Annotated in this window: 111 protein-coding genes (2 of these 111 running past the window's edge); 53 read left to right on the forward strand and 58 right to left on the reverse strand. The window is 71.6% G+C overall.

Features of this window, described 5'->3' with window-relative positions:
* The 13 genes from ACS5RC_RS15935 to ACS5RC_RS15995 all read left to right on the forward strand — a co-directional run.
* On the forward strand, positions 1-380 hold the end of the coding sequence (locus ACS5RC_RS15935; RefSeq protein WP_478344864.1) for an ATP-dependent DNA helicase. It extends 739 nt beyond the left edge of the window; the window shows 380 of its 1,119 coding nt (coding positions 740-1,119); the start codon falls outside the window, past its left edge; its stop codon occupies positions 378-380.
* Positions 381-529: 149 nt separating this feature from the next.
* Positions 530-796 (forward strand): hypothetical protein, encoded by a 267-nt coding sequence (locus tag ACS5RC_RS15940; RefSeq protein ID WP_478344865.1) that lies wholly within the window; start codon positions 530-532, stop codon positions 794-796.
* A gap of 191 nt (positions 797-987) precedes the next feature.
* A complete protein-coding gene (locus ACS5RC_RS15945) occupies positions 988-1,752 on the forward strand; it encodes an ABC transporter ATP-binding protein (protein WP_478344866.1) in 765 nt (254 codons plus the stop codon).
* Complete coding sequence (locus ACS5RC_RS15950; protein WP_478344867.1) at positions 1,745-2,491, forward strand: ABC transporter ATP-binding protein; 747 nt, start codon at positions 1,745-1,747, stop codon at positions 2,489-2,491. The genes ACS5RC_RS15945 and ACS5RC_RS15950 overlap by 8 nt, the downstream gene beginning before the upstream one ends.
* Positions 2,492-2,575: 84 nt before the next feature.
* Positions 2,576-3,781 carry an ABC transporter substrate-binding protein gene (locus tag ACS5RC_RS15955; RefSeq protein ID WP_478344868.1) on the forward strand — a complete coding sequence of 402 codons (1,206 nt, stop codon included), beginning with the start codon at positions 2,576-2,578 and terminating at the stop codon, positions 3,779-3,781.
* A gap of 52 nt (positions 3,782-3,833) precedes the next feature.
* Positions 3,834-4,721, forward strand: a complete 888-nt coding sequence (locus tag ACS5RC_RS15960; protein ID WP_478344869.1) for a branched-chain amino acid ABC transporter permease — start codon at positions 3,834-3,836, stop codon at positions 4,719-4,721.
* A 117-nt stretch (positions 4,722-4,838) separates the two neighbouring features.
* Positions 4,839-5,825, forward strand: coding sequence for a branched-chain amino acid ABC transporter permease (locus ACS5RC_RS15965; RefSeq protein ID WP_478344870.1), 987 nt, complete (start codon positions 4,839-4,841; stop codon positions 5,823-5,825).
* A gap of 78 nt (positions 5,826-5,903) precedes the next feature.
* The gene (locus ACS5RC_RS15970) at positions 5,904-6,662 is read left to right on the forward strand and encodes an SDR family NAD(P)-dependent oxidoreductase (RefSeq protein ID WP_478344871.1); all 759 of its coding nucleotides are present in this window, start codon (positions 5,904-5,906) and stop codon (positions 6,660-6,662) included.
* Positions 6,663-6,688: 26 nt separating this feature from the next.
* A complete protein-coding gene (locus ACS5RC_RS15975; protein WP_478344872.1) occupies positions 6,689-7,873 on the forward strand; it encodes an acetyl-CoA C-acyltransferase in 1,185 nt (394 codons plus the stop codon).
* Between the two features lie 219 nt (positions 7,874-8,092).
* Positions 8,093-8,446 carry a hypothetical protein gene (locus ACS5RC_RS15980; protein ID WP_478344873.1) on the forward strand — a complete coding sequence of 118 codons (354 nt, stop codon included), beginning with the start codon at positions 8,093-8,095 and terminating at the stop codon, positions 8,444-8,446.
* A 102-nt stretch (positions 8,447-8,548) separates the two neighbouring features.
* Positions 8,549-8,935 carry a fluoride efflux transporter CrcB gene (gene crcB / locus ACS5RC_RS15985; protein ID WP_478344874.1) on the forward strand — a complete coding sequence of 129 codons (387 nt, stop codon included), beginning with the start codon at positions 8,549-8,551 and terminating at the stop codon, positions 8,933-8,935.
* Between the two features lie 64 nt (positions 8,936-8,999).
* Positions 9,000-11,060, forward strand: coding sequence for a DNA mismatch repair endonuclease MutL (gene mutL, locus ACS5RC_RS15990; protein ID WP_478344875.1), 2,061 nt, complete (start codon positions 9,000-9,002; stop codon positions 11,058-11,060).
* A gap of 478 nt (positions 11,061-11,538) precedes the next feature.
* On the forward strand, positions 11,539-11,967 hold the full coding sequence (locus ACS5RC_RS15995) for a helix-turn-helix domain-containing protein (RefSeq protein WP_478344876.1): 429 nt from the start codon (positions 11,539-11,541) through the stop codon (positions 11,965-11,967).
* Between the two features lie 54 nt (positions 11,968-12,021).
* Here ACS5RC_RS15995 and ACS5RC_RS16000 read toward each other — a convergent pair whose 3' ends face one another.
* The 4 genes from ACS5RC_RS16000 to ACS5RC_RS16015 form a co-directional block, all read right to left on the reverse strand.
* The gene (locus tag ACS5RC_RS16000; protein ID WP_478344877.1) at positions 12,022-13,023 is read right to left on the reverse strand and encodes an inorganic phosphate transporter; all 1,002 of its coding nucleotides are present in this window, start codon (positions 13,021-13,023) and stop codon (positions 12,022-12,024) included.
* Positions 13,024-13,060: 37 nt separating this feature from the next.
* Positions 13,061-13,705: a DUF47 domain-containing protein gene (locus tag ACS5RC_RS16005; protein WP_478344878.1), complete on the reverse strand. Its 645-nt coding sequence runs from the start codon at positions 13,703-13,705 to the stop codon at positions 13,061-13,063.
* 104 nt (positions 13,706-13,809) lie between these two features.
* Positions 13,810-14,514 (reverse strand): SDR family NAD(P)-dependent oxidoreductase, encoded by a 705-nt coding sequence (locus tag ACS5RC_RS16010; protein WP_478344879.1) that lies wholly within the window; start codon positions 14,512-14,514, stop codon positions 13,810-13,812.
* An 85-nt stretch (positions 14,515-14,599) separates the two neighbouring features.
* Positions 14,600-15,061, reverse strand: a complete 462-nt coding sequence (locus tag ACS5RC_RS16015; RefSeq protein WP_478344880.1) for a nucleoside deaminase — start codon at positions 15,059-15,061, stop codon at positions 14,600-14,602.
* 159 nt (positions 15,062-15,220) lie between these two features.
* Between ACS5RC_RS16015 and ACS5RC_RS16020 the strand changes: the two genes are divergently transcribed.
* The 5 genes from ACS5RC_RS16020 (at position 15,221) to rsmD (ending at position 19,313) form a co-directional block, all read left to right on the forward strand.
* Positions 15,221-15,415 (forward strand): CsbD family protein, encoded by a 195-nt coding sequence (locus ACS5RC_RS16020; protein ID WP_478344881.1) that lies wholly within the window; start codon positions 15,221-15,223, stop codon positions 15,413-15,415.
* A gap of 114 nt (positions 15,416-15,529) precedes the next feature.
* A complete protein-coding gene (locus tag ACS5RC_RS16025; RefSeq protein WP_478344882.1) occupies positions 15,530-15,706 on the forward strand; it encodes a DUF1328 domain-containing protein in 177 nt (58 codons plus the stop codon).
* Between the two features lie 131 nt (positions 15,707-15,837).
* Entirely contained in the window at positions 15,838-16,461 is a 624-nt protein-coding gene (locus tag ACS5RC_RS16030; protein ID WP_478344883.1) for a LysE family translocator, read from the forward strand.
* Between the two features lie 51 nt (positions 16,462-16,512).
* A complete protein-coding gene (locus ACS5RC_RS16035; RefSeq protein ID WP_478344884.1) occupies positions 16,513-18,756 on the forward strand; it encodes a pseudouridine synthase in 2,244 nt (747 codons plus the stop codon).
* Positions 18,753-19,313 (forward strand): 16S rRNA (guanine(966)-N(2))-methyltransferase RsmD, encoded by a 561-nt coding sequence (gene rsmD / locus ACS5RC_RS16040; protein ID WP_478344885.1) that lies wholly within the window; start codon positions 18,753-18,755, stop codon positions 19,311-19,313. Before ACS5RC_RS16035 ends, rsmD begins: the two co-directional genes overlap by 4 nt.
* Before the next feature lie 42 nt (positions 19,314-19,355).
* Here the strand turns inward: rsmD and ACS5RC_RS16045 are convergent, their stop codons facing one another.
* The 3 genes from ACS5RC_RS16045 to ACS5RC_RS16055 form a co-directional block, all read right to left on the reverse strand.
* Entirely contained in the window at positions 19,356-20,243 is an 888-nt protein-coding gene (locus ACS5RC_RS16045; RefSeq protein WP_478344886.1) for a cation diffusion facilitator family transporter, read from the reverse strand.
* A gap of 70 nt (positions 20,244-20,313) precedes the next feature.
* Positions 20,314-20,544 (reverse strand): hypothetical protein, encoded by a 231-nt coding sequence (locus tag ACS5RC_RS16050; RefSeq protein WP_478344887.1) that lies wholly within the window; start codon positions 20,542-20,544, stop codon positions 20,314-20,316.
* A gap of 11 nt (positions 20,545-20,555) precedes the next feature.
* Entirely contained in the window at positions 20,556-20,804 is a 249-nt protein-coding gene (locus tag ACS5RC_RS16055) for a hypothetical protein (protein WP_478344888.1), read from the reverse strand.
* A gap of 139 nt (positions 20,805-20,943) precedes the next feature.
* Between ACS5RC_RS16055 and queA the strand changes: the two genes are divergently transcribed.
* Positions 20,944-22,047: a tRNA preQ1(34) S-adenosylmethionine ribosyltransferase-isomerase QueA gene (gene queA / locus ACS5RC_RS16060; protein ID WP_478344889.1), complete on the forward strand. Its 1,104-nt coding sequence runs from the start codon at positions 20,944-20,946 to the stop codon at positions 22,045-22,047.
* Positions 22,044-23,216 (forward strand): tRNA guanosine(34) transglycosylase Tgt, encoded by a 1,173-nt coding sequence (tgt, locus tag ACS5RC_RS16065; protein ID WP_478344890.1) that lies wholly within the window; start codon positions 22,044-22,046, stop codon positions 23,214-23,216. Before queA ends, tgt begins: the two co-directional genes overlap by 4 nt.
* 14 nt (positions 23,217-23,230) lie before the next feature.
* Here the strand turns inward: tgt and ACS5RC_RS16070 are convergent, their stop codons facing one another.
* From ACS5RC_RS16070 to ACS5RC_RS16090, 5 genes are all read right to left on the reverse strand, one after another.
* Positions 23,231-24,307: a hypothetical protein gene (locus ACS5RC_RS16070; protein ID WP_478344891.1), complete on the reverse strand. Its 1,077-nt coding sequence runs from the start codon at positions 24,305-24,307 to the stop codon at positions 23,231-23,233.
* Between the two features lie 60 nt (positions 24,308-24,367).
* Complete coding sequence (locus tag ACS5RC_RS16075; protein ID WP_478344892.1) at positions 24,368-25,099, reverse strand: MIP/aquaporin family protein; 732 nt, start codon at positions 25,097-25,099, stop codon at positions 24,368-24,370.
* Between the two features lie 136 nt (positions 25,100-25,235).
* Complete coding sequence (gene glpK, locus ACS5RC_RS16080) at positions 25,236-26,741, reverse strand: glycerol kinase GlpK (RefSeq protein WP_478344893.1); 1,506 nt, start codon at positions 26,739-26,741, stop codon at positions 25,236-25,238.
* Positions 26,742-26,912: 171 nt separating this feature from the next.
* Positions 26,913-28,445, reverse strand: a complete 1,533-nt coding sequence (gene glpD, locus ACS5RC_RS16085; RefSeq protein ID WP_478344894.1) for a glycerol-3-phosphate dehydrogenase — start codon at positions 28,443-28,445, stop codon at positions 26,913-26,915.
* Between the two features lie 86 nt (positions 28,446-28,531).
* Positions 28,532-29,356: a DeoR/GlpR family DNA-binding transcription regulator gene (locus tag ACS5RC_RS16090; protein WP_478344895.1), complete on the reverse strand. Its 825-nt coding sequence runs from the start codon at positions 29,354-29,356 to the stop codon at positions 28,532-28,534.
* A gap of 374 nt (positions 29,357-29,730) precedes the next feature.
* Here ACS5RC_RS16090 and ACS5RC_RS16095 point away from each other — a divergent pair, with 374 nt between their 5' ends.
* Positions 29,731-30,360 (forward strand): hypothetical protein, encoded by a 630-nt coding sequence (locus ACS5RC_RS16095; protein ID WP_478344896.1) that lies wholly within the window; start codon positions 29,731-29,733, stop codon positions 30,358-30,360.
* Between the two features lie 37 nt (positions 30,361-30,397).
* Here ACS5RC_RS16095 and ACS5RC_RS16100 read toward each other — a convergent pair whose 3' ends face one another.
* The 10 genes from ACS5RC_RS16100 to ACS5RC_RS16145 all read right to left on the reverse strand — a co-directional run bounded on the left by ACS5RC_RS16100 (position 30,398) and on the right by ACS5RC_RS16145 (position 43,948).
* Entirely contained in the window at positions 30,398-30,601 is a 204-nt protein-coding gene (locus tag ACS5RC_RS16100; protein ID WP_043346039.1) for a CsbD family protein, read from the reverse strand.
* 105 nt (positions 30,602-30,706) lie between these two features.
* Entirely contained in the window at positions 30,707-31,618 is a 912-nt protein-coding gene (locus ACS5RC_RS16105; protein ID WP_478344897.1) for a PhnA-like protein, read from the reverse strand.
* Positions 31,619-31,690: 72 nt separating this feature from the next.
* On the reverse strand, positions 31,691-32,056 hold the full coding sequence (locus tag ACS5RC_RS16110) for a CsbD family protein (RefSeq protein WP_478344898.1): 366 nt from the start codon (positions 32,054-32,056) through the stop codon (positions 31,691-31,693).
* Between the two features lie 890 nt (positions 32,057-32,946).
* On the reverse strand, positions 32,947-33,792 hold the full coding sequence (locus ACS5RC_RS16115; protein WP_478345102.1) for a 3-oxoadipate:acetyl-CoA acetyltransferase: 846 nt from the start codon (positions 33,790-33,792) through the stop codon (positions 32,947-32,949).
* Positions 33,793-33,909: 117 nt separating this feature from the next.
* Positions 33,910-37,596, reverse strand: a complete 3,687-nt coding sequence (locus ACS5RC_RS16120) for a glycosyltransferase (protein ID WP_478344899.1) — start codon at positions 37,594-37,596, stop codon at positions 33,910-33,912.
* Positions 37,597-37,722: 126 nt separating this feature from the next.
* Complete coding sequence (locus ACS5RC_RS16125; RefSeq protein WP_478344900.1) at positions 37,723-38,451, reverse strand: hypothetical protein; 729 nt, start codon at positions 38,449-38,451, stop codon at positions 37,723-37,725.
* Positions 38,452-39,198: 747 nt separating this feature from the next.
* Positions 39,199-40,128 (reverse strand): DMT family transporter, encoded by a 930-nt coding sequence (locus tag ACS5RC_RS16130; protein WP_478344901.1) that lies wholly within the window; start codon positions 40,126-40,128, stop codon positions 39,199-39,201.
* Between the two features lie 32 nt (positions 40,129-40,160).
* Complete coding sequence (locus ACS5RC_RS16135) at positions 40,161-41,429, reverse strand: arsenic transporter (protein ID WP_478344902.1); 1,269 nt, start codon at positions 41,427-41,429, stop codon at positions 40,161-40,163.
* A gap of 70 nt (positions 41,430-41,499) precedes the next feature.
* Positions 41,500-42,615, reverse strand: a complete 1,116-nt coding sequence (locus ACS5RC_RS16140) for a metallophosphoesterase family protein (protein ID WP_478344903.1) — start codon at positions 42,613-42,615, stop codon at positions 41,500-41,502.
* 10 nt (positions 42,616-42,625) lie between these two features.
* Complete coding sequence (locus tag ACS5RC_RS16145) at positions 42,626-43,948, reverse strand: MFS transporter (RefSeq protein ID WP_478344904.1); 1,323 nt, start codon at positions 43,946-43,948, stop codon at positions 42,626-42,628.
* A 493-nt stretch (positions 43,949-44,441) separates the two neighbouring features.
* Here ACS5RC_RS16145 and ACS5RC_RS16150 point away from each other — a divergent pair, with 493 nt between their 5' ends.
* From ACS5RC_RS16150 to ACS5RC_RS16160, 3 genes are all read left to right on the forward strand, one after another.
* Positions 44,442-44,771 carry a CsbD family protein gene (locus ACS5RC_RS16150; RefSeq protein WP_478344905.1) on the forward strand — a complete coding sequence of 110 codons (330 nt, stop codon included), beginning with the start codon at positions 44,442-44,444 and terminating at the stop codon, positions 44,769-44,771.
* A gap of 223 nt (positions 44,772-44,994) precedes the next feature.
* Positions 44,995-45,438 carry a PRC-barrel domain-containing protein gene (locus tag ACS5RC_RS16155; RefSeq protein WP_478344906.1) on the forward strand — a complete coding sequence of 148 codons (444 nt, stop codon included), beginning with the start codon at positions 44,995-44,997 and terminating at the stop codon, positions 45,436-45,438.
* Positions 45,439-45,540: 102 nt separating this feature from the next.
* Positions 45,541-45,762 carry a hypothetical protein gene (locus ACS5RC_RS16160; RefSeq protein WP_478344907.1) on the forward strand — a complete coding sequence of 74 codons (222 nt, stop codon included), beginning with the start codon at positions 45,541-45,543 and terminating at the stop codon, positions 45,760-45,762.
* A gap of 368 nt (positions 45,763-46,130) precedes the next feature.
* Here ACS5RC_RS16160 and ACS5RC_RS16165 read toward each other — a convergent pair whose 3' ends face one another.
* Positions 46,131-46,508 carry a 4a-hydroxytetrahydrobiopterin dehydratase gene (locus tag ACS5RC_RS16165; RefSeq protein WP_478344908.1) on the reverse strand — a complete coding sequence of 126 codons (378 nt, stop codon included), beginning with the start codon at positions 46,506-46,508 and terminating at the stop codon, positions 46,131-46,133.
* Positions 46,509-46,717: 209 nt separating this feature from the next.
* On the opposite strand from ACS5RC_RS16165, the gene ACS5RC_RS16170 reads away from it, so the two are divergent.
* Genes ACS5RC_RS16170 through ACS5RC_RS16180 form a run of 3 tightly spaced genes read left to right on the forward strand, consistent with a single transcriptional unit; the run spans position 46,718 to position 49,226 of the window.
* Positions 46,718-47,698 (forward strand): ABC transporter substrate-binding protein, encoded by a 981-nt coding sequence (locus ACS5RC_RS16170; RefSeq protein WP_478344909.1) that lies wholly within the window; start codon positions 46,718-46,720, stop codon positions 47,696-47,698.
* 53 nt (positions 47,699-47,751) lie between these two features.
* Positions 47,752-48,462 (forward strand): ABC transporter permease, encoded by a 711-nt coding sequence (locus tag ACS5RC_RS16175; protein ID WP_478345103.1) that lies wholly within the window; start codon positions 47,752-47,754, stop codon positions 48,460-48,462.
* The gene (locus ACS5RC_RS16180; protein ID WP_478344910.1) at positions 48,462-49,226 is read left to right on the forward strand and encodes an ABC transporter ATP-binding protein; all 765 of its coding nucleotides are present in this window, start codon (positions 48,462-48,464) and stop codon (positions 49,224-49,226) included. The genes ACS5RC_RS16175 and ACS5RC_RS16180 overlap by 1 nt, the downstream gene beginning before the upstream one ends.
* Positions 49,227-49,346: 120 nt before the next feature.
* On the opposite strand, the gene ACS5RC_RS16185 is transcribed toward ACS5RC_RS16180, so the two are convergent.
* Positions 49,347-51,305, reverse strand: a complete 1,959-nt coding sequence (locus tag ACS5RC_RS16185) for a hypothetical protein (RefSeq protein ID WP_478344911.1) — start codon at positions 51,303-51,305, stop codon at positions 49,347-49,349.
* Positions 51,306-51,496: 191 nt separating this feature from the next.
* Positions 51,497-51,823 (reverse strand): HesB/IscA family protein, encoded by a 327-nt coding sequence (locus ACS5RC_RS16190; RefSeq protein ID WP_478344912.1) that lies wholly within the window; start codon positions 51,821-51,823, stop codon positions 51,497-51,499.
* A 122-nt stretch (positions 51,824-51,945) separates the two neighbouring features.
* Between ACS5RC_RS16190 and ACS5RC_RS16195 the strand changes: the two genes are divergently transcribed.
* Positions 51,946-53,247: a deoxyguanosinetriphosphate triphosphohydrolase gene (locus tag ACS5RC_RS16195; protein WP_478344913.1), complete on the forward strand. Its 1,302-nt coding sequence runs from the start codon at positions 51,946-51,948 to the stop codon at positions 53,245-53,247.
* 156 nt (positions 53,248-53,403) lie between these two features.
* Here ACS5RC_RS16195 and ACS5RC_RS16200 read toward each other — a convergent pair whose 3' ends face one another.
* The gene (locus ACS5RC_RS16200) at positions 53,404-53,913 is read right to left on the reverse strand and encodes a hypothetical protein (RefSeq protein ID WP_478344914.1); all 510 of its coding nucleotides are present in this window, start codon (positions 53,911-53,913) and stop codon (positions 53,404-53,406) included.
* Positions 53,914-54,289: 376 nt separating this feature from the next.
* Here ACS5RC_RS16200 and argS point away from each other — a divergent pair, with 376 nt between their 5' ends.
* The 6 genes from argS (at position 54,290) to tatC (ending at position 60,731) form a co-directional block, all read left to right on the forward strand.
* A complete protein-coding gene (gene argS / locus ACS5RC_RS16205; protein ID WP_478344915.1) occupies positions 54,290-56,044 on the forward strand; it encodes an arginine--tRNA ligase in 1,755 nt (584 codons plus the stop codon).
* Between the two features lie 35 nt (positions 56,045-56,079).
* Complete coding sequence (locus ACS5RC_RS16210) at positions 56,080-57,477, forward strand: SPOR domain-containing protein (protein ID WP_478344916.1); 1,398 nt, start codon at positions 56,080-56,082, stop codon at positions 57,475-57,477.
* A gap of 261 nt (positions 57,478-57,738) precedes the next feature.
* On the forward strand, positions 57,739-58,746 hold the full coding sequence (nagZ, locus tag ACS5RC_RS16215) for a beta-N-acetylhexosaminidase (RefSeq protein WP_478344917.1): 1,008 nt from the start codon (positions 57,739-57,741) through the stop codon (positions 58,744-58,746).
* Positions 58,747-58,937: 191 nt separating this feature from the next.
* Positions 58,938-59,210 carry a twin-arginine translocase TatA/TatE family subunit gene (locus ACS5RC_RS16220; protein WP_478344918.1) on the forward strand — a complete coding sequence of 91 codons (273 nt, stop codon included), beginning with the start codon at positions 58,938-58,940 and terminating at the stop codon, positions 59,208-59,210.
* A 193-nt stretch (positions 59,211-59,403) separates the two neighbouring features.
* Positions 59,404-59,934 carry a Sec-independent protein translocase protein TatB gene (gene tatB / locus ACS5RC_RS16225; RefSeq protein WP_478344919.1) on the forward strand — a complete coding sequence of 177 codons (531 nt, stop codon included), beginning with the start codon at positions 59,404-59,406 and terminating at the stop codon, positions 59,932-59,934.
* Complete coding sequence (tatC, locus tag ACS5RC_RS16230) at positions 59,931-60,731, forward strand: twin-arginine translocase subunit TatC (protein ID WP_478344920.1); 801 nt, start codon at positions 59,931-59,933, stop codon at positions 60,729-60,731. Before tatB ends, tatC begins: the two co-directional genes overlap by 4 nt.
* A 10-nt stretch (positions 60,732-60,741) precedes the next feature.
* On the opposite strand, the gene ACS5RC_RS16235 is transcribed toward tatC, so the two are convergent.
* From ACS5RC_RS16235 to ACS5RC_RS16285, 11 genes are all read right to left on the reverse strand, one after another.
* Positions 60,742-61,527, reverse strand: coding sequence for a DUF1223 domain-containing protein (locus ACS5RC_RS16235; protein WP_478344921.1), 786 nt, complete (start codon positions 61,525-61,527; stop codon positions 60,742-60,744).
* Positions 61,524-62,558 carry a lipid A biosynthesis lauroyl acyltransferase gene (locus ACS5RC_RS16240; RefSeq protein ID WP_478344922.1) on the reverse strand — a complete coding sequence of 345 codons (1,035 nt, stop codon included), beginning with the start codon at positions 62,556-62,558 and terminating at the stop codon, positions 61,524-61,526. The genes ACS5RC_RS16235 and ACS5RC_RS16240 overlap by 4 nt, the downstream gene beginning before the upstream one ends.
* A 72-nt stretch (positions 62,559-62,630) precedes the next feature.
* Positions 62,631-63,653, reverse strand: coding sequence for a zinc-binding dehydrogenase (locus ACS5RC_RS16245; RefSeq protein WP_478345104.1), 1,023 nt, complete (start codon positions 63,651-63,653; stop codon positions 62,631-62,633).
* A 111-nt stretch (positions 63,654-63,764) separates the two neighbouring features.
* Positions 63,765-64,124 carry a type II toxin-antitoxin system PemK/MazF family toxin gene (locus ACS5RC_RS16250; RefSeq protein WP_478344923.1) on the reverse strand — a complete coding sequence of 120 codons (360 nt, stop codon included), beginning with the start codon at positions 64,122-64,124 and terminating at the stop codon, positions 63,765-63,767.
* Positions 64,111-64,446, reverse strand: coding sequence for a hypothetical protein (locus ACS5RC_RS16255; protein ID WP_478344924.1), 336 nt, complete (start codon positions 64,444-64,446; stop codon positions 64,111-64,113). The genes ACS5RC_RS16250 and ACS5RC_RS16255 overlap by 14 nt, the downstream gene beginning before the upstream one ends.
* A 227-nt stretch (positions 64,447-64,673) precedes the next feature.
* Positions 64,674-64,949: an SH3 domain-containing protein gene (locus tag ACS5RC_RS16260; protein WP_478344925.1), complete on the reverse strand. Its 276-nt coding sequence runs from the start codon at positions 64,947-64,949 to the stop codon at positions 64,674-64,676.
* Positions 64,949-65,716, reverse strand: a complete 768-nt coding sequence (locus tag ACS5RC_RS16265) for an SDR family NAD(P)-dependent oxidoreductase (RefSeq protein ID WP_478344926.1) — start codon at positions 65,714-65,716, stop codon at positions 64,949-64,951. The genes ACS5RC_RS16260 and ACS5RC_RS16265 overlap by 1 nt, the downstream gene beginning before the upstream one ends.
* A complete protein-coding gene (locus tag ACS5RC_RS16270; RefSeq protein ID WP_478344927.1) occupies positions 65,713-66,996 on the reverse strand; it encodes a beta-ketoacyl-ACP synthase in 1,284 nt (427 codons plus the stop codon). The genes ACS5RC_RS16265 and ACS5RC_RS16270 overlap by 4 nt, the downstream gene beginning before the upstream one ends.
* A 67-nt stretch (positions 66,997-67,063) precedes the next feature.
* Positions 67,064-67,816, reverse strand: a complete 753-nt coding sequence (fliP, locus tag ACS5RC_RS16275; RefSeq protein WP_478344928.1) for a flagellar type III secretion system pore protein FliP — start codon at positions 67,814-67,816, stop codon at positions 67,064-67,066.
* Positions 67,817-67,826: 10 nt separating this feature from the next.
* Positions 67,827-68,870 carry a lysylphosphatidylglycerol synthase domain-containing protein gene (locus ACS5RC_RS16280; protein ID WP_478344929.1) on the reverse strand — a complete coding sequence of 348 codons (1,044 nt, stop codon included), beginning with the start codon at positions 68,868-68,870 and terminating at the stop codon, positions 67,827-67,829.
* 65 nt (positions 68,871-68,935) lie between these two features.
* Positions 68,936-69,331: a hypothetical protein gene (locus tag ACS5RC_RS16285; protein ID WP_478344930.1), complete on the reverse strand. Its 396-nt coding sequence runs from the start codon at positions 69,329-69,331 to the stop codon at positions 68,936-68,938.
* 305 nt (positions 69,332-69,636) lie between these two features.
* Between ACS5RC_RS16285 and ACS5RC_RS16290 the strand changes: the two genes are divergently transcribed.
* Together ACS5RC_RS16290 and ACS5RC_RS16295 are read left to right on the forward strand one after the other, a co-directional pair.
* Positions 69,637-70,941 (forward strand): KpsE/RkpR family capsule polysaccharide export protein, encoded by a 1,305-nt coding sequence (locus ACS5RC_RS16290; RefSeq protein WP_478344931.1) that lies wholly within the window; start codon positions 69,637-69,639, stop codon positions 70,939-70,941.
* 130 nt (positions 70,942-71,071) lie between these two features.
* Entirely contained in the window at positions 71,072-71,362 is a 291-nt protein-coding gene (locus ACS5RC_RS16295; protein ID WP_478344932.1) for a hypothetical protein, read from the forward strand.
* Positions 71,363-71,497: 135 nt separating this feature from the next.
* Here ACS5RC_RS16295 and ACS5RC_RS16300 read toward each other — a convergent pair whose 3' ends face one another.
* On the reverse strand, positions 71,498-72,304 hold the full coding sequence (locus tag ACS5RC_RS16300) for a DUF302 domain-containing protein (RefSeq protein ID WP_478344933.1): 807 nt from the start codon (positions 72,302-72,304) through the stop codon (positions 71,498-71,500).
* Positions 72,305-72,310: 6 nt separating this feature from the next.
* Positions 72,311-73,207, reverse strand: coding sequence for an alpha/beta fold hydrolase (locus ACS5RC_RS16305; RefSeq protein ID WP_478344934.1), 897 nt, complete (start codon positions 73,205-73,207; stop codon positions 72,311-72,313).
* A gap of 134 nt (positions 73,208-73,341) precedes the next feature.
* Here ACS5RC_RS16305 and ACS5RC_RS16310 point away from each other — a divergent pair, with 134 nt between their 5' ends.
* Together ACS5RC_RS16310 and ACS5RC_RS16315 are read left to right on the forward strand one after the other, a co-directional pair.
* On the forward strand, positions 73,342-74,295 hold the full coding sequence (locus ACS5RC_RS16310; protein WP_478344935.1) for a GlxA family transcriptional regulator: 954 nt from the start codon (positions 73,342-73,344) through the stop codon (positions 74,293-74,295).
* A gap of 430 nt (positions 74,296-74,725) precedes the next feature.
* Positions 74,726-75,064 carry an acyl carrier protein gene (locus tag ACS5RC_RS16315; protein WP_478344936.1) on the forward strand — a complete coding sequence of 113 codons (339 nt, stop codon included), beginning with the start codon at positions 74,726-74,728 and terminating at the stop codon, positions 75,062-75,064.
* A 22-nt stretch (positions 75,065-75,086) separates the two neighbouring features.
* Here the strand turns inward: ACS5RC_RS16315 and flbD are convergent, their stop codons facing one another.
* The 8 genes from flbD to ACS5RC_RS16355 form a co-directional block, all read right to left on the reverse strand.
* Positions 75,087-76,451, reverse strand: coding sequence for a sigma-54-dependent transcriptional regulator FlbD (gene flbD, locus ACS5RC_RS16320; RefSeq protein WP_478344937.1), 1,365 nt, complete (start codon positions 76,449-76,451; stop codon positions 75,087-75,089).
* 119 nt (positions 76,452-76,570) lie between these two features.
* A complete protein-coding gene (fliN, locus tag ACS5RC_RS16325; protein ID WP_478344938.1) occupies positions 76,571-76,906 on the reverse strand; it encodes a flagellar motor switch protein FliN in 336 nt (111 codons plus the stop codon).
* Positions 76,906-77,523, reverse strand: a complete 618-nt coding sequence (locus ACS5RC_RS16330) for a FliH/SctL family protein (RefSeq protein ID WP_478344939.1) — start codon at positions 77,521-77,523, stop codon at positions 76,906-76,908. The genes fliN and ACS5RC_RS16330 overlap by 1 nt, the downstream gene beginning before the upstream one ends.
* Positions 77,520-78,509 carry a flagellar motor switch protein FliG gene (locus tag ACS5RC_RS16335; protein WP_478345105.1) on the reverse strand — a complete coding sequence of 330 codons (990 nt, stop codon included), beginning with the start codon at positions 78,507-78,509 and terminating at the stop codon, positions 77,520-77,522. The genes ACS5RC_RS16330 and ACS5RC_RS16335 overlap by 4 nt, the downstream gene beginning before the upstream one ends.
* A 108-nt stretch (positions 78,510-78,617) precedes the next feature.
* Complete coding sequence (gene fliF, locus ACS5RC_RS16340) at positions 78,618-80,234, reverse strand: flagellar basal-body MS-ring/collar protein FliF (protein ID WP_478344940.1); 1,617 nt, start codon at positions 80,232-80,234, stop codon at positions 78,618-78,620.
* A gap of 208 nt (positions 80,235-80,442) precedes the next feature.
* Positions 80,443-80,718, reverse strand: coding sequence for a CtrA inhibitor SciP (gene sciP, locus ACS5RC_RS16345; RefSeq protein WP_142585083.1), 276 nt, complete (start codon positions 80,716-80,718; stop codon positions 80,443-80,445).
* Between the two features lie 182 nt (positions 80,719-80,900).
* Complete coding sequence (locus ACS5RC_RS16350) at positions 80,901-81,584, reverse strand: flagellar hook assembly protein FlgD (RefSeq protein WP_478344941.1); 684 nt, start codon at positions 81,582-81,584, stop codon at positions 80,901-80,903.
* Between the two features lie 283 nt (positions 81,585-81,867).
* On the reverse strand, positions 81,868-83,427 hold the full coding sequence (locus ACS5RC_RS16355) for a flagellar hook-length control protein FliK (protein ID WP_478344942.1): 1,560 nt from the start codon (positions 83,425-83,427) through the stop codon (positions 81,868-81,870).
* Positions 83,428-83,692: 265 nt separating this feature from the next.
* Here ACS5RC_RS16355 and mnmA point away from each other — a divergent pair, with 265 nt between their 5' ends.
* From mnmA to ACS5RC_RS16375, 4 genes are all read left to right on the forward strand, one after another.
* Complete coding sequence (gene mnmA, locus ACS5RC_RS16360) at positions 83,693-84,910, forward strand: tRNA 2-thiouridine(34) synthase MnmA (protein WP_478344943.1); 1,218 nt, start codon at positions 83,693-83,695, stop codon at positions 84,908-84,910.
* Between the two features lie 28 nt (positions 84,911-84,938).
* On the forward strand, positions 84,939-85,592 hold the full coding sequence (locus ACS5RC_RS16365; RefSeq protein WP_478344944.1) for a class I SAM-dependent methyltransferase: 654 nt from the start codon (positions 84,939-84,941) through the stop codon (positions 85,590-85,592).
* 60 nt (positions 85,593-85,652) lie between these two features.
* Positions 85,653-86,477, forward strand: a complete 825-nt coding sequence (locus ACS5RC_RS16370; RefSeq protein WP_478344945.1) for a TVP38/TMEM64 family protein — start codon at positions 85,653-85,655, stop codon at positions 86,475-86,477.
* Positions 86,478-86,883: 406 nt separating this feature from the next.
* Complete coding sequence (locus ACS5RC_RS16375) at positions 86,884-88,368, forward strand: sensor histidine kinase (protein ID WP_478344946.1); 1,485 nt, start codon at positions 86,884-86,886, stop codon at positions 88,366-88,368.
* Between the two features lie 202 nt (positions 88,369-88,570).
* Here ACS5RC_RS16375 and bioB read toward each other — a convergent pair whose 3' ends face one another.
* The 3 genes from bioB to ACS5RC_RS16390 form a co-directional block, all read right to left on the reverse strand.
* The gene (gene bioB / locus ACS5RC_RS16380; protein ID WP_478344947.1) at positions 88,571-89,611 is read right to left on the reverse strand and encodes a biotin synthase BioB; all 1,041 of its coding nucleotides are present in this window, start codon (positions 89,609-89,611) and stop codon (positions 88,571-88,573) included.
* A 109-nt stretch (positions 89,612-89,720) separates the two neighbouring features.
* Complete coding sequence (locus ACS5RC_RS16385; protein ID WP_478344948.1) at positions 89,721-90,152, reverse strand: DUF1036 domain-containing protein; 432 nt, start codon at positions 90,150-90,152, stop codon at positions 89,721-89,723.
* 10 nt (positions 90,153-90,162) lie between these two features.
* A complete protein-coding gene (locus ACS5RC_RS16390; protein ID WP_478344949.1) occupies positions 90,163-91,470 on the reverse strand; it encodes a glycerate kinase type-2 family protein in 1,308 nt (435 codons plus the stop codon).
* Positions 91,471-91,685: 215 nt separating this feature from the next.
* Here ACS5RC_RS16390 and ACS5RC_RS16395 point away from each other — a divergent pair, with 215 nt between their 5' ends.
* From ACS5RC_RS16395 to ACS5RC_RS16405, 3 genes are all read left to right on the forward strand, one after another.
* Positions 91,686-92,477: an N-formylglutamate amidohydrolase gene (locus tag ACS5RC_RS16395; protein WP_478344950.1), complete on the forward strand. Its 792-nt coding sequence runs from the start codon at positions 91,686-91,688 to the stop codon at positions 92,475-92,477.
* Between the two features lie 58 nt (positions 92,478-92,535).
* Entirely contained in the window at positions 92,536-92,853 is a 318-nt protein-coding gene (locus ACS5RC_RS16400) for a DUF1244 domain-containing protein (RefSeq protein ID WP_478344951.1), read from the forward strand.
* A gap of 138 nt (positions 92,854-92,991) precedes the next feature.
* Positions 92,992-93,255 (forward strand): DUF2312 domain-containing protein, encoded by a 264-nt coding sequence (locus tag ACS5RC_RS16405; RefSeq protein ID WP_478345106.1) that lies wholly within the window; start codon positions 92,992-92,994, stop codon positions 93,253-93,255.
* A gap of 91 nt (positions 93,256-93,346) precedes the next feature.
* Here the strand turns inward: ACS5RC_RS16405 and ACS5RC_RS16410 are convergent, their stop codons facing one another.
* From ACS5RC_RS16410 to serA, 6 genes are all read right to left on the reverse strand, one after another.
* The gene (locus tag ACS5RC_RS16410) at positions 93,347-94,156 is read right to left on the reverse strand and encodes a transglutaminase-like domain-containing protein (RefSeq protein ID WP_478344952.1); all 810 of its coding nucleotides are present in this window, start codon (positions 94,154-94,156) and stop codon (positions 93,347-93,349) included.
* A gap of 415 nt (positions 94,157-94,571) precedes the next feature.
* Complete coding sequence (locus tag ACS5RC_RS16415; RefSeq protein WP_478344953.1) at positions 94,572-95,861, reverse strand: O-acetylhomoserine aminocarboxypropyltransferase/cysteine synthase family protein; 1,290 nt, start codon at positions 95,859-95,861, stop codon at positions 94,572-94,574.
* Positions 95,862-95,978: 117 nt separating this feature from the next.
* A complete protein-coding gene (locus ACS5RC_RS16420; protein WP_478344954.1) occupies positions 95,979-96,365 on the reverse strand; it encodes a response regulator in 387 nt (128 codons plus the stop codon).
* An 89-nt stretch (positions 96,366-96,454) separates the two neighbouring features.
* Entirely contained in the window at positions 96,455-97,714 is a 1,260-nt protein-coding gene (locus ACS5RC_RS16425) for a sensor histidine kinase (RefSeq protein ID WP_478344955.1), read from the reverse strand.
* 274 nt (positions 97,715-97,988) lie between these two features.
* Positions 97,989-99,620, reverse strand: coding sequence for an ABC1 kinase family protein (locus ACS5RC_RS16430; RefSeq protein ID WP_478344956.1), 1,632 nt, complete (start codon positions 99,618-99,620; stop codon positions 97,989-97,991).
* A 185-nt stretch (positions 99,621-99,805) separates the two neighbouring features.
* Positions 99,806-101,080: a phosphoglycerate dehydrogenase gene (serA, locus tag ACS5RC_RS16435; RefSeq protein ID WP_478344957.1), complete on the reverse strand. Its 1,275-nt coding sequence runs from the start codon at positions 101,078-101,080 to the stop codon at positions 99,806-99,808.
* 302 nt (positions 101,081-101,382) lie between these two features.
* On the opposite strand from serA, the gene ACS5RC_RS16440 reads away from it, so the two are divergent.
* Positions 101,383-102,663: an O-acetylhomoserine aminocarboxypropyltransferase gene (locus tag ACS5RC_RS16440; protein WP_478344958.1), complete on the forward strand. Its 1,281-nt coding sequence runs from the start codon at positions 101,383-101,385 to the stop codon at positions 102,661-102,663.
* A 267-nt stretch (positions 102,664-102,930) separates the two neighbouring features.
* Complete coding sequence (locus ACS5RC_RS16445; RefSeq protein ID WP_478344959.1) at positions 102,931-103,404, forward strand: SRPBCC family protein; 474 nt, start codon at positions 102,931-102,933, stop codon at positions 103,402-103,404.
* A gap of 149 nt (positions 103,405-103,553) precedes the next feature.
* On the opposite strand, the gene ACS5RC_RS16450 is transcribed toward ACS5RC_RS16445, so the two are convergent.
* Complete coding sequence (locus ACS5RC_RS16450; protein ID WP_478344960.1) at positions 103,554-103,769, reverse strand: hypothetical protein; 216 nt, start codon at positions 103,767-103,769, stop codon at positions 103,554-103,556.
* Between the two features lie 457 nt (positions 103,770-104,226).
* Between ACS5RC_RS16450 and ACS5RC_RS16455 the strand changes: the two genes are divergently transcribed.
* From ACS5RC_RS16455 to ACS5RC_RS16465, 3 genes are read left to right on the forward strand one after another with little or no spacing between them, the layout of a single operon-like run.
* The gene (locus tag ACS5RC_RS16455) at positions 104,227-105,378 is read left to right on the forward strand and encodes a S1C family serine protease (RefSeq protein ID WP_478344961.1); all 1,152 of its coding nucleotides are present in this window, start codon (positions 104,227-104,229) and stop codon (positions 105,376-105,378) included.
* Positions 105,375-105,623, forward strand: a complete 249-nt coding sequence (locus tag ACS5RC_RS16460) for a hypothetical protein (RefSeq protein WP_478344962.1) — start codon at positions 105,375-105,377, stop codon at positions 105,621-105,623. The genes ACS5RC_RS16455 and ACS5RC_RS16460 overlap by 4 nt, the downstream gene beginning before the upstream one ends.
* 3 nt (positions 105,624-105,626) lie before the next feature.
* Positions 105,627-106,388, forward strand: coding sequence for a DnaJ domain-containing protein (locus tag ACS5RC_RS16465; RefSeq protein ID WP_478344963.1), 762 nt, complete (start codon positions 105,627-105,629; stop codon positions 106,386-106,388).
* 144 nt (positions 106,389-106,532) lie between these two features.
* Here ACS5RC_RS16465 and ACS5RC_RS16470 read toward each other — a convergent pair whose 3' ends face one another.
* A complete protein-coding gene (locus ACS5RC_RS16470) occupies positions 106,533-108,020 on the reverse strand; it encodes a serine hydrolase (protein ID WP_478344964.1) in 1,488 nt (495 codons plus the stop codon).
* A gap of 257 nt (positions 108,021-108,277) precedes the next feature.
* Between ACS5RC_RS16470 and ACS5RC_RS16475 the strand changes: the two genes are divergently transcribed.
* The 3 genes from ACS5RC_RS16475 to clpA form a co-directional block, all read left to right on the forward strand.
* Positions 108,278-108,619, forward strand: a complete 342-nt coding sequence (locus ACS5RC_RS16475; protein WP_478344965.1) for a phasin family protein — start codon at positions 108,278-108,280, stop codon at positions 108,617-108,619.
* 159 nt (positions 108,620-108,778) lie between these two features.
* Complete coding sequence (gene clpS / locus ACS5RC_RS16480) at positions 108,779-109,186, forward strand: ATP-dependent Clp protease adapter ClpS (protein WP_478344966.1); 408 nt, start codon at positions 108,779-108,781, stop codon at positions 109,184-109,186.
* Between the two features lie 22 nt (positions 109,187-109,208).
* Positions 109,209-110,425, forward strand: the 5' end (the start) of a protein-coding gene (gene clpA / locus ACS5RC_RS16485) for an ATP-dependent Clp protease ATP-binding subunit ClpA (RefSeq protein WP_478344967.1). The gene runs 1,264 nt beyond the window's last position; the window shows 1,217 of its 2,481 coding nt (coding positions 1-1,217); its start codon is at positions 109,209-109,211; its stop codon lies beyond the right edge, outside the window.

Raw genomic sequence — 110,425 nt, forward strand, 5'->3', positions numbered from 1 at the left:
TCTGCCTCCGCAACGACCGCACCAAAGGGCTGCTCAACGGCTCGACCTGGACCGTCCAGGCGCTGCGCGCCCCGCCCCGGCCCGACATGGTCCGCCTCGACGTGGTACCGGAGGACGACCCGGCGCTGCGGCGGCGCGCCACCGACATCAAGGTGCTGCGCGCGGTGATCGCCGGCAGCGAGGAGGAGATCCCGGCCTACCTGCGCCGGGACACCGACGAGTTCACCTACGGCTACGCGCTGACCGTGCACAAGGCGCAGGGCTCGCAATGGGACAAGGTGGTGCTCTTCGACGAATCCTACGCCTTCCGCGAGCACCGGGCGCGCTGGCTCTACACGGGCCTCACCCGCGCGGCGGAGGCCGTGACCGTGGTCGTGTAGACACCGGCGTGAGACTTCGCACGTCCTGCAGCAACGGCGAACCCCATATCCGTCTCGTACCAAGAACAGCACCCGCCCGGATCAATCGCAAGATTGTGCCGGATCCGACCGATAGTGCTGTTTCCTGCCTGGAATACGAGACACGAGAGATGATGACCCGCTTCGCTACTGCCGCCATCGCCGTCGCCCTGAGCCTGGCCGCCCCGGTCGCATACGCCCAGGCCGGCAACTGGCCGCGCCCCGACCGCGCCCCGGTGAGCGCCTACGACGACCTCACCACCGGCTCGATCACCCCGAGCCGTCCGCGCGCGGTCGATGGCTGGAACGGCGCGAGTTCGGCCAAGGCCGGCAATGCCAACCAGCAGGAGCGGCTCGTTCCGCAATACGGCCAGACCTCGGGCGGCCCGGCCTACTGATCCGAACAAGCGCATGAAAAAGGGGCGAGGCGCGAGCCTCGCCCTTTCTCATGCCCGCTTCCTGCCCGCGTCGACGGCCGATTCCCGATCCCGCCGTATCAGCCTCCACCAATTGTCCCCGAGCGCATACGAAATGCGGTGGACGCCGCCGCCGCTTCCGGCGATACAGCTCCCAAAATTGCATGGGAGGGATGCGCGTGGCTCAGGACGTGATCCTGGCGACAAGCGGGTTGACCAAGGAATTCAAGGGCTTCCGCGCCGTCAGCGGCGTGACGCTCGAGGTCGTGCGCGGCACCATCCACGCGCTGATCGGCCCGAACGGGGCCGGCAAGACCACCTGCTTCAACCTGCTGACCAAGTTCCTCCAGCCGAGCGCTGGCACGATCCGCTACAAGGACCGCGACATCACCGGCCTGAAGGCGGCCGACGTGGCGCGGCTCGGTCTGGTGCGCTCCTTCCAGATCTCCGCCGTGTTCCCGCACCTGTCCGTGCTGGAGAACGTCCGCATCGCCCTGCAGCGGCGGCGGCGCGGCGATTCCTTCGATTTCTGGCGCAACGAGCGGGTCCTGCGGGCGCTCGATGCCGAGGCGCTCGAGCTGGTCGATGCGGTCGGCCTCTCGAGCTTTTCGGACAGCCAAGCGGTCGAGCTCTCCTACGGCCGCAAGCGCGCCCTGGAGATCGCCACGACGCTGGCGCTCGATCCCGAGATGCTGCTCCTCGACGAGCCGATGGCCGGGATGGGCCACGAGGACGTGGAGCGCACCGCGGCCCTGATCCGCCGGGTCTCGAAGAACCGCACCATCCTGATGGTCGAGCATAACCTTTCGGTGGTGGCCTCGCTCTCCGACCGCATCACCGTGCTGGCGCGGGGACAGGTGCTGGCGGAGGGCGACTACGCCGCGGTGTCGAAGGATCCGCGGGTGATCGAGGCCTATATCGGAGCCGGTCATGCCTGAGGCTGCTCTCGCGACACGGCCGGCCGCGGCCGCCGGACCGGCCCCGCTCCTCGCGGTGCGGGGCCTTCAGGGCTGGTACGGCGAGAGCCACGTGCTCCACGGCATCGACCTCGACGTCGCGCCCGGCGAGGTGGTGACCCTGCTCGGGCGCAACGGTGCGGGCAAGACCACGACGCTGCGCGCCATCATCGGCATCCTCGCCCGCCGAGCCGGCTCGATCACCTGCGAGGGGGTCGAGACGATCGGGATGGCCTCGCGCAACATCGCCCGCCTCGGGATCGGCTACGTGCCTGAGGAGCGCGGCATCTTCGCGAGCCTGACCGTCCACGAGAATCTGATGCTGCCGCCCCGGGTGAAGCCCGGCGGCATGTCGGTCGAGGAGATCCACACCCTGTTCCCGAACCTCAAGGAGCGCGCGGGCAGCCAGGGCACCAAGCTCTCGGGGGGCGAGCAGCAGATGCTCGCCATCGGCCGCATCCTGCGCACGGGGGCCAAGCTGATCCTGCTCGACGAGCCGACGGAGGGGCTGGCCCCCGTCATCGTGCAGCAGATCGGCCGCACCATCCTGAAGCTGAAGGAGCAGGGCTACACCATCGTGCTGGTGGAGCAGAACTTCCGCTTCGCCCAGACGCTCGCCGACCGGCACTACGTGGTGGAGCAGGGCCGCGTGATCGACATGATCCCGAACGCCGAGCTTGACGCGCAGATCGACAAACTCCACGCCTATCTGGGCGTGTAGGGACGGATCCGAACCGATTTCGCCTGCTATACCAACGACATCGCCATCCGCATAGCGGATTGCCCCGAGGAGGACACACCCCCGATGCTGAGATCCGTTCTCGCCGCCTGTGCCATCGGCGCCCTGATGACCGGCGCCGCCCTGGCGCAGACCTCGGTCAAGGTCGGCGTGCTGGGTGACCGCTCCGGCGTGTATTCCGACATCAGCGGCGAGGGCTCGGTGGTGGCCGCCCGCATGGCGGTTGAGGATTTCGCCAAGGTCGATCCGAGCATCAAGGTCGAGATCGTCTCGGCCGATCACCAGAACAAGCCGGATGTCGGGGCCGCCATCGCGCGGCAATGGTACGACCGCGACGGCGTCGACCTCGTCATCGACGGGGTCACCTCCTCGGTCGCGCTCGCCATCAACCAAGTGACGCGCGAGAAGAACAAGGCCTTCATCGACACGGGCGCGGGCACCGCCGACCTCACCGGCCCGCAATGCACGCCCAATACCGTGCACTGGGTCTACGACACCGTGGCGCTCGCCAACGGCACCGGCAGCGCGATGGTCAAGCGCGGCGGCGACACGTGGTTCTTCCTCACCGCCGATTACGTCTTCGGCCAGACGCTGCAGCGCGACACCAGCGCGGTGGTCACCAAGAACGGCGGCAAGGTGGTGGGCTCGGTCAAGACGCCGTTCCCGACCGCCGACTTCTCCTCGTTCCTGCTCCAGGCGCAGGGTTCGGGCGCCAAGGTGATCGGCCTCGCCAACGCGGGCGGCGACACCATCAACGCGATCAAGCAGGCCGGCGAATTCGGGATCACCGAGGGTGGGCAGGCCTTGGCCGGCCTCCTGGTGTTCTCGTCCGACGTGCACTCGCTCGGCACCAAGGTGGCGCAGGGCCTCGTGCTCACCGAGCCGTTCTACTGGGACCTCACCGACGGCACCCGCGCCTTCTCGGACCGCTTCGCCAAGCAGATGGGCGGCAAGAAGCCGACCGCCAATCACGCCGGCGTCTACGCGGGCGTGCTCCACTACCTCAAGGCCGTCGCCGCCCTGAAGGGCGAGGCCAAGGACGGTGCCAAGGTGGTGGCGGAGATGAAGGCCCTGCCGACCGACGACCCGCTGTTCGGCAAGGGCACGATCCGCGCCGACGGCCGCAAGATCCACGACATGTACCTGTTCGAGGTGAAGAAGCCGGCCGAATCGAAGGGCGAGTGGGATCTCTACAAGACGCTGGCGACCATTCCCGGCAACGAGGTCTTCCGCCCGCTCGGCGAGGGCGGCTGCCCGCTGGTGAAGGGGTGAGACACCAGCGTCCGCTCCCCTGCGGGGAGCAGAGACCCGGCGAGGCGAGACCATGACGACGATCTTCGGCGTGCCGACACAGGCCCTGTTCGGCCAGCTCCTGCTGGGGCTGATCAACGGCTCGTTCTACGCCATCCTGTCGCTCGGGCTGGCGATCATCTTCGGGCTCCTGAACATCATCAACTTCGCGCACGGCGCCCTCTACATGGTGGGCGCCTTCGTGGCCTGGATGCTCCTGAACTACGCGGGCCTCGGCTATTGGTGGGCGCTCGGGCTGGCGCCGCTGATCGTCGGCGCGTTCGGCGTCCTGCTCGAGCGGGTGCTGATCGCGCGGCTGTACAAGCTCGACCACCTCTACGGCCTGCTCCTGACCTTCGGCCTCGCGCTGATCATCCAGGGCCTGTTCCGCAACCAGTACGGCGTCTCCGGCCTGCCCTACGCGATCCCGCCGGAGCTATCCGGCGGCCAGCGCCTGCCCTTCATGTTCCTGCCGAACTACCGGGCCTGGGTGGTGGTCGCCTCGCTGACCGTGTGCCTCGCCACCTGGCTCGTCATCGAGAAGACCAAGCTCGGCGCCTACCTGCGGGCCGCCACCGAGAACCCGGCCCTGGTCCAGGCTTTCGGGGTGAACGTGCCGCTCCTGCTCACGCTCACCTACGGCTTCGGCGTGGCGCTCGCGGGCTTCGCCGGCGTGCTCGCGGCGCCGATCTACTCGGTCAACCCGAACATGGGCGCCGACATCATCATCGTGGTCTTCGCCGTGGTGGTGATCGGCGGCATGGGCTCCATCCTCGGCTCGGTCGTCACCGGCTTCGCCCTCGGCCTCGTCGAGGGCCTGACCAAGGTGTTCTACCCGGAAGCCTCCGCGACCGTGATCTTCGTCATCATGGTGCTGGTGCTCCTGGTGAAGCCCGCCGGCCTGTTCGGGCGGGCCGCCTGATGGGCGGCCTGCGCCCGCTCCGCGAACCAGCGCGCGCGCGGCGACGCGCGGTCGCGCTCACGGGCCTTGGACGGACGATCCGTCCGGGACCCGGCTCTCTCATGAGGCTCGCCTGACATGGCCGACACCGCCACGCTCGATGCCGCCCCCATCGCCGCCGCGCGCCCCGCGAGCCGCGACGACAAGGCGCTGCACCGCAAGGTCTTCGTCGGGATCGCGCTCGCCCTCGTGCTGGCCCCGCTGGCGCTCTATCCCGTCTACCTGATGAAGGTGCTGTGCTTCGCGCTGTTCGCGCTGGCCTTCAACCTGCTGCTCGGCTACGGCGGCCTGCTCTCCTTCGGCCACGCCGCCTATTTCGGGATGGCGAGCTACGTCTCGGCCTACGCCGCCAAGGTCTGGGGCCTGTCCCCCGAGCTCGCGATCCTCTCCGGCACGGCGACGGCGGCGATCCTCGGGCTGGTCTTCGGCGCGCTGGCGATCCGGCGGCAGGGCATCTACTTCTCGATGATCACCCTGGCGCTCGCCCAGATGGCGTTCTTCTTCTCGCTGCAGGCGAAGTTCACCGGCGGCGAGGACGGCATCCAGGCGGTGCCGCGCGGGACCCTGTTCGGGGTGTTCAGCCTCGCCGACGACCGGGCGCTCTACGCGCTGGTGGCGACGATCTTCTTCCTTGGCATGCTGGCGATCTACCGGATCATCCACTCGCCCTTCGGACAGGTGCTGAAGGCGATCCGGGACAACGAGCCCCGGGCGATCTCGCTGGGCTACCGGGTGAACCGCTACAAGCTCGCGGTCTTCGTGCTCTCGGCGACGCTGGCCGGGCTTGCGGGCGCCACCAAGGCGCTGGTGTTCCAGCTCGCCTCGCTCACCGACGTGCACTGGGCGATGTCGGGCGAGGTGGTGCTGATGACGCTGGTGGGCGGCATGGGCACGGTGTTCGGCCCGATCGTCGGCGCGCTGGTGATCGTCACCATGGAGACCTACCTCGCCCAGTTCGGCGCCTGGGTCACGGTGATCCAGGGCGGCGTCTTCGTGCTCTGCGTCTTGCTGTTCCGCGAAGGCATCGTGGGGCTGATCGCCCGGATGCTGCGGAAGCCGCTCTGACGGCGATCCTCGCCTCATGACCCCGTCCGGCGGCCCCGCGGAGGCCATGCCGATACGCGGTCCGGTCACGGAGCCCCCATGCAGATCGCCGATCGCGTCTTCCTCGTAACGGGCGCCGCCTCCGGCCTCGGGCGGGCGGTGGCCGAGCGCCTCGCCGCCGCGGGCGGTCGGATCGTGATCGCCGACATCGCCGAGGCCGGGGCCGAGACCGCGGCGGGAATCGGCGCCCGCTTCGCCCGCACCGACGTCGCCGACGCGGCGCAGGGCCGGGCCGCAATCGCGGCGGCGCTCGACGCCTACGGCCGGCTCGACGGGCTGGTGAACTGCGCCGGCATCGTCGTCGGTGCCCGGGTGCTCGGGCGCGAGGGCCCGCACGACCTCGACGCCTTCGCGCGCACCGTGCGCGTGAACTTGGTCGGCAGCTTCAACATGATCCGGCTCGCCGCCGAGGCGATCGCCGCCCATGCGCCGGACCCGAACGGCACCCGCGGCGTCATCGTCAGCACCAGCTCGATCGCGGCCTTCGACGGCCAGGTCGGTCAGGCAGCCTATGCGGCCTCGAAGGGAGGCGTGGCCAGCCTCACGCTGCCGCTCGCCCGCGAGCTCGCCGCCCACGGCATCCGGGTGGTGGCGGTGGCGCCGGGCGTGTTCGAGACCCCGATGATGGCGAGCCTGCCCGAGGAGGTCCGCGACGCGCTCGGCCGCTCGGTGCCGTTCCCGCCCCGCCTCGGCAAGCCGGACGAGTTCGCGGCGCTCGTCGAGCACATCATCGGGAACGAGATGCTGAACGGCGAGGTGATCCGCCTCGATGGGGCGCTGCGCATGGCCCCGCGCTGACGCGAGCCCGTTTTCGGAGAGAGAACATGCAGGATCCGGTCGTCATCGTCGGCGCGGCGCGCACCCCGATCGGCGCGCTTCAGGGCGACTTCGCCGATCTGTCCGCGCCCGACCTCGGCGCCGCGGCGATCCGGGCGGCCGTCGCGCGCTCCGGCCTCGCGCCGGAGGCCGTGGAGGACGTGCTGTTCGGCTGCGTCCTGCCCGCCGGTCAGGGCCAGGCGCCGGCCCGTCAGGCCGCGCTCAAGGCCGGCCTGCCGCTCGCGGCGGGCGCCACCACCGTCAACAAGATGTGCGGCTCCGGCATGAAGGCGGTGATGCTCGCCCATGACGGGCTGGCCCTGGGCCATGTCCGTGCCGCGGTCGCCGGCGGCATGGAGAGCATGACGAACGCTCCCTATCTGCTCGATCGGGCGCGGGCCGGCTACCGCATGGGGCACGGGCAGATCCGCGACCACATGTTCCTCGACGGCCTGGAGGACGCCTACGATCGCGGCCGCCTGATGGGCACCTTCGCGGAGGATTGCGCCGAATCCTACGGCTTCACCCGGGAGGCGCAGGATGCCTACGCGCTCGCCTCCCTCGCCCGCGCCCAGTCCGCGACCGCCGAGGGGCGCTTCGCGCGGGAGATCGTCCCGGTCGCCGTGCGGGCGGGGAAGGGCGATCGGATGGTCTCGGCCGACGAGCTGCCCCCGAAGGCCCGGCCCGACAAGATCCCGTCCCTGCGCCCCGCCTTCCGCGAAGGCGGCACGGTGACGGCGGCCAATGCCTCCTCGATCTCGGACGGGGCAGCCGCCCTCGTGCTGATGCGCCGCTCCGAGGCCGAACGGGCCGGCCTCGCGCCGCTGGCGGCGATCCGCGGCCATGCGACGCATGCCCAGGCGCCGAACCTGTTCACCACGGCTCCGGCCGGCGCCGTGCGCAGGCTTCTGGAGCGGACGGGCTGGAGGACGGCCGACATCGACCTGTTCGAGATCAACGAGGCCTTCGCGGTGGTGGCGATGGCCGCGATGCGCGACCTCGATCTCGACCACGCGCGCGTCAACATCCACGGGGGCGCCTGCGCCCTCGGACACCCGATCGGCGCCTCGGGCGCGCGCATCCTCGTGACCCTGCTCGCCGCCCTGGAGACGCACGGGCTGCGGCGCGGCGTTGCCAGCCTGTGCATCGGAGGTGGCGAGGCCACGGCCGTCGCCGTGGAGCGCCTCGCCTGATTCGGACAGGACGCACCCGCTCGCGGTCCTCAGACTGTGCAGCCGCGGGCACGCGTTAGGCAGGGAGCGCCGATTTCAAGTGCAGGATTGATACGGCCAAGCTTTAAACAGTCGAGCCGCTCCGGGTCGCTCGGAGAATCCTTGGCGAAATCACGTTCGTTACCCTTCGTTAACCATTGGGTTGCACTGTGGAAACACACACGCAACCCAGGGTGCGCAATGCCCGCCGAGACGCTGAGCTTCGACGACCCCGTCCGCGAATGCCCCGTTCCGCTCGAGACCCTCGGCCGGATCGCGCGCGCAGAGCCCGATACCCTGCCGGACCTCGTCGAGGGTATCCCCGAGGCGGTCCGGGCCCGGCTTGCCGTCTATCTCTACGGGCGCAGCCATACCCACGAACTCGGCATCCGGGTCGCCGCCACCTGCGAGGGAACGGCCCTGCGGCGCGCGGCCGGTCTCGTGGGCAACGCCCTCTACGACCTGTCCCGCCGGCCCTACGCGGCGCCGAGCTACGGCACCCGCAGCGGCGGCGCCCGGATCAGCCTCGCCGGCCCAGCCGCGCGCCGCGCCTGATCGGCCGCGTCCGCACCTGACAGGCAGGCGGCCGCGGCTTTGACAGGCGGCGGCCGGCTTGACTAATCGGGGTCTCACGGCCGCCTCGGCCCCGGGATTCCCATGAACACGCTCATCGTCATCCTCGGTGCCGGCCTCGGCGGCGGCTGCCGCCACGGCATGAACGTGGCCGTGAGCCGGCTCGCGCCCGGCCTCGGCTTCCCGCTCGCGACGCTGATCATCAACGTGCTGGGCTCGTTCCTGATGGGCGCCCTGGCCGAGGCTTTCGCCCTCCGCGGCGCCGCCGGCCACCCGCTGCGCCTGTTTCTCGCCACCGGCGTGCTCGGCGGCTTCACCACCTTCTCGTCCTTCTCCCTCGACGCGGTCGCGCTCTACCGCGGCGGCGAGGCCGGCATGGCAGCGCTCTATGTGCTGGCGTCGGTCTCCCTCGGGCTTCTGGGGCTCGTGGCCGGGCTCGCGCTCACCCGGGTCTTGCTGCTCGTGCCGTAGGACCCGGCCGGACCGGGGACAGGTCCGGCCGAGGCCTGCCGGCACCTTGGAGCGGAGCGGGCCGATGCCTATAGTCCCGCCGATCATGTCCACCTCGCGTTCCCCGGTGCGCCGCCTCGATCCCGTCCTCGTCGACCGCATCGCGGCGGGCGAGGTTGTGGAGCGTCCCGCCTCGGCGGTGAAGGAACTCGTCGAGAACGCGATCGACGCGGGCGCCCGGAGCGTCGAGGTGACGATCGAGGGGGGCGGGCGCCGGCTGATCCGCGTGGTCGACGACGGCGCCGGGATGGGGCCGGACGATCTGGCGCTCGCCGTCGAGCGCCACGCCACCTCGAAGCTCCCGGACGGCGACCTCTTCCGCATCGACACGCTGGGCTTCCGCGGCGAGGCGCTGCCCTCGATCGGTGCCGTCTCCCGCCTCGCCATCACCTCGCGCCCCGCCGAGGCCGAGCAGGGCGCGAGCCTCACGGTCGATGCCGGCGCGAAGGGCGAGGTCCGTCCGGCGCCTGCCCAGCGCGGCACGCGCATCGAGGTGACGGAGCTGTTCTCCGCAACCCCGGCCCGGCTGAAATTCCTGAAATCCGATCGGGCCGAGAGCGCCGCGGTCGGCGAGATCCTGCGCCGCCTCGCCGTGGCGCATCCCCGGATCCGCTTCACTCTCCGCAGCGAGAGCGGCACGCCGTTGATCCTTCCCGCGGAGGAGGAGCCGGGTGCCGTTGCCGGCCTGCGCCGCCTCGCGGGCGTGCTCGGCGCCGATTTCGCGCCGAACGCCCTGCCGGTCGAGCTCGTCCGCGAGGGCTTCTCCATCGCCGGACATGTCGGCCTCCCGACCTTCAACCGCGGGGCCGCGAGCCACATCCACCTCACGGTGAACGGCAGGCCCGTGCGCGACCGGCTGCTCCTCGGGGCCGTGAGGGGCGCCTACGCCGACACCCTCGCCTCCGACCGGCACCCGGTGCTCGGCCTGTTCATCGCCTGCGACCCGGCTCTCGTTGACGTCAACGTGCATCCGGCCAAGACGGAGGTGCGCTTCCGCGATCCCGGCCTGGTGCGGGCCCTGGTGGTGAGCGCGATCCACGACGCCCTGCGCCGGGGCGGGGCCCGTACGGCCACGACCGGCGGCGCCCGCGCTTTGGCGGCGCTCCAGGCCTCGAGCGCGCCCGCCACCCTCGCGGACGAGATCTCCCGGGGCGCGGGGGCGGGGAGCGCCTCCGCCTTTCGGCGCTACAGCGGCGCCGTCGCCCCGAGCCTGTTCCGCCCGACGCGCCCGGTCCTGCCGCCCTCCGCCCCCTCCTTCGGCGCGCCCGCGGGGTTCGACGCATCCGCAGGGTTCGGCGCGCCCGCGGGCGATCGGGACGGATCCGCCGGCCACGCGGCGGCGCAGGCCCGTCACGCTTACCCGGGGGGCTTTGCCGAATCCGGGCAGGCTGCGCTCGAGCCGGACGGCGACGCACAGGCCTATGCCCCTCCGCAGGCCGATGCCTTCGCCGGCCCCGCCGTGCCGGAGGCGGCCCTCGACTTCCCCCTCGGTGCGGCGCGGGCGCAACTGCACGATACCTACATCGTCGCCCAGACCCGCGACGGCATCGTCATCGTGGACCAGCACGCGGCCCACGAGCGCTTGGTCTACGAGCGGCTGAAGCGCGAGCGGGAGGCCGGCGGCATCGCCCGGCAGGGGCTGCTGATTCCCGACGTCGTCGAGATGGCCCAGGACGAGGCCGCGCGACTCGTCGCGGCAGCCCCGGAGCTCGACCGGCTCGGCCTCGCGATCGAGGCCTTCGGTCCGGGCGCCGTGCTGGTGCGCGAGGTGCCGGCGGCCCTGCGGGGCGCCTCGGCACGCGAACTCCTGGCGGACATCCTCGATGCGTTGACCGCGAGCGGGCTGGAAGAGGGCGGGGACGCGGCCGCCGAGGGCGGCCCGCTCGGGCGCCGCCTCGACGCGATCCTGTCCCGCATGAGCTGCCACGGCTCGATCCGGGCCGGACGGCGCCTGCGCCCGGAGGAGATGAACGCGCTGCTGCGCGAGATGGAGGCGACGGAGCGGGCCGGCCAGTGCAACCACGGGCGCCCGACCTCCGTGACCCTGGCATTGCACGACATCGAGCGCCTGTTCGGACGGCGCTGAGGCGCCGTGCACCGCCACGACGGAACGCCGCGAGACGGATTGTCGGGGCGCGGCGTCCGGGGCCTGCGACGCCCCCCCCAAAAGTCGAAGACCGCGCAAAAACTAAACTAGGTTATGGATTCTCGGCCTTGCGAGCGATCTGCTGAGCGTGAAAACCGCCGGTCGGACCTCGCGCGGGGGCCCTCGGCCACGCAAGGAGCGGCACGCCTGGCGAGGCTGTGCGGGCGCTCAAGGATCAGGCTCGGGCTGGAACGGGCCGCGCAGCGATTGTCCTGTCGGACCTGCAGCTAGCATACTGGATAAATAACCTCAGATTGGTATTTACAGCCTTGACGAGAGGCATCCTATAGGAAAGAACACTTTCTGTTCACTTTAGGGTGGCATGCCTGATACACTAGCCGCAGCTCCTCGGTCCGGCTGCGCGCCGACCGGCTGCCCTTCGTTCCCAGCCCTCCAGACCCCAGGTCGACCCGCGCCCATGCGACACGTGTCCGAACCCGCCGCGAAGCCGAAGCAGACCACCGAGACCGACCACAGCATCGGCAATCGTATTGCCCTCCTCCGCTCGGCCAGCGGCATGAGCCAGACGATGCTGGCCGAAGCGCTCGGCATCAGCTTCCAGCAGGTCCAGAAATACGAGACCGGCAAGAACCGGATCGGTGCCGGTCGGCTCCGTGCCATCGCGGACCGCTTGGGCGTTCCGGTCTCCGTCTTCTTCGCCGACGAGGCCGAACTAGAGCAGCAGGATCGCGGCGGGCTCGGCGTCTTGCAGGAGAGCGGCGCGATCGCCCTGCTCCAGGCCTACGAGGCGATCCAGGACGAGGAGATGCGCCGCGAGGTGCTCACCCTCGTGAAATCCGCGGCGCGGATCGGGCAGCGGACCGCCCTGCCGGGCAGCCCGCGATGAGAACCCGCCCGGTCCCGACGGGCCGGGCGCGGTGACGGGGCCCGGCCGCCCTCCTCAGCCCGCGAGACCGGCGAGGACGTAGGTTCCGGCGGCGATCGCGGCGGCGGCGGGCATCGTCAGCACCCAGGCGACCACGATGTTGCCGGCCACGCCCCAGCGGACCGCCGAGGTCCGGCGCGCGGCTCCGACCCCGACGATCGCCCCGGTGATGGTGTGGGTGGTGGAGACGGGTATTCCCAGGAAGGTGGCGGCGAACAGCGTCAGCGCGCCCCCGGTCTCGGCGCAGAAGCCCTGCATCGGGTTGAGGCGGGTGATGCGCGAGCCCATCGTGTGCACGATCCGCCAGCCGCCGAGCAGGGTCCCCAGCGCCATCGCGGCCTGGCAGGACAGCACGACCCAGAGCGGCACGTGGAACTCGGGGCCGGTCAATCCCTGCGTGTAGAGCAGCACCGCGATGATCCCCATGGTCTTCTGCGCGTCGTTCCCGCCATGGCCGAGGGAGTAGAGCGAGGCGGACCCGAACTGCAGCACCCGGAAGACGCGGTCGACCCCGAAGGGCGTCGCCCGCACGAAGCCCCAGGACACGATCAGCACGAGGACGAGCGCGAGCAGGAAGCCGACGAGGGGAGAGAGAACGATCGCCGCGATCGTCTTGCCGAGCCCGCCCCAGACCACCGCGTGCAGACCCGCCTTGGTGGCCCCGGCGCCCACGAGGCCGCCGACGAGGGCGTGCGACGAGCTCGACGGGATCCCGAGCACCCAGGTCGCGACGTTCCAGGCGATCGCGCCGATCAGGGCGGCGAAGATCACCCGCGCATCGACGATGCTGGCATCGACGATGCCGGTGCCGAGGGTCTGGGCCACGTGAAGGCCGAAGAACAGGAACGCGATGAAGTTGAAGAAGGCCGCCCAGAGCACCGCGTAGCGCGGGCGCAGGACGCGGGTCGAGACGATGGTGGCGATGGAGTTGGCCGCGTCGTGCAGCCCGTTCAGGAAATCGAAGACCAGCGCGACCGCAACGAGGCCCACGAGATAGGGTAGGGCGAGGACCGTCATGCGCGGGCCCGCCCGGGCGAATCGGAGGGGAGCGCCATCAGACGTTCTCGATCACGATGCCGTTGATCTCGTTGGCCACGTCCTCGAAGCGATCCACCACGCTCTCGAGGCTGCTGTAGATCTCGCGGCCGATGAGGTAGCGCATCGGCTCCGTGTGCCCGTGCGCCTGGTAGAGCGCCTTGACGCCCTCGTCGTGGAGATCGTCCGACCGGCTCTCGACGCGGGTGACCTGCTCGGTGAGCGTTCCGAGCCGCGCCGCGTGGGTTCCGATGGCGTTGAGCAGCGGTACCGCCTCGGCGGTGAGCCGGGCCGCCTCCACGACGGTGTCGCCCATCGCCCGCATCAGCGGATCGAAGCTGCGCAGCTCATAGAGTTCGATCAGTTTCACCGTCTTCTGCATCTGGTCGATGGCATCGTCCATCGACTGGATCAGGTCCTTGATGTCGCCCCGGTCGAACGGGGTGATGAAGCTGCGCCGGACGGCCGCCAACACCTCGGCGGTGATGCGGTCGGCCTCGTGCTCGCGCTCCATGATGGTGCGCCCGTGCTCCGGCACCGCCTCCCCGCCCTGGAGCAGGGCCTGGAGCGCCTCCGCCCCCGCGACGAGGGTCGCCGCATGGCGGGCGAACAGGTCGAAGAAGCGGTCCTCCCGCGGCATCAGGGCCCGGAACCAGTGCAGCATCCTCGTCGACCTCGCCCACAAGACCCGCGACTGCCGAAGCCCGGGATGTCCGTCACGCAACCGTCACATAACGCACGCGCCGCGTTTCTGGATCATCCGCAGATTCAGAACGTCTCCAGCCAGGGTCGCAGATCGATCTCGGAGGTCCAGGCGCTGCGGTCCTGCGCCAGGAGAGCCCGGTAGGCGCGGGCAATGGCCTCCGGATCGAGGTGGCTGTCGGGGGCGTCCGGCGCCTCGCCGGCGCGGGCGGGATTCCGGATCGCGCCGTCGATCACGACATGGGCGACGTGGATGCCCCGGGGCTGCAATTCGCGGGCGAGGCTCTGGCTCAGGCCGCGCAGGGCGAACTTGCCCATGGCGAAGGGGCTCGATCCGGCGAAGCCCTTGAGGCTCGCCGAGGCGCCGGTGAACAGGATCGCCCCGTGGCCGGCCGGCAGCATACGGCGCGCCGCCGCCTGGGCCACCAGGAACCCGCCGAAGGCCGAGACGCGCAACGCGTCGGCGACCGCGGCGGGATCCAGGTCGCAGACCGGTCCGCGCAGGCGCCCGCTCGCGTTGTAGACCACCACGTCCGGAGCGCCGCCGAGGCCAGCCTCCATCGCGGAGAACAGCGCCTCGACGTCTGCCGGGTCGCCCGCATCGCAGGCGTGGAGCGCGGCACCCGTCTCCCGCGCGAGATCGGCGAGCTTGGCCGTGTTCCGCGCCGCGAGCCCGATCCTCAGGCCGTCGGCGGCGAGTTGGCGGGCGAGGGCGGCGCTGAGGCCGGGGCCCGCCCCGACGATGAGGGCACGACGATAGGTGGGAATCATGGGCGGGTGCCTCCCGGACGCGTGGGATCCCCGTCAGGTGACGCGGCGACGGCGATTGTCGAGCGCAGACCCCCTCCGCGCCCCCTCAGTCTCGCCGTCGGGAGAAGAAGGCGCGCAGGATGTCGGCCGCCTCGCGCTCGCGAAATCCCCCGTAGACCTCCGGTGCGTGGTGGCAGGTCGGCTGGCTGAAGACGCGGGCCCCGTGCTCGACCCCGCCCCCCTTCGGGTCGGAGGCGCCGAAATACAGGCGGCGGATGCGCGCGAAGCCGATCGCGCCCGCGCACATCGGGCACGGCTCCAGCGTCACGTAGAGGTCGCAGCCCGGCAGGCGCTCGTCCCCGAGGGCCGCGCAGGCGTCCCGGATCGCCAGGATCTCCGCATGGGCGGTCGGGTCGTGGAGCGCGCGGGGGCGGTTATGCGCGACGGCGAGCACCGTGCCGTCGCGCACGACCACGGCGCCGACCGGCACCTCGCCCGCATCCGCCGCCCGGCGGGCCGCCGCGAAGGCGAGATCGAACGGATCGCCGCCGGGGATCGGTTTCGTCACCGCGACGTTCCTTGGCACGGGCAGGCACGAGCTTGGCCGCGAGCAGCGGCACGGCACGGCGGCAAGAGGGGCAATGTTAATCGATGGAACATTCCGCCTCGCGCCGCCGTTCTTCTGCCGACGCGGCGCAGGCCGCACAGAGACACTGAGGAGACAGCCATGAGCAGCACCGGCGACAAGATCAAGGGCGCGGTCAACGAGGCCGTCGGCAATGCCAAGCAGGGCATCGGCAACATGACCGACAACGAGAAGATGAAGGCCGAGGGTAAGGCCCAGGAGACCAAGGGCGAGGCCCAGCGCGGCGTCGGCAACGCCAAGCAGGCGGTCAACGACACCGTCGGCACCAAGCTCTGAGAATTCGGGCCCGGGTCGATCCCGGGCCCACACCGCCGCGGCGGAGTTGGCCGGCGCCCATCATGCGCCGGTGCGCCGGGCACCCTCGCATCCCCTGTTTTCCGGAGGTTTCCCATGATCGGCTGGGCCGTCACCTTCCTCGTCGTCGCGCTGGTCGCGGCGCTCCTCGGGTTCGGCGGGATCGCCGGTACCGCGATGGAAGCTGCCAAGATCGTCTTCTTCGTCGCGATCGCCCTGTTCCTCATCTCGGCCGTGTTCGGCGTGATGCGGGGCCGCGCGCCGAGAGTGTAGGCGAGGCGGCCGGGTTTCCGGCCGACACCTTCGGCACGAACTGTTCTGCGTAGCGCGAGGCGGCCCCCTGGGCCGCCTCGTCGCGTTTGGGGACCGGTGCATCGCGCGGCCGTCCGGGTTAGGAACCGGGCATGACCTTCGAGACGTGGTGCCTGTTCCTCGGCGCGGTGTTCCTTCTCAGCGCGACGCCCGGCCCCAACATGCTGCACGTTCTGACGCGCAGCCTGCACTTCGGCCTGCGCGCCAGCCTGTTCGCGATGGCAGGCTGCCTGTCGGCGGTGATCCTCGTGCTGCTCGCCGCGAGCCTGGGGCTCAGCGCCGTGCTCGCGGCCTCGCCCGGCCTGTTCGAGGCTCTGCGCTATGCGGGCGTCGCCTATCTGGTCTGGCTCGGAATTCGCGCGTGGCGCGGCGGCGACGCCGGGATCGACCCGGAGACCGGGCTCGCGCGCAGGCCCACGCCCGCCGGGCTCTTTGGCGGCGGCCTGCTGATCGGCCTCAGCAATCCGAAGCTCCTGCTCTTCACAGCGGCCTTCCTGCCGCAATTCATCGATCCCGCGCGGTCGCAAGGACCGCAATTCGCGGTGCTGATCGCCACCTTCGCGGCGGCGGAGGCGTTCTGGTACGCGGTCTACGGACTGGGCGGCCGACGGCTGGCCCGCACGCTGACGCGGCCGGGGGCGCAGCGCCTCCTCGACCGGGCGACCGGTACGATCTTCCTCGGCTTCGGCGCGGCGCTCCTCGGCACGCGGCCCTGACCGCGCCAGACGCCTCGCGTGGCGGGATCGGCTCTGTTATGGGCTTGGCCCATGAGCGACATTCCGAGCAATGATGGCCCGACCGGCCGGGCTTCCGGGCCGGCCGAGCCCTGGACACCCTCCACCGACGCCAATACCGAGCGGCCGACCGAGCCGCGCGGCGGGGCCAAGGCCGCCAAGCGCACGACCGGCCGCGAGCGGCGCGCCGCGTCGGGCGAGGCGCCCCTGCGCCGGCGCAAGGCACCGGCGGCCGGGACGGAGGGTGGTCTCGAGACCGAGGCGGCCGAACCGGCAGAGGCCGAGCCCGCGAAGGCCAAGCCTGTGAGGGCCAAAGCGAAGGCGAAACCCGCGGCGGCAGAGCCTGTCGGCGTGGAGCCTGAGGCCGGCGAGCCTGCGGAGGCCAAGCCCGCTCCGACGGAGTCCATCGACTCCGTCCCTGTGCAGGCCGACCCCGTGGCGGCCTCTCAGGAGGCGACCTCCGCGGACGCCCGTCCGGCCCCGTTCGCGCCCGAGCCCGCAGCCCGGGACGAGCCCGCACCAACGCCGGACGGCGAGCGGATCGCCAAGGCGATCGCCCGGGCCGGGATCGCCTCGCGGCGCGACGCGGAGGCGCTGATCGCCGAGGGTCGTGTCACCCTCAACGGGACGGTGCTCGACTCCCCCGCGATCAACGTGACGGATGCCGATCGCATCACGGTAGACGGCGAGCCGCTGCCGACGCGCGAGCGCACCCGGCTCTGGGTCTTCCACAAGCCGCGGGGCCTCGTGACCACGGCGCGCGATCCCGAAGGGCGCCCGACCGTGTTCGAGGCCCTGCCCGAGGATCTGCCGCGCGTGGTGGCGATCGGCCGGCTCGACATCAACACCGAGGGCCTGCTGCTGCTCACCAACGACGGCGGCCTGGCCAAGGTGATCGCCCACCCGGATACCGGCTGGCTGCGCCGCTACCGGGTCCGGGCGCACGGCGACACCGATCAGGCTCAGCTCGACCGCCTGCGCAAGGGCGTGACCATCGACGGCATGGAGTACGGACCGATCGAGGCGACCCTCGACCGTGTGCAGGGCGACAACCTCTGGCTGACGCTCGGGCTGCGCGAGGGGAAGAACCGCGAGGTCAAGCGCATCCTCGAGCATCTCGGTCTCTCGGTGAACCGACTGATCCGGCTCTCCTTCGGTCCGTTCCAGCTCGGCGACCTCGAATCGGGCCTCGTCGAGGAGATCCGCACCAAGGTGCTGAAGGAGCAGCTCGGCAAGTCGCTGGCCGAGCAGGCGGGCGTCGATTTCGAGAGCCCGGTGCGCGAGCCGATCGCGCCGTTCGGCTCGCCCAAGAAGGCGGAGGCTCAGGCCTCGGGCGAGTCCCGCACCGAGCGGAGCAGGCCGGCGCGGGACGGCGCGCGCGAGGGCGGACGAGGCCCCTCCCGCGCGGGCGGTCCGGCACGGCCGGCCGCCCCCGCGCGGGTCCCGACCGGCGGGATGGGCGCGGGTCCCCGCCGCTCGGTCTGGCGGGCGGAGGATGCCGAGCCGCCGCGCCACGGCCGCCCACCGCCGCGCCGCGGCGCGGATCCGAAGATCGAGCGCGAGGCTGCAGCCGCCCGCGGCCGCGAGCGCGTCGGCGCCATTCGCACCGGTGAGCGCCGGGTGGTCGTCGAGCGGCTGGCACCGAGCCCGGCCGAGCCGGCGCCCGAGGCGCCCAAGCCGCGCGGCCGCTACGCCCGGGGCGGGGAGGGCACGCCGTCCCGCGCCGATGCCCGGCCGCGCCGTGATTCGGGCGACGGCTTCGGTGCCGCGCGCGCGACCGAGCGGCAGCGCCCCGCCCGCGGGCCGCGCGACGAGACGCGGCAAGAGCGCGGCGAGCGTCCTGACCGGCGGGAGCGCCCGGAGCGCGGGGCGCGTTCGGGCGGGCGTGATTTCGGCGACGGGGCGGGCAGCGCGGCCAAGCCGGGCGGCAAGCCCTTCGGCGGCAAGCCCTTCGGCGACCGGCCTGCCGGAGGCAGATCCTTCGGGGCGAAGCCGTTCGGCGCCAAGCCCGGCGGTCGCCGCGACGGCGAGCGGTCGGAGGGCGGCGGCCGTGACGCTCGGCCGGCGGGCAGGGGCGGCTTCAAGGCCGGCGCGGCGTCCGAGTCCAAGGGCGGGGCCGGCGGCCGGCCGGGCGGGCGCGGCGACGGGCCTCCGGCCCGCTCCGGCGGACGCCCGGGCGGATTCAAGGGCGGCGCACCTGGTGGCGGCAAGCCCGGAGGCAGATCCGGTGGCAGGCCCGGCGGTGGCGGCCGGCCGGGCGGGCGCGGGCCGAGGTGAGGATCGTCGGGGGCGACTGGCGCGGCCGACGCCTCGGCACGCCCCGCAGCGACGCGATCCGGCCGACCTCGGACCGGCTGCGCGAGGCGCTGTTCAACGTTCTCGCCCACGCCTACGACGATCCGGTGCCCGGCGCGCGGGTGCTTGACCTGTTCGCCGGCACGGGGGCGCTGAGCTTCGAGGCCCTGTCACGGGGAGCAGCCTACGCCCTGCTCGTCGACGAGGGCGCCGAGGCGCGCGCGGTGATCCGGGCGAATATCGAGGCGTTCGGGGCGGAGGGCACCACCCGCCTGTTCCGGCGCGACGCCACCCGGCTCGGGCCCGTCGGTCCCGGCGCACCCTACGGGCTGGTCTTCTGCGATCCCCCCTACGGACGCGACCTCGCCCCGGCGGCGCTCGCCAGCGCGGCGGCGGGCGGCTGGTTGGCCACCGGCGCCCTGGTGGTCGTCGAGGAAGCAGAGAGCGCCGGCTTCAGCCCGCCTGCCGGCTTCGTCGAACTGGAGCGGCGCAGCTACGGCGAGACAGCCGTGACCTTGGCGCGGTTCGGCCCCGGCTAGCCGCGGGCGCCGCGCGGGCTTTGGCGCCGGCCGGAGCGGTTTTCAGATTACCGGCAGACCACGGCCCTTGGCCTCCTCGCCCGGCTCCACGTGGATCGTCACCACGGCGCCCGGGATATCGCTCTCGAGCGCCGATTCGAGCCGGTCGCAGATCGCGTGCGATTCGCGCACCGTCATCTCGCCCGGCACAACGAGGTGGAAGTCGATGAAGGTGGCTTGGCCCGCCGAGCGGGTGCGCACGTCATGGGCCTCCAGCGCACCGGCCCCGTGCCGGGAGATCAGGGTGCGGATCTGCCCGACCATCTCGCCCGGCGCCGCGCGGTCCATCAACCCGTCGACCGATTCGCGCACCATGCGCCAGCCGGACCACAGGATGTTCAGGGCGACGAGGCCGGCCACCACCGGGTCGAGCACCGGGTAGCCGGTGACCAGGACAGCTCCTACGCCGACGAGGACGCCGGCCGAGGTGAACACGTCCGCGAAGACGTGGCGCGCGTCCGCGATCAGCGCGGGCGAGCGCCACGCCCGGCCCCAGCGCATGAGCGCGACGGCCCAGACCGCGTTCACCACCGTGGCGAGGGCGTTGACGGCGAGACCGAGGGCCGGCGCGTCGAGGCCCTTGGGTGCCAGGATCCCGAGATAGGCCTCGCGCAGGATCAGCAGGGCGGCGATCACGATCAGCACGCCCTCGATCACCGCGGAGAAGAACTCCGCCTTGTGGTGGCCGTAGGGATGGTCCTCGTCGGCCGGCCGGCCGGCGACCCGCAGGGCCACGAAGGCCCCCATCGCGGCCACCACGTTGATGATGCTCTCCAGCGCGTCCGAGTAGAGCGCGAGGCTGCCGGTGAGCGCGAAGGCGAAGAATTTCAGCCCCGTGACGGCGAGCCCGACCCCGGCGCTGGCCAGCGCGGCCTTCTGCGTGCGGTCCATGTCTCTCGTGCCCCGTCGATCTGTCCGGGGCGCTTACGGGAGCGGGCGGCACAAGGCCACGGCAAAGGTCTTAGCCGAGGCTATCGTCCGACCCCGCTGGGACGCCCCGATCCGCCTCGCGCTGACGGCTGCGTGCGGCCTTGGCGCGGGCCTCCACGGCCTTGCGGACGAGGCGTCGCCGCTGCCAGCCGAAACGTGCCGCGGCGGCGAGGGCCTCGAGGCGGGCGGCCTCGCGGTCCCAATAGGTCACGAGTTGGCCGTCCAGCGTCACCCGGACCGGCCGGCTGTAGGGCGTCGCCATCGCGGCGGCCCTCAGGACCGGGGCGCGGACGGCTCGCCCGTCTCGGCGACCAGGAGCGCGTCGGGATCGCCCCGAAAGCTGCCCGCGCCCGCATCGGGCACCGGCGAGGCCGGCGTACCGAAGGGCTCGCTCGGGAAGGCCTGCAGGAACTTCGCCCGTGCCTCGTCCGCGTCGGCGGCCTTGAGAATCCGCTCGGGCTCGCCCGGTACCGGCCAGCGGGGATCGGCGGGATCGCGGGGACGCAACGCGTACCAGGGCATGGAGGGCTCCGAAGGCGATTCGCAAGGCGATGCGGCGGCCAAGCGTGAACCGGAGCGCGCGCCCGTCGGTTCCGCGGTGCGCGGGTGCCGGGCACCTTGCAAATTGATTCGCGCGGCCAATCCGTGCAGGTGGCGGGCGATGCGTGTGGACCTGTTCGATTTCGAGCTGCCAGAGGGCAGCATCGCGCTGCGCCCGGCCGAGCCCCGCGGCTCCGGCCGTCTGCTCGCGGTGCGCCCGGGCGAGCCCCTGGCGGATCACAGGGTGGCCGACCTGCCGGGGCTGCTTCGACCGGGCGACGCCGTCGTCTTCAACGACACCCGGGTGATCCCGGCCCGCCTGCACGGGCTGCGCCTGCGTCCCGGCGCGCCGGGCCAGCGGGTGGAGGCGATGCTGCATCTCCGGGAGTCGCCCGAACGCTGGCGCGCCTTCGCCCGGCCGGGCAAGCGCATCGCAATGGGCGACCGGATCCGCTTCGGCACCGCCGCCGAGGGGAGCGCCTGCGACCTCGACCGGCTCGACGCCACCGTGACCGCCAAGGGGGAGGGCGGCGAGATCGTGCTGGCCTTCGACCTCGCCGGGCCCGACCTCGACGCGCGCATCGCCGCCCTCGGCTCGCTGCCGCTGCCGCCCTACATCGCCGGCAAGCGCCCGGTCGACGCGCAGGACGCCGCCGACTACCAGACGATCTACGCCGACGAACCCGGCGCCGTCGCCGCCCCGACGGCGGGTCTGCACGTGACGCAGGACCTTCTCGACGCCCTCGACGCCCGCGGGATCGGCCGTCACCGCGTCACGCTGCATGTCGGGGCCGGCACCTTCCTGCCCGTCAAGGCAGAGGACACGCGCGACCACCACATGCACGCCGAGATCGGGCGCCTCGAGCCCGCGACGGCCGAGGCCCTGAACGCGGCGCGGGAGGCGGGCGGGCGGATCGTGGCGGTGGGCACCACGGCGCTGCGGCTCCTGGAAAGCGCCGCGGACGCGGACGGGCGACTCCATCCCTTCGCCGGTCCGACCGAGATCTTCATCACGCCAGGCTACCGCTTCCGGGCGGTGGACGCCCTGATGACGAACTTCCACCTGCCGCGTTCGACCCTGTTCATGCTGGTGGCGGCCTTCTCCGGGCTCGACACCATGCGGGCGGCCTACGCCCACGCCATCGCGTCGGGCTACCGCTTCTACTCCTACGGCGATTCCAGCCTGCTGTTCCGGGCCGAGCCGCACGGACACGAGACCCGATGACAGCCTCAGCCGACATCCCAGCCGCAGGGCCCACCGCCGATTTTGGGTTCCGCGTCCACGCCACGGACGGGCAGGCCCGCACCGGCGCGATCAGCCTGCCGCGCGGCGTGATCCGCACGCCAGCCTTCATGCCGGTCGGCACCGCCGGCACGGTCAAGGCGATGTACGCGAGCCAGGTGCGCGACCTCGGCGCCGACGTGGTGCTCGGCAACACCTACCACCTGATGCTGCGCCCCGGCGCCGAGCGCATGGCCCGGCTCGGCGGGCTCCACCGCTTCATGGGCTGGGACGGGCCGATCCTCACCGATTCCGGCGGCTTCCAGGTGATGTCGCTCTCCGCGCTGCGGAAACTGGACGAGGACGGCGTCACCTTCCGCTCGCATATCGACGGCACGGCCCACCGGATGAGCCCGGAGCGCTCCATCGAGATCCAGGGCCTGCTCGGCTCCGACATCCAGATGCAGCTCGACGAGTGCGTGCGCCTGCCGGCCGAGCCGGAGGCGATCGACAAGGCCATGCGCCTGTCTCTGCGCTGGGCCGAGCGCTGCCGTGTCGCTTTCGGCGAGCAGCCCGGCAAGGCGATGTTCGGCATCGTGCAGGGCGGCGATGTGCCCGGCCTCCGGATCGAGAGCGCGCGGGCGCTGGCCGACCTCGATCTCAAGGGCTACGCCATCGGCGGCCTCGCGGTGGGCGAGCCGCAGGCCGTGATGCTCGCCATGATCGAGACGGTGGAGCCGCACCTGCCGGCCGCCAAGCCGCGCTACCTGATGGGCGTCGGCACGCCCGACGACCTGCTGCGCTCGGTCGAGCGGGGCGTGGACATGTTCGACTGCGTGATGCCGACGCGGGCCGGCCGCCACGGCCTCGCCTATACCCGCCACGGCCGGGTCAACCTGCGCAACGCCCGCCACGCCGAGGACACGCGGCCCCTCGACGAGGCCTCCGCTTGCCCGGCGGCGCGCGACTATTCCCGCGCCTACCTGCACCACCTCGTCCGCTCCGACGAGATCCTCGGCATGATGCTGCTGACCTGGAACAACCTCGCCTATTACCAGGACCTGATGGCCGGCATGCGCGCGGCGATCCGCGACGGACGCCTCGCCGACTTCGCCGGGGAGACGCGGGAGGGCTGGGCCCGGGCCGAGGCGGCGCAGAAGGCCGCCGGCTGAGATTCACGATCCGCTCAAGGGCGGGCGAGCACGCGGTAGAACCCGTCCGGCGCGTCGGCGCCGGTCTCGGCCGCCGCCTTGAGCCCGGCGACGATGCGCCCGGCTATGGGCAACCGGTAGTGCAGGGCGTCCCAGTAATTCGCATCCTGCGTGGTGACCGGCGAGGGGATGCGGAAATCGACGGCGAGCGCCCCCCGTCGGGCGGCGATGGCGGCGACGCGGTCCTTGCAGGCCGCCTCGCGCCGCCCCTGCGGCGTGCCGGGCCGCCCCTGCGCGGCGGCGTGGACCGGCATGAAGGCGACGATCCGACGGGTCTCGGAGGGAAGGGCTTCGAGCAGGGCGTCGAGGCGATCGAGAGCCGGCATCGCATCCGGTTCGCCCGGCCCCGCCCCGGCCTCGGCCCCAGTCGCCTCCGTCGAGGTGCCGGCCCGGATATGCGCGCGGGCCCGCTCCAGGTCGTAGGTGGCCTCGGGCGGCGTGAACACCGCGTAGCCGTCGCCGCGGATGCGTGCGGGCGCGAGGCGGAGCGCGTGCAGCATCACCCGTCCGGCGATCATCAGGCCCTGCCAGTTCACCTGCCGGAGGGCCGCCCAGTGCGTGCCGGGCGCGTAGAGCCAGTCGGGGAAGGGATGCTCGGTGCGTGTCCGTGGCGCGGCGGCGCACCAGGTGGCGTCGAGGCCGAGCAGCAGCGCGCGAGGTTGGGTATGCCGGAGGAACAGCCCGGCGAGGCTCATCTGCTCGTCCGGTGTCGCCGCGTTGATCGCGAGGTTGGCGAAATGCGCGCCGAAGGCTTGGTCGAGCGCCTGCGGATCGAGGAGCCGCGCCGTCGATGTGCCGAACACGGCCGCGTCGTAGGCGCCGCTCCGGGCGATCTGCGGGTACATGAAGCGCTGGTTGCGATCGAGGATCGTCGGCGCCCGTCCGGGCCGGACCCGCAGGCCGTAGGGATCCATCAGCCCCACGAAGGCGATCGCGCCGAGGCCGAGGACGAGCCCCGCGAGACCGAAGGCGAGACCGAAGCCGCGCCATGCCGCCGATCCCGCGGGATCGCGGGTCGGCCGGGGCGTTGCGGGAGCGGGAGGCGGCGTCATCGGCGCCGGCTCCCACACGAGCGTGGCGGCGGCAGGGCAGAATGGCCGAGCGGGGGCCGCTCAGATTCCGAGCGCACGCACGGCGAGCGCGGCGATCACGGCGCCGATGACGGGACCGGCCACCGGGACCAGCGCGTAGCCCCAGTCCGAGTGGCCCTTGCCGGCGATCGGCAGCACGGCATGGGCGATGCGGGGCCCGAGATCGCGGGCGGGATTGATGGCGTAGCCGGTGGTACCCCCGAGCGAGAGGCCGATGCCCCAGACCACCATGCCGACGAGGTAGGGCGTCAGCCCGGTCGGGATGTTGCCGGTGGCGCCCACCGCCTTGGAGACCAAGGCGCTGATGATCAGGATCAGCACGAAGGTGCCGATGATCTCGCTCATCCAATTGGCCGGCGCGCGCCGGATCGCCGGATCGGTGCAGAAGCAGGCGCGCTTCAGCCCCTGGTCGGCGGTGGCGTCCCAATGCGGCAGGTAGTGCAGCCAGACCACCGTGGCGCCGAGGAAGGCGCCGATCATCTGTGCGGGCACGTAGACGGCGAGCTTGCTCGCGTTCCCCGAGACGATGGCGCCCGCCAGCGTCACCGCCGGGTTGATGTGCGCATCGGGGCTGCCGGCGGCGGTCGCCACGAAGATGCCGGCCAGCACCGCGAAGGCCCAGCCCGCCGTGATCGCGATCCAGCCCGCACCCTCCGCCTTCGAGCCGCGCAGCAGCGCGCCCGCGACCACCCCGTTTCCGAGGATGATCAGCACCATCGTGCCCAGCAATTCGCCCAGGAACGGCGACGTCATGGCTTGTCCTCCCCCGCTTGGTGATGGCGTGTCGTCGGGTCCGATCCGGCCCTGCGTCGGCCAGCGGCCCTCGGCCGAGTCCGGGCCGGCTCTCGGGTCTTCCTCGGCCACCGGCCTCGCCGGCGGCGATGCGCCCTCAATCGTCCTGCTCGTCCCAGTCGAAGGCGCGCTTCACCGCCCGGCCCCAGGCGGCGTAGATGCGCTGGCGCCGCGTCGCATCCATGTCGGGGGTCCAGCGCCGGTCGACGCCCCAGTTGCGCACGAGGTCGTCGGTGCTCTGCCAGTAGCCCGTGGCGAGGCCCGCGGCGTAGGCCGCACCGAGCGCCGTCGTCTCGGCCACCTTCGGGCGCACCACCGGCACGTCGAGAATGTCGGCCTGGAACTGCATCAGCGTGACGTTGGCGACCATGCCGCCGTCGGAGCGCAGCTCCCGCACCGGGATCCCCGAATCCGTCGCCATCGCCTCCAGCACCTCACGGGTCTGGAAAGCCGTGGCCTCCAGGCAGGCCCGGGCGATATGGCCGCGATTGGCGTAGCGGGTCAGCCCGATGATCAGCCCGCGCGCGCCCTCGTTCCAGTGCGGCGCGTAGAGGCCGGAGAAGGCGGGCACGAAGTAGACGCCGCCGTTGTCCTCGACGGTGGTCGCCAAGCGCTCGACCTCGGCGCTGTCCTTGATCATGTGCAGGTTGTCGCGCAGCCACTGCACGAGGGCGCCCGTGATGGCGATGGAGCCCTCCAGCGCATAGACCGCCGGCTTGCCGTCGAGCTTGTAGCCCAGCGTCGTGACGAGGCCGCAGGTCGAGGGCACCGGCGTCTCGCCGGTGTTCATCAGCGCGAAGCAGCCGGTGCCGTAGGTGTTCTTGGCCTCGCCGGGCTGGAAGCAGGTCTGGCCGAACAGGGCCGCCTGCTGGTCGCCGAGGATGCCGGCGATCGGCACGCCCGCGAAGGGCACCCGCGTCTCGCCGTAGACCTGGGACGAGGAGACGATCTCGGGCAGCATCGCCCGCGGGATTCCGAAGGCCGACAGCATGCCGTCATCCCAGGCCAGGGTGTCGAGAGCCATGAGCTGGGTGCGGCTGGCGTTGGTCACGTCGGTGAGGTGCAGGCCGCCGTCCGGGCCTCCGGTGAGGTTCCAGACGAGCCAGGTGTCGATGTTGCCGAACAGCACGTCGCCCGCTTCCGCCCGCTCCCGGGCGCCCTCGACGTGGTCGAGGAGCCAGCGCAGCTTCAGCCCCGAGAAGTAGCTCGCCAACGGCAGGCCGGTCAGCGCCCGGAAACGGTCCCGGCCGCCGTCGCGGGCGAATTCGGTGACCAGCCGGTCGTTGCGGGTGTCCTGCCAGACGAGGGCGTTGTGCAGCGGCTCGCCCGTGCGCCGGTCCCAGATCAGCGTGGTCTCGCGCTGGTTGGTGATGCCGATCGAGAGGAGGCTCGTCGGGTCGAGCCCGGCCTCTGCGAGGGCGTCCCGCATCACCGCTTGCGTGTTCCGCCAGATCTCCAGCGGATCATGCTCCACCTGGCCGGGGCGCGGATAGATCTGCGCATGCTCGCGCTGCTTGCAGACGATGATGCGCCCCTCGCGATCGAACACGATGAAGCGGCTGCTGGTGGTGCCCTGGTCGATGGCGCCGACGTAACGGTTCATCTCGTTCTCCCTCCCTGGGATCTGTCGTCGGGTTCGGGCCGGTCTTCCTGCCGGCGCCGGATCTTCGTTCGGGCTGCTCGGGCCCCTTGGACGCGCAAGCCGCTCGGGCTTCTGGACGCTTAGGCCGCCTGAGCCTCTTGGACGCTCAGGCCGCTTGGGCCTCTTGGACGCTCAGGCCGCTTGGGCCTTGGCCCCGAGATAACCCTCGAGCCGGGCGACGCTTTCGGGTGCGCTGCGCAGGCCGAGCTTCGAGCGGCGCCACAGGATGTCGTCGGCGGTGCGGGCCCATTCGGCGCGCACGAGATAGTCGACCTCCGCCGCGGAGAGCCCGCCGTCGAACGCCTCGCCGAGATCGGCGAGGCTGCGCGCCCCCGCCAGGATCGCGCGGGCCTCGGTGCCGTAGGCGCGGGCGAGGCGACGGGCGGTCTCGGCGGGCAGGAACGGCGCCTCGCGGGTGAGCTCGGCCAGGAAGGCCTCGAAATCCGCCTCCGGCATCGCGCCGCCGGGCAACGTCGCCTCGGCCGTCCAGGCGGGCTTCAGACCGGGGAAGAACGGGGCGATCTTCTCGATGGCGTGCTCGGCGAGGCGCCGGTAGGTGGTGATCTTGCCACCGAAGACCGAGAGGGCCGGGGGCCGCCCCGCCGCGCCGTCGAGGTCGAGCACGTAGTCGCGCGTCACCGCCGAGGCGTTGGCCGCCGCGTCGTCGTAGAGCGGGCGCACGCCCGAATAGCTCCAGACCACGTCGACCGGCGTGATCGCCTTGGCGAAGGAGCGGTTGATGCAGTCGCAGAGGTAGCGAGTCTCGTCCTCCGAGATCCGCACCGGGCCGGGCTCGTCCTCGTAGGGGACGTCGGTGGTGCCGATCAGGGTGAAGTCGCGCTCGTAGGGAATCGCGAAGATGATGCGCTTGTCGGGCTGCTGCAGGATGTAGGCCTGATCGCCCTCGTAGAGCCGACGCACCACGATATGGCTGCCTTTGATCAGGCGCACCGCCGCCCGGCTGTTGATGCCGAGCGTGCCCCCGAGGGTCTCGCTGACCCAGGGTCCGGCGGCGTTGATCACGGCCTTGGCCCGCACAGTCTCGGTCCGGCCGGTCTCCGCGTCGCGCAGGCTGGCGGTCCAGCCGCCGTCCACCCGGCGGGCGGAGTCGACGCCGGTGCGGGTGCGGATCTCGGCGCCGCGGGCGCGGGCGTCCATGGCGTTCAGCACGACGAGGCGACTGTCCTCGACCCAGCAATCCGAATAGACGAAGCCAGTGGTCAGGCGATCCTGCAGCGGTGCTCCGACGGGCGATTTTCGCAAACGAACCATCTTCGAGCCCGGCAGGGTTCGCAGCCGCGCCAGATGGTCATACAGGAACAGCCCGATGCGCAGCATCCAGGCCGGGCGCAGGCCCTTGTCGTGGGGCAGGACGAAGCGCAGCGGCCAGATGATGTGGGGGGCGAGCCGCAACAGGCGCTCGCGCTCGGCCAGGGCCTCCCGGACAAGGCGGAACTCATAGTATTCGAGGTAGCGCAATCCGCCGTGGATCAGCTTCGTGCTGGACGAGGACGTGAATTCGGCCAGATCGCCGCGCTCGCACAGCAGGACCGAGAGACCGCGTCCCGCGGCGTCCCGCGCGATGCCGGTGCCGTTGATGCCGCCGCCGATCACGAGCAGGTCGTAGGGTGCGCCGGGCGCACGCGCAGTCGCTGCGGTCGTCATGGTTCGCCTCCCGCTCCGGTCGAATCGCCGGTTGGAAGGATATTGCGCCCCGCGATCATTTTCGCAAGCGAAAATTTAATCTTCCGCTACGAACAATCCTCGGGCGCCACGACGAGATCGACGCCGTGCCGTTCCAGCAGGGCACGGATCTCGGGCGGCGGGGCGCGGTCCGTGAAGAAGGTATCGATCTGCTCGAGACGCCCCACTTGCACCATCGGCCGCCGGGTGAATTTGGTGTGATCGGCGACCAGGAAGGTTTTTCGGGCATGCGCCAGGATGGTCTGGGTCGCCCGGACCTCTTCGTAATCGTAGTCGAGCAGCGCCCCGTCCGCGTCGATGCCGCTGACCCCGATCACCGCGACGTCGACGCGGAACTGGCTCAGCGTGTCGCAGGTGAGTTGCCCGAGCACCGCGCCGTCGCGGTTGCGCACGGTGCCCCCGGCCACGACGATGCGGAACTCGGTGGATTCCGCGAGGCCGATGGCCACGTTGAGATTGTTGGTTATGATACTGAGGTCGTCGTGGCGCATGAGTTCGCGCGCCACCGCCTCGGGCGTGGTGCCGATGTTGATGAAGACCGAGCAATGCGATGGGATCCGGCTCGCCGCGAGACGGCCGATCCGGGTCTTCTCGGCCAGCAGCGTGACGCGGCGGTCGGCGTAGTCGATGTTCTCGACGCTTGAGGGCAGGCCGCCCCCGCCGCGGTAGCGCTCCAGCCGGCCCTCGGTGCTGAGCTCGTTGAGATCGCGCCGGATCGTCTGCACGGTGACGCCGAATTGTGCGGCCAGGGCCTCGATGGTGACGAAGCCGCGCTGGCGTACGCTCGCGACGATGGCCGCGCGGCGCGCCTCGACGCCGTTCGGCTCGATGGCCTTGCGGTCGGCGGGTTTCCGATCGGCGTCGCGCGTCATGCGCCTCCTGCTGGTCTCTTCGTCCACGTGCCTCAGACCCGCGCCGACTACGCGGCATGAGGAGCCGAGCTATTGCACAACTGAGGGCAGCATTATCATGCCGAGCGCCCATTCGCGCGGCCAGAGAACGCTGATCAACACTTGGATGTTCGCTACCGAAAGGCAGTCGTCAGGATCCCGCCGGAGGCGATATCACCGTGCAGATGGCGAAGCTCGATTGCAGGCGTGCGACGCCGGGCAGGCGCGACAGCACCTCCTTGTACCGGCGCCCGTAATCACCCGGATCGCTTACGGCGATCCGCACGAACTAAACCCCGGTTCGTAGACGGGCTGCGGCTGCCGGGCGCAGAGTCGGGGGACGCGAGGGGCTCGGGGTGACCTTCCACTCCGCCACTCGGATGTGCCGCATTCGCCGTAACGGGGAGGGCGTCTCCGAGATCGTCACGGGTTCCGGCGAGGCCCTGACGTCGGACGCCCACGTCACCGCGACGGGAAGCGACACGCCGGCGCTGCTGCGCCCGCTCGGCATCGACCTGCCGGTGTACCGGGTTAAGGGCGACGCACTGACGCCGCCCCTGCGACCGACCCAGGTGCGGCCCCGGTCTCCACGGCCATGGATGAAGCCTCGAAGGCCGAAATCCCTCGGCGCGACACCCGCATCCGGGCCGGCGGCACGGCCGAGCTCGCGGGGTTCAGCCAAGCGCTCCGCCGGAAGCGGGACGCCACGCTGGATTGCGCGCTCGGGGATCTGTCTCCCGAAGGCCGGGATGTCCGCGGCGGCACGGGCTCTGGACGGGCCTGCGCCCGATGAGGCCGGACGGCACCCCGATCGTCGGGGGCAGTCGGCTCGTCGAACTCTAGGTCGACATCGGCACGGGACGCTCGGCCGGACGGTGACGGATGAGACCCGGGCGGCTTCCAGGCCGACCTCGTGTCCGGCCGCGCCCTGCGGATCCTGTCCCACGATCTCGCAAACGCGCTTCGCGGGTCCGATGGCGGCGTAAGGGGGCGGAGCAGCCGTCGCTGCTCCGCCCGAACGCCTCAATGCTTGCCGGTGACCTTGTCGGCGAGGTTCTTGGCGCCGTCCTTGACGTCGCCCACGGTCTTCTGCGCTTCGCCCTTCAGCTCCTGCGCCTTGCCCTCGGCCACGAGCTTGTCGTTGCCCGTCACGTTGCCGACGCCCTGCTTGACGTTGCCGACCGCCTCGTTGGCCAGGCCCTTCAGCTTGTCCGTGGTGCTGCTCATCGCAAGATGCTCCTTGGTTTCAGGGTGGAACCGGGGTTGGGATGTTAGGGGCCGGCGGTTGCGGCCGGCCCGGCGACGGCTCCCGTTCTCGGGAGCCGAAGCGGTTCAGGCGCGTCGGGCGCCGTACTGGTCGACCAGGGAGACGGGCTTGGGCGCACCGAAGCGACCGCCGAGGAAGCCGGCGAGCGCGCCCAGGATTAGGGCGAGCGCCCCGTAGAAAGCGCCCTGGGTGGCCGCCGACTTCGCGGCGCTCGCCGCCGCCTCGGCCTTCTGCTTGGCCGTGGCGACGGCCTGATCGTACTGCTTCTCGTAGGTTTGGATCTGCGTCCGGGCCTGATCGACCGGGATGCCCTGCGCCTTGGCGAGCGCCTCCGCGGCGCGGCCCTCGGCCTGGGCCTTCTGCGCCGGATCCCCCGTGAACAGCGCCCGGATGGCGGCCACCGCCGCGTCCTTGGCCGCCTGCGGGTCCTGACCGGCAGCCTGCTGGCGCACCGTCTGCTCGATGCCGTCGAGCGGGTTGGCGATCTTGGAGAGCGAGGGGGCCGCCGCCTGCGTCGCGGTCTGCACCGTGCCGCCCACGAGCGAGCCGGCCCCGCCCAGCGTGCTGGTCACGCCCGAGAAGGCGCCGCCGATCAGGCCGCCGGCCGCCGAGGTGATCAGGTAGAGCACCACGAGCGTCGTGACCGCCCAGGAGACGAGGCCGTGCAGGCCGGCGGTGACGGGCTTGCCCGAGAGCCGGCCGGCCAGGAACCCGCCCGCCAGCGCGGCGAGGATGCCCGAGCCGACGAACCAGAGGCCGGCGCCCAGCGAGAGGGTCGTGGCCGCCGGGTTGTCGGCGGCGGTCGTGCCGACGCTGGACAGGCCGATGCCGACACCGACCATGTTGAGGATCACCTGCGTCACCAGCGCGGTGACCGACCCGGCCAGGATGGCACCCCACGACACGTGGTGCAGAAGGACTGTGCGGGTGTCGGGCGCGGCAAGGGACGCGGGCGGGATGCTGGACGAGGTAGCCACTCTGGTACTCCGGTTGGTCGTGGTCGGTGCAGGCATCCGCGTCGATATCGACGCGGACGAGATCCGCGCGGCTCAGCGCCGGGCGTGAACGAGAAGGGCGAGGCCGTAGCCCGTGAGCCCGGCCAGCAGCAGGGCGCCGAGGGGGTATTCCCTGACCTGCGCGTCCACCGCCGCGCCGCCACGGCGCAAGGATCGATGGCCGATTTCGTAGAGATCCTCGGCCACGCCCGATGCACGGTCGTAGGCGTCGCCGGCGGAATCGGCGGCCCGGTCGTAGACCTTACCGGCCCGATTTGCTGCCGCACCGGCGGAAACGGAAGCCCGGGTGCCCGCCTCGCGCGTCGCTTCCTTGGCGCCCCGGTAGGAGGATTCCGCCGCGCCCTGTACCCGGCCGCCGATGTGGCGCGCGGCACCCGCGATCCGATCCGTGTCGATCATCCTCGTCATCCTCCTCCGTCGAGGTGTCGCCCGTGAACAGGGGGCCTACGGCGCCACCTCGACGGCAGACATCCGGCCACATGCGTGGCCAGGCACCGCATTGGTGTTCCCGTGAGAGCGACAGATAGGCCTACCAGATAGGCACTGAGCCAAGACCTGCAACAGTATTCGATTACTATTTCTCTGATCTTACACGATCACATATCTCGCCGAACGGCTCGATCGTCCAAGCTTGAGCCACCATCAGACGCTAGTCTGGATAGTAGCGGTGGCCCCTTGCTGGAGATCACCGCTGGTCCGATCGTTCAAGCCGACCGTGCGCCCTCAACTGCCCTGCTTCGGTGAGGTTCCGGATTTCCCGTTCAGCGAACTGGTATATCCACATCACTGACGTGAACGTGATCGATCAAGCAGTCCCGTCCAGAATTCGCGCAGCGTTCGGCGGAACGGCAATTTCGTATGAACACGGAAGGACTTGCACCCTGAATGCCAAGCTGCAGGCGAGCCCGTCGATGCGAGGTGTCGACCAATCGTCCGGCCAGCCGCTCCGAGTGTTAGAGCGACACAATTACAACCGAGACTTGCTATATTTTGGTATAAACATCTTCAAGTAGAAATCCTACCGACGAGGTGTTGCCAAAGGCCGGCCCTCGTCGGCTCAGACCTGACGGCGCAGCGGTAGCCGTCGTCAATTGCACGACTTGCGATCTCGCCGCGCAACGCCGCCTACGGTCGGACGCGCCGCTTTCCCTTGATCGAGACGGCGGCTGGCTCCTTCGGTCGGAGGCGTGCGCGCCCCGCGCGTGACTTCGTGTCGCTCACAGACCTGCCGCTGTGCCTGCGCGGGCAGCGGGTAGGATCCTGGCGAACGGACGTGTTGCGAGAAACCCCTAAACGGTGAGCCCGAGCCGCATGCGCGATTCAGCCGGGGTCGCGACGCGGCGACCGTGACGCGTGACCGCCTCGGCGGCCAAGCCGACGAGTTCGGCATTGCTTGCGGCCAGCCGATCCCTGGTGATGCGGATGTTGTCCTCCAGCCCCGTTCGGACCGCGTCTGCACCGCGTGCCAGAGCCCAGTCCATCACGCGGGCTTGGTTGCGACCGATCCCGGCGGCGGTCCACGTCGCTTGCGGCAGCACCCGGCGCAACTCGGAGAGCAGAATATCGAGCAAGTGCTCCTCGGCCGGAAGCGCGTTCTGAACGCCCATCACGAACTGGACGTGCGGGCGGGCGTCCATCAGCCCGGCCTCGACCAAGCGCCTGGCACCATGCAGGTGCGAGAGGTCGAAGATTTCGATTTCGGGCCGAATTCCGAACGCCTGCATCTGGGTCGCGAGATCGGCGACCAGGGTGGCATGGTTCTCGTAGACGATGGTCGGGAAATTCACCGAGCCCGTCGAGAGCGAGGCCATGTCGGGGCGATGCTTCAGCGAGAGGCCGCGAGCGGCGGGGTCGCGCCCGCGACCGCCGGTGGAGAACTGGACGATCATGTCGGGGCAGTGCCGGCGCACGCCCTCCTGCACGGCCGCGAACCGGTCCGGGTCGGAGGAGGGCGTCTCGTCGTCGTTGCGCACATGGATGTGCACGAGGCTGGCGCCGGCCTCGAAGGCTTGGTGCGTCGACTCGATCTGCTCGGCGACCGTGACCGGAACGGCGGGATTGTCGCGCTTGCGCGGGACCGAGCCGGTGATCGCCACGGCGATCGTGACGGGGTTCGACATGTGCGTGCTGGACATGGTCATGGCCGGCTCCTCGTCCCGCTTGCCTGCGGCGATCCTCGAGCCGACCCCATACGCCCACATCGCAGGGCGGCTCAAATCGCCGCCGCGGCGCCGGCGCGCGGCACCGGGCGTTCAGAACCGATAATAGGTGTCGTGGCCGTTCATGAAGCGCTCGACCCGCGCGAAGCAGGCCTGCCAGCTCGGCGGATCGATCGCGCCCGAGTCGCGGAGGAACGACGGGGACTCGATCGAGGCGCGCAGGGTTTCGAACAGGTCGTCCGCCGAACCCCGGCGGAAGTAGCGGGCATGCTCGCCCCCGAGCTCGCGAAAGACCGGCAGATCGCTGAGGATCAGCGGAGTGCCGGCATGGGCAGCCTCGAAGATCGGCAGACCGAACCCCTCGGCGATCGAGCCGATGATCGCGGCGCGCGATCGTCCGTAGAGCGCCCGGAGCACATCGTCCTCGACGAAGCCGAGTTCCAGGAACCGACGGCCCTTCTCGGGATGGGCGTCCATGCGGGCGGCCAGGTCGTCGATGCTCCAGCCGCGCTTGCCCACGAAGACCAGGGTCGCGTCGAGGTCGGCCGCCCAGATCCTGTCGAAGGCGTCGAGGACATCGCCGTGCCCCTTGCGCGGCTCGATCGTGCCGACCACGAGGTAGACGGGCGCGTTCTCCGGGAGACCGAGACGCTTCAGCGGGTCCGCCCGAACGTCCGTCGGCGCGCCGAGCGGATCGGAGCCCAGATGCGCCCAGCCGATCCGCAATCCCGGCCTCACCGCGACGCCCTGATCGGTCAGGTAGGCGACGAGGTCGTCGGACGCCGTCCGCGAGGTGCAGATGAGTCCGTCGCAGCTTGATGCCATCAACAGCAGCCAGTCGGTCACGGCACGCGCGACATGGTCGTGGAACAGGTCGGGCCTCTGCAGCGGCAGGATGTCGTGGATCAGCGCGAAGGCCGAACCTCCGAGCGCTTCGAGACGCTTCAAGGGCTCCCGCATCCAGGCGCTGAGATGCCAGCTTCCGTCCGCCAGCAGCATCCGGTCGAACGGGCGCAGCGCGAGCGGACCCTGCTGGCCCGTGCCCGCCTCCACCGTGCTCCGGGCACCGCTGCTCTGGGCATAGTCGTCGGCGAAGATCAGCTCGCGCTCGGTAAAGGCGAAGGTCTGCGGCAGGCAGGTGCGGTCGCCGCTCACGTAGGCGGCGTGGGTGAACTCGCGGACGACGCGCTGCACGCCGGTGCGCAGGTCGTTCTCGCGGATATGCGTCACGTCGATCAGAAGACGCGGAAGCGCCTCCGCCTGCTCTTGGTGGACGAACGCGGCGGCGACGTCCCGCGGGAAGCCGGGATCGAGGCGCTCGGTTCCGATCGCGCGCGCGACCTCGGTGGCGAGGACGCTCGGATGCGTCGCGCTGGCCCGCGCGGCCATGCGCAGGGCCGTCCGCAGAAAGAGTGGGGCGACGACCTCGCCGCTCAAGCACTCCTGCGCGTAGGATCGGGCCGCCTCCGCCATCGTCGCGCGCAGGGCGGGGCCACCGGCGAGGCGGTCGATCGCCTCCGCCAGGGCGGCCGGATCGACCGAATCGAGCCCCAAAGCCACGTCCTCGGGCAACTCCGCCGATGAGCCGAGCCGATTGTGGATGAACGGAATCCCGTTCACCACCATCGACAGCATGGCGCGGGAGGTCTCGCCCCGGCTGATCGTGCGGAGCTGGACCCCGAAATCGATCACGCTCAGGTAGCGCTCGTAGGTCTCCTGATCGACTTGGTCGGTGATGATGATGGCGTCGTCCGCCTCGGCCAGGACGGCCTTCGCGAACTCCGTCGGCGCTCCCGGCCCACCCTCGACCTGACCGACGAGGACCAGGACCGCCCGGCCCGAGCGCCCGGCCTCCGAGGCCCGGAAGCCGGCGATCAGCTCCAGCACGCCTTTGGTCGGCGCCACGTGGCCGAAACTCGCCAGCACGACCTTGTCCTCGGGCAGGCCGAGGCGGCGGCGTGCGGCCGGATCGTGCCGCCGTTCCGCCGGGATGGGCGCCACGTATTGCGGAAGGACCGCGATCTCCCCGCTGATCGGCAGGCGGCAATCGTCGGCGAGGAGGCTGCGCGCGAAGTGGGAATGGACGATCACCCCGATGCTGCGATGGACGTGGGTGGGGCTGCAGGTCAGGTCGGCGATGAGTCTGCGGGCAGCCTCGGCCACGCCGGCGCTGGACCGGACGATCGCCCGGGCCGGACCGCCCTGATCGCCGATCACTTGGCGGACGAACGGCGCGGGTGATCCCGGATCGTGCGAGAGGTGCCCGAGATAGGCATCATGGAGCACGACCACGCCTGGGAAGCGTTGGATATAGGGCAGCATGTAGTGGTGGAACGGCGAGTTCCCGAGCTGGTAGATGATGACGTCGTAGTCGTCCGCCCGCGCGGCCATCGCCTGATGATGCATGATCTGGCATCCGGCGTGGCGGAACGTCACCGCAGCGACGTCTTCCACGAACACGTGCAGCTCCGCGTGGCGGCTCATCTCCGGTATGAAATCGGCGCTGTAATCGGCGATTCCCGTCTGCGCGTCGGGCAGCGGCGTGAACATCGCGACCCGCGGCCGACCCTGCGTCCGCGTGCCGGCGAGCGGCTTGGCCGCCTCCGCACGATTCCGGCGCGCATACGCCTCCTCCCAGGTGTCGAGCGCTACGCGCGCCGCGTTCTCCCAAGTGAACCGTCGGGCCCGCTCGGCCGCGTAGGCGCGCATGGCGGCGCGCGTCTCCGGGGAGGCCAGCACGCCTCCGATCCGTTCGGCCATTTCGTTCGGCGCCTCGGCATCGAAACGGTAGGCCGGCTCATCGACGATCTCGGCCAAGCTCGAGTTGTCGCCCGCGAGGACCGGCGCGCCGCAGCGCATCGCCTCGATCACGGGCAGGCCGAGGCCCTCGTAGAGCGAGGGGAAGATGAAGAGCGCGCAGCCGTTGTAGAGCTCGACCAGTTCGTCGTCCGAGACGAAACCCGACACGACGACGTCCTGCTGGATGCCGAGCTGGCGCGCGCGCACATGCAGCGCAGCCACCTCGCTCTCGGTGGCGTCGAAGACCAGGACGAGCTTGCAGGGGGCCTCGCGCTGCTCACGCAGCAGCGCGAAGGCGCGCAGCGTGCCGTCCAGGTTCTTCCGGGGATCCGGACCGCCCACGTAGAGGATGAACGGCCGGTCGAGCTTGAGGCGCGCCCAGATGGCGGTCCGGCGGCGCTCTGCCTCGGGGAGCACCCGAAACCGATCGTCGACGCTGCCGAAGATGTTCGCGATCGTCTGGTGCGGCGCCTGAAGCAGCCGTTCCGCATCGGCCTTGGTCGTCTCCGAGATCGCCAAGCCGATATCGAGTTCGCGCGCCACGGCAAGCGTGCGCCGATACCATAGGATGTATTGCGGATGGGTGAGGTATTGCGACGGATACAGGTAGGGAATGAAATCGTATAGTGTCGCCGAGGTGAGCACTGGCTTCTTCGGCAGTATCGTGAAGGATGCCGCTCGCCCGAATACGCTCTCGCCTTCAAACAAGCTGGAGATGTGGTATAGGTCGGGGCTGAGTGTCTCGACCCGATTGTTGCGCAGCAGGCTCGCTACGTCCTCACGGACCGTGCGCTCGTTCCACTCGCGTTGTACGTCCGGGTAGTCGTAGTAGACGACCTCGCCCATACGTCCGAGTTCGCGCAACTGCTCGACAATGTCGTTAGATCCAGCAAGATAGTTGTAGTTCAACAGGAACAGGAAATCGTGCCGCGTCCCGAGCCGGACGATCTCCTTCGTCAGGGCGGCAGAGTAACGTCCCATCCCGCGGCTCTGCGCCGCCGTCTGACAGCATTGCAGATCAATGACGATTTTCATGCTCGATGACCTCGATCGCTTCGATGCACGCTTCGAGTTCCTCGAAATGCAACGATGGGCGCAGGGACGTTGTCAGGCGGACAGGTTGCGGGTCAGAAGCTGCGACTCGATCCGGTAGGCCATGATGCTCTGCTCGCGCGTTTCGTCGAGCGCATCCGCCTGGAAGGCACCAATCCCGGAGATCGTGCTGTGAGCCAGCGATAGGGCGGCCGATCCGGGGGACATGGCTGGAGATGCGCCGCCGGATAGGCCGTTCATCCGTATCTGGTCGGTTGCGCGTTGCAACCGGTCGATGCGCCGCCGCGTATCCTCGAAGGTCGCGGTCACGTGATCGAAGATATGCTGCAGCTTTTCATCGATGGACGAGGCGCTCAGATCCAAACCGCCCGCGCCTCTCCCGGATGACGAGACCACATTGGGCATGACAATGATCGGTCCAATACGATACTTGCGATCAGTCGCCACGTAAATTTCGAGTTTGGTTGCTGCCCGATTCCGTTTGAAATGCTCTCTGAGATCAATGTCGAAACCGTTGAGACCGCCATTTCGCGCCAGGATCTCGATGTCTTCCCTGTAGCCGTTGGCTAGGATTTCGTGAACCTCCGTTCCATCGAGGTGAACTTTAAGCGCGAGCGACCGATTCGGCATGGCCGCGTCGTAGATCCATCCCCGGATATGTCCGTTGACGATCTCGTCAATCCGGCCAGCAATGCTGCCGCCCGGGCGCAAGCTATGACCAGCGAGGTCTCGATTTGGAAATTTTCCGAATCCGACGCGCCGCGATATTATCTTCCGAATCATATTCCAATCCTTGCAGTCGGATCATAAGGGCAAATAAATAACATCTTCAAAATTTTACATCTGACCGAAGAGAAATCTACAAAAAATCATCCGAAACAACTCTTCCTGCGCATCACCAATATTGCGCTCCACTCACTCTCTGATGCTGAGAGACAATTTCTGAAGTGAAAATCAGATCCAGGCGACGAACTCCTGTAAAGCCAACCGTTATGGTCTGTCGCGCCGCTCGGCGCAGCTCCGGTGTCTGAGCGGATCGGACGTCCGGCGTTGCTGGGGCATCCTGACCACCCGGAGGAACCGTGAGAGGGTGCGACCATGGCGATTTCGCGCCCTTCCTGCCGACCATCCGCTCCGCCCCCCCCGCACGGGACCGTTCGCGCTTCTCAGTGCCAATTGACGGCGACTGTCAAGCCTGCGGGCCGTGGACCGCCCTTGCGGCCCACGCGGGGACCGTCGCCGGCACAACCGTCGAGATGCATCTCACGGACCACCGCAGACGCGCCATCCAAGGGGAAGGGTTCGGGCGCTGGCGAGGTTTTAGCCGAGGACGCGGCTGGTCAACCGCACAGATCGCTCGGGACCGCGCCCTCGCCGACCGCCCGGCCGCTCCGGCCTGTGCTGACGGCGCAGCACATGGCCGGCGATGGGGAGCGGATCGTGCGTCCGCGGACATACGGTCTGTCACGGTGGGCCCCCTCAGCCGGGGCACCCGGTCCTGTCGTCGCCCGCTGCCGGGCGCGCCGAACCCTAGAATACCGAGATCAGAATGATGCCCGCCGCCATCAGCGCCGCTCCCCCGAGCCGCTCCTTCCCGGCCTTCACCTGGCGCATGCCGAGCCAGCCAAAATGGTCCAGGGCGATGGAGGTGAGGAGGTTGGCGGTGATGAGGAGGCCATTGAAGGCGCCCGCACCCACCGTATCGACGAAGAGGAGGCCGCCGAAGACCGCCACCGCGCCGGCGATCCCGGCGAGCGGCATCCACCAGCGCACGCCCGCTACGTCCGCGCGGGTCGGCAGCGGCTTCGGCCGCAGCAGGAAGACCAGCACGAACACGAAGACGACCGGCAGGAACGAAACCGTGGCCGCGAGCCAGGGATTGACGAGCGCGCCGCGCAGCTGGGCATTCCAGACGACGCCGATGGCCTGGAGGGCGCCCGCCCCGAGAATGAAGGGGTAGAGCAGCTTGCCGCCCAAGCCATGATCTCCGTCCGCCTCGTTGTCGGACCGGCCGCTGGCGCGGGCGATCAGCACGATGCCGCCGACCATCAGCAGGCCGCCGAGCCAGGGCATCGGCTTGAAGCCGGCGCCCTGCAATCCGAACAGCCCGAAGGCGTCGAGCGCGAGCGAGGTCAGGATGTTGCCCGTGATGGTCAGGCCGTTGAAGGGGCCCGCGCCGACCTTGTCCACGAAGGCGAGGCCGCCGAACACCGCAACGGCGCCGGCGACACCGCCGAGCGGTGCGTACCAGGGCATCCGTCCGAGCGTCTCCAGGCTCGGCAGGGGAGTCGGCATCATCAGGAACAGCGTCGCGAATACGAAGACGATGGGCGCGAACGAGACGCTCGCGGCGAGCCACGGGTTCACGAGACGCCCGCGCAGCTGCGCGTTCATGGAGTTGCCGAGCGCCTGCAGCGCCCCAGCGACGAGGATGAAGGGGTAGAGAAGCGCTGCGTTCACCGGCGGATCCTTGAGCGGCGGGAGGGGTCGGCTCAGACGAGAAGCAGGCCGGCGAGCGCTAGGAGCAGCGCGGGAGGCGTCACCAGCAGGCCGAGTTTGAGAAAGCGCCAGAAGCCGACATCCTCGCCCTCGCGCCGGATCGCGGTGAGCCACAGGATGGTGGCGAGCGAGCCGGTGACCGAGAGGTTCGGTCCGAGATCGACGCCGATCAGAACCGCGCCGGCGATTGGATCGGACACGTGGGCGGTCTGCACCGCGGCTCCGGCGATGAGGCCAGCCGGCAGGTTGTTGACGAGGTTGCACAGCACTGCGACCAGCGTGCCGGCGCCCCAGGCGGTCTCGGTCGGCGCGGTCTCGGCCGCTCGCTTCAGGAGGCCGGCGATCTGGCCCAGCACGCCCGTGGCCTCCAGGGCCTCGACCAACACGAAGAGCCCCGCCACGAGCGGCAGCACAGCCCAGGACACGTCCTTGGCCACCTCCACGAGTCCGCCGCGCTTCATCAGCAACACGACGGCGGTTGTGAGAGCCCCGGCCACGAAGGTCGGCAGGCCGAGATCGAGCCCGTAGGAGGAGGCTGCGATCAGCACGCCGCCGGTCGCGACGATGCCCAGGCCGGCGACGAGGCCCGTACGGGAGAGGGGTACCGCCTCGACGTCGGTGGCGACCTCCTGCGCGCGCAGCGTCGGCGCCTGTGTCAGCCGCAGCACCGCGTAGGTCGCCAGGATCGCCAGGATCGAGGGCAGGGCGAAGCGGGCGAGCCACTGGGCGAGCGGCGGCATCTGATCGGCGAAGACCACGAGGTTCGCCGGGTTCGAGATCGGCAGGACGAAGCTCGCCGCGTTGGCGATGAAGGCGCAGATGAACAGGTAGGGCAGGGGATTCTCGACCTTCGCGGCCTTGGTGGCGGCGTAGACCGCGGGCGTCAGCACCACCGCGCAGGCGTCGTTGGAGAGGAATACGGTCACCACGGTGCCGACGGCGTAGATCAGCGCGAACAGCCGCGTCGCCGAGCCCCTGGCGGCCCGCACGGCGATGCTGGCGAGCCAGTCGAACAGGCCCTCCTTCCGGGCGATCTCGGACATCAGCATCATGCCGACGAGGAACAGGTAGACGTCGGTGCCCTTGAGTATGCCGGCCCAGGCCGCGCCCGCCGGGAGCAGGCCGAAGAGCACGAGGGCGGCCGCGCCCGCTACGGCCCAGACCGCCTCGGGCCAGGAGAACGGCCGGGTGATCACTCCGAGCGTCGCCAGCGCGGCGATGCCCCAGGTCACGAGGTTCGGGGTCAGCGTCAGCGCGCCCATCGCGGTGGGTTTCCTCAGGTCTGCGGTCGGGAATGGAACGGAGGCCGGGAACGGCGGCGCGGGTTGCGCCTCACCAGTGCCGGCCGTTGCGGTTCGGGCCAAGCTGCGTCCCGAGCAATCCCTTCTCGGGCCAGGCGCCGACGGCGTCGGCATCGCTGCCGATGCCTTTCGAGACCGGAAGGGTGTCGCGCCCGATCGCCGGCTCGACCGCGTCCTGGCAGGCGCTGCCCGCCGTGTCCTGGGCGCGGACCACGAGGCGCCGGCTCCCGGCCGGCCAGTCGAGGCGAGCCGAGAAGCGGCGGTCGCCCTCGACGCGCCGCATCGGGCGCCAGGGGCCGCCGTCGAGGCTGTACTCGCAGACCGCCACGGGGGCGGAGCCGAGCACGACCGCACGGATCTCGGTCGCGCCTGCAACCACGTGATCGTCGCTGTGGGCGAGGCGCCGATCCGCGGGTGCGGTGATCATCACGAAGGGCCAGGGCGCGGCAAGCTCCTTGAAGCGCCAACTCACGACGCCGCGGTCGACGGCTGCGACCGCATAGCCGACCGGCCCCTCCTCGATCTGCCCGGTCGAGCGGGTCGCGGCGTAGATCGTCCGTCCGTCGTTGGCGACTTCGTTGTAATGGGTGTGGCCCATCTCCACGAGGCGTACCGGGCCACGATGGATGAGTTCGGCCACGCGCGCCGCCTCTCCAGCATCCGTGAGATCGGCGGGGTAGCTGTGCATGAAGACGGCGCAGTCCCGGCCCTCCGCCTCCGCGCCGTCGAGTTGCCGCTCCAGCCACGCGACCTGCTGGGATCCGAGGCGGAAATCGAGCCCGCCTGCGCCGGGACCGCACATGTCCAGGAAGAGACAGCGGGTGCCCGAAACCTCCACCCCGTAGGGCAGGGCCGGCGCCCCGAGTCCGGCGTAGAAGGCGTCGAGGCTGCCGCCCTCCATGTCGTGGTCGCCCGAGATGGCGTGGACGGGCAGGCGCAGGCGGTCGATTTCCGCCCGGGCGAGGGCGTATTGCGCGGCCGTGCCGTTATCGGCGTTGTCGCCGGGCAGGTAGACGAAGTCGAGCCCTTCCATCTGCACGAGTTGGTCGACGATCGCCCGCAGGTCGCGGGCGTTGTCCTGGTCGGCCCCGGTGAGGTGCAGATCGCCGATATGGGCGAAGCAGAGGATGTCGTCGCGGGCGCTCATCGTCTCCCCCTCACGCAGCCGGCACGGCCAGCGGGGCCGCTGGGCCCTCGGGCGTCGCGGCGGAGCGGGGTGGTTCGTAGCCGTAGGTCTCGGGCATGAGCGCGAGGTAGAGGACAAAGCCCCCGGCGGCGATCGCAGCGAGCACCAGGAAGGCCGTCGTGTACCCGGCGCCGACGATGATCAGGCCAGCGAGCGCCGCGCTGAACGAGGCGCCGAGCCCCTGGGCGGTCGCCACGGCGCCCTGGGCGACGTTGAAGCGCCCGGTGCCGCGGGTCAGGTCGGCGACCACGATCGGAAACAGCGCCCCGAAGATGCCGGCGCCGATGCCATCGAGGCACTGCACCGCCACGAGGTAGTAGGGGTTGTCGGAGACCGTATAGAGCACGCCGCGCAGGGCCAGCACCGCGAAGGCTGTGAGGAAGATCGGCTTGCGCCCGAAGCTGTCGGCCTTGGCGCCGACGAGCATGGCCATCGGCACCATCACGCATTGGGCTGCGACGATGCAGACCGCGATCAGCGAGGTCGCGTAGTCCTTGCCCACCACCTTCGTCAGCAATTGCCCGACCGAGGGCAGCATGGCGGCGTTGGCGAGGTGGAAGGCGGCGCAGAGAACGGCGAACAGCATCAGGTGTCTGTTGCGCAACAGGAGCCCGAGGCCGGACGGCTGGTCGCGATTCTCCTCGGGCGCGAGATCGAGGCCGCGCGCGAGGTCGTCGTCGATCTCGTCGCCCGGGACGAGCAGCATCGCCCAAACGCTGAGGGCCGCGAGCGCGCCCATCAGCCAGAACACGACGATCGGACCGAAGACGTAGGCGAGGCCGCCCGCCAGCATGGCCGAGACTGCGTTCCCGGCATGGTTGAAGCCCTCGTTGCGGCCGATACGCCGGGAGAACAGCTTCGGCCCGACGAGGCCGAGAGTGATGCCGGTCAGCGCCGGTGCGAACACGGCGCCCGCCACATGTGCGATCGCCTGGGTGCCGGCCACCACGTAGAAATTCGAGATCCACGGCAGAACGAGGCAGCTCAGCGTGACCGCGAGCGCCGCCGCGATGACGATGGCGCGCTTGCGGCGCGTCCGGTCGATGAGCGCACCGATCGGGGTCTGGGCGATCAGGCCGGCCACGCCCGCAATGGTCATGACGAGGCCGATGGTCGCCTCGTTCCAGCCCTGGTCGGGGCCGCGCACCGCCAGCAGGTAGATCGCCAGATAGGGCCCAAGTCCGTCGCGCACGTCGGCGAGGGTGAAGTTCAGGGCGTCCAGGCCGCGCAAGGCCGCACGGGAGGGCTGGCGCCGGCTCGCCGTGGTCTCCTCTCTACGCACGTCAACGGTCACGGCGACCTCCCAGCCAAGAGTTCGTCTGCAGATCGCATGACGGGTTCCGAGGAATAGCAATGCTGCGCCGCGGCAAGCCGGATTCCCTGTCTTGGTTCCCGCGCCGTGCCGGTTATTCCCAATGCCGTGTTCACGTTTTCGTAGATGTCCATCCACAAAGCCGCAGGCCGGCGTCCGGATGCTGTCGCATAGGGGTCCCGGGACCCTCTTGGTGCACCGTGGAGCGACGGGGCTTCTAGGCAGGCGGACCTAACCGGTCCTGAACCGATCCGTTCAGATTCGGTTAAGCCGCGCTCGTCCGCTCGATCGGGCACCGCGAATACGGGGGCACCGGTATACCCACATCATTGATGGCCGCCGGGCCGGGGCCATTTCCCGATTCGAACGTTACCGGGCACTGACGGTGTGCCCAGGCCTCCATCGGATCCCGCGGGCAGCGTCCATCGGACCCGCGGACCGGAGACACCGCCGGGACCGCGATAGGAGCGATATGATGACGGACAGGGATCGAATCAGGGATGCCGCCCGGGACTTCGGCGGGCGGCTGCAGGGCACCGCGAGCGACCTCGCAGGCTCGGCGCAGGATCGGATGGAGGGCCGCGTCCGGGAAGCGCAGGGCTCGGCGGAGAGCCTCTACGTCCAAGCCCGGGACGCCGTACGGCACGCCGCGGACGAAGCCGCCGATCAGGTCGGCGACGCCTACGAGCAGGGCCGCCGCACCCTCTGGGAGGGGCACGAGCAATCCGTCCGGTGGCCGCATGCCTCCCTGCTCGCGGCCGGTCTAGTGGGCTTCGGTCTCGGCCTCCTCATCAGCAAGCTCTGACGGCGCCGCTCGGCGTCGTCACCTGGACGTCACGGCACCGTGGGAAGGCGCGACCGCGTCCCGCTCTGAGCGTGGTCTCGACATCGGACGGCGAACCGGAAGCGCCGACCGGGCTCCTGATCCGCGGCTCGTGCCGCGACAGGCCGCCTATCACACCAATCCGGAACCTGACCCAAGCCCGTCGCCGAGACCGTCCCCTAGCCCTTCCCGAGGACTGCATTCGATGATCCTGCGCCCGATGCTTCTTGCCGCCCTCGTACTCAGCGCCGCGCCGGCTCCGGCCCAGTCTCCCGGGGCCTCACCCGGCCAGCCCGCGACGCTGAACGATGAACTGAAGGCGCGCTTCGTCGCCCAGGCCCCAGAAGACATCGTCGCCTCGAAGCTGATCGGCACGAGCATCCACAACGGGGCAAACGATACCATCGGCTCGGTCGCCGACGTGGTGTTCGACGACAAGCGGGCGATCAAGGCCTACGTCGTCAGCGTCGGCGGCTTCCTCGGGCTGAACGCGAAATACGTCGCGGTCGCCCCCGAGACGCTGAAGCTCGCCCGCAAGGACGGCGGCGCCCTCGACGCCGTGATCGAGACCGACAAGGACCAGCTCCGCGCCGCACCGGAATACGTCTACCTCGGCTCCGAGCCGAAAAAATCCGAGCCGAAGAAATAGGCGCGCTGCCTGGCGCCGGATGGGCAGACGCGAGGAAAACCCTATCTCGCCCGAAGGAGCCGCAGCCGAGCCGGACGCACGCGGCGCAGGGGGCACGTCACCATGAATAGCTTCATCGCCGTGGTCCTCGTCTGCGCCAATGCCCTCGCACAGGACGCCTGCACGGACGCGCAGGCGCTCGAGGTGCGCAAGGTTCGGGTGTCGAACGAGCTCGGCTGCACCAACGGCTGGCAGGAGATCATTGCCCGCACGGACCTGCGCGAGGAGATCGGCAAGACTGCCTATCTCAAGACCGAGTGCCGCCGGGTTAAGTCGGACGGCTGAAGCGCCGTCTCACGGCACAAGCCGAAGGAACCCAGCGGCGTGCACGACTGCGCCCAGGCGTCGTCCGGTCTCGCCCGCGGCGTAGTGCTCCGCATCGCCTCGACTGCGAAAGATGCCGCCGGCGAGACCGTCGATACCGATGGCGAGCCAGTGGCCGTGTGCGTCCTGGCCGACGAGGAACCGGGCCGGACCGACGGCCGGATCCGGATCGGTCCGGCGGGGCAGGGGAGGTGAGCTGACAATCATGGATCGAGCGAGGGCTTGCCGCGGCCTCGACGGGCCGCGCGCCCTAGATCGGCGTTATCCTATGAGGGTTCGAGAGGTGCCGGGCGGCAGGCGCGTGAGGAACCTGTGAGGATCCGCGCTTACTATTTGTCGTACTTGATGTAGGCGAAGCGCGGATCGGTCGGCGTGCCTTCGAGGGGGCCGCCCTCGCTGCCCGGCTGCCAAGCCACCACTTCCTCGATCTTGCGGGCCAGCGCGAAATCCTTATCCGTGATCCCCTTGGCCGCGTGGTTCATCAGGCGCACCTCAACCCAAGCGTAAGAGGCCGTGAGATCGGGATGGTGCCACGCCGCCTCGGCGAGGTGGCCGACCGTGTTGATCACCATCAGGGTGCTTTTCCAGCCCGCGGTCTTGTAAGTGCGGCGGATCCAGCCGTCCTCGTAGCGCCATTGGGGCAGCTCGGCCTTCAGCCGCGCCTCGATCGCCGCCTCGTCCAAGGCTCCTTCGCGCCGCTCGGCCATGATCCGCCTTCCCTGATTCAGAACCGGACCGGAGGGTGCCCCTGCCAGGAGCGCGACGCAAGGCTCCGCGGCATCGGCGACCGCACCTGTGGACGCCGCAGGGGCGACGCCCTATGACCTTTTGGCAATGGCTTCTGCCACCCGCTGCGGCCACGCTGCATGCCGCGCCGAAGCCCCAGAAGCACGACCGAACCAGGGAGAGGGAGCCAATGCTGTCACGGCGCGAATTGGTCGCCGCCGCGGCGCTGGCCGCCCTGGCCATGCCAGCGCGCGCCAACACACCCGTGTTCCGCCTCGGCAGCCTTCCTTTCGGTACCGTCGCCTGGGAGGCCGCGGTGATCAAGGCGCGCGGCCTCGACGCGGCGAACGGCTTCAACCTGGAGGTGGTCAAGCTGGCGGGCAACGACGCAGCGCGCATCGCCTTCATGGGCAGCCAGGTCGACGCCATCGTGGGCGACCTGCTCTGGGCGGCCCGACTCGGCAACGAGGGCCGGAAGGTCCGCTTCATCCCCTACTCGACCACGGAGGGCGCCGTCATGGTGCCCGGCGACAGCCCCATCCGCGGCCTCAAGGACCTTGCGGGCAAGCGGCTCGGCGTGGCCGGGGGCCCGCTCGACAAGAACTGGCTGCTGCTGAAGGCGCAGGCCCGCGACGCCGCCGACCTCGACTTGGAGACCAAGGCCGAACTCGCCTACGGCGCGCCGCCGCTGATCACGCTCAAGCTGGAGCAAGGCGCCCTCGACGCGGCGCTGACCTACTGGACCTACTGTGCTCGCCTCGAGGCGCGGGGGTTCCGTCGCCTGATCGGAGCGGACGACATCATGCGGGCCTTCGGAGCGACCGGCTCGGTGGCACTGATCGGCTACCTCGTCGACGGAGCGACCGTCGACACGAAACCCGAGGCGGTGACGGGTTTCGCCCGTGCCTCTCGCGCCGCCAAGGAAATGCTGGCCTCCGACTCCACCGCCTGGGACGTGGTGCGCCCGCTGATGACCGCGGAGGACGAGCCGACCTTCGAGGCACTCAAGCGCGACTTCCTGGCGGGCATTCCGCGCCGGAGCATCGCGGCGGAGCGCGGCGACGGTGAGCGCCTGTTCGCGGTCATGCAGAAGCTCGGCGGCGAGCGGCTCGTCGGCGCCGGGACCGCCCTGCCGCCGAACCTCTACTTCGACGGGGCCCAGAACGGGTGAGCACGGCCAGCGCGGGGCGTTCAGGCCGGCGGATCCTGGCGCGCGCGGCCTCGATGGCGGTGCTGCTCGCCGCATGGCAGGCGGCGGCCGATGCCGCCGGGTCACGGCTGTTGCCCGCCCCCCTCGCGGTTGGGCAATTCATTCTGCAGGAGGCGGCGCGCGGCGATCTCGCCCACAACATCGGGATCACGCTGGCGCGGGTCGGGATCTCGTTTTTGCTGGCGATGGTGCTCGGCGTACTGCTGGGGGTCGCGCTGGGGCGGTCGAAGGCTCTCAACCTCGCCCTCGATACGCCGCTGTTGGCGCTCCTCAACACCCCAGCGCTCGTCATCACCGTGCTGGCCTATGTCTGGGTCGGACTCAACGAGAGCGCGGCGATCCTTGCGGTAGTGCTCAACAAACTGCCCAACGTAGCGGTGATCCTCCGCGAGGGCGCCCGCGAGATCGACCCGAACTTGGAGGAGATGGCCCGGACCTACCGGTTCGACCGCCGCACTTGGATCATCCACGTGCTGGTGCCGCAACTCCAGCCCTACGTGGTGGCCGCCGCCCGCTCCGGACTCTCGCTCGCCTGGAAAATCGTTCTGGTGATCGAATTGCTCGGGCGCCCGGATGGCGTCGGCTTCGCGATCAACTTTTACTTCGTCCAGAGCACCAACGTCGCGGCGATTGTCGGCTATAGCGTCGTCTTCATGAGCGTGATGATCGCCATCGACATCCTTGTGCTGCAACGGCTCCAAGCCCACGTCCGGAGGTGGCGCTGATGGCCGCAGAGCCGGTCGGCGGCGCGGCAAACGAGCCGGTGCTACGCGTGGCGATCGCCCGCAAGGTTTACCAGACTGGCGGGTCCGAGCCGGTCGAGGCGGTGCGCGATCTCGCCTTCACGGTCGCTCCAGGCGAGATCGTCTGCCTGATCGGACCGTCAGGTGCCGGCAAATCCACGACGTTGCGTATCCTGCTCGGTCTCGACGCCGACTACGCGGGCAGCGTCGTGCCCGATCCCCGCGGCCCGGGAGCCGGACCCGGCATGGTTTTCCAAGAGCCTCGGCTGCTGCCGTGGCGCAGCGTCGAGCAAAACGTGCGCCTCGCGATGCCGCGTGCCCAGCGCGGGCAGGATCTCGACGCGCTGTTCGGCCATCTTGGCCTGGAGCCCTGGCGCGGGCGCTTCCCCGGCGCATTGTCGCTCGGCATGCAGCGCCGGGTCGCCCTCGCCCGGGCGCTGGCCAATGCCCCCCGCCTCCTCGTCCTCGACGAACCCTTCGTGTCCCTCGACGACGCGGCAGCGGCGTCGCTGCGCGGCCTCGTGGTCGACACGGTCGACCGGCTCGGCATGAGCGTTCTGATGGTCACCCACAACGTTGCCGAGGCGATCGCGGTTGCCGACCGGCTCCTGCTGCTCTCACCGCGCCCGGCGAGTCTCGTGGCCGAGATCATCCTTGATCGGCCGCGGCCGGCGCGCGACCGAGGCTATCTCGAGGCAGTCCGGACCCGGCTGTCGGAGGCTCATCCGGGCATCGTCGCCGCCTGACGATTCCCATATCGGCGGCCTGTGCCGACTCACGGACGCTGGTGTCCGCCCACGGGCGACGTGCAGTCGCCTTTGCCTAAGAGCCGAATCCCGGAAAATCGCCCTTCAAGGCCGTGGATGTCAGTCGGCCGTGGCCTCGACGTCGAGCTTGTCGAGTAGGGCTGCCGGTGCGCGGGCAAGGGCGAAGTCGGAGAAGCCAAGCCCGGACTCGTTGCGCGCCTTCGCACGGATCGTCAGGCGGCCAGGCTTCTGCACGAACAAGCTCATCGCCGTCCCAATCGCCTTGGCGCCCTCAGAGTTGCCGAGGATCACCGGTACGCCGAACTGGCTCGCGGCAACATATTCCTGGCGCAGTTCCTCCGGCTTGAGACTCAGTGCCTTCGCCTGCGCAGCGATGAAGCGCTCGAACAGGCCGGTATTCTCCACGGTTACGTCGAGGGCCTTGGCGGTAGCCGTGAACATCAGGAGCTGCGAGGCCGGCAGGCGGGCATCGAAGACCTCAGGGCCGATACCGCCCACTGTGCCCGCGAGCCGCAGGGTGCCCATGTCCCGCCCCGAGACCGAGACCTCGCGCAGAGCCACCTCGCGCTTGCCCGTGTCCCAGGCCAAGTCAGCAACGAGATTGAGGTCGAGGTCGGCGTAGCCGTAGCCCGGCAGAGCGCCGAGGACAGGCGCGCCCGCCACGGCGGCACCCGGCAGCACCAAGCCCGACAGGCTGAGGCGGCTTGCGGTCGGGACGCCGTCCTGGAGCGGCCCGAAGCTGAGGGCGGCATCGCGCAGCGCTACGTGCATCGCCGACACAGTCGCAGCGGGGACTGGAACCTCGGGATTAGGAGTCGCCGGTCGGGCGGTGATCCTGGGAGCGACCATCGGGTCGCCGGCTGACGGCGGCTTCGGCCCATCCGGGACCTTACCCATATCTGGGCCGCTGTGAGCCTCGGAGCCCCTGGGCACTTCGGAGGCCTTGCCGACCGGCAAATCGAAAGTGAGCGCCTGGAGGGTCAGAGCTCCGATGGTGGGAGCGAGGCGACGCAGATCCCCTTCGGCCGCGTCGGCCTTTGCGAGGCGGCGCAGCGTCGCAATCGTCGGGCCCAGCGAGAGGCCGGTGAGTGCGAGGTGCCCGAGGCGGGCCCGACTCTGTCCCTGGCTGTAGGCGAGACCTTCTAGGATCAGCCCGGCCTCAGGCGCCGCCGCGGTCGCGATGCGGGCCACCTCGATCAGTAGCGGCCCATCGGCTTCCGTCTCGCTGAGCGAGAGGTTCCGCGCCTCAAGCGAGCCGAGGGAGGCCGCTTCGATCAGGTCGGCAGCGGCGCCCGCGAGCTTGGCGCGCTCGGCTGGGGCGAGGTCGGCCTCGGCAGCGAGAGCGTCGGTGCCGGCGTTGAGTGCGTCGAGCGCGCCGCTCCAGCCACCGGGGATCTGGCGCCCGCCGAGGTCGCGGCCCTCAAGGCGACCGAGTTTCACCGTGGTGCCCGAGCGGTCGGTGTAGATCACGTCGGCGATCTGCAGCGTCGCGTAGACCCGCTGCACTGCGCCCTTGCCGTCGCCAGCCAAGCTGTAGAGGCGGGTAAGGGCGGCGAGATCGAGGTCGGTCGCTTGGATGCGGCCGTAGGTGCCCGAGCCCGTTTCCGTCCCGTCCGTGACGGTGAGCGCGGCGCCCGCCGAGGTCAGCTCGGCGATACGACCACCGCGCACGTCGCGCATGCTCACTTCCCGATAGGTCACCGTCTGTCGAGCGGCACCTGGACCCATATGCTCAGAGACGAGCACCGGCGCCGTGATGCTCGCAGCCTCGAGTCGGGCGAGGCGGGTCGGCCAGGGCTCGGGGGAATCGGCCCGCAGCAACGCAGTCAGTTCGTCCCGGGAGAGCCGCGTGCCGCTGACCGTGATCCGCGGCGCGCGCATCACAGTCGTGCCGAGCGGCAGCGTCACATCCGTGAGCGTCACGTCCTGCACCGCCGATGCCGCCTCCTGCGCCGCAGCGGGCTTTGGCACGGCAGTGAGGGGCAGGCCCAAAGCGAAGGCGAGCGCCGGAGCAAGGGCCGCCCGCGCGAGGCGGGCGCGGCCCGTCATGTGGCTCATGGTCGTGTCCGGATCAGCGACGGCGCAGAAGGGAGAGGGACGCGGGCGTGCTTCAGCCCCCAATCCCATCCGTGCCGCAACTCGGCGGCGCAGGCAATCACGCCGGGCGGCCGTCTGCGCGGAGGTGGCCGACCTGTCGTCTCGGCGCAACGGATTTCAATGCCTGCGACCGGGCTCGTACTTCAGGCATATCAGATCGAGAAGGAGGTCCCGCAGCCGCAAGAGGCTGTAGCCTGCGGGTTCTCGATTTTGAAGGACTGACCAATTAAGTCGTTGACGAAATCGATCGTTGCACCAGACATGTATTCGAGAGAGATTGGATCGACAATCACTGTGGCGCCATCCCGCTCGATCGCAACGTCTTGGTCGGCGCGGTCGCGGGCGATGTCGAAGGCGTAGGAGAAGCCCGAGCAGCCGCCGCCGTTCACGCTGATGCGAAGCAGCGAGCCCGGGGGCTCGCTGCCCATGATTTCGTTAATGCGCCGGGCGGCGCGGGAGGTGAGGGTGATATCGGCCATGGGTGGAAACGAACCGATGGGCTGTGTGAACTGGGCCCCCAGCGATTGCCGGACGCCTCAAGACCCCCAAGATATGGGTGACGGGCCCGCGCCGCAACGCGGGGAGGGAAGCCGCGGGCGACATGGGTGGGCGAGACCAGGCGGGCGAGCAAGGCTCGATCGAAGAAAGTAGGGTCCGTGTGGGGCTCGGAGAGCGCTGGCGCGCGCCCTACGCCACGGATCCGGCGCGCACCCGCGGCCGCCTGATTCCCGAGCCCTCCTCGCCAACGCGCAGCGACTTTCAGCGCGACCGCGACCGGATCGTGCATTCGGCGGCGTTTCGGCGGCTGAAACACAAGACCCAGGTCTTCGTGCACCATGAGGGCGATCATTACCGTACGCGGCTGACGCACAGCCTGGAAGTGGCACAAGTGGCCCGCGCGCTCGCCCGCTCCCTCGGCCTCGACGAGGATCTCGCGGAGGCGCTGGCGCTGTCCCACGACCTCGGACACACCTGCTTCGGGCATACCGGCGAGGATGCCCTCGACGCCTGCATGGCGGCCCATGGCGGCTTCGACCACAACGCCCAGGCCCTGCGCATCGTCACGCGGCTGGAGCGGCGCTACGCCGGGTTCGACGGGCTCAACCTCGCCTGGGAGACCCTGGAGGGCCTCGTCAAGCACAACGGCCCGCTCCTCGACGCGGCCGGACGTCCGACGCCGCGCTACCGCCGCGCCGGCATCCCGGCCGCCATCCTCGAATACGACGCGCTGAACCCGCTCGACCTCGCCCGCCACGCCGGGCCCGAGGCGCAGGTGGCGGCTTTGGCCGACGACATCGCCTACGACGCGCACGATCTCGACGACGGCCTGCGGGCCGGCCTGTTCGACCTCGCCGACCTCGCCGAGGTACCGTTCCTGGCGGCCCTCCTCGACGAGATCGAGGCGCTGCATCCGGGTCTGGAGAGCTCGCGCCGCATCCACGAGCTGGCGCGCCGGGTGATCACCCGCTTCGTCGAGGACCTGATCGGCGAGGGACAGCGCCGGCTCGCGCGGCTGGATCCGGCCTCGGTCGACGACATCCGCGACGCGGGCGCGCCGGTGATCGCCTTCTCGGAGGGGATCGCGGAGGCGGACGCGGCGATCAAGCGCTTCCTCTACGCGCGGATGTACCGCCATCCCGAGGTTATGGCCGTGCGCGAGCGCGCCAACGCGATCGTGGTCGAGCTGTTCGCCGCCTTCTCGGCGGACCCGGCCCGGATGCCCGAGGAATGGAGCGGCGGCCTCGAGGACGCCTCCGAGAGCCGCATCGCCCGCCGCATCGCCGATTACATCGCGGGCATGACCGACACCTACGCGGTGCTGGCGCACAGGCGCCTCCACGCCGCGACGCCCGACCTGCACTGGTCGCCCCCGAGCCGGGGCCTGCCGCTGGCCGAGCCGTAGGGAGCGCGCCGTCCGCCGACGCGGCGGGCGCGGGCGCCCGCGCCCGGAGCGGCGTCCGGCCCCGCGCGCCGAGGGTCCGGACCGGACGCAGGTTGGGATGCAAGGCAGGACGCAGGTCCGGTCGGGCGGGAGGCGCGCCCGACCGACCGTGAGGCCTCAGTAGCCGTAGCAGTCCGCGCCGTAGCTGCCGTAGCCGGCCGGGGCGTAGCCGCCATAGCCGTAGCCGTAGGCGGCCGGGGCATAGCCGCCGCCGTAGCCGTAGCCCGCGGGATAGCTGTAGCCCGGATAGCCGTAGCCGGTGCCGTAGGCGCTGCCGTAACCGTAGCCGTATCCGCCCGAGACCGCGCCGGCGGCGAGGCCGACGCCGAGGCCGATGCCCGCTCCGGCCAGGCCGAGGCCGAGGCCCCGTCCGTAGCCGCGACCGCCGTAATAGCCGCCCCGGTAGCCGTAGCCGCCGGCGCGATAGCCGTACCCGGCGGCGCCGTAGCCGCCGCGATAGCCCAGGCCCGCGTTGCGGTAGCCGAAGCCGCCCCCGCCGCCGAAGGCGCGGTGTCCGCCGTAGCCGCCGCCATGGCCACCACCGTAGCCGAAGGGCCGCGCCTCGGCGCCCGCGGGGATCATCACCAGGGCGGCGAGCGCGGCGCCGGCCAGAACAAGGCTCTTCATCGGAGATCTCCAGCGCGCGGGAGGCGCGTCCGACAGGTGAACGCAAACTTGGCGGTATCGGTTCAAGCCGGAGATCTACGTAAAGGCCGCCGCGCGGGCGTTTTCGCGGGGATAACGACAGATCTCGCGCCGCCCCGGCCGGAGCGCAGGTCCAGGCCAGGACCAAGGCCCAGGCAAAGGTCCACCCCAGGCCAAGGTCCGGGCCGAGATCCGGGCCGAGGCCCGGATCCCGCCGCGCCGTCCTGCGCGGGCGATCCGGGCGGGCCATCCGCGGACGGGCGATCCGTGACTTGCCGCCCCCCCCTTGCTATGGCCCGCTGCGAGAGGCTCCGGCCGCCGGGTCCGGCGGGCCGGGCGACGGATCCAAGACGCGACCATGAACATATTCGCCCTGTTCGAGGCCCGGGTGCGCGAGGCCCTCGAAGCCCTGACCCGCTCCGGAACCCTGCCCGCGGGTCTCGATCTCGGCCGCGTCGTGGTCGAGCCGCCGCGCGACCCGAGCCACGGCGACCTCGCCACCAACGCCGCCCTGGTGCTCGCCAAGGAGGCCCGCACCAACCCGAAGGCGCTGGGCGAGGCGCTGGCGGCCGAGCTGCGCGCGGATCCCCGGGTGGTCGAGGCCGGCGTCGCGGGCCCCGGCTTCATCAACCTGCGGCTGGCGCCCGGCATCTTCCACGACGTCGTGCGCAGCGCGCTCACGGACCCGGCGGGCTTCGGCCGGGCGACGATGCCGGGCGGGCCCGTCAACATCGAGTACGTCTCGGCCAACCCCACCGGGCCGATGCATGTCGGGCACGGGCGCGGCGCGGTCTTCGGCGACGCGCTGGCCAACCTCCTGGTCGCCGCGGGCCGGCCGGTGACGCGCGAGTACTACATCAACGACGCGGGGGCGCAGGTCACCGTCCTCGCCCGCTCGGCGCATCTGCGCTACCTGCAGGCGCTCGGCCGCGGCGCGGCGGCGATCCCCGAGGGGCTCTATCCGGGCGACTACCTCGTCCCGGTGGGGCAGGCGCTGGCCGAGCGGCACGGCGCGGCGCTCGCCGAGATGCCCGAGGCCGAGTGGCTGCCGATCGTGCGCGATTTCGCCCTGGCGGCGATGATGGACATGATCCGCGCCGACCTCGCGGCGATCGGCATCCGGCACGACGTGTTCTTCTCCGAGCGGGCGCTGCAGGAGAGCGGGGCCGTGGGCGCGCTGCTGGACGAGCTGCGCGGGCGCGGCCTCGTCTACGAGGGGCGCCTGCCCCCGCCCAAGGGCCAGCCGCCGGAGGATTGGGAGGACCGGGAGCAGACCCTGTTCCGCACCCGGGATTTCGGCGACGACACCGACCGGCCGCTGCTGAAATCGGACGGCAGCTACACCTACTTCGCCTCGGACATCGCCTATCACCGCGACAAGTACCTGCGCGGTGCCCGCGCCCTCATCGACGTGCTCGGCGCCGACCACGGCGGCTACGTCAAGCGCATGCAGGCGGCCGTCGCGGCGGTGACGGGGGGCGAGGCCACGCTCGACGTCAAGCTCTGCCAGCTGGTGCGGCTCCTGCGCGCGGGCGAGCCCGTCAAGATGAGCAAGCGGGCGGGCGAGTTCGTGACGCTGCGCGACGTCATCGACGAGGTCGGGCGCGACGCGATCCGCTTCATGATGCTCTACCGGAAGAACGACGCCACCCTCGATTTCGACCTCGCCAAGGTGGTCGAGCAATCGAAGGACAACCCGGTCTTCTACGTGCAATACGCCCATGCGCGGGCCCGCTCGGTGCAGCGGCAGGCCCGCGAGGCCTTCCCGGACACGGATTTCGCCGATGCCGCCGGCCTCGCCGGCGCGGATCTCGCCCGCCTCACCGATCCGGGCGAGATCGAGATGATGCGCCTCGTGGCGCAGTACCCGCGGGTGCTGGAGGCCGCGGCCGCGGCGCACGAGCCGCACCGCATCGCCTTCCATCTCTATGAAATCGCCAGTTCGCTTCATAGTTTCTGGAATAAGGGCAAAGACTTGCCGCAATTACGGTTTGTTAATGCAACCGACAGAGAGTCAACGGCGGCGAGGCTGGCTCTCGTCGAGGCTCTGCGGGGCACGCTCGCCTCGGGTCTCGCCGTGCTGGGCGTCACCGCGCCGGACGAGATGCGGTGAGGGCCCGCCGCACGCGTTGAATTGAGGATGCTGCCATGACGAATGCTTCGCGCGCACCCGTCGACCTCGAGGCCTTCTCGCGCGAATTGCATCCGCATCCGTCCCAGCGGCAGGACGGCCAGCCCGGCAAGGGCGACCCCCTGGCCGAGCTCGCCCGCATCGTCGGGCAGGACGACCCCTTCCGGGCGCTGCTCGCCGCCCGGGACGAGCGGCGCGCGGGCCAGGACGCCCAGGGCGCCTACGCCCAGGCGCAGCAGCCCGCCCACCAACCCGCCCATCAGCCGGCCCCGCACCAGGACTGGCAGGGACGGACCGAGCCGAGCTTCGCCCCCGAGGCCGCGCCGCGCGCCACGCCCGCCGACGCGTTCAACCAGTATCTCGCCTCGGTGGAGCAGCAGCCCGCCGGGTTCGAGGGCCAGCCCCCGCAGGACGGGGCGGCCGAGGCGGGGCTCTACCCGGAGCGCGCGCTGAAGCGCGTCCAGCCCCGGCGCCGCCTCGTCGCGGTCGGTGCCGGCATCGCCGTGGTGGCGGTCTCGATCACCGGCGCCCTGACCTACAAGGGCCTGCGCCAGTCCGGCGGAACCGGCGGCGTCCCGGTGATCCAGGCCGACAGCTCCCCCCTCAAGGTCGCCCCGAAGGTCGCCGACGGCGTGGAGATCCCGGACCAGAACCGGCAGATCTACGAGCCCAAGGCGAAGGACAGCCAGATCCGGATCGTCAACCGCGAGGAGCAGCCGATCGACATCGCGCAGGCCGCCCGCTCGTCGCAGGCCGGCGCCGTGACGCCCGGCAACGCGCCCCTCGACGCCTTCGGCGAGCCGCGCCGGGTCCGCACCGTGGCGGTGAAGCCGGACACGCCGCCGCCCGCGCCCCAGCGCGAGGCGCAGGCCGAGGCCGCCCCGCCGGTCTCCCCGATCCCGACCATGACCCTGCCGGAGGATCCGGCCCCCCGCGCCCGGCCCGTCCGCCAGGCCTCGGCGACCCCGCAATTCCCGATGCCGACCGCCGCCGCTCCGCCGGCCCAGGCCCAGGTTCCGGCTCAAGCTCAGAGCCAGGCCCAGGCCGCCCCGCCGGCCCCGCCCGCGCGGAAGGCGCCGCAGCGCGTCGCCTCGGTGGGTCCCGACGCGGGCCTCCCGGCCGAGCCCACCACCACGGCCGCGAGTGCCGATCCCGTCGTGAGCAACGCCCCGGTCGGCGGCTTCTCGGTGCAGCTCGGCGTGCGCAGCAGCGCCCGCGACGCCCAGGCGGCCCTGCGCGAGATGCAGGCGAAGTACAGCCAGCTCGCCGGCAAGCCGGAGCTGATCCGTCAGGCCGAGGTCAACGGCAAGACGCTCTATCGCGTCCGCATTGGGCCGCTGGCCAAGGCCGAGGCGGCGAGCCTGTGCAGCGGCGTGCAGGGCGCGGGCGGCCAGTGCTTCGTCGCCAAGAACTGATCTCCCGACGGTCCCGCCGCTAGCAGTGCCGCCGGCCTGTCCGGGCCGGACGGCGGCGCGTTGTCCCCAGGCGCCCCGCCCGGCGAGGCGTGATCCGGCGCTTCGTCGAGTGGCGCCCCATCCGGCGGCGCCGGCGCAACACCGGCCGAATCGTTCGGCCGGGCCACGCCGCCGCCGCGGTTTCGCCTTGCCGCGCGGGTCTTCCCGGCCCGATCCTAGACCACCCGATTCGCAACCCGAGCCCCGCGCGAGCCGCCCCTGATGTCCTCCCGTGCCCTGATCCTCGGCTGCGCCGGCCGGACCCTTGCCGCGGAGGAGGCCGCCTTCTTCCGGGACGTGCGGCCCTGGGGCTTCATCCTGTTCAAGCGCAACATCGGCACGCCCGACGAGGTGCGCGCCCTCACCGCCGCCCTGCGGGAAGCGGTGGGCCGGGCGGAGGCGCCGATCCTGATCGACCAGGAGGGCGGGCGCGTCCAGCGCATGGGCCCGCCGCACTGGCCGGCCTATCCGGCGGGCGGGCGCTACGCCCGGCTCGAGGGGGCGGCCGCCGCGATCGCCCGGCTCGGCGCCCGGCTGATGGCCCACGACCTCGCCGAGGTCGGCATCAACGTCGATTGCGCGCCGGTCCTCGACGTGCCGGTGGCGGGCGCCGACGGGATCATCGGGGACCGCGCCTACGGCACCAGCCCGGCCGCCGTCGCCGAGATCGGGCGGGCCGTGGCCGAGGGCCTGATGGCGGGCGGCGTCCTGCCGGTGATGAAGCACATCCCCGGCCACGGCCGCGCCGGCTGCGACAGCCATCACGGCCTCCCCGTGGTCGAGACCGACCTGGAGACCCTGCGGGCCCAGGATTTCGCGCCGTTCCGGGCGCTCGCCGACCTGCCGATGGCGATGAGCGCCCACGTGGTGTTCCGGGCGATCGACCCGGAGCGCCCCGCCACGCAGTCGCGCGCGGTGATCGAGACGGCGATCCGCGGGGCGATCGGCTTCGACGGCCTGCTGATGACCGACGACCTCTCGATGAACGCGCTCCAGGGCCCGTTCCGCGACCGGGCCGAGGCCGCCTTCGCGGCCGGCATCGACGTGGGGCTGCATTGCAACGGCGCGATGGACGAGATGCGGGCGGTCGCCGAGGCGGCGCCGTGGCTCGCGGGCGCGGCCGCGCGTCGGGCCGAGGCGGCCCTGGCGCGCCTCGCCCAGGACCGCGACGGGCTCGATCTCGGCGAGGCCCGGGCGCGCTTCGCCGCCGCCCTGTCGGTCGCGGCCTGAGCGGTCCTGCGTTCCCGGCCGCGCGCGGGGCCCGCCCGTCCTCCCGCTTCACGCGGTCGCCCTGCCTTGTGTTCGCGCGGCGCGGTCCCTAGGTTCGGCCGGAAATTCGAGCGCGGACAGGAAGCCGCCGCGCACGGCCCTGCGGGTCGCCCCGAGGGCGGACCGCGGACCGCGCGGCGCAGGAGGTTGCCATGGGCAGCATGAGTATCTGGCACTGGGTCGTCGTCGCCGTCATCGTGATGCTGCTGTTCGGACGCGGCAAGGTCTCGGACCTGATGGGCGACGTGGCCAAGGGCATCAAGGCCTTCAAGAAGGGCATGGCCGAGGACGAGACGCCGGCCCAGCCGACGACCCCGATGGCGCCGAGCGAGCCGGTCCGCACCATCCCGCACACGGCCGAGACCAGCCCGGGCACCGCCGTGCCGGCGAGCCACCTGCCGGCCGGCGAGCGCAAGCCCGTCTAGCGGGCCGTCCGCCGCAGCGGATGCCGCTTCGGCGACGCGCGGCACGGCACATCACGGACCTGGAACCGGTCGCGCGGCGATCGCGGGCGGCTCCGGTCAGCCCCTCCGGGCTTTCATCGGGCGCGGTCTGGTGTAAGCCCCTGTCGGGGCACGCCGGGATCCGGGGTGCCCGAGCAGCGGGACCGTCGGCGTCATGTTGGACATGAGTTGGGGCGAGGTGATGCTGATCGGCGGCGTCGCCCTCATCGTCATCGGGCCGAAGGATCTGCCGAAGGCGCTGCGCACCGTCGGCCAGATCACGGGCAAGCTGCGCCGCATGGCCGGCGAGTTCCAGATGCAGTTCAACGAGGCGATCCGCGAGGCCGAGCTCGACGAGGTCCGCCGCGAGGTCGACGGCATCCGCGACACGGTGCGATCGGCCGGCGGCGGCTTCAACCCGGTCCAGACCATTCGCGACGAGCTGAAGGGCGCCGTCGAGGCGCGCGCGCCCAAGCCGAGCCCGGACGCCCTCGCCGACGCCACCGCCCAGCTCAAGGCCGCGGAAGCCGAGGGCGGCGCCCAGCTGGGCCTCTACGACGTGCCCCGCCCGCCCGCCGCACCGGCCGAGGCGATGCCGCGGGCCGAGGCGCCGCTGCCCGTGCCGGGCTCGGCCGACGATCCCTACGGCACCCCGGAGCCGCCCCGCCCCGCGGCCGAACCCCAGAACGGCACGGCCGGCCGATGATCGACCAAGCGGATGAAGCCGAGATCGAGGCCTCGCGGGCCCCGCTGCTCGAGCACCTGATCGAGCTGCGCGCGCGGCTGATCAAGTCGCTGATCGCCTTCGTGGTGATGTTCTTCGCGTGCTTCTTCTTCTCGCGCGAGATCTACAACATCCTCGTGCACCCCTACGTCTCGGTGGTGGGCGTCGAGAACGCGAAGCTGATCGCGACGCACTTCCTCGAGCAGGTCTTCACCAACATCAAGCTCAGCGTCTTCGGTGCGGCGTTCCTGGCCTTCCCGGTGATCGCGACGCAGATCTACGCCTTCGTGGCGCCGGGCCTCTATCGCAACGAGCGCAAGGCCTTCCTGCCCTACCTCGTGGCCACGCCGATCTTCTTCCTGCTCGGCGCGCTGGTGGTGTTCTTCCTGGCGATGCCGCTGCTGATCCGGTTCTCGGTCTCGCTGCAGCAGGTGGGCGTCGCGGGCGAGCCGACGATCGCGCTGCTGCCGAAGGTCGACGAGTACCTCTCGCTGATCATGACGCTGATCTTCGCCTTCGGCATCGCCTTCCAGCTGCCGGTGATCCTGACCCTGCTCGGCCAGATCGGCGTGATCGACGCGGCCTTCCTGCGCGAGAAGCGGCGCTACGCCATCGTGCTGGTCTTCGTCGCCGCCGCCGTGCTGACGCCGCCCGACGTGATCTCCCAGCTCTCCCTGGCGATCCCGATGCTGCTGCTCTACGAGGCCTCGGTCTTCTCGGTGGCGCGCGTCGAGCGGCTGCGCCGGGCGCGCCGGATCGCCGAGGGCCTCGACCCGTAGGGCGCGCTCTCTAGAGGCCGGGCCCCTTGGCGGCGCCCCAGATATGGCCGGGCGCCCCGTCGCGGGCGCCCTGCAGCACCACGACCCAGGAATCCGCGTCCGCCACCGCGGCCGCGGCGCGCGGCACCTCGAAATGGACGGGCTGGCCGGTCCAGGGGCCGAGCCGCTGCATGGCCCGCGCGACGTTGACGTAGATCACCACCCGGCCCCGGCTCTCGCCGCGCTCGATCGTCACGCGCCGGTGGCGCAGGACCGGGATCAGCCAGACGTCGCCCTTCTGGGTGGCGCCCGCGCCGACGTCGACGACGATGCGGTCGCCCCGTACCTCGCCCTGCACCGGCACCGACAGGCCGCCCTGGCCGCCGACCTCCCGCAGGATGCGCTCCAGGCCCGCCCGGTCGGAGGCGATCGCCGAGGCGGTCCCGTTCACCACGACCTGGGGCGTGAACACCTGCCGCACCCCGTGCCGGCCCGCATAGGCGTGCTGGCGCTCGCTGAAGGGCCCCTGGGCCAGGGTGTCCTTCCAGCCGAGATAGTCCCAGTAGGTCACCGGCAGCGTCAGGGCGAGGATGCCGGGTCGCCCCGCCAGTTCCCCGATCACCGGGTCCGCCGAGCGGCAGACGGCGCAGCCCTGGCTGGTGAACAGCTCGACCACCGCCTTGAGGGGCTCGGCCGCCGCGGGGCCCGGCGCGGCGCAGGCCCCCGCCGCGACGATCGCGGCCGCACTCCGGCGGATCGCGACGATCCGGCGGAATGCGCCGATCCGGGTGACGTCGCGGGAAGCCGTTCGCATCATCGCATCACAGCGCGTGAATCCTCCGCATGGGAAATCACGTTGGCTTGAGATGTTTCTACCTGTGGTAGCACCGATGCGGGATTCGACCGCGCCGTGCGCGGCGCGGGAAGCATGTTGGGGCGCCAGCGCCGGTGCATCCACAGCCATTGGCCGGGCGTCTCGCGGATCCATCCCTCGACCACCGCCGTCATCGCCTGCATGGCGCCCGCGACCGCGATGGCGCCCGAGGCGTCCCGCGGCAGGTCCAGGGGCGGGGTCAGCTCCAGGCGGAAGCGCCCGCCGCCGAGCCGGACGACCCGGGCGCCGTGGACGGGACAATCGTAGTGGCGGGCGAGTTTGGCCAGCAGCGGGTTGGCGAGGCAGGGCTGCCCGAAGAACGAGACCACCACGCCGCGGGTGAAGTGCTGGTCGATCAGCTGTCCGAGATGGCCGCCACGCTCCACCACGCCCTGCATGGCGAAGGCGGCGCCGGGCCCGGAGGCGGCCAAGCCCCCCATCGTCTTCTGCCGCACCGCCTGGACGAGGCGCGCCGCAGCCGGGTTGTTGGGGGCCCGGAACACGGCGGTGGCCTCGAGGTCGAACTTCGCCGCCACGATCGCCGGCAATTCCCAGTTGCCGAGATGGGCCGAGAAGATCAGCCCCGGCTTGCCGTCGTCGCGCAGGGCGTAGAAATGCTCCAGGCCGACCACGTCCATGCGCTGGGTCGACGGGTCGTCGGGATCGTAGTCGAACAGGCTGTCCAGATGGGCGTATTCCGCCCCCGTGCGACCGAGATTGTCCCAGGCCTCCCGCGCGATCGTCCCGCGCTCGGCCTCGGACAGGCCCGGATAGGCCGCCCGCAGGTTCGCCGTCATGGTGCGGTGGGCCGGCAGGAACGGGCCGATGCGCCGCACCAGGGCGCCGCCCAGCGCGCTCGCCCGGTCCGGCCCGAGCAGGCGGGCGATCCAGAACAGCGCCCCGATCAGGGGCAGCATGGCGTAGCCGGCGAGCCGGGGCAGCGACCGTTTGAGGACCAGGGCGAGACGCAGCAAACGGTGACTCCGGGCAGCGGGATGCCCCCCCGCGCCGAGGCTTAGATCAGTTTTCCGTGAACTCGGAAAGGATCACAGGCTGACGAGGATCTTCCCGAACACCTTGCGGGATTCGAGACGCTCGAGGCCCGCCGCGAAGTCGCCGAGCGGGTAGACCGTGTCGATCACCGGCCGGATGCCGTCCGCCATCTTGTCGAGGGACTCGCGGATGTTGGCGAGCCGGCAGCCGAAGGATCCGGTGATGCGGTATTGCTGCTGGAACAGCTGCATCAGGTTCATGGTGGTGGAGACGCCCGAGGTCGAGCCGCAGGTGACGAGCCGGCCGCCGCGCTTGAGGCAGAGCAGCGAGCCGTTCCAGGTGTCGGGGCCGACATGCTCGAACACCACGTCGACGCCCTTGCGCTTGGTCAGGCGGCGCACCTCGCCCTCGAAGCGCTCGGTGCGGTAGTTGACGACGTGGTCGGCCCCGAGCTCGGCGGCCTTGGCGCCCTTCTCGTCGTCGCCGACCGTGGTGAAGACGGTGCAGCCGATGGCCTTGGCCATCCGGATGGCGCCGGTCCCGATCCCGGAGCCGCCCGCATGGATCAGGATGCTCTCGCCGGGCTCGAGCTTGGCGTTGTCGAACAGCATGTGCTGCACGGTGCCGAAGGCGATGCCGGCGCAGGCGGCGTCCTCGAAGGACACGCCCGGCGGCACCTTCACGACGAGCCGGGCCGGCATGGTCACGAACTCGCGGGCGAAGCCGTCGATGTGGAAGCCCATCACGCCCGCGACCTCCTCGCAGAGGTTGTCGCGGCCCTCGCGGCAGGCCCGGCACCGGCCGCAGGTCTGCGCGCCGTAGAGGGCGACCGGGTCGCCCTCGCGCAGGCCCGTCACGCCCGCGCCGACCGCGGCGATCTCGCCCGCGGCCTCGGCCCCGACGGTGAGCGGCAGCCGGCGCTTGGCGAAGGCCATGCCGCGGAAGCCCCAGACGTCGATGAAGTTGAGGCCGACCGCGCGCACCCGCACCCGCACCTCGCCGGGCTCCGGCGGGGGCGGGGCCTCGACCTCGGTCAGGCGCAGGTCGCGGTCGCCGAAGAGTTGCAGGGCTCGCATCAGCATGTCCCTCCGACCGCAGAGCGGCCACGATGGCAATAGGTCCTGGCCGGCCGCGCCGATCCCGCCTGTCGAGCCCGGGCCCGGTGCGGAGCGTGCCGCCGACGGATGTCAGCCGGCCGGAGCGTCGTCGGGCCTGCACAGGACGGGGTCGAGTCGGCCGACGATGCCGGCACGATCCCGGTCCGACAGGCCGCCGATCCGCCGGCCGATCTGGGCGTTCGCCAGGGTGAAGAGCTTCCAGCGCACGATCGAGCGGTGCCGCAGGCCGGCAGCGTCCAGATCGCGGATGACGTAGTCGCTCGGCCAGTGGCTGTCCGCACCCGTAGTGATCATCACGGCGACAACGTGGCCGTTGAGCGCATTGAAGCTCCGCGCCGAGAGCACGAGGACGGGTCTCGGCTTGCGGACCGGCAGATCGATGAAGGGGAAGAGGGCCGTCAGGACATCGAAGCGCTCAAAGCCCGTCATAGGCCGCCGCGTCCTCGGGGCTGTTCCACTCCGTCAGGGTCGCGGTGAGCGACAGGAGGTAGGGGTCGGCCCGGGGCGCATCCGGCTCGACCGTGATCATCGCGCCGCGCTTGGACTGAAGCTCCCGCCACAGCGCATCGCCCTCGCCGTCGGGCCTGACGCCGTCCGTCTCGGGACCCTTGCGGAAGCGCACCCGGCGTCCCTCCACGCGCAGGACGATGGTCCCGTCCGCGGGCAGGGCGCGGATGCTTCGCGCGAGATCGGGATCGCCCTCGATGTGGCGCGCCCGCAGGATGTCGTCCCGAATGATCATCGTCGCCATGCGCCAGCCTCCGGACACGATACCTACGCAGCGCCCCGCGCCGCATCAAGCTGGGGTCCGACGCGCTCCGTTGGGGCCGATCGCGCGCAGGGGCGCCGCGGATCCCGTATCCGCCCGGACCCGGACGATCCCGTCGCGATGGCGGGTCCGGGGATGGCGAATCCGGGCGTCGCGCGAGTGCCGCGCGGTCCGGGCGAGCCGGCCCCGCGTCCCTGGAGAAAGCCGGATCACTCCGGCGCGAGATAGCGCCGCCGGGCCCAGCCGAGGACGCCGCCCGCCTTGACCCGGCACCAGGTGGTGCGGCTCGGGGTGTCGTTGGTGCAGCCGAAGACGAGGGCGCGGTCGCGGATCTCGCCCACCGCCTCGGCGGCGGGGTCGGGCTCGACCCGGATGCTGAGGCTCTCGCCGCGCGGCAGGCCGTCGACGCGGTAGGTCTGCGGCTCGGCGGCGGCCGGCCCCGCGAGGGCGAGCAGGCCGAGGAGGAGGGCGAGGCGGCCGGACATCAGGCCCGGTGCACGCCCATCATGGCGGTGAGCCCGCCATCCACCGGCAGGACGGCGCCGGTGATGTAGCCGGCCGCATCCTCCATCAGGAAGCGGGCCAGCGCCGCGACCTCGGCCGGGTCGGCGAAGCGCCCGGCCGGGATCTGGCGCTCCATCCCGGCCCGGTGGGCGGCGTAGGGGGCCATCATCCGGGTGTCGACGAAGCCCGGCGCGATCACGTTGACGGTGACGCCGCGCTTGGCCGACTCGATCGCGAGCGTCCGGCAATAGGCGATGAGGGCGCCCTTGGTGGCGGCGTAGGCGGCGTTGCCGGCATTGGCCCGCAGCGCGGCCACCGAGCCGATCGCCACCACGCGCCCGGCCCGGGCCCGCACCATGCCGCGGGCGAGCGCCTTCACCAGCCGGGTCAGCGAGTAGAAATTGACCTGCATCGCCGCCTCGAGGCGGTCCTGGTCGAGCATGAGCGCGAGGGCGTCGCAGGGCTGGCCCGCGTTGTGGACGAGGCCGTAATAGCCGCGCTCCTCCGCCTCCGCGCAGAAGGCCTCCAGCGCGGCCCGGTCGGCGAGGTCGAGGGCATGGGCGGCGAAGGCGCCGTCCGGATGGCCGGCGCGCAGCTCCGCGAGCAGCGCCTCGGCCTCCGTGCCGGAGGCGCGGTAGGTGAAGTCCACGCCGTATCCGGCCGCGGCGAGCGCCCGGACCAGCGCGGCCCCGAGGCCCGCCGCCCCGCCGGTGACGAGGACGCGCCGGGATGCGGTGGCGGCGCTCACGCCGGCTCCGCGCCGAGCACGAGGCAGGTGTTCTGCCCGCCGAAGCCGAAGGAGTTCGAGAGCACCCGCGTCACCGCCGCGTCCCGGGCGGTCGCCACCACGTCGAGGGGGAGGCTGGGATCGGGCACCGCGTAGTTGATGGTCGGCGGGATGCGGCCGTGCCGGATGGTGAGGAGCGAGACCGCCGCCTCGATCGCGCCCGCCGCCGTCAGGGTGTGGCCGATCATCGACTTGTTCGAGGTGACCGGGATGGCCCCGATCGCGTCCCCGAACACCGCGGCGAGGCCGAGCGCCTCCATCTTGTCGTTCTCGGGGGTCGAGGTGCCGTGCGCGTTCACGGTGTCGATGTCATGGGGCCCGAGCCCGGCATCCTCCAGGCTCGCCCGGATGGCCGCGACGATCGGCGCGCCGTCCGGGCTGGAGCGGGTGCGATGGAAGCCGTCGCCCTTCTCGCCGCAGCCCAGCACGTAGCCCAGGATGGTGGCGCCCCGCGCGCGGGCCGCCTCGGCGTCCTCCAGCACGAGGGCGGCGGCGCCCTCGCCCATGACGAAGCCGTCGCGGTCCTTCGAGAAGGGCTTCGAGGCGGCCTCGGGCGGGTCGTTCCGGGTGGAGAGGGCGGAGAGCAGGGAGAACCGGATCAGCGATTCCGGGTTCACCGAGCCGTCGGTGCCGATGCAGAGCGCCGCGCTCATCTCGCCGCGGCGGATCGCCTCGACGCCGAGCTGGATCGCGGTGGCGCCCGACGAGCAGGCGGTGGAGAGCGAGATCGGCGAGCCGCGGGTGCCGAAGCGCTCGGCGATGCGCTCGGCCACGGTGCCGAAGATGAAGAGGTCGTGCCACGCGTCGAAGGCGCGGGTCGCGGCGGCCTTCTGCAGGCCGGCATAGCTCACCGGGCCGTTCTCGCCCGAGGCCTCGGCGAGCGCCCGGCGCTGCGGCCATTCCATCTCGACCGGCGGCACGGCGATGAACAGGGCGCCGGGGAAGTCGCCGGCCCGGCCGATCCGGGCCTGGGCCACGGCCTCCTCGGCGGCGCGCGCCGCGAAGCGCTCGGAGAGCGCGGGCGCGCAGAGGGGCTCGGTGTCGAGGAAGTCGACGGTGCCGGCGATGCGGGTGCGCAGGCCGTCCGTCGGGAAGCGCGCGATGGCGTGGATGCCCGAGCGCCCGGCGGTCAGCGCCGCCCAGGTCTCGTCCTGGCCCTGGCCCAGGGAGGTGACGAGGCCGATGCCGGTGACGGCGACGCGCGGGCGGCCGCGCGCGTCGCGAGAGGAATGCGCTGTCATGGCGCCGTCTTACACCATCGGATCGGGGAGGGGAGGCGGATTTCGCAACGGGTCCGTCCGCGCCCCGTCAGCTGCCGTAGCTCTGCACCAGCGAGCCGGCGACGAGGGTCCAGCCGTCGACCAGCACGAAGAAGATCAGCTTGAAGGGCAGGGCCACCGAGGCCGGCGGCACCATCATCATGCCCACCGCCATCAGCACCGAGGCGACGACGAGGTCGATGATCAGGAACGGGATGAACAGCAGGAAGCCGATCTCGAAGGCGCGCCGGAGCTCGGAGATCATGAAGGCCGGGGTGACGATCTCCAGGCCCACCGCCTCCGGCCCCGCGGGCGCCGGCACCTTGGCCATGTCGAGGAACAGCTTGAGGTCCTTCTCGCGCACGTTCCGCAGCATGAAGGTCTTGAACGGCGCCGAGGCCCGCTCGAAGGCCTGGCCCTGGCTGATCTGGCCGGCGATCAGCGGCTCGATCCCGGCCCGGTAGGCCTCGCGGCCCGTGGGGGCCATCACGAAGGCGGTGAGGAAGAGCGCGAGGCTGATGATCACGGCGGTCGGCGGTGCGGTCTGGGTGCCCAGCGCCGAGCGCAGCAGGGAGAGCACCACCACGATCCTGGTGAAGGCGGTGGCCATCACCAGCACCGAGGGCGCGAGCGCCAGCACCGTGAGCAGCGCCACGAGCTGGAGCGCCCGCTCGGTGACGCCGCCGGTGCCGAGATCGACGGTGACGCTCTGGGCCGCGGCCGGCATCGCGCCGAGCAGCCCGGACAGCAGGACGAGGGCGCCGGCGGTGCGGAGGGTGCGGAACACGGTCTGGTCTCTCATCGGGCCGCCCTCACGAGGCGGCCGGCGGGCGCACCGTGGCGCGCCGGGCTTCGAGGTTCTGCCAGACCAAGAGGCCCGGCAGGCCGAGCACCACGTCGGGCACGCGCTTGGCGAGCGAGAGCGCGAGCGCCGTGCCCGCGTCGATGCCGAACAGGGCGCAGACCACGACGAATCCGCCCTCCTGCACGCCGAGCCCGCTCGGCACGGCGAAGGCCACGGACTTGACGGCCTGGCTCAGCGATTCGATCACCAGGACCTCGGCGAGGCCGGCCTCGACGCCGATGCAGGCGAGCGCGATCCAGATCTCCAGGGCCCCGAGCGTCCAGGCCAGGAAATGGAGCCCGACCGACTGCGCCAGCCGGCCGGCGCGCCCGCGGTGCCAGACCGCGTCGAGGGCGTCCTGCACCCGCATCGAATCGGCCCGGCGCGGCTCGGTCTCGCGCACGAAGCGGCGGCCGAGGCCCGCGACCCGGTCCTCGATCACCCGGGCCGCGCCGGTGCGCTGGAGGGCGAAGAAGGCCCCGAGCAGCAGCCCGGCCACGACGAGGGCCCGCAGGACCCAGCGGGCGAGCTCGGCCGCGGCCTGCCCCTCCACCCGCATCAGCAGGCCCGCGCCGAGCCCGGCGAACACGGCCTGGGTGCCCACCTGGATCAGCATGTCGGCCAGGATCGAGGCGCCGGCCAGCGCGCCCGCCACGCCCCAGTAGGTCAGCAGCCGCCCGCCCAGCACCTCGCCGCCGATCGAGGCGACGGGCAGCAGCATGTTGATGCTCTCGCGCACGTAGCGCAGGATCAGGAACGGCCCCTCGCGCACCGGCGTCAGCCCGTCGAGGATGCGGGCCCAGGCGAGGCCGCACAGGAGGATCACCCCGGAGCGGACGAGGACGATGCCGGCGAGCCCCGGCACGCCGATGCGTCCGAAGGCGGCGGCGACGGCGGCGAGGTCGTTGGTGGCCACGAGCCAGGCGGCGAGGGCCAGGCCGATGCCGGTGCCGATGAGCGGCAGCCGGCGCAGCAGCGCCCGGCCCAGCCCGCGGGGCGCGGCGGCGCTCACGGTCGCTCGGGCTTCCGGCAGGGGCGGCTGTCGCGCAGGGTCACGGGACGGGCTCCGGCGAGGGCTCAGCGCGCACGGTCCGGCACCGGCGACTCCCCCGCCCCGGCCGGTAACGCCGCATTGGGGCCGAAATCGGGGACCGGGGGCGCGGCCGGGTCGAGGAGCCAGATCCGGCCGGCCGCCACGCTCGCGCCCGTCGCCACGGCGAGCGCGCGCTTGGGGCAGGGGCCGAGGCATCCGGTCTCGACGATGCGCGGCTTCCGCGCGTCCGGCCCGGCGAGCGAGCGGTGCAGGGCTTTGGCGAGCGCACGGGCCTCGCGCCGCGACAGGTTCTGGCGCTTGGCGCATTTGCGGCACACCAGCACGACCTCGGCGAACTTCGCCTTGGCGGTCCGCACCGCCGGCACCGGGCCTGCCGTCGCTTGAGCCTTCATCTGGGCCTTCACCTGGGCCACCGTCACGCCTGCCGTCCCCGCTCGCGCCGACCGGGATCGGGCGGGCGCAGTCATCGGGCGGACGTACAGCCGTCCTACGCTGCGGCGCAACGGCCACGGGGACGCGGCCTCGGGGCCGGAGGGGGCGCCAGAGGGGCGCAGGCTTGCGGCGCGCGGTGGTGCGGCGCACAGGGCGAAACCCGCCGATGCCTTAAAAAGGGCCGAAAAACCCGGGACTCCGGGACCGCGCCGGGCCCTCGGCTTCGGGGGACCGGACGGCCGAGGCGGCATCCAAGACGCATCGCAGGGCGCATCCGGGACACACCACACGCATGAGCGTCGATGAGGTCAAGCAGAGCGAGCGCGTCCGCGGCATCGTCGAGTTCGCGCAGCGCTCGCTGACGGATCTGCGCCGCGGCGCCGAGACGATCGAGCCGGTTCCGTCCGACCGGCGCGGCGCCCTGATCCAGCGCGCCCGCACCGCCTGGACGCGGCTGCCGGGGCTCCGGCCGGCGAGCGCGAAGCCGACGAACCTCGTCCATTACCTGCTCTGGCGCTTCGGGCTGTTCGTCCTGCTGCCGACGGCGGTGATCGGCGTGTACCTGTTCGTCTTCGCCGCGAACGAGTACATCGCCGAGGCGCAGTTCACCGTGCGCGGCAACGTCGAGCCGATGGAAAGCATCCAGCTCGGCGAGTATTCCGGCCTGATCCAGAAGCACAACAGCCAGGACAGCTACATCGTCCGCGACTATATCCTCAGCCGGACCATGGTCGAGGCCATGGAGAAGAGCGTCTCGATCTCGAAGCTGTTCTCGCGCTCCGAGGCGGACTTCTGGTCCCGCTACAACACGTCGTCGCCGATGGAGGATCTGGTCGTCTACTGGCGCAAGCACGTCAACGCGCATGTCGACGCCATCTCGGGGGTGATCCAGCTCTCCGTGCGGGCCTTCACGCCGCAGGACGCCCTGACCATCACCGGGGAGCTGGTGTCGCGCGCCGAGGCGCTGATCAACTCGATCTCGCAGCGGGCCCAGGCCGACATGCTGATCCAGGCCCAGGCCGACGCCAAGGTCGCGCAGGAGCGCCTGCGCAACGCGCATCTGGGCCTGCAGAGCTACCGCAACCGCTGGGGCATCATCGACCCGATCAAGTCGGCCGAAGGGACGATGAAGCAGCTGCTCGACCTGCAGAAGGACAAGATCAAGGCCGAGAACGATCTCCGGGTGCTGCGCGCCTCGAACCTCGACGAGAAGGCGCGCTCGATCCAGGTGCTGGTCGCCACCGTGGGGGCGGTCGACCAGCAGATCCAGCTGCTGCGGGACCAGCTCACCCGGGAGGGCATGAACGGCAACGGCTCGCCGACCATGGCCAACGCGCTGCTCGAGTACGAGGGCCTGATCGTCGAGCGGACCATCGCGGAGAAGCTCAACGAATCGGCCACGAACCTGCTCGACCGGGCCCGGATCGCGTCCGGCAAGCAGCACATCTTCCTGTCGATCTTCGTGCCGCCGGCCCTGCCCACGGACACGCTCTATCCCCAGCGCGGCCACGCGCTGTTCGTCGCCTTCTTCGCCCTGCTGCTGCTCTGGAGCTCCGCGACGCTGCTGACGAGCGCCGTCCGGGACCAGCGGCTCTAGGAACGCCCGGGGCGGTCCCGGCGCGGCAGGCCGGAACAGAGCTTGCCGAGCGGGACGGGCCCGGGGCATGGTCCCGCGCAGCGGGATCCGGCGGGCCGCCGGACGGGGAGCGGGACGACGACGATTGGCCATGGCGGATTTCTCGGAGCTCGTCGCGCAGGCGGTGAAGCCGACGATGACGCGCCCGGAGCGGGAGGCGGTCTACGAGATCGTGCGGGAGGCGGTGCGACGCCTTCAGGAGCGCGAGGGGCTGTCAGCGGCCGATACCCGGCTCGCCCTGCAGAACCATCTCGTCGAGGAGACCATCCGGGACGTCGAGGCGGACGTGGCGCGCACGGAGGCGATGCGCAAGCTCGACGAGGCGCTCGTCGCCCAGGCCAAGGCCTATAGCGAGAGCACCCAGGGCCGCGGTCGGGGCTGAGCCGGATCCGGCCCGGGGCGGCGCCCCCTCGCGAAGGATCGCGGCGGCGGACGGGGACCGTCGGAGGTCCGGAGGCGATCCCCCGCGACGGTCGGACAAAGGAATCGCCGCTTCGCCCGACCCGCGCCTCGCATCTCAGGTTGATGCGGTCACCAGCACGGCCCGCAAGCGGCTGTCCAGTTCGCCCGCCACCGCATCGACCTCCGGATCGCCGAATTGGCCGAAACTGGTCGTCGGACGGTCGTACTCGAAGGCCACCCGTCCGTCCCGGTCCTCGCTGAGGAGCACCCGGATCGGAGCGTAGAGCGCGGCCGACAGGCGATGGCGCGTCATCCGCGAGGCGGTGAGCGGGTTGCCGATATCGTACTGGATCGCCCGGCGCTGCAGTCCGGCGATCTGCAGCAACTGGCCGTGGTTTCGCGTGCCGAAAATCGAGAGGGGCGCCTGCATCTCCAGGAGATCGCGGGCCGCATCCACCTGCCCGGCGGCCAGACGCTGAACATAGGCACCGTCGAGTGGGGGCAGCGCGGCCTCCAGGGCCGCCCGCACCGCCTCGAACGGCTTGGCGGACCGGATCGTGACGTGCTCGATCGTGACGCGGACGACCGATATTGCGGGGTTCTTCATCGCGCTGTCCGCTCCTCCGGGGGAAGGCTCAGCGCCGTGGGCGCCGGGGCCGGCAAGCATGAGGGCTCCGCTGCCGACCATCAGGGCGCGGCGGGACGGAACGTCGGGCGCTCGACGGGTCGGCGCCTCGTTCGGGAGCGGTTCGGCACACGGCCGCCCGCGCGAGGCTTCGAAACGCGGCGCCGGAGCGCTCGCCGCGTCGGGATGTCGCCGCGACGGCGCCGGATCCGATGACCGCGCGGATCGGGGGACGGGCGCGACTTTGGAAATATCGGTCATATCTCGGTCATCGACGCTCAGGCCTTTCTCGGTCATCGACCCTCAGGCCTTGGCCCCGGAGACGATGATGTCGGCCCAGTTCTGCGGGCGCTCAAGCGCGCTGAAATGCCCGGTCTTCGCGAGGGTGATCACCGTCGGCGACGGCACGGCGCTCTCGACGCCGGTGCGATCCCGAGCCGTCGACCAGTCCTCGTCGCCCCAGACGAGCGTGACGGGCGCGGTGATCGAGCGGTAGCGGGGGCGGGCCGCGACGAAGCTCGGAAGGGCCTTCAGGAGGCGTCTCGCGGCCACGCTGTAGCCGGGGCGGCCGCCGACCCGGGCATATTCGTCCAGGAGGTCGGCGGGCAGGCGGCGCGGGTCGTGGAAGCCCCCGCTCATGATGCCGCCGGTGATGGCCCGGTTCTCCAGCGCCGCGAAGACGGGGCCGACGACCGGTGCCCGCACGCTCTTGATGATGAGGGAGGCCAGGAGGTTCGACCGCTCCAGGCCCGGCAGGTAATCGTAGGTGTTGAAGGCGAAGACCCGCGCGATCCGGTCGCCGAGTTCCGCGGCGAGCGACAGCGACAGCGTCGCGCCGATGGACTCGCCCGCGAGGATCGGCCGCTCGAGCCCGAGATCGGCGATGAACGCTCTCAACGCGGCCCGGAGGGTGGGTTCGTCCTTCGGACGCTCCGGCCTCAGGTCCGACCATCCGAAACCCGGAAGGTCGAGCGCGTAGACGGTGAAATGCGGCGCCAGCAGCGGGATCACGCGCTGGAACAGATCGAGTTGCGTGCGCACGGTGTGGGTCAGCACGAGGTCCGGTCCCGTGCCCGCGCGGAGGTACCGAATGCGGGTCCCGTCCTGCAGGGCCGTGAAGGCGATGTCGGCTTCGGGCAGCCAGCAGCGCGTGTAGCGCTCGGCGTCCGGGTCGGCTGAGGCGATGGCGCGAGCATTCATGGCGGCGAGGGTCCTGAGGGACGGGGCGGCTGGAGGACCTGCCCACCCCTGTCGTTCTGGAACCTAGACGCCCAATGCCGTATCCCATATGTCGAAGATCCACCTTATTCGGACATCCGCCGCAGGGGTCTGCCGTGCCGAGCATCGGTGTCGTTCTCTTCCCCGGCTTCCAGATCATGAACCTGGCGCCCCTGACGGTCTTCGAACTCGCCAACGCGGAGGTCGGCCACGCCTTCTACGGCGTGTCGTTCCTGTCCGAGCACGGCGGTGCGATCACGACCTCCATCGGGATGACCATCGAGACGGCCCCCTTCGCCGGCCGGCGCCCCGACACGCTCATCGTCGTGGGATCGCTGACGGTCGGTCCATCGGCCCCCGGCCTCGTCGCGCAGGTGCGCGCGGCGGCCGGCTCGGCACGGCGGGTCGCCGCGACCTGCACGGGGGCGTTTCTCCTGGCCGAGGCCGGTCTGCTCGACGGCAGGAGGGCTGCCACCCACTGGGCCCACGCGCGCCAGCTTCAGCGGCTCCATCCCTCGGTCCAGGTGGACGACGACCGCATCTTCATCGCGGACGGCAACGTCTGGACGTCGGCCGGGATGACGGCCGGAATCGATCTGGCGCTCGCGCTGGTCGAGGACGATCTCGGGCCCGAGATGGCGAAGGGCATCGCCCGGAAGCTCGTCGTCTATCATCGCCGGACGGGCGGCCAGTCGCAATTCTCCGCCTTGCTCGAGCTTCAGCCGCGATCCGACCGGGTGCAGAAGGTTCTGGCCTACGCCCGGAGCCATCTGAGGAACGCCCTCTCCGTCGAGGAGCTCGCGGAAGCCGCCCGTCTGAGCCCGCGGCAATTCAGCCGCGTCTTCCGCGAGGAGACCGGCCAATCCCCCGCGAAGGCCGTCGAGAACCTCCGGTTGGACGCTGCCCGGACGATGCTGGAAGATGGCCGGCATGCGTTGGACACCGTCGCCCGGGAGACGGGCTTCGTCGACCGTGAGCGGATGAGGCGGGCGTTCCTTCGGGCATTCGGCCAGCCGCCCCAGGTCATCAGGCGCCATGCGCGTCACCGCGAGGCCTCCGACGCCGCCTGAGCGTCGGGTCGGGACGGCGCGCAGGGACGCCCGCGCTCGCAGGGCCGCAGCGGCGTTCCTGCCCATGCGCTCTCGACGGGTCGGGCACGTGCGTCTGGCGGCGGGAGGCCCCGACGCCGGCCGGCAGGCCCGAAAGGGGGCGCGAGGCGCGGCCCGGTTGCCCCCGCGAGCGGCCCTCCCGCGCTCAGGCTGGGTGGGGCCCGGGACCCGGTTTCACCGGCCATGCCCCCGCGAGGCGGCGCGGAGGAGGGCCGTCGCGCCGACGGGCCGCGCCGCGGCGGACAGGTCGCGATCCGGTCTTAACCTGTTAACGATGCGGCCCGGATCCTTATTTACCCTGCGCCCGGAAAACAGTTAGCGAGCCGATAACAGATCTTCCCGCCGAAGTCCAAAATCGGCACTGTTCTCCCGACGGCTCGGGAGAGAGATCATGATGATGCAGGCGATGACGGACGACGCCCAGGGGGATGCGCAGGGGGATGCGGTCGAGGCGGGACTGCTCGGCATCCTGCGCAAGAACCTCAGGGTCGAGGGCTCGGGCTGGAGCGCGGCCACCACCATGGACGAGGCGCAGATCGACTCGTTCGATCTCGTGGAGCTGGTCTTCGAGATCGAGGACCATTTCGGCGTCGAGGTGCAGTTCAACGCCAATTCCGGCCCGATGGGCGAGATCACCTTCGGCGACGTCGTGGCCATGATCCGCGCCGCCCTGGCGGCGAAGGCGGCCGGGCGCGCGGCCGTCCCGGCGGAGATGGCCGCGGCCTCCTGAGACCGGGTCCGCAGATCCCGGATCAGCCGTAGGCCGCCAGGGCGCGGGCGCTGCCCGGCTCGGCCACCTCCAGCCCCGCATCCACATACTCGTTGAGCTTGTTGCGCAGCGTCCGGATCGAGATGCCGAGGATCCGGGCCGCGTGGGTCCGGTTGCCGAGGCAATGGTCGAGGGTGTCGAGGATGAGGTCGCGCTCGACCTCCGCCACGGTCCGCCCGACCAGGCCCCGGGTCGCGGCCTCGGCCACCTGCGCGGCCCGCGTCGCCGGGCTCTCGGTCGGCGCGATCGCGTCGCCCTCCGGCGTCATGATCGCCTCGGCGCCGATCTCGGGGCCGCTCGCCAGCAGCACCGCCCGGTGCAGGGTGTTCTCGAGTTCGCGGACGTTGCCGCGCCAGGGATTCTTCAGGACGAGCGCGCGCGCCTCGGCCCCGAGCGGGCGCACCGGCACGCCGTTCACCTCGGCGTATTTGCGGGCGAAGTGGCCGGCGAGCTCCAGGATGTCGGCGGGGCGCTCGCGCAGGGCCGGCAGGCGCAGGTGGACCACGTTGAGGCGGTAGAACAGGTCCTCGCGGAAGGTGCCCTTGCGGACCTCCTCGGCGAGGTTGCGGTTCGAGGTGGCGAGCACCCGGATGTCGACCTTGACCGGCGCGGTGCCGCCGACCCGGTCGATCACCCGCTCCTGCAGGGCGCGCAGCAGCTTCGACTGGAGCCGCACGTCCATCTCTGAGATCTCGTCGAGCAGCAGCGTCCCGCCGCTCGCCTCCTCGAACCGGCCGATCCGGCGCGCCACCGCCCCGGTGAAGGCGCCCTTCTCGTGGCCGAACAGCTCGGATTCGAGCAGCGCCTCGGGGATCGCCGCGCAATTGACCGAGACGAAGGGCTTGTGCGTCCGGTTCGACTTGGCGTGGACGTGGCGGGCGAGCACCTCCTTGCCGGTGCCGCTCTCGCCCGTGATCAGGATCGAGGCCTCCGAGCGGGCGACCTGCTCGGCGAGGCGCACCACCCGCTCCATCGCCGGGTCGCGCCAGACGAAGGCGCGCCCGTCGGCCGCCACCGCCTCCAGCACCGCGGCGATCAGGTCCGGGTCGGGGGGGAGGGGGATGTACTCCTTGGCCCCCGCCTGGATCGCCGCCACCGCGCTGCGGGCGTCGGCGGCGACGCCGCAGGCGACCACGGGGGTGCGGATCCGCTCCTCGGCCAGGGCGGAGACGAGGGAGCGGATGTCGAGGGCGACATCGATCATGATGAGGTCGGCGCCCCGCGCGCGCAGCACGGAGAGGCCCTGCGGCACGCCGTCCGCCTGGGTCACCGCCGCGCCGCGGCTCATCGCGATCTTCGAGGCCGTGATCAGCTCCCCGTTCAGCCGTCCGATCATCAAGAGCCGCATCGTGGGCACTCCGTTGCCTTCGGGGCCCGCGCGGGCCGGTCATCCGCGCGGGGCGCGCGCGGGTCGGTCATCCGCGCGGGACGCGCGGGCTGGTCCTCATCGTGAGCGGGTCGCCCCGCTCAGTGCTCGCTCTTGACGATCTCGGTCATGGTGACGCCGAGGCGCTCGTCGACGAGCACCACCTCGCCGCGGGCGACGAGGCGGTTGTTGACGAAGATGTCGATCGCCTCGCCGACCTTGCGGTCGAGCTCGAGCACCGTGCCGGGCCCGAGGCGCAGGAGGTCGCCGATCGGCATGCGGGCGGCGCCGAGCACCGCCGAGACCATCACCGGCACGTCGAAGAGCTGCTCGAGGTCGGCGGCGGTCTTGGGCGTCGTCGGCGCGTCGCGGATCGAGGCGGCCTCGAAGCCGGGATCGTGCTCGCCGAGCTGGGGCAGGCTGAAATCGTCGGACATCAGGGACTCGCGGGTTCGGGATGGTCGAGGCCGAGGCTCGCCAGCACGGCGGCCTCGATGCGGGCGCGCTCGCGCACGACGCCACCGTCGGCCCACTCGATGCGGGCGTCGCCCGGGGCGAGGTCGGGATCGCCGAGGACGACGAGGCGGCCCTCGTAGCCGCGCTCGCGGGCGAGTCGGCGCATCAGGGCCTCGGTCTCCTCGACGAGGCCGTCCTGCACCCGCACCGCGAGGTGGGGCACCCCGCGCAGGTGCTGCAGGGCGCTGCGGGCGGCCTCGCCGATCACCGCGAGGGGCCCGGCGTCGAGGGCCTCGCCCGCGATGCGCCGGGCGATCAGCACCGCGACCTCGACGGCCTGGGCCTCGCGCTCGGCGTCGCGGGCGTCGGCCTGGGCCATCAGGCCGGCGACCGAGAGGCTGAGCCGGGTCATGGCGTCGGCGAGCCGCGCCTGGAGCTGCGCCTCGGCCTGGGCCCGCCCCTCGGCGCGGCCCGCCTCCAGGCCGCGGGCCAGCGCGGCGGCCTCGGCGCGCGCGGCCTCCTCGGCCGCCCGCTGGGCCGCCGGGTTGGATTTCGGCGCGCGGAAATCGGTCTCGAACAGGAAGGGCTTGGCGCTCAATAGACCAGCTCCTCCTCGGCGCTGTTCTTGGCGATCATGATCTCGCCCTTCTCGGCGAGGTCCTTGGCGGTCTCGGTCATCTTGGCCTGGGCCTCGTCGACCTCCTTCAGGCGGATCGGCCCGAGCGAGGTCATCTCGTCGTTGAGGTTCTTGGCCGCGCGCGTCGACATCTGCGCCATGAAGAAGGCCCGCACCCGCTCGTTGGCGCCCTTCAGCGCCCGGCACAGCGTCTCGTTGTCGACCCGGCGCATCAGGGTCTGGACGCTGCCCGGATCGAGCTTCAGCAGATCCTCGAAGGTGAACATCAGCTCGCGGATGCGCTTGGCCGAGCCGCGGTTGGCCTGGTCGAGGGCGGCGAGGAAGCGCCCTTCCGTCTGGCGGTCGAAGGCGTTGAACACGTCGGCCATCATCTCGTGGGCGTCGCGGCGCGACGTCTGGGCGATGGTCGAGACGAACTCGACGCGCAGCGTCTCCTCGATGTGGCGCAGGGCCTCCTTCTGCACCGTCTCCATGCGCAGCATCCGGCTGAGCACGTCGATGGCGAATTCCTCGGGCAGGATGGTGAGCACCTTGGCGGCGTAGTCCGAGCGCACCTTGGAGAGCACCACCGCCACCGTCTGCGGGTACTCGTTGCGCAGGAAGGCGGCGAGGATCTCGGGATCCACCTGGGCGATCGAGGCCCAGACGCGCTTGCCCGAGGCGCCCTTGATCTCAGCCATGATCGCCGACACCTGCTCGGTCGGAAAGATCTTGAGGAGGAGCGATTCGGTGCGCTCGTAGTTCGAGCTGATGCCGCCGCTGTTGGAGAGGCGCGAGACGAAGTCGATGATCAGCTTCTCGACGGTCTCGGCCTCGAGCGAGCCGAGCTGCACCATCGCGTGGCTGACCTTCTTGACCTCCTCCTCCTCCAGGAGCTGCCAGATCGGCGCGCCTTCGGTCTCGCCGAGCAGCAGCAGCAGGGCCGCGGCGCGCTGGACGCCCGGCATCGACGCGAAGGCGCTGCCGCTCGCGCCCTGCAGCGCGCTGCTCAACCCCGCCAGTCCCCCGCCCAAAGCCACCTGTGAGGCTCCCGCCGCCATCGTCCCCGCTCCTCCTCAGCCTTCCTGGATCCAGTTGCGCAGCACCTCGGCGGTCTCGCTCGGGCTCGCCCGCACCATGTCGACCACCCGCTGCACCGTCTCGGCCTGCACCTGGCCGTTGATCTTGGCGAATTCCATCAGCCGCGCCGCCGGGTTGTCGGTGCTGATGGTGAGCACCGTCCCGCCCGGGCCCGCCACCGCCGTCGCGCCGTCCGCCACCGCGGCCGATTCCGGCGGGGCGTCCGCCTCGAGCACCCGACGCAGGAGCGGGCGCACCACGGCGAGCAGCACAACCAGGGTGAGCAGCGCCAGCACGGCGAGCTCGACGAGGCGCAGCACGTCCTCCTTCGTCGGCGCCAGCAGCGACTGGATCAGGCCGGGCTCGGCGAATTCGGGCGCCGCGGGCGCCTCGGCGAAGCGCAGGTTGACCACCTCGATCTGGTCGCCCCGCCCCTTGTCGAAGCCGACGGCGCTGCGCACCAGCGCGGAGATCCGCTCGATCTCGACCGCCGGCCGCGGGCTGTAGACCGGCTTCCCGTCGGGGCCGGCCGCGTAGGTGCCGTCGACCAGGACGGCGACCGAGAGCCGCTTGATCCGCCCGCCCTCGACGACCTCGGTCTTGGTGACGCGCGAGATCTCGTAGTTCGTGGTCTCCTCGTTCTTGTTGGTCTGGTCCTTCTGCGGGGGGGCCTTGCCCTCCTGGTTGGCGCCCGGAAGCTCGGTGCCGACGCTGACCGCGCCCTCGGCGCCGCCGGTCAGCGAGGATTCGGTGCGGGTCTGGTTCGAGCGCACCACCCGGCTCTCGGGATCGAAGGTCTCGGAGCGGCTCTCGATCCGGTTGGTGTCGAGCTGGGCCGAGACCTGGACCCGGGCGCGGCCCTGGCCGACGATGCCGGCGACGATCTCCTCGATCTGCTGGCGCAGGCGGCGCTCCGTCCCGACCTGGCGATCGTCGAACTCCGTGCCCGGCTCGCCCTCGCCGCCCCGGGCCCCGTCGGCGAGCAGGCGCCCGCGCTCGTCCACGATCGAGACACGCTCCGGCTTCAGCCCCTCGACGGAGGAGGCCGCGAGGTGCCGGATCGCCCGGACCTGGCTCGGGTCGAGGTCGCCCATCAGCTTCAGCACGATCGCCGCGGAGGGGGCTTCGCGGTCGCGCTCGAACAGGCGGCGCTCCGGCATGACGAGGTGGACGCGGGCCGCCTGGACCCGGCCGATCGCCCGGATCGAGCGGGCGAGCTCGCCCTCGAGGGCCCGCAGGTGGTTCACGTTCTGGACGAAGTTGGTGGAGGAGAACGCGTCGCCCTTGTCGAAGATCTCGTAGCCGACGCCGGCCTGGCTCGGCAGGCCCTTGCCGGCGAGGTCCATGCGCAGGCGGGCGAGGTCGGCGCGGGGCGCCATCACGGTCTGGCCGGCATCGCCCTTGGTCTCGTAGCGGATGCCGCGCGCGTCGAGGTCGCGGATCACGGCGGCCGAATCCTGCATCGACAGGTCGGCGAAGAGCACGCCCATGTCGGGCCGCGACACCCGCATGATGATGAAGGCGAAGAAGCCGATCAGCGTCAGAGTCACCGCGGCCATCGCGGCAAGCCGCGCCGGTCCGAGCTTCTGGACGAGATCGAGGACCGGCTTCACGCGAACGCGCCCACTGCACAGCGGACCCGGCCATCGGGTCGCCCGGCAAGTTTTGCCGGGTGCGTGGTTAGCGGGGAGTTAATGCGGCCCCGACCGCCGGCCCCGCCACGCGAAACGCCGCGCTCCGGGCGGGGCGCGGCGTCGGCCGTCTTCGAGAGGCTGCGAGGCGCGGCGGATCGCAACGGCCCCGGCTCCGTTCATCGCCCGGTCAGTGCCGGTAGTGCTGGATGCGCGTCGTGCGCAGGCCGGCGAGCCCGTGCTGGTCGATGGAGAACTGCCAGCTCAGGAATTCCTCGGTGGTGAGGGTGTAGCGCTTGCACGCCTCCTCCAGGCTCAGCAGCCCGCCGCGGACCGCGGCCACCACCTCGGCCTTGCGGCGGATGACCCATCGGCGGGTCGACGGGGGCGGGAGATCCGCGATGGTCAGGGGGCTGCCGTCGGGCCCGATCACGTACTTCACTCTCGGGCGGTGCGGTTCGGTCATGATACGCTCTACACTCGACTGACCTGTCGAGTTCGAAAGGTAGTTGCGCCCGCTTAAAAGATGTTGAAGCGGGCAGATCGGATTTGATTCGCTCTCGCCGGCCCTGTTCATAGAATCTCCCGCCGCGTCGCCCCAACATCCTGGCTGCGCACGTCTTTTTGGGTCCAGAGAGGGCCCGCGGCCTAGTTCGACGCTGTGGACAACCCGATCGTCTGCACGCTCGCCAGGGGCACGCGCTGGCTTCCGATCAGCAGAACGGGGGCGCTCCCGCTGAGATCGACCTCGTCGACCGTGCCGGACACGCTGGTATCCACGGAGACGCTGGCACCGGTGGCGTCCTGCGCGGCGATCTTCAGCGTGTAGGTCCCGGCGGGCGCCGACAGGCCGGCGGAGGTCTTGCCGTTCCAGCTGAAGTTCTGGTTGCCGGCCGTCAGCGCGGTGGTCTGGGTGCCGACGACGGTGCCGGCCGCGTTCAGGATCGTGACCATCGCCTTGGGCGCGGCACGGGTCGCGTTGAGGCTCCAGGTCGCCGTGCCGCCCGCGGTGAGGTCGGCGCTCGCGCCGTCCGCGGTGATCGCCTTGCCGATGAAGCTCGTCGCGGTGGAGGAGCTCGCCGCCTTGGAGCTCGTCAGGATGCTGTCGAGCCGGTCGTTGGTCTTGAGCTGCTGCTCGACCGAGGCGAACTGGACCAGCTGCTGGGTGAACTGGTTGGTGTCCATCGGATCGAGGGGATTCTGGTTCTTCAGCTGGGTCGTCAGCAGGGTCAGGAACTGCTGGAAGTTGCCCGCGATCTCCGTGCCGGAGGCCGCGCTGCTGGAGCTGGTGCTGCCCGCCGTGCTGGCGAGGCTCGCGATGCCCGATGTCATGGCGGTGTCTCCTGTGGCGCCCACAAGGCGCCGGATTGTTCGGACTGGCAGGGTGTTGCGGGGAAGACTTCGTGCAGGGCTTCAGGCGGATCGGGTTAATCCGGGATCTGAGGCTCCGCGGCTATCACATTGTCGCAAAATGTTTTTTCGTCGGGCATCCATAACTCCCCCCGATCCGCCGATTCCGAAGCGAGGGCGACGGAAATCCGGCGCCGCACCGGATCGAAACCCGGCGGGCCGAGGCCGATCCTGAATCGATCTCCGGCGCTCCGTCCGCATCGCCTCAGATCCGGATATCGAGGCCGCCGTACCCGCGCAGGCTGCGCAGGGGCGCGGCCTCCGCGGACTCGGCCTGATCGTGCGCCCAGGCGGCGCTCCCGCGCGGCTGCCCGCCGCGCCCGGACGGGTCCTGGCTCGCGCCGCCGCCGCCATCCCCGCGCAGCGACAGGTTGATCCCGCTCTCGGACGGATCGAGACCCGCCTGGGTCAGGGCCTGCTGCAGGCTGCCCGCGTCGCGCTGCAGCATCGCCAGGGTGTCGGGCCGGTCGACCACCAGATGCGTCGTCACCGTGCCGCGGGCCTTGTCGATCTCGAGCTTCACGTCGATGCGGCCGAGCTCGCCCGGATCGAGCCGGATCTCGAACTGGCTCGATCCCGCGAGCGAGCGCAGCCCGATGGTCATCGGAACCTGCCCGAGCGGCACCGGGGGCGGGGGCGGTGCCGCCCCGGCCGCCGCGTGGGCCGGTCCGGCGGATTGGGCGGGGCCGGGGGATTGCGTCGCGGCGGCCGCCTTGGCGCCGGCCGGATCGGTCGGCGGGGCGAGTGCCTGGAGCGGATCGGGCAGGGCGGCCGGCGCGCCGTCCGCGACCGGAACGGCGCCGGGATCGCCGCCGTCGGAGGCGCGGCCCTTGTCCCGGAGCAGCGCGGCGAAGCTCTCGGCCGGGCCGGGCGAAGCCGCCGCCTCCGTGCCGCCCGGGGCGGCCGTGGTGCCGGTGCTCCCGGCCGCGCTCGCTTGAACGCCCGGAGCGGCGCCTGCGGCCGCGGCGGAGATCCCTCCCGGTCCCCGGATAGCGGCCGGTTGCGCGGTGGCCGCCTGGGCCGGCTTGGCGCCCGGATTCGGGCCCGCGCCCAGGGCCTGCTCGGGATCCGGGGACGGACCGGCATCCGGCGGCGCGTCGGGGGCCGGGCCGGCATGCGTCGGCGCGACGAGGGCGGCGAGGATCGTCGGCACGATTGCGGCGGACGGGTCGGTCGCCGCGGGCTCGTCCGGCTCCTGAGACCCGGCCTTCTGGGACGCGTCCTCCTGGGGCCGGGCCTCGTCGCCGGCCGCCGCCGCCAGGGCCGTCAGGCCCGCGGCATCCGTGCGCCCGGCCACGCCGTCCGCGAGCGCGGCGGCTCGGCCGCCCTCGGCCGGGCGCGGCGCGGCAGCCGGGGCGGGAGCGTCGGCCGCGGCGGATCCGGCAGCGGATTTGGCAGTGGACTTGGCAGCGGCAGGACCCTGCGGCTGGCCGGGTCGGGACGGCCGGGCGGATCCGTGCGACGGATCGGGCCGCTGCGGCGTCGACGCGGCTCTGCGGGCCGCCGCGGCCCGATCGGCCGTCGCCTCGTCCCGCGCCGCCTGCGCCGAGGCGGCCTCGCGGGAGGCGCCCGTGGAATCCTGCGCGCGCCCGGCAGATGTTTGTCCGGCCGCGACGGGCCGCGCATCCGCGCTACGGACCGCGCTCAGCAGGCTGCCGAAGCCGCTGGCGCCGGGGAGAACCGGGTTCCTGGCCGCGAGCCGGGCGGGGCTCGCCGCGGCTTCGGTCCGGTCCTTCGAGGCGAGTTCCATGCGTGCGCGCTCCATCGGGGCGAACCGAGCAAGGGCCGAGCCACGCAATCCGATCGCCTAAGCGTCTGATCTGGCGCGACAATCCCGGATCCAGCGGAGGCCGGCAGGCGGGCGCCGGAAAGCCTTGCCGCGGCGGGGCGGCAGGTTTTGCCGGGTCGCGCCGCCCGGGATCGGCCGGAGCCGGAGCGGATCGGGCTCGAACCCTGGAAAGTGCGGGCGCCAATCGCTATAGAATGCCCCGGGTGGCCCGACCCGAACCCGGCGGCCGCCGGATCCGGCCATGAATTCCCTCGACACGCACGCGCCCGCCCACTCCCTCGGCCTGCCCAATTCCCTGGGCCTGCCCAAGCCGCCGCGCGAGACCCGCGTCGTCGTCGCCATGTCGGGCGGCGTCGATTCCTCCGTGGTCGCGGGCCTGCTGGCGCGGGAGGGCTACGACGTCGTCGGCGTCACGCTCCAGCTCTACGATCACGGGCAGGCGACCCATCGCAAGGGCGCCTGCTGCGCCGGCCAGGACATCCACGACGCCCGCGCGGCGGCGGCCCATCTCGGCATCCCGCACTACGTCCTCGACTACGAGGACCGCTTCCGCGACGCGGTGATCGACCGCTTCGCCGAGAGCTACCTCGCGGGCGAGACCCCGATCCCCTGCGTCGAGTGCAACCGCTCGATCAAGTTCCGCGACCTGCTGGGCCTCGCCCGCGACCTCGACGCCGACGCCCTCGCCACCGGCCACTACGTGGCGAGCCGGCCCCTGCCCGAGGATCCGACGCGGCGCGGCCTCTACCGCGCCCTCGATCCGGCCCGCGACCAGAGCTACTTCCTCTACGCGACCACGCCGGCGCAGCTCGACTACCTGCGTTTCCCGCTGGGGGAGCTGGGGAAGGACGAGACCCGGCGTCTGGCGCGCGACCTCGGCCTCGCGATCGCCGAGAAGCCCGACAGCCAGGACATCTGCTTCGTGCCGCAGGGCCGCTACAGCGACGTGATCGCCCGCCTGCGGCCGGACGCGGCCCGCCCCGGCGAGGTGGTCGACCTCGACGGACGGGTGCTGGGGCGCCACGAGGGCATCATCCACTACACCGTCGGCCAGCGCCGGGGCCTGAAGCTCGCGGTCGGCGAGCCGCTCTACGTGGTCCGGCTCGAGCCCGACTCGGCCCGGGTGGTGGTGGGGCCGCGCAGCGCCCTCGCCACCGGCCGCATCCGCCTCACCGACCTGAACTGGCTCGGCTCCGACCCGGTCGAGAGCCTCCCCGACACGGCGCCCGAGGGCCTGCCCGTCGCGGTGCGGGTGCGCTCCACCCGCGAGCCGCGCCCGGCGCTGCTGCATTACCGGGCCGGCCGGCCCGAGATCGAGCTCGCCACGCCCGAGGACGGGGTCTCGCCCGGCCAGGCCTGCGTCATCTACGCCGACGAGGGCCCGCGGGCGCGGGTGCTCGGCGGCGGCACCATCGCCCGCGTCGACGCGTTGTCGGCGCGCCCCGCCCGGGCCGCGTGATCCGGGCCCAACAGGACGATTCCCGACGATGTTGAGTGAGCCGCAGGCAGCGGGCCCCAGCACGGCCCTGATGCGCAAGGCCTATGCCCGCTGGGCGCCCGTCTACGACGTGATCTACGACAAGCTGACGGAGCCGGCCGCGCGCGCCGCCGTCCGGGCCGCCGCCGCCTGCGGCCCGCGCATCCTCGAGGCCGGCGTCGGCACCGGCCTCTCGCTCGGCTACTACCCGGCGGGCAGCTTCGTCTGCGGCGTCGACCTGTCGGAGGACATGCTGCGGCGCGCCCGCGGCAAGGTGCGGCGGCGCGGGCTCGCCCATGTGCGCGGCCTGCAGGTGATGGACGTCTGCCATCTCGGCTACGCCGATGCGAGCTTCGACGCGGTGGTGGCGCAGTTCCTGATCACCCTGGTGCCCGACCCGGAAGCCGCGCTCTCGGAGTTCCTGCGGGTGGTGCGGCCCGGCGGCGAGATCGTGCTGGCCAACCATTTCGGCCAGACGGAGGGGCCGGTCGCCCGGGTCGAGGAGATCGTGGCGCCGCTCTGTACCAAGATCGGCTGGTCGTCGGATTTCAAGGCGACCCGGATCGAGGCCTGGGCGCGGGCCAACGGCGTCACCTTCCTGGGCGTCGCCCCGACCTTCCCGGGCGGCTTCTTCAAGATCCTGCGCATGCGCAAGCCCGCGTGAGCGGGCCCATGCCGAAGGGGAACCCTGCGTGAGCGGGTCCGTGTCAAGGCGGACGCCCGCGTGAGCGGGCCGGTGCCGCCGCCGGACCACGGCCCGGGCGGATCCGAGCCGGCCGCGCGGCAGGGCCGCCTGCGGCGTGCGCTGCGCTTTCTGCCCCTCGTGCTGCTGGTCGGCGTGTCGCTCGCCGTCCTGGTCTCGGGCGCGGCCCATCTCGTCAGCCTCGACGTCCTGCTCGCGTCGCGGGCCTGGCTGCACGGCTTCGTCGCGGCCGGACCCGGTCGGGCCCTGATGGCGGCCTATCTCGTCTATGTCGGGGCCGTCGTCGTCTCCGTGCCGGCGACCCTGATGCTGACCATGATCTGCGGCTTCCTGTTCGGGATCGTCACCGGCGGCCTCGTCGCGGTCGCCGCCGCGACCACGGGGGCGGCCATCGTGTTCTCGATCGGCCGGGGGCCGGGCGCCGACCTCCTGACGCGCGCGGCCGGCCCGCGGCTCCAGGCCTTCGCCGAGGGCTTCCGGCGCGATGCCTTCGGGTACATCGCCTTCCTGCGCCTGCTGCCGCTGTTCCCGTTCTGGATGACGAACCTCGCGCCCGCGGCCTTCGGCGTGCCGCTGCGCACCTTCGTGGGCGCCACCGCGCTCGGCCTGTTGCCGGGCGCCTTCGTGTACGCGGCGACGGGTGCGGGCATCGAGGACGTGGTCGCCGCCCACGAGGCCGCCAAGGCCGCCTGCCAGGCCGCGTCGGAGATCGGCTGCGGCGAGGTGCTGACGCTGCGCGCCCTGGTGACGCCCAAGATGGTGCTCGGCCTCGGCGCCCTGGCGGCCTTCGCGCTGCTCTCGGTGCTCCTGAAGCGGGTCTTCGCGCGCCGCTCCGCGCGCGCCTGAACCGCGGCCGACGGGGCAGGGGGCGCGTTATACTAAAGTACAAGACGCCTCGGGGACAGTATAGCACCCCTTCGGCCCCGCCGGCCCGCGGGTCCGGGGCTGGAGAGGCGGAAACACGCCGGCATCCTGCCCCGCCCGTACAGGCGCGACGCCAGATCTCGCGGCGGACAGATTTGCAGGCCGGATACGGGATAGGAAATACAACTTCCAGTTATTGACCATCTGCCTGCCGCGTCTCTATCCATCCTTGCCAATTCCGGCCCGTGGAAGTGTCGGGTCTCGACGGATGCCGCGTGCTCAGGCTAGGACAGCGGGAGCCGCGCCCGGGCGAGCCCGGGAACGCGATGCAGCGCGGGCCGTACCCGCGTCAGCCGAGGCCCGATGCAAGGCCCGATGCAAGGCCCCGATGAGTGTGCGTGCGGGAACGGACGAGGGACTGGCGGGACCGGCCGATACCGCCGCCGCGACCGTGCGTCCGGGCCTCGCCCGGCATCTCGGCCTCTCGACGCGGCTGTTCCTCGTCACGGTCGCCTTCGTGGCCCTGGCCGAGGTGCTGATCTACGTGCCGGCGGTCACCAATTACCGCCTGTCGTGGCTCTCCGACCGGATCGCGGCGGCGCAGATCGCCGCGTTGGTGCTCGACGCGAGCCAGGGCCAGCCGGTGCCGGACGACCTCGCGCGCCACCTGCTGGTGGGCGTCGGCGCGCGGGCGATCGCGGTGCGGGGGGGCGAGACCCGGCGCCTGCTCTCGATCGATCCCGTCCCCGAGCGTGTCGCCGACATGGTGGATCTGCGCCACGTCACGATCTGGGAGGCGGCGTGGGGCGCGTGGCGCACCCTCGTCGCCCCGGCGGACGCGCCGATCCGGGTGGTCGGCCACGGACGCGACGGCTTCGATCTCGTCGAGATCCTGATCGACGAGGCGCCGTTGCGCGCGGCCATGGTGGATTTCGCGCTGCGGCTCCTCTTCTCGTCGCTCATCGTGGCGGCGGCAGCGGCCGGGCTCGTCTTCGTGGTGCTGCGCTTCGTCATCGTGCGGCCGATGCGCCAGCTCGCCCGGACCATCACGGCCTTCGCGGACGACCCCGAGGGCGTCGACCGGATCATCGGGCCGTCCCGGCGCACGGACGAGATCGGGCTGGCCGAGACGGCCCTCGCCCGCATGGCCCGCGCGCTGGCCGATCAGCTCCGCGAGAAGCAGCGCCTGGCCGAGCTCGGCCTCTCGGTGAGCAAGATCAATCACGAATTGCGCAACATGCTGACCGGCGCGCAGCTCCTCGGCGACCGCCTGGAGGGCACCGCCGACCCGACGGTGCAGCGGGTGGCCCCGCGCCTCGTCGCCACCCTCGACCGGGCGATCCGCTTCTGCGAGGCCACGCTCGCCTACGGGCGCGCCAGCGAGCCGCCGCCGGCCCGGCGCCGGGTCGCCCTGGTCCCCTTGCTCGCGGAGCTGCGGGACCTCGCATCCCTGGCGGCCGACGGCCGCGTCTCGATCCGGGTGGAGGCGGATCAGGATCTCGAGGCCCATGTCGATCCCGAGCAATTGCTGCGGGCGCTGGCCAACCTCGTGCGCAACGCGGTGCAGGCGCTGGAATCCGGCGGCGTCGCGAGCCCGGAAGTGCGGGTCAGCGCCCGCCGCGACGGGCAGGGCGGACCGGACGGCGTGACGATCCTGGTCGCCGACAACGGCCCCGGCCTCTCGGACAAGGCCCGCGCCCATCTCTTCGCCCCGTTCAAGGGCTCGACCCGGGCGGGCGGCACCGGCCTCGGCCTCGCCGTCGCCTCGGAGCTCGTGCGCCTGAACGGCGGCTCGCTCAGCCTCGATGCGGGGACGCGGGGCGCCTGCTTCCGGATCACCCTTCCGGAGGCGACGGATTGCCCGATCGGCTAGGGCCGCTCCCGATCGCAGCGCGGCACGGCTCAAGACTCTCGGCGGGGTGCGTTTCCTGGCCGAACCGGCCGCCCCTTCGAGGATGGACCCCTGCGGCTCGGGAAACGCGCGCGTCCCCCGATCCAAGGATCCCGGGACGGGCTCCGGGGCAGGGCTGCCGCGACGGCCGGTCCGGGCGGCGTGCCGGGATCGGCTCCGCGCCCTATTCCGCGGCGGCCAGGACCGGCTCGGCCACCCGGATGCCGATGTCGCGCAGGAGCGCGGCGTCGTCGTCGGCCTCGTTGTTGGCGGTGGTGAGCAGGCGCTCGCCGTAGAAGATCGAGTTGGCGCCGGCCAGGAAGCAGAGGATCTGCGCCTCGCGGGTCAGGCTCTTGCGGCCGGCGCTGAGCCGGACGCGGGCCCGGGGCATCACGATGCGGGCGGTGGCGCACATCCGCACGAGTTCGAGCGGGTCGACGGCGGGGCGGTCCTCGAGCGGCGTGCCGGGCACGGCGACGAGGGCGTTGATCGGCACGCTCTCGGGATGCGGCGCGTGGTTGGCCAGCACCTGCAGCATCGCCGCCCGGTCGGTGACCCCCTCGCCCATCCCGACGATGCCGCCGCAGCAGACGCCGATCCCGGCCTCGCGCACGTTCTCCAGCGTGCGCAGGCGCTCGTCGTAGGTGCGCGTCGAGATGATGTCGCCGTAGAAATCCGGCCCGGTGTCGAGATTGTGGTTGTAGGAGGTGAGCCCCGCCTCGGCGAGGCGCCGCGCCTGGTCGGCGCTCAGCATGCCGAGGGTGACGCAGGCCTCCATCCCCATTCCGCGCACGCCGCGCACCATGGCGAGCACCGCGTCGAAATCCGGCCCATCCTTCGGCTGGCGCCACGCGGCGCCCATGCAGAAGCGGTGCGCGCCGTTGGCCTTGGCGGCGGCGGCCTCCCTGAGCACCGCCTCGACCGGCATCAGGCGCTCGCGCGCCATCCCGGTGCCCTTGTGATGGGCCGATTGCGGGCAATAGGCGCAATCCTCGGGGCAGCCGCCGGTCTTGATCGAGAGCAGCGCGGCGCGCTGGATGTCGGCCGGGTCGTTGTGCATCCGGTGCACGACGCCCGCGCGGTGCACGAGATCGAGCAGCGGCAGATCGTGGATCGCCCGGATCTCCGCGACGCTCCAATCGTGCCGGATCGCACCGACCGGGTGGGACGACGCGGCCGGGAACGACGCGGCCTCGGGCGACAGGGGGGCGTGGGTCTCGCTCATGCGACCTTTGAGTGGGATCGGAGCGGAAAAATCAAGCCGTGCCGCGCGCGGGAGCGCAAAACGCCCCGCGGTCCCGGGATCGTCGCCCGGGCCGGTCCCGGCCGCTCCGTCAGGGCTGGGGCGCCACCGGCTGGTTCGGGTCGGTGAGCTGGATCGTCCAGCTCTTCTGCTCGCCCGTATCGACCTCGAAGAAGCCGTTGCGGTCGTAGCCCCGAGCCAGGCAATCCTCGACGCCCCGGATGGTGAACTCGGCGTCGCGGGTGCACATCAGCGAGCGCCCGCTCCATTCGCCGCCGCGCGTGTAGTCCACCGCGAAGACGTAGTAGAACCGGGCCGCGAGCGCCCCGCGCAGCAGGGTCTCGCAGCCCTTGGGAGCGAGATCCCACCAGCCCTCCGTGACCCAGCCCTGCGGGTCACGGTAGCCCAGCGCGATGCCGACCTTGCTGGGCGTGAGGTTGCACAGGCGCAGGTCCGCCCGCGCGGGCGCGGCGGCGAGGAGCGCGCCCGCGAGGATCAGCCCGGCGAGGGCGCCGCGCCGCATTCCGCGCGGATCAATCGACGAGGATGATGCGGCAATCGTTGACATTGGTGCGCGTGGGGCCTGGCCGGACGAGGTCGCCGATGGTCTCGAAGAAGCGGGTCGAGTCGTTGTCGGCGAGCATCGCGGCCGGATCGAGGCCGGCCGCGCGCGCCCGCGCCAGGGTGGTCTCGTCCGCGAGGCCGCCGGCCGGGTCGGTCGCCTCGCCGCGACCGCCATCGGTGCCGTCGGTGTCGGCGGCGATGCCGCGGATGCCGGGCGCGCCGTCGAGGGCGATGGCGAGCGCCAGGGCGTATTCCTGGTTCGGCCCGCCGTGGCCCTCGCCCCGGATGGTCACGGTGAGCTCGCCCCCCGAGATCAGCGCCACCTTGCGCCCCTCGGACCGGGCCTGCTTGGCCAGGGCGGCGTGCTCGGCCGCGACCTCGCGGGCCTCGCCCTCGAGATCGGCGCCGAGCATCACCGGCTCGTAGCCGGCCTCGCGCGCGGCGGCGGCGGCGGCCTCCAGCGCGTCGATCGGCCGGGCGATGATGCGGTACTCGGCCCGGGCGAAGGCCGGATCGCCGGCCTTCGGGGTCTCGTTGTTCGGGTCGTCCAGCAGGCGGCGGGCCGCCTCGGGCAGCGGGATGCCGCGGCGCTCGCAGATGGCGCGGGCCTGGGCGAGCGTCGAGGGATCGGGCACCGTCGGCCCCGAGGCGATCACCGCCGGGTCGTCGAAGGGCACGTCGGAGATCGCGAGCGTCAGGATCGAGCGGGCGTTGCGGGCCGCGAGGGCGAGGCGCCCGCCCTTGATGCGCGAGAGGTGCTTGCGCACGGTGTTGATCTCGCCGATCGGCGCGCCCGAGCGCAGCAGCGCGCGGGTGATCGACTGCTTCTCGACCAGCGTGAGGTCGCCGGCCGGCGCGATCCAGTTGGCCGAGCCGCCGCCCGAGAGCAGGACGAGCACCTCGTCCTCGGGGCCGGCCTCGGTGGCAATGCGCAGCGCCTCGCGGGTCGCGGCGATGCCGGCCTCGTCCGGCACCGGATGGCCGGCCTCGACCATGCGGATGCCGGGCGCCTCCTGCCCGTAGCCGTGGCGCGCCACCGCGAGGCCGAGGATGCGCGCCTCCGGCACCCCGTGCTCCTCGCGGTAGAACCGGCTCGCCACCGCCGCCATGCTGCCGCCGGCCTTGCCCGCGCCGAGGATGATCAGCCGGCCGGGCGCCGGGAGCGGCAGGTGCTGGCGCAGGCACTTCTCCGGATGGGCCGCGGCGATGCCCGCGTCGAGGAGGCGGGCGAGCAGGGCGCGGGCGTCGCGGAGGGAGGGATCGATGGCGGCGGTCATGGGGATCCTCGGGGCTCCTCGCGGGGACGTGTCCTCTCGTGCATTCCTCGCCTTCTCGCGGCGACGGGCCCGTTTCTTGCCGTGAGCGCACGATCCTTGATACGTGCTTGCCCGAGCCGCGCCCGGACGGCAAGGCCCAGCTTTCGCCCGTCTCGCCCCCCCTGCGCCCCGGGCCGATCCGCCCGAGGGCGGCCCTCAAGGAACCGACCGGCCCCGTGACCGCACCCGCCCGTCCCGACCTCCCGGCCTCCGGCGCGGATCCCGCCCCGCACCCCGTGGAGCTCCGCCCCGGCGATCCCGGCTGCGGGCTGATCCTCGTCTGCGATCACGCCTCGAACCACGTTCCGGACGACATCGCCCTCGGCCTGCCCGAGGCGGAATTCGGGCGCCATATCGCCTACGACATCGGCGCCGCGGGGGTGACGCGCCGGCTCGCGGACCTGCTCGGCGCCCCGGCGATCCTGACGCATTTCTCGCGGCTGATCATCGACCCGAACCGCGGGCGCGCCGACCCGACGCTGGTGATGCGCCTCTCGGACGGCGCCGTGGTGCCGGGCAACGCCCGCATCGACGCGGCCGGCAAGCAGGCGCGCATCGCCCGGTTCTACGCGCCCTTCGACCACGCCATCGACGCGGCGGTGGCGGCGGCCGAGGCCGCGGGCGTCGCGCCCATGCTCCTGACCATGCACAGCTTCACGCCCTATTGGCGCGGCATCGCCCGGCCCTGGCAGGTCGGCATCCTGTACGATCGCGACGAGCGCCTGAGCCGCCCGCTGATCACCGCGCTCCAGGCCGACCCGGCCGGCCTGACGGTGGGGGACAACGAGCCCTACGGCGGCGGCCTGCCGGGCGACACCATCGATCGCCACGCCACGGCGCGGGGGCTCGCCAACGCCCTCGTGGAGATCCGCCAGGACCTCATCGCCGGGAAGGAGGGACAGGCGGACTGGGCGGAGCGCTTCGCCCGCATCCTGGCGCCCCTGCTGCCCGCGGCCCGCGGCGCTTGACGCGGGCCGCGCGGGCACCGACCTCAGTCGGGCGCACCCATCCCACAGGCAGGGCCCCATGACCGAGATCGACCCGCAGACCCGGACCGAGCTGGAGGCCGCGGCGTTCCGGCGCCTCGTCGCGCATCTGCGCGCGCGCACGGACGTGCAGAACATCGACCTGATGAACCTGGCGGGTTTCTGCCGCAACTGTCTGTCGAACTGGCTCAAGGACGCGGCGGACGCGCGCGGACTGCCGATGAGCAAGGACGAGAGCCGCGAGCAGATCTACGGCATGCCCTACGAGACCTGGAAGGCGCAGCACCAGACCGAGGCGAGCCCGGGGCAGCAGGCGGCCTTCGCGCAGCAGGCGCCCCCCGGCGCGCACGGCGCCTGAGCGGCCCGCGCGCCGGGCCGGGAAAGCTTCCGGTAACGTCGTTCGGCTACCACGAGGGCGAGGGTGCGCGGCTCCGGGGCCGCGCGGCGCCGAGGCGTGACCGAGAAGGCGACGAGGATTTCCATGAACGCGCACGCGATGCCGAAGGCCGGCGACGTCTCCTCCTCCGAGGGCGTCGCCGCGGACGAACTCCGTCAGTTCATCGAGCGGATCGAGCGCCTGGAAGAGGAGAAGGCGGGCATCGCCGGGGACATCAAGGAGGTCTTCGCGGAACTGAAGGGCCGCGGCTTCGACTCCAAGGCCGTCCGGCAGATCATCCGCATCCGCAAGAAGGACCACAGCGAGCGCCAGGAGGAAGAGGCGATCCTCGAGCTCTACATGCAGGCCCTCGGCATGGCGTAGCCCGGTCTCGCCCGGGCACGGGCAGGACGCGGATCGCCGCAACGACCGGGCTCACCCGCGGGCCCGGCCGTCGCGGCGTCGGGCCGTGGGGTCAGTCGGACACCTTGTCGGTCGTCACGCGGAAATCCACGAGGGTGTTCGGCCCGAAGGTCAGCGTCAGCGGGACGTCGGCCGCGTCGCGCCCGTAGGCGATCAGGATCCGGCCGACGCGCGGGCTGTTGTTGCGCGGGTCGAAGGTGTGCCAGCGGTCGCCGAGATAGACCTGCATCCAGGCCGCGAAGTCGCCGGGCGCGTGCGGCTGCGGCAGGCCGATGTCGCTCACGTAGCCGGTGCAGTAGCGGGCCGGGATGTTGAGGCAGCGGCAGAAGGCGATCGCCAGATGCGCGTAGTCGCGGCAGACGCCGCGCTGCTCCTCGAACGCCTCCAGCGCCGTCCGGGTCGGCCGGGAATGATGGTAGCCGAAGCTGATCCGGTTGTGGACGTAGTCGCAGACCGCCTGGACGCGGGCCCAGCCCGAATCGAGGTTGCCGAAGAGATCCCACGCGGTCTGGGACAGACGGTCCGTCTCGCAGTAGCGGCTCCCCAGGAGATAGAGCAGCGCCTCGGACGGGAGGGTTTCGACGCTCCATTCCTGGGCGTCGGCCGCCACCGGGTCCCAGGGCCCGGCATCCCGCACGATCGTATCGGTGCGCAGGGTGAAGCGTCCCTGCGGCGCGACCATGCGGTTGCACCAGTTGCCGAAGCTGTCCCGGTAGCCCTCGAGGGGAACGGCCGGGACGGTGACGAGATGGTCGGGCCGCTCGAGATCCGACACGCGCGAGGCGTGAACGTTCAGCAGGGCGATCAGGGGGGTGGGCTGCGGAAAGTCGTAGGTCATTTCGCAGCCGACGTGAATGCGCATGGGGTCTTTCTGACGGAGCACGAGAGGGCGCGAAACCGGGGTCGGATCGGCCGGGTGCGGTGGCGATCGGAGTCGTCGGCTTGGTGCGGGCGGGATGGCGGGCGACGCGACCGATCGCGCGTCTCGGCCGGGGATGCGAGTGTCGGACGATTCCGGAGCGGGCATGCATCTCGCATGCCGGACGCCGGCGCGCGAGGGCCGCACGGCGCCGTCATCGGCGCGGCCCCATTCTGGATGGTCCCGATGACCGTGTGATGGCGGGCCCGGAGCCCGGGATGCCCGCCCGCGGGTCCGGGCTTCGCCCGCTCAGAAGGCACGCTCTTGCGCAGGCGCGCCCCTGCGCGGGGGCACGCTCGCGTCCGCCTCCCCCCGCCGCAGCCCCTTCGGAGCCGCCACGGGGCCGGAGGCGGGCGTCCTAATCGAGCTTGTCCAGCGCCTGGGCGATGTCCGCGATCAGGTCCTCGACCGTCTCCAGGCCGATCGAGAGACGCACGGCCTCGGGTCCGACGCAGGCGGCGGCCCGCTCCTCGGGCCGGAGCTGCCGGTGCGTCGTCGAGGCCGGATGGATCGCCAGGGACTTGATCTCGCCGATGTTCACGAGGTGGGAGATCAGGTCCAGCCCGGTGATGAACCGCAGGGCCGCGGGCTCCCCGCCCTTGAGCGCGAAGGTGAAGATCGAGCCGGGCCCCTGGGGCACGTAGCGCTTGGCCAGCGCCTCGCCGGGCTGTCCGGGCAGGCCCGGGTAGCTCACCCAGGCGACCTTCGGATGATCCTTGAGGTAGGCCGCGACGACGCGCGCATTGGCGCAGTGCCGCTCCATGCGCAGCGGCAGGGTCTCGATGCCCGTCAGCGTCAGGAAGGCGTTCATCGGCGACAGGCCGGGGCCGAGATCGCGCAGCCCGAACAGGCGACAGGCCACGCCGAAGGGCATGTCGGGGAAACGCTCGCGCACCACGAGGCCGTCGTAGTCGGACCAGGGCTCGTTGATGAGGTTGTAGCGCCCGGGCCGGTTCCAGTCGAAGCGCCCCGCGTCGCAGATCATGCCCCCGATGGTCTGGCCCGAGCCGCCGAGGAACTTCGAGGTCGAGTGGACCACGATGTCGGCCCCATGCTCGATCGGCCGGATCAGGGCCGGGGACGCCAGCGTGTTGTCGACGACGAGCGGCAGGCCGTGGCGCTCGGCGACCGCGGCGATGCCCGCGAGGTCCATCACGGTCGCGCAGGGATTGACGATGGACTCGCAGACGATCGCCCGTGTCCGCGGCGTGATCGCCGCCTCGAAATCCTCCGGCGCCAGCCCGCGGGCGAATTGCGGCTGCAGGTCGTAGCGCCCGTCGAGGCGGCGCATCAGGCCGAGGGAGCCTCCGAACAGGCGCGGCGAGGCGACGTAGGATTCGCCGCTCTTCATCAGCGTCATCAGGACGAGGAGCACGGCGGACTGGCCCGACGAGACCGCGATCGCCGCCTTCGCGCCCTCGAGCGCCGCGACGCGGCGCTCGAGGGCGGCGACCGTCGGATTGGAGCCGCGCGAGTAGGAGAAGCCGGTGCGCCGCATCGCGAAGATGTCGGCGGCCTGCTCGGTCGAGTCGAAGACGAAGCCGTTGGTGAAGTAGATCGGCTGCACCCGCGCGCCCGTCGCCGGATCCGGGGCGGCGCCCGCGTGGATCGCCTGCGTGGCGAAGCGAGGGGTCCTGTCGTCGGCCATGTCGAAACCTCGTCCCGGCGCCCGCGGTCGCCGGTTCACATCGGATGTTCGGCCACGGCTCTCACTTTGCGTGCCGCGGTGCAAGACCCGGCGGCGGGACGGTGCCCGGCGCCCGGTTCAGGCCGCGCGGCGGATGAAGGCGCGGAGCGTCCTGACCAGCGTGGTCGGCTCGTAGGGCTTCGGGATGAAGCGGGCGCCGTCCGGCATGTCGTGCGGGCCGGGCGTTCCCATGCCGGAGACCACCAGAACCGGGATGGACGGCCAGCGATGGGCCACGAGCCGGGCCAGGGCGAAGCCGTCCATGGAGCCCTGAGGCATATCGACGTCGGTCATCAGGACCTCGACGTCGTGGCGGTTCTCCAGGACCTTGAGGGCCTTGTCGGCGTGCGACGCTTCGAGGACCGTGAAGCCCGCCTCGGCGAGCGTGTCGGAGGCCTCCATCAGCAGGAGACCGTCATCTTCCACGAGGAGAACGACGGGTTGCTCAGGAGGGCTTACGGTCATCAGGCTTCGCGGGCGCTCTCTCGAACCGGAGCCCGGGGGCCTAGTCTCCGGGCTCGGCGGCGTCAAGGCGCGGGTCCGGGCGCGGGGTCTCAGCCGGCGGTGAGCCCGGCGAGCGGCGTCTCCAGGTCGAGCACGACCCCGCCCGCCCGATAGGCGAGCCGGACCTGGCCGCCGAAGCTGTGGGCGAGGCTGCGCTGGATCAGGCGGGAGCCGAAGCCCGTCCGCGTCGGCGGGGCGACGGGCGGCCCGCCGCGCTCGCTCCAGCGCAAGCGGAACGCCGGCCCGCCGGCCGCCTCCGCCACGCTCCAGGCGATCGTCACCCGGCCATCGGGCACCGAGAGGGCGCCGTACTTCGCCGCGTTGGTGCCGAGCTCGTGCAGCACCAGCGCCAGGGTCAGCCCGGCCCGGGCGGCCAGCATCACCTCGGGCCCGCGCACCCGGAAGCGCCCCGGCTCGCCGCCGCCGTGCAGCGCCACCGCGGCCTCGACGAGGCCCGAGAGCGAGGCGCTCGACCACGCGCCCTGGAGCAGCACGTCGTGCGCCTGGGCGAGCGCGAGCAGCCGCGCTCCGAGCGCCTCGCCCGCCGCCTCGAGCGAGACGGCGTTGCGCAGGGTCTGGGCGCTGATCGCCTGGACCATCGCCAGGGTGTTCTTCACCCGGTGCGAGAGCTCCTGCATCAGCAGGCTCTGGCGATCCTCGTTCTGCTTCAGCTCGGTGATGTCGCGCGACACCGCCAGGATGCGCTCGGGCCGGCCGTCGGGCCCGTTGATCGGCGTGACCGCGACATCCCACCACGTCGCGTCCCCGGCCCGCGCGAAGGCCGCCTGGAACCGGCTCGCCCGGCCGGCGCCGGCCGCGGCGACGGCCGCCGAGATCACTTCGGGCTCCAGCCAGAACGTCGGCCAGGGGCGCCCGATCAGCGCGGCGTAGTTGGGCGTGCCGAGGATCGCGGGCGCGTTCTCGCTCGCCGTGATGACGTGCCCGTCCCGGTCGAGCACGGCGATGCAGTCGGGCGACGCCCACAGGATGCGGCGGTTGAGCTCCTCGCTGGCGCGCAGGCAGGCGTTCAGCTCCTCGGCATCGGCGAGGCGGGCCGAGCGCTCGGCGAGGTCTCGGCGGTAGCGCGCGTCGACGGCCTCGGCCTCGGCCCGGACCCGCGCGGCCTCGGCGCGGCTGGCGCAGCGCTCGGAGGCGACCATCCGGCCGAGGCGCTGGCTGCGCACCAGCTCCGCGTCGGTCTGGCGGCTGGCCTGCAGCAGCAGGGATCTCAGGAGCTTGTTCTCGGCCTCGAGGGAGGCGACGCGCCGCCCGACCTCGTCCTCCGGCACCGTGATCGTGTGCGTATGCATCGCCGCCCCAGCAGCGCCACCGTGACGGTCCGCGCGGCCCATCCCGCGCGGGCGCACCGACGCCCGACCCGCCGAGCGCATGACGAAGGGGACTTGGATGTCCGCACCGGGACGCAGCCGGCGGCTTGTGCCGCTTCTGCCGACGTCCCGCCCACGTTCCTGCGACTCGGGAAGTGAGTTCAGGCTACCACATTCGACCCTTGACACAAGGATAGAACCGGACCGGACATTGAATCTTCACGGCCATCGACTTGTGCGGTGCGACACAGGTCTGTCATTTGTTACGCCCGAGCAGGACGAGCCAGCCGACGCCCAGGATGAAAACGATCAGCCCGATCGTGACGAAGACCGGGGTGCCGAGGTCGATCAGCCGCGGCGCGAGCTGGGTGGCGAAGGCCGCCACCACCAGCGCGACGGCGACGCGGGCGGCCGCCCGCTCGATCCCGCGGGTGACCTTGTCGAGGCCCTTCACCTCGATCTCCACGGTGACGCGGCCCTGCTTCAGCCGCACCAGCATCAGGTGGATCAGGGTCGGCAGCTCGGAGGCCGCCCCGTAGAGGCCGACGCCCAGCGCCTCGGCCTTGGTCTTGAGGCCCGAGAGGGAGAACTGGGTCTGCATGCTCGCCCGCACGGTCGGGCCGGCGGCGGCGAACAGGTCGAAATTCGGGTCGAGATGACGCATCACCCCGTCGGCGGTGACGAGGCCCTTGAACAGGATCGCGAGGTCGGTGGGCATCGCGAGGTCGTTCTCGCGGGCCATGGTCATGAAGTCGGTGAGCACCAGCCCGAGGTTGAGCGGGATGGAGGAATGGCTCTCGACGAAGGATTGCGCCGACATCTGGAGCTTGGTCATGTCGGGGTTGCTGGTCCCGGTCCAGTCGAGGAGCACGGCCATCAGCCCGTCGGCGTCCTGCTTCAGCATGGCGCCGATCAGCACGAGGAGCTGGTTGCGCCGGCGCTGCGAGAGCCGGCCGATGATGCCGAAATCGATGAAGCCGATGCGGTTGCCCGCCATCGCCAGCATGTTGCCCGGGTGGGGATCGGCGTGGAACACGCCCTCGATCAGCGCCATGCGCAGGAAGGCGTCGGTGCCCTTCTGGGCGAGCAGCTTCTTGTCGATGCCGGCCGCCGCCAAGCGCGCCTCGTCGTTGGGCGGGATGCCGACGATGAACTCCTGGACCAGCACCCGCTCGGAGCACCATTCCCAGTGGATCTTCGGGAACACGATGTCGTCGCGGCCCTCGAAGATCTGGGCGAGCAGCTCGCAGTTGCGGGCCTCGTTCAGGAGGTCGAGCTCGCCGTTGAGGCCCTCGGCGAGGTGGCGCATCTGCTCGCGCGGCTGGTAGCGGGCCATGTCGGGCCATTCCGCCTCGACGATGCGGGCGCCGTGGGCCATCAGCCGCAGGTCGGCCTCGATGATCTTGCGCAGGCCCGGGCGCAGCACCTTGACGATCACGTCCTCGCCCGAGTGCAGGCGGGCCCGGTAGACCTGGGCGATCGAGGCGGAGGCGATCGGCTGGATGTCGAACTCCGCGAAGATCTCCAGCGGGGAGGCGCCGAGATCCTCCTCGAGCTGGGGCCGGATCACATCCCAGGACACCGGCGAGACCTGGCTGTGCAGCTTCTGCAGCTCGTCCGTCCAAGTCGGCGACAGGAGATCCGGCCGGCTCGCCAGCACCTGCCCGAACTTGATGAAGGTCGGCCCGAGCGCCTCGATGGCGCGGCGCAGGCGCTCGGGCTCGGACAGGCGGGTGACGTCGACCCGGGGCTTGCGGCGCGGCAGCAGCGGCAGGTAGCGCAGGCCCAGCCGGTCCACGACGCGGTTGACGCCGAAGCCGATCAGGATCGTGGCGATCTCCGACAGCCTCTGGCGGTCGCGCGCGGCAACGAAGGCGGTCTTCAGCATGAAGCGGGTCGATCCGTTCGGGCGGGAGGCTTGGGCCCGGACAGCACGAGCATCGGGACTTTTTTAGGGTCGGCCCCGCCGGGCGGCCAGCCGGCAGGGGTGATCGGGCAGGGGGGATCGGGCGGGGGATGGGGCGGCGACCCGCGGCCGAGCAGGCCGGCGCCCGCGGAGCCGCGGCCTATCCGCTACCGCCGCTCGTAGAGCAGACGCGCCCGGATCGTGCCCTCGATCTGGCGGATCTCCTCCAGCAACACCTCCGCGTCGGCGCTGCAGGCGTCGGTCTCCAGCACCACGTAGCCGACCTCGCCGTCGGTCTGGTAGAATTGCGCGGCGATGTTGACGCCGGAGCGCGCGAACACCTCGTTGAGGCGCCCCAGCATGCCCGGCAGGTTGCGCTGGACGTGGATGAAGCGGGTGCCCGTGGGGCGGGCCGGCAGCTGCACCTGCGGGAAGTTCACCGCGCCGATGGTCGAGCCGATATCGGAGTAATCCACCAGCTTGCGCGCCACCTCGGAGCCGATGCGCTCCTGCGCCTCCTCGGTCGAGCCGCCGATATGGGGCGTCAGGATCACGTTCGGGATGCCCTGGAGCGGGGAGACGAAGCGTTCGCTGTTGGAGCCGGGCTCCTTCGGGAAGACGTCGACGGCCGCGCCGCGCAGGTGGCCGTCGCGGAGCGCCGCGGCCAGCGCGTCGAGATCGACCACGGTGCCGCGGGCGTTGTTGATCAGGAACGCGCCGGGCTTCATCTGGGCGATCTCGGCCGCGCCGATCATGTTGGCGGTGGCCTCGGTCTCGGGCACGTGGAGCGAGACCACGTCGCTCTGGCCCAGCAGCGCCGCGAGGCTCTCGACCGGCTCGGTGTTGCCGTGGCGCAGCTTGTCGCTGTGGTCGTAGAAGATCACCCGCATCCCCATCGCCTCGGCGAGCGTGGAGAGCTGCGTGCCGATGTTGCCGTAGCCGACGATGCCGAGCGTCTTGCCGCGCACCTCGACGGAGCCCGCCGCCGACTTGTCCCAGGCGCCCGCATGTGCGCCGACCGAGCGCGGCACGATCTTGCGCAGCAGCATCACGATCTCGCCGATCACCAGCTCGGCCACCGAGCGGGTGTTGGAGAAGGGCGCGTTGAAGACCGGGATGCCGCGGTGGCGCGCGGCCTCGAGATCGACCTGGTTGGTGCCGACCGAGAAGCAGCCCACGGCGAGCAGCCGGTCGGCCGCCGCGAAGGCCGCCTCGTCGAGCTGGGTGCGCGAGCGGATGCCCACGATGTGGGTGCCCTTGAGCGCCTCGTGCAGGGCCTCGCGGTCCAGCGCCTTGGGCAGCCGCACGAGGTTGGTGTAGCCCGCCCCCTGCATCAGCGCGACCGCGCTGTCGTTGATGCCCTCGAGCAGCAGGACCCGGATCCGGTCCTTGGGCAGGGAGAGCTTCTCGGGCAGGGTGTCGCGCGCGGTCGAGGGCGTCATGGCGGGCTTTCCGGTCGGGATCGCGGGCCGTCGTCGCGCCGTCGTGGCACCGTCCTGGCGAAGTCCCGCGTGAGTCGCGGCAGCGATAGGAGCGGCCTGCGTGCAACGCAACACGTGCGCGGCGGGTCTGCCCTGCGCAGGCGCGACAGACCGGCGCCACCGTTTGCCGCGCCGCCGGTGCGGGGGCCCCGGTCCCGTCCCCGGTTCCTGGCGCGGCCCCGCTGCGCCCATCCCGTCCTTGCACCGCCCTCCCGCCCGGGCGTACACGGCGGGACGACGGTTCACGGCCCCAGGAGACAGCGATGAGCGACCGGCAGCCCGGCTTCAACACCCTGGCGATCCACGCCGGCGCGACCCCGGACCCGACCACGGGCGCGCGGGCGACGCCGATCTACCAGACCACGAGCTTCGTCTTCGACGACGTGGACCACGCCGCCTCGCTGTTCGGGCTGCAGGCCTTCGGCAACATCTACACCCGCATCACCAACCCGACGAACGCGGTGCTGGAGGAGCGCATCGCCGCCCTCGAGGGGGGCACGGCGGCGGTGGCGGTGGCCTCGGGCCACGCCGCCGAGTTCCTGACCATGCACGCCCTGATGCAGCCGGGCGACGAGTTCGTGGCCGCCAACAAGCTCTACGGCGGCTCGATCAACCAGTTCAACCATTCCTACAAGAACTTCGGCTGGGAGGTGCGCTGGGCCGACACCGACGACCCGGCCTCGTTCGAGGCCGCGATCACGCCCCGCACCAAGGCGATCTTCTGCGAGTCGATCGCCAATCCGGGCGGCGTCATCACCGACATCGCCGCGCTCTCGGAGATCGCCCGCCGCCACAACATCCCGCTCATCGTCGACAACACGATGGCGACGCCGTACCTGATCCGGCCCTTCGAGCACGGCGCCGACATCGTGGTGCACTCGGCCACCAAGTTCCTCGGCGGACACGGCAACTCGATCGGCGGCCTCATCGTCGACGGCGGCAGCTTCAACTGGGCGGGCGACGCGCGCTACCCGATGCTGAGCCAGCCGCGGCCGGAATATTCCGGCATGGTGCTGTCCGAGACCTTCGGCAATTTCGGCTTCGCCATCGCCGTGCGGGTGCTGGGCCTGCGCGATCTCGGGCCGGCGCTCTCGCCCTTCAACGCCTTCCTGATCCTCAACGGCATCGAGACCCTGCCGCTGCGGATGCAGCGCCATTCGGACAACGCGCTGCGCGTGGCGACCCACCTGGCCGGGCACCCGGCGGTGTCCTGGGTGAGCTATCCGGGCCTCGAGAGCGACCGCTACCACCAGCTCGCCCAGCGTTACACGCCGAAGGGGGCGGGGGCGGTGTTCACCTTCGGCCTGAAGGGCGGCTACGAGGCGGGGGTGCGCCTCGTCTCGAGCCTCGAGCTGTTCTCGCACCTCGCCAATATCGGCGACACCCGCTCGCTGATCATTCACCCGGCCTCGACCACCCACCGCCAGCTCACCGACGCGCAGAAGAGCGCGGCCGGCGCCGGGCCGGAGGTGGTGCGGCTCTCGATCGGGCTCGAGGACCCGGCCGACCTGATCGAGGATCTCGACGCGGCCCTCCAGGGCTGAGCCGGGATCCTCGGGGATTGTTCGCCTGCGCCGCCCCGGGCCTGGGGCTGAGGGGCCGGGCGCGGGGCATGGCATAGGGCAGGGGCGTGGGCGAGATCGCGCCGCGCGCCGTACCCGGAGCGCCGCCCGCCATCGCGGCGGCCCCGGACGGATGTGGATTATGCCGGCTCTACATCCGTAAGTGGTATAGCCAGGCTTCGGTTGCGCACTATCTTGTTCCTCGGCGCGCCTGGACGCGCTCAAGAATCTAGTCCGAGGAAACGCGAGATGCTCAAGATCTTCATTCCGGCGGTGGCGCTCGCCACGGTCGCGGTTACGCCTGCCCTGGCCCTGGAGGTGACGAAGACCGCCACGGTCGCCGCCTCTCCGGACGCGGTGTGGAAGACGATCGGCGGGTTCTGCGGCATCGGCGACTGGCACCCCGTCATCGAGAAGTGCGCGCTGTCGAAGGCCGGCGGCAAGGAAGAGCGCACCCTCTCGCTGAAGGGCGGCGGCACGATCGTCGAGCAGGAGCAGGCCCGCGACGACAAGAAAATGAGCTACACCTACACGATCCTCTCGGGACCGCTGCCGGTGGAGGATTACAAGTCGACGATCATGGTCGAGAAGGACGGCGCCGGCTCCAAGGTGACGTGGACCGGGAGCTTCAAGGCGAAGGGCGCGCCCGACGACAAGGCGAAGGACGCCATCGCGGGCGTCTACGACGCCGGCCTGAAGGGCATCGCCGCCAAGGCGAAGTAAGGGGTCGAGCCGAGGCGAGGGCGCTCGACCCGCCCGCGCCTCGGCGTCGCGATCCGCTCGCGGCTTCGTCCGCGCGATCCCCGCGCGTCGGTCCTACCCCCGCGCGGGCGGTCCCGGGGCGGCGCGCCGCGCGACGCGGCGCGGCCGTCTCAGTTTAGGTAGGTGCGGATCCAGTTCGGGGAGAGGATCTCGCCCTCCTCGGTGATGATCCAGGGCTGCTTGGCCGGGTCGGTCAGCGCCCCGGCGGCAGCGGCGATCGCCTCGCGCAGGGTGCCGAACCGCTCCGGCTGGGCCAGCGGTGAGCTCGCCGGGACCGTGCGCCAGATCGTGAGATCGGCGGGCCGTTCGAGAGCTTCGGTTTCCATGATGCTCTGTTCCTTCCGAACCTGTTTCGTCCGTCCAGGCGCCTGCCCCGCCGGTACGAAAGCCCAGGGCGGGAGCGCCATGCAGATGTCGTCGTCAATGCCAGCATCTTCGGGGCAGCATTGCGATCTTTTTCGCAAACCGACTACCGATGTGGCCACGATACCGACGCAATGCAACAGCCTTGCGGCCGCCATATTCCTGCGCCGATGCCGCAGCTCCACTTGAAGATACCGGCATCTTTCACGTGCGAAGATTGTCCCAGCCAGTGATGACCAATCCGTTATCGTCTTTTCGCCCGAAAAGGCCGTGCGCTGCCGCACGCCCGTTTCCGGCCGGCCTCCCGTGTTGAAGGGTCCTGCCTGAACGACCAGTTAAGGCTTCGACCGGGGTGCGCGCCGCAGCGCGATCCGGCGGCGGTGGTGCGCCATATCCACACCCGAGGGAGTTCCTGAGACCGTGCCGGACCGCTTCGTGCGCATCGCCCTGGCGGCGGCGCTTGTGCTGCTCGGCCTGTTCGTGGCCCAGCCCTACCTGACGGCGCTGCTGTTCTCCGCCGAGACGCCACGGGCCGTGACCGCGCGGGGCGAGCTCGCGCCCGCCGAATCCTCCACGGTCGCCCTGTTCGAGCGGGCGAGCCCCTCGGTGGTGCACGTCTTCGCCCAGGCGGCGGCGCGCAGCCAGGGCCTCCTGAGCCTCGACGAGGAGGACGAGCTGGGCCAGGAAGGCGGGGGCCGGGAGGGCGGGACCCAGACCGGAACCGGCTTCGTCTGGGACGCGGCCGGCCACGTCGTCACCAACAACCACGTCGTGCAGGCGGCCACGCAATCGGGCGGCTCGATCGCCGTGCGGCTCTCCTCCGGCGAGGTGGTGGGCGCGACCCTGGTCGGCACCGCCCCCGCCTACGATCTCGCCGTGCTCCAGCTCGGCCGCGTCGCCCGGATGCCGCCGCCGCTCGCCATCGGCACCTCCGCCGACCTCAAGGTCGGGCAATCGGCCTTCGCCATCGGCAACCCGTTCGGCCTCGACCACACCCTGACCACCGGGGTGATCAGCGCTCTGCAGCGCCGCCTGCCCACCGCCGAGGGTCGCGAGCTCGCAGGCGTGATCCAGACCGACGCGGCGATCAACCCGGGCAATTCCGGCGGCCCGCTGCTCGATTCCGCCGGGCGGCTGATCGGCGTCAACACCGCGATCTTCTCGCCGTCGGGGGCGAGCGCCGGCATCGGCTTCGCGGTGCCGGTCGACGTGGTGAACCGGGTCGTGCCCGATCTCATCCGCAACGGCCGGGTGCGCAATCCCGGCATCGGCATCATCGCCGGCCAGGAGGCGACCGCGGCCCGGCTCGGCATCGACGGCGTCGTGGTGCTGCGGGTGCTGCGCGGCTCGCCCGCGGCCGCGGCGGGGCTGCGCGGCGTCGATCCGCAGAGCGGCAGCCTCGGCGACGTGGTGGTGGGGGTCGGCGACCGGCCGGTCCACCGCCTCGCCGACCTCACCGCCGCGCTGGAGGCCGCGGGCGTCGGGCAGGCCGTGGACTTGACGGTGGCGCGCGGCGGACGCACCCGGACGGTGCGGGTCATCACCGCCGACGTCGCGGAGAACCGCCAGTGACCCCGTTCGTGCCTCTCCTCGCGTCCCTCCTGCTGGCGCTGCCCGCCGCCGCCGCCGAGAGGCCGGCGCGCCCCCAGCTCTGCCCGGAGGACGCGCCCGAGGGCGTGCGCCTGCCGCCGCAGCCGGGCTGCGGCCCGCGCGAGGCGCGGGCGCGGGCGACGGGCGACGGCTTCCGCGATCTCGGCAACGGGGTGCGGCTGAAGCTCGGCGGCCGCGTCGGCGCCGAGTACGGCGCGCGTCCCTGACGGATGGGCCTGCTCCTCGGCCTCGCCGCCTGCCTCGGCCTGTGGTGGCTCTCCCGGAACGGGGGGCGGCTCGACGCGCGCCTCGCCGGCCGGCTCGCGCGGCGCGCCGGGCCCTGGCTGCTGATCGGCCTCGCGGCCCTGATGCTCCTGCGCGGGCAGCTCGGCCTCGCGCTGGTCCTCGGCCTCGGCGGCGTCTGGCTGCTCGAGGGCGCGCAGGGCGTGGGCCGGCGCCTCGGCGCGCAGGGGCGCCGCCTCGCCGCCGGCCACCCGCTCGGCGCGCTCTGGCGCCGGGTCACCGCCGGGCGGGCCGCCGTCCCGGGCCAGGCCCGCTCGCGGCTGATCGAGATCGATCTCGGGCCCGACGGCGCGCCGACGGGCGGGCGGGTCGCGGCCGGGCCCTGGGCCGGCGCGCCGCTGGAGGCGCTGCGGCCCGACGCGCTCCGGGCGCTGGTCGGGCTCTGCGCCGCGCAGGATCCGGAGGGCCTGCGCCTGTTAGAGGCGTATCTGGACCGCCGGCGTCCCGGCTGGCGTGTAGACGCTGAGGCTGATCGAGACCCGGGGCCGGGCCGTCCGCCGAAGCCAGGGGCGATGACGCAGGACGAGGCGTACCAGATCCTGGGGCTTCAGCGCGGGGCGTCCGCTGAGGAGGTCCGCACGGCGCATCGCGGCCTCATGAAGAGCGCCCATCCCGACCAGGGCGGGAGCTCGGAACGGGCGGCCCGCATCAACGCGGCCCGCGACAGGTTGCTGAACCGACATCGCTGAGACTCCACGCGCGATGGCCAGATGGGACGGGTCCCGGCGGGCGAACGGCCAGCCGGCGGCACGCGCCGCGGCGAGGGCCGCGGCGTCGAGGCGGCCCGGTGGGGCCGCGTACGGTGGCGGGTGGGGGCCGGCGCCCCCGGCACCTCAGCTCCGCGTGGCGAAGCAGCTGAAGCCGTTGCGCTTCAGGGCCGAGCAGGCGTCCTGCGCGGAATCCTGCTCGGTGAAGCCCGAGAAGCGGGCGCGGTAGAGCGTGGCGCCGCCGTGCTCGACCTTCACGGTGTAGGGGGCGGCCTTGGACAGGGAGCCGCCGACCTTGGCGCGCGCCTCGGCCAGCATCGACTTGGCCTTGCCCTCGTCGTCCATCGCGCCGAGCTGGATCACCCAGGCGGTCGGCGTCACGCGGGGGCCGTTGGCCAGGGCCTTCGGGGCCTCCGCGCGGGCCGGCGGCGCGTCGATCGAGGCGAGGCGCGCCTCGGACTTGCCGGATTCGGATCTGCCCGCTCCCGGGAAGGGCGCCTGCCCGGCGGAGCCCGCATAGGCCTGGGCGTTGCGGGGCAGGGCGCGCCCGGAGCCGGGGGTCGCCGTCGAGCGGTGCGGCGCGATGTCGAGGGGCTGGCCCGCGTCGGTGGAGTTCGTGGTCTCGACCTCGTCGTCCTCGGCCGAGGCGAGCTGCGTGCGGGTGCGCGAGACCGAATCGGCCACCACCGCCGGGCGGGCGCGCTCGGCCACCTCGACGATCGGCGCCGCCTGCCGGGCGCCCGCATAGGCGCGGGGCAGGCTGGCGCGGACGAGGTCGGCCATGATCCGGTCGCGGCTCGCGCCCGACTTGCCGCCGAGCACGATCGCCACGATCTGGCGGTCGTCGGACTTGGCCGCCGTCATCAGGTTGAAGCCGGAATCGCGGGTGTAGCCGGTCTTGATGCCGTCCACGCCCTCGACGTTGCCGAGCAGGTGGTTGTGGTTGCCGATGACCCGGCCGCGGAAGGCGAAGGAGCGGGTCTGGAAGTAGCGGTAGTAGCGCGGGAAGCGGTCCTGGATCGCGCGGGCCAGCACCGTGAGGTCGCGGGCCGTGGTGATCTGGTCGGCATCGGGCAGGCCCGAGGCGTTGACGTAGGTGGTGCGGCTCATGCCGAGGGCGTGGGCCTTGGCGGTCATCGCCTGGGCGAAGCGCTCCTCGGAGCCCGCGATGTTCTCGCCGATGGCGCAGGCCACGTCGTTGGCCGACTTGGTGACGATCGCCTTGATGGCGTCCTCGACGGTGATCGAGGAGCCGGGGCGCAGGCCGAGCTTCGAGGGGGCCTGCGCGGCGGCGTGCGCCGAGATCGTCAGCTCGGAATCGAGGGCGAAGCGGCCCTTCTCCATCTGCTCGAAGAGCATGTAGAGGGTCATCACCTTGGTGATCGAGGCGGGGTGGCGCAGCGCGTCCTCGTTCACCGCGTGCAGGGTGCGGCCGGTCTTCACGTCGACCACCATCGCGGCGTAGGGCGGGTTGTAGCCGCCGCCGGCGCGGACGTGGTGGTGGCTCCGGCGGCGCGCCTCGGCGGGGGAGGCCAGCGCCGAGAGCACGGCCGCGGCCGCGAGAGTCGCGGCCAGGGCGGGGACCGTCCGGGAGCGGCTGGTTACGCTACGCATCGCAGGTGATCGCCCTCGACAGACCGGCAACGGCCGGTTTGCATCGCACCATTCAGGGGGCCGTCGCCAAGTGCCGCGTGGCCCCGCTGCATCTCCGAAAGATTAGGCAGCCGCGGTTACGCCGCGGTTAATGGAACGCGGCGCTTTCGCGGCACCGGCCCCGCCGTGCCTTGACCCGGATGATGCGCCGCACAACACTGGCCCCGCTCCGGGCGGCGCTCCCGCGCCGCCGGGCGCCCGGCCAGGAGGCATCCGCGGTGCAGACGATTTCCCCCTTCGCGTCCCTGTTCCCGACCCCGGCCTCGGGCCCGATCGGAAATCCCCTGAGCCGCGCTTCCGCGGCGACGCGGACCGCCCAGGCGATCGGCATCGAGTGGTACGACGTGCTGCGCCAGGGCCGAGAGGCCGCCCTCGAGGCCGCTCGCGGGCTCGCGACGGCCCGGAGCCCCGGAGCGGCGCTGGCGATCCAGGCGGACTACCTGCGCGGGGCCGGGACGCGCTGGGCGAGCCAGGCGCCGGCCCTCGGCGATCTCTACGGGCAGATGCTGCGCGACCTCATGGGCCTCGCCCCCGCGGGCGGGCGCGTCAAGGCGCCCTGATCCCGCCCGATCCCGGGCCCCGCCCCCGGACAGTTTCGCGCAGGCGACTGGCGAAGTCGCCTATCGATCTGTAGATTGTGGAGGCGCGAGGACATCCGTGGCCCCGCGCACCTCGACAGGGCGGATATCCGCAACCGCACAGGGTTCGGTTCGACAGAGATGATTCAGGTCCCGATGCGGGGCACCGCTCGCGCGCCCGCCGGCGTTCCGGCTGCCTCGACACGCTTCTCGGCGACGGCCGCCGGCCCGGGCGGATCCGGGGGAGACGACCGCTCGAACACGGCGATCATCACCCGCACCCGGACGCGCACCAAGCGGCCGAGCCTCTACCGCGTCCTGCTCCTCAACGACGACTACACGCCGATGGAGTTCGTGGTGCTGGTGGTCGAGCGATTCTTCAATAAGACGCACGACGACGCCTACCAGATCATGATGCACGTGCATCAGAACGGCGTCGGGGAGTGCGGGGTGTTCACCTACGAGGTCGCCGAGACCAAGGTGACGCAGGTCATGGACTTTGCGCGCAAACACCAACATCCTCTCCAGTGCGTTATGGAAAAGAAATAGGCACCCCACTCAGAGGCCAGCTTTGCCCAGCTTCTCACGCAGCCTAGAACAAGCCCTCCACCGCGCCCTGGCGCTGGCCGGAGAGCGCCGCCACGAATATGCGACGCTGGAGCACCTGCTGCTCGCGCTGGTCGACGACCAGGACGCGGCGGCCGTCATGCGGGCCTGCAACGTCGAGATCGACACGCTCAAGCGCAGCCTCGTCGAGTACGTCGACACCGAACTCGCCAACCTGAAGGGCGACGGGCGCCAGGACGCCAAGCCCACGGCGGGCTTCCAGCGCGTGATCCAGCGCGCGGTGATCCACGTGCAATCGTCCGGCCGCGAGGAGGTGACGGGGGCCAACGTGCTGGTGGCGATCTTCGCCGAGCGCGAGAGCCACGCCGCCTACTTCCTGCAGGAGCAGGACATGACCCGCTACGACGCGGTCAACTACATCAGCCACGGCATCGCCAAGCGCCCCGGCGCCTCGGAGGCCAAGCCCGTGCGCGGGGCCGAGGAGGAGGGCGCCTCCGAGCGTCCGAGCGACGACGGCGACGGCCGCACCAAGAAGAAGGGCGACGCCCTCGACGCCTATTGCGTCAACCTCAACAAGAAGGCCCGCGACGGCAAGATCGACCCGCTGATCGGCCGCGAGGCCGAGGTGCAGCGCACGATCCAGGTGCTGTGCCGCCGGCAGAAGAACAATCCACTGCTCGTCGGTGACCCCGGCGTCGGCAAGACCGCGATCGCCGAAGGGCTCGCCCGCAAGATCATCCAGCATGAGGTGCCGGAGGTTCTGGCCGAGGCGACCGTGTTTTCCCTCGACATGGGCACGCTGCTCGCCGGCACGCGCTACCGCGGCGACTTCGAGGAGCGCCTCAAGCAGGTGATGAAGGAGATCGAGGCGCATCCCAACGCCATCATGTTCATCGACGAGATCCACACGGTGATCGGCGCCGGCGCGACCTCGGGCGGTGCGATGGACGCCTCGAACCTCCTCAAGCCGGCCCTGGCCTCCGGCTCGCTCCGCTGCATCGGCTCGACCACCTACAAGGAGTACCGCCAGTACTTCGAGAAGGACCGCGCCCTGGTGCGGCGATTCCAGAAGATCGATGTCAACGAGCCCTCGATCCCCGATACCATCGAGATCGTGAAGGGCCTGCGCCCGTATTTCGAGGAGTTCCACAAACTCAAGTTCACCACCGAGGCCGTGAAGGCTGCGGTCGAGCTGTCGGCGCGCTACATCAACGACCGCAA

The sequence above is a fragment of the Methylobacterium sp. HJ2 genome, from assembly GCF_056431005.1.

Excerpts from the sequence above, each read along its gene's own strand:
- queA (WP_478344889.1), top strand. The coding sequence starts at position 20,944 with ATGCGTGTGGACCTGTTCGATTTCGAGCTGCCAGAGGGCAGCATCGCG.
- ACS5RC_RS16100 (WP_043346039.1), bottom strand. The coding sequence starts at position 30,601 with ATGAGCAGCACCACGGACAAGCTGAAGGGCCTGGCCAACGAGGCGGTC.
- bioB (WP_478344947.1), bottom strand. The coding sequence starts at position 89,611 with ATGAGCGAGACCCACGCCCCCCTGTCGCCCGAGGCCGCGTCGTTCCCG.
- ACS5RC_RS15955 (WP_478344868.1), top strand. The coding sequence starts at position 2,576 with ATGCTGAGATCCGTTCTCGCCGCCTGTGCCATCGGCGCCCTGATGACC.
- ACS5RC_RS16160 (WP_478344907.1), top strand. The coding sequence starts at position 45,541 with ATGAATAGCTTCATCGCCGTGGTCCTCGTCTGCGCCAATGCCCTCGCA.
- ACS5RC_RS16000 (WP_478344877.1), bottom strand. The coding sequence starts at position 13,023 with ATGACGGTCCTCGCCCTACCCTATCTCGTGGGCCTCGTTGCGGTCGCG.
- ACS5RC_RS16420 (WP_478344954.1), bottom strand. The coding sequence starts at position 96,365 with ATGACCGTAAGCCCTCCTGAGCAACCCGTCGTTCTCCTCGTGGAAGAT.
- ACS5RC_RS16075 (WP_478344892.1), bottom strand. The coding sequence starts at position 25,099 with ATGACGTCGCCGTTCCTGGGCGAATTGCTGGGCACGATGGTGCTGATC.
- ACS5RC_RS16470 (WP_478344964.1), bottom strand. The coding sequence starts at position 108,020 with ATGCGTAGCGTAACCAGCCGCTCCCGGACGGTCCCCGCCCTGGCCGCG.
- ACS5RC_RS15950 (WP_478344867.1), top strand. The coding sequence starts at position 1,745 with ATGCCTGAGGCTGCTCTCGCGACACGGCCGGCCGCGGCCGCCGGACCG.
- fliN (WP_478344938.1), bottom strand. The coding sequence starts at position 76,906 with ATGTCCGACGATTTCAGCCTGCCCCAGCTCGGCGAGCACGATCCCGGC.
- ACS5RC_RS16410 (WP_478344952.1), bottom strand. The coding sequence starts at position 94,156 with ATGCGCATTCACGTCGGCTGCGAAATGACCTACGACTTTCCGCAGCCC.
- sciP (WP_142585083.1), bottom strand. The coding sequence starts at position 80,718 with ATGACCGAACCGCACCGCCCGAGAGTGAAGTACGTGATCGGGCCCGAC.
- ACS5RC_RS16355 (WP_478344942.1), bottom strand. The coding sequence starts at position 83,427 with ATGGAGCGCGCACGCATGGAACTCGCCTCGAAGGACCGGACCGAAGCC.
- ACS5RC_RS16200 (WP_478344914.1), bottom strand. The coding sequence starts at position 53,913 with ATGAAGAGCCTTGTTCTGGCCGGCGCCGCGCTCGCCGCCCTGGTGATG.
- ACS5RC_RS16025 (WP_478344882.1), top strand. The coding sequence starts at position 15,530 with ATGATCGGCTGGGCCGTCACCTTCCTCGTCGTCGCGCTGGTCGCGGCG.
- ACS5RC_RS15980 (WP_478344873.1), top strand. The coding sequence starts at position 8,093 with ATGCCCGCCGAGACGCTGAGCTTCGACGACCCCGTCCGCGAATGCCCC.
- ACS5RC_RS16165 (WP_478344908.1), bottom strand. The coding sequence starts at position 46,508 with ATGGCCGAGCGGCGCGAAGGAGCCTTGGACGAGGCGGCGATCGAGGCG.
- ACS5RC_RS15965 (WP_478344870.1), top strand. The coding sequence starts at position 4,839 with ATGGCCGACACCGCCACGCTCGATGCCGCCCCCATCGCCGCCGCGCGC.
- ACS5RC_RS16250 (WP_478344923.1), bottom strand. The coding sequence starts at position 64,124 with ATGACGGGCTTTGAGCGCTTCGATGTCCTGACGGCCCTCTTCCCCTTC.
- ACS5RC_RS16120 (WP_478344899.1), bottom strand. The coding sequence starts at position 37,596 with ATGGGACGTTACTCTGCCGCCCTGACGAAGGAGATCGTCCGGCTCGGG.
- ACS5RC_RS16270 (WP_478344927.1), bottom strand. The coding sequence starts at position 66,996 with ATGACAGCGCATTCCTCTCGCGACGCGCGCGGCCGCCCGCGCGTCGCC.
- argS (WP_478344915.1), top strand. The coding sequence starts at position 54,290 with ATGAACATATTCGCCCTGTTCGAGGCCCGGGTGCGCGAGGCCCTCGAA.
- ACS5RC_RS16090 (WP_478344895.1), bottom strand. The coding sequence starts at position 29,356 with ATGACGCGCGACGCCGATCGGAAACCCGCCGACCGCAAGGCCATCGAG.
- ACS5RC_RS16440 (WP_478344958.1), top strand. The coding sequence starts at position 101,383 with ATGAGCGACCGGCAGCCCGGCTTCAACACCCTGGCGATCCACGCCGGC.
- ACS5RC_RS16450 (WP_478344960.1), bottom strand. The coding sequence starts at position 103,769 with ATGGAAACCGAAGCTCTCGAACGGCCCGCCGATCTCACGATCTGGCGC.
- ACS5RC_RS15940 (WP_478344865.1), top strand. The coding sequence starts at position 530 with ATGATGACCCGCTTCGCTACTGCCGCCATCGCCGTCGCCCTGAGCCTG.
- ACS5RC_RS16195 (WP_478344913.1), top strand. The coding sequence starts at position 51,946 with ATGGGTGGGCGAGACCAGGCGGGCGAGCAAGGCTCGATCGAAGAAAGT.
- ACS5RC_RS16150 (WP_478344905.1), top strand. The coding sequence starts at position 44,442 with ATGACGGACAGGGATCGAATCAGGGATGCCGCCCGGGACTTCGGCGGG.
- ACS5RC_RS16235 (WP_478344921.1), bottom strand. The coding sequence starts at position 61,527 with ATGATGCGAACGGCTTCCCGCGACGTCACCCGGATCGGCGCATTCCGC.
- ACS5RC_RS16445 (WP_478344959.1), top strand. The coding sequence starts at position 102,931 with ATGCTCAAGATCTTCATTCCGGCGGTGGCGCTCGCCACGGTCGCGGTT.
- ACS5RC_RS16055 (WP_478344888.1), bottom strand. The coding sequence starts at position 20,804 with ATGCCCTGGTACGCGTTGCGTCCCCGCGATCCCGCCGATCCCCGCTGG.
- ACS5RC_RS16220 (WP_478344918.1), top strand. The coding sequence starts at position 58,938 with ATGGGCAGCATGAGTATCTGGCACTGGGTCGTCGTCGCCGTCATCGTG.
- ACS5RC_RS16140 (WP_478344903.1), bottom strand. The coding sequence starts at position 42,615 with ATGAGCGCCCGCGACGACATCCTCTGCTTCGCCCATATCGGCGATCTG.
- fliP (WP_478344928.1), bottom strand. The coding sequence starts at position 67,816 with ATGAGAGACCAGACCGTGTTCCGCACCCTCCGCACCGCCGGCGCCCTC.
- ACS5RC_RS16175 (WP_478345103.1), top strand. The coding sequence starts at position 47,752 with ATGGCGGTGCTGCTCGCCGCATGGCAGGCGGCGGCCGATGCCGCCGGG.
- ACS5RC_RS16170 (WP_478344909.1), top strand. The coding sequence starts at position 46,718 with ATGCTGTCACGGCGCGAATTGGTCGCCGCCGCGGCGCTGGCCGCCCTG.
- ACS5RC_RS16110 (WP_478344898.1), bottom strand. The coding sequence starts at position 32,056 with ATGATCGACACGGATCGGATCGCGGGTGCCGCGCGCCACATCGGCGGC.
- ACS5RC_RS16155 (WP_478344906.1), top strand. The coding sequence starts at position 44,995 with ATGATCCTGCGCCCGATGCTTCTTGCCGCCCTCGTACTCAGCGCCGCG.
- ACS5RC_RS15975 (WP_478344872.1), top strand. The coding sequence starts at position 6,689 with ATGCAGGATCCGGTCGTCATCGTCGGCGCGGCGCGCACCCCGATCGGC.
- crcB (WP_478344874.1), top strand. The coding sequence starts at position 8,549 with ATGAACACGCTCATCGTCATCCTCGGTGCCGGCCTCGGCGGCGGCTGC.
- ACS5RC_RS16185 (WP_478344911.1), bottom strand. The coding sequence starts at position 51,305 with ATGAGCCACATGACGGGCCGCGCCCGCCTCGCGCGGGCGGCCCTTGCT.
- ACS5RC_RS16385 (WP_478344948.1), bottom strand. The coding sequence starts at position 90,152 with ATGCGGCGCGGCGCCCTCGCCGGGCTGATCCTCGCGGGCGCGCTCCTC.
- nagZ (WP_478344917.1), top strand. The coding sequence starts at position 57,739 with ATGTCCTCCCGTGCCCTGATCCTCGGCTGCGCCGGCCGGACCCTTGCC.
- ACS5RC_RS16020 (WP_478344881.1), top strand. The coding sequence starts at position 15,221 with ATGAGCAGCACCGGCGACAAGATCAAGGGCGCGGTCAACGAGGCCGTC.
- ACS5RC_RS16050 (WP_478344887.1), bottom strand. The coding sequence starts at position 20,544 with ATGGCGACGCCCTACAGCCGGCCGGTCCGGGTGACGCTGGACGGCCAA.
- ACS5RC_RS16300 (WP_478344933.1), bottom strand. The coding sequence starts at position 72,304 with ATGACCGAGAAAGGCCTGAGCGTCGATGACCGAGATATGACCGATATT.
- ACS5RC_RS15960 (WP_478344869.1), top strand. The coding sequence starts at position 3,834 with ATGACGACGATCTTCGGCGTGCCGACACAGGCCCTGTTCGGCCAGCTC.
- serA (WP_478344957.1), bottom strand. The coding sequence starts at position 101,080 with ATGACGCCCTCGACCGCGCGCGACACCCTGCCCGAGAAGCTCTCCCTG.
- tatC (WP_478344920.1), top strand. The coding sequence starts at position 59,931 with ATGATCGACCAAGCGGATGAAGCCGAGATCGAGGCCTCGCGGGCCCCG.
- ACS5RC_RS16035 (WP_478344884.1), top strand. The coding sequence starts at position 16,513 with ATGAGCGACATTCCGAGCAATGATGGCCCGACCGGCCGGGCTTCCGGG.
- ACS5RC_RS16315 (WP_478344936.1), top strand. The coding sequence starts at position 74,726 with ATGATGATGCAGGCGATGACGGACGACGCCCAGGGGGATGCGCAGGGG.
- ACS5RC_RS16190 (WP_478344912.1), bottom strand. The coding sequence starts at position 51,823 with ATGGCCGATATCACCCTCACCTCCCGCGCCGCCCGGCGCATTAACGAA.
- ACS5RC_RS16070 (WP_478344891.1), bottom strand. The coding sequence starts at position 24,307 with ATGACGCCGCCTCCCGCTCCCGCAACGCCCCGGCCGACCCGCGATCCC.
- ACS5RC_RS16335 (WP_478345105.1), bottom strand. The coding sequence starts at position 78,509 with ATGCCGGGCGTCCAGCGCGCCGCGGCCCTGCTGCTGCTGCTCGGCGAG.
- ACS5RC_RS16365 (WP_478344944.1), top strand. The coding sequence starts at position 84,939 with ATGTTGAGTGAGCCGCAGGCAGCGGGCCCCAGCACGGCCCTGATGCGC.
- ACS5RC_RS16295 (WP_478344932.1), top strand. The coding sequence starts at position 71,072 with ATGGCGGATTTCTCGGAGCTCGTCGCGCAGGCGGTGAAGCCGACGATG.
- ACS5RC_RS16180 (WP_478344910.1), top strand. The coding sequence starts at position 48,462 with ATGGCCGCAGAGCCGGTCGGCGGCGCGGCAAACGAGCCGGTGCTACGC.
- ACS5RC_RS16135 (WP_478344902.1), bottom strand. The coding sequence starts at position 41,429 with ATGGGCGCGCTGACGCTGACCCCGAACCTCGTGACCTGGGGCATCGCC.
- mnmA (WP_478344943.1), top strand. The coding sequence starts at position 83,693 with ATGAATTCCCTCGACACGCACGCGCCCGCCCACTCCCTCGGCCTGCCC.
- tatB (WP_478344919.1), top strand. The coding sequence starts at position 59,404 with ATGTTGGACATGAGTTGGGGCGAGGTGATGCTGATCGGCGGCGTCGCC.
- ACS5RC_RS16045 (WP_478344886.1), bottom strand. The coding sequence starts at position 20,243 with ATGGACCGCACGCAGAAGGCCGCGCTGGCCAGCGCCGGGGTCGGGCTC.
- tgt (WP_478344890.1), top strand. The coding sequence starts at position 22,044 with ATGACAGCCTCAGCCGACATCCCAGCCGCAGGGCCCACCGCCGATTTT.
- ACS5RC_RS16030 (WP_478344883.1), top strand. The coding sequence starts at position 15,838 with ATGACCTTCGAGACGTGGTGCCTGTTCCTCGGCGCGGTGTTCCTTCTC.
- ACS5RC_RS15945 (WP_478344866.1), top strand. The coding sequence starts at position 988 with ATGCGCGTGGCTCAGGACGTGATCCTGGCGACAAGCGGGTTGACCAAG.
- flbD (WP_478344937.1), bottom strand. The coding sequence starts at position 76,451 with ATGCGGCTCTTGATGATCGGACGGCTGAACGGGGAGCTGATCACGGCC.
- ACS5RC_RS16115 (WP_478345102.1), bottom strand. The coding sequence starts at position 33,792 with ATGTCCAGCACGCACATGTCGAACCCCGTCACGATCGCCGTGGCGATC.
- ACS5RC_RS16210 (WP_478344916.1), top strand. The coding sequence starts at position 56,080 with ATGACGAATGCTTCGCGCGCACCCGTCGACCTCGAGGCCTTCTCGCGC.
- ACS5RC_RS16390 (WP_478344949.1), bottom strand. The coding sequence starts at position 91,470 with ATGACCGCCGCCATCGATCCCTCCCTCCGCGACGCCCGCGCCCTGCTC.
- ACS5RC_RS16005 (WP_478344878.1), bottom strand. The coding sequence starts at position 13,705 with ATGCTGCACTGGTTCCGGGCCCTGATGCCGCGGGAGGACCGCTTCTTC.
- clpS (WP_478344966.1), top strand. The coding sequence starts at position 108,779 with ATGATTCAGGTCCCGATGCGGGGCACCGCTCGCGCGCCCGCCGGCGTT.
- ACS5RC_RS16430 (WP_478344956.1), bottom strand. The coding sequence starts at position 99,620 with ATGCTGAAGACCGCCTTCGTTGCCGCGCGCGACCGCCAGAGGCTGTCG.
- ACS5RC_RS16405 (WP_478345106.1), top strand. The coding sequence starts at position 92,992 with ATGCCGAAGGCCGGCGACGTCTCCTCCTCCGAGGGCGTCGCCGCGGAC.
- ACS5RC_RS16375 (WP_478344946.1), top strand. The coding sequence starts at position 86,884 with ATGAGTGTGCGTGCGGGAACGGACGAGGGACTGGCGGGACCGGCCGAT.
- ACS5RC_RS16305 (WP_478344934.1), bottom strand. The coding sequence starts at position 73,207 with ATGAATGCTCGCGCCATCGCCTCAGCCGACCCGGACGCCGAGCGCTAC.
- ACS5RC_RS16245 (WP_478345104.1), bottom strand. The coding sequence starts at position 63,653 with ATGCGAGCCCTGCAACTCTTCGGCGACCGCGACCTGCGCCTGACCGAG.
- ACS5RC_RS16290 (WP_478344931.1), top strand. The coding sequence starts at position 69,637 with ATGAGCGTCGATGAGGTCAAGCAGAGCGAGCGCGTCCGCGGCATCGTC.
- ACS5RC_RS16350 (WP_478344941.1), bottom strand. The coding sequence starts at position 81,584 with ATGACATCGGGCATCGCGAGCCTCGCCAGCACGGCGGGCAGCACCAGC.
- ACS5RC_RS15970 (WP_478344871.1), top strand. The coding sequence starts at position 5,904 with ATGCAGATCGCCGATCGCGTCTTCCTCGTAACGGGCGCCGCCTCCGGC.
- ACS5RC_RS16260 (WP_478344925.1), bottom strand. The coding sequence starts at position 64,949 with ATGTCCGGCCGCCTCGCCCTCCTCCTCGGCCTGCTCGCCCTCGCGGGG.
- glpD (WP_478344894.1), bottom strand. The coding sequence starts at position 28,445 with ATGACGACCGCAGCGACTGCGCGTGCGCCCGGCGCACCCTACGACCTG.
- ACS5RC_RS16255 (WP_478344924.1), bottom strand. The coding sequence starts at position 64,446 with ATGGCGACGATGATCATTCGGGACGACATCCTGCGGGCGCGCCACATC.
- ACS5RC_RS16010 (WP_478344879.1), bottom strand. The coding sequence starts at position 14,514 with ATGATTCCCACCTATCGTCGTGCCCTCATCGTCGGGGCGGGCCCCGGC.
- ACS5RC_RS16400 (WP_478344951.1), top strand. The coding sequence starts at position 92,536 with ATGACCGAGATCGACCCGCAGACCCGGACCGAGCTGGAGGCCGCGGCG.
- ACS5RC_RS16465 (WP_478344963.1), top strand. The coding sequence starts at position 105,627 with ATGGGCCTGCTCCTCGGCCTCGCCGCCTGCCTCGGCCTGTGGTGGCTC.
- mutL (WP_478344875.1), top strand. The coding sequence starts at position 9,000 with ATGCCTATAGTCCCGCCGATCATGTCCACCTCGCGTTCCCCGGTGCGC.
- ACS5RC_RS16415 (WP_478344953.1), bottom strand. The coding sequence starts at position 95,861 with ATGGCCGACGACAGGACCCCTCGCTTCGCCACGCAGGCGATCCACGCG.
- ACS5RC_RS15995 (WP_478344876.1), top strand. The coding sequence starts at position 11,539 with ATGCGACACGTGTCCGAACCCGCCGCGAAGCCGAAGCAGACCACCGAG.
- glpK (WP_478344893.1), bottom strand. The coding sequence starts at position 26,741 with ATGAACCGTTACGTCGGCGCCATCGACCAGGGCACCACCAGCAGCCGC.
- ACS5RC_RS16425 (WP_478344955.1), bottom strand. The coding sequence starts at position 97,714 with ATGCATACGCACACGATCACGGTGCCGGAGGACGAGGTCGGGCGGCGC.
- ACS5RC_RS16125 (WP_478344900.1), bottom strand. The coding sequence starts at position 38,451 with ATGATTCGGAAGATAATATCGCGGCGCGTCGGATTCGGAAAATTTCCA.